We start from the raw sequence: 115,343 nt of genomic DNA, 5'->3' as shown, positions 1-115,343 counted from the left end.
AAAGTTTTGAACTTGCTCTGAATTTGGCACTTTCTAAGAAGGATTCTCTTCGTTATGCGAAGGTTCTGGGCAATCAGGCACGGATTTATGAAGGGAGGAAAGATTATAAAAAAGCACTATCACTTTTAGATAAAGATCTGGAAATTTCGAAATCCCTGGGGAATAATAAAAATACCATTTTTGCCTTGATGATGCGTATTCGCTTGCGTATTGCTATGGGAGAAAATCAAGAGGTCAGCCAACTGATCAATGAAACTGAACATCTGTTGGAAGGCGCTGACGATAAAAAAACAATACTTGAGCTGGAGGAGCATAAGTTGAATCTTGCCATTCAAAATCATGATTTGAAGCAAGAGCTCAATGCCCGGCGCAGGATTGAACAACTTCAGGATTCATTGCGGTTTCTGGATGGAGATCCCGTTTTATCGCAATTGAAATTTATGGCAGATAAACAAAAATATGCCGACAAGTTATCCTTGGCGCAAGCGCTAATAAAAAAGAAACGTGCCGAAACGAGATTGTGGGTGATATTAAGCCTGTTTGTATTGGTGCTGTTCTTTTTTATCTACAATGCTTTTAGATACCGTTCGAGGAAGCGCATGCAGGCATATGAATATCAGTTGCTAAATCTCAAGTATACCAAAGCCGAACTGGATAAAGAACTGATGAGTTCCAAAAGTCAGATTGAAGAATACATGGTTTATCTCAAACGCAACAATGAGCAGATAAATCTTCTTTCTTCAATGCTTGATGAGATGGGGGAAACAAGTGCCAAAGATCGGGATGAACTTAAAACACTTTTGCAATCCCATCTTATCACGGATGAGAAATGGCAAGAATTTAAGCTTTTGCTGGCCAAGGAGTTCCCTAACTTATTGCAGGATATTCAGGCCAAATTTCCAGATATTACAGAGTCTAATCTGCGGGTGATTGTGCTTATGAAAATGGGCTTAAATAATAGAGAGGTCGCTAACGTTTTGGGCGTCACTCCTGATGCAATCAAAAAATCAATGCAACGTTTGAAAAAGAAATTGGGTGGACAAGCCGGAATATTGATGGAATATATTTCGGATAAAGAATTTGTTTAGAAAGCTGAATTATTGAATGTCGCCCTTCGGCCGGCGGAGTGCTTTAATAGGGAGCAAGTTAATACCTGGTTATTACCAAGTTCGACCTGTAAGCAGATTGAGTGCACAGTGAGTCCACGTTGAGTCCACCTTTTGAGGTGCTTTCACCATGCCTGCATTTTTTTTACAAGTCGAGAGCAGGGTGAGCATGGGGCGAACTTGTCCATAAGCTATTTACAATAAAGTCCCTTGAAAATTGCAAGATTTACAATTGTCATTTTACTCGAATTTGGAAATTTTTAAAAATTAATAAGATGCTTGAAAACAGGGTTTTACTGTAGTATCTTTAGGTATGGGAATAAATGATAATGGATTTATCAGGGGCCTGGTCGGTCCACTGGTGAATAGAAAAGTCGGCAATAAAAACTACCTGCAAAGCAGGCCATACCGCGTCAAACAGACAGATGATACCAAGAGGGCAAGTAAAGATTTTGGAAACATAAGCCGTGCCGGTGCACTGATCCGAATGTGTTTTGGGGAAATTCATCAGAAGCGGCATGATGGGCAGATGGGCAATCGCTTAAATAGGCAAATTTACCGGGCAATAAAGACAAACCTTGATTGCGACAAAGGTAGTCGCAGGCTGAGCAACTGTGTATTGGATCGCTTGGTAAATTTTCAGTTTAATGAAAACTGTCACATGCAGGATTATTTTTTTATCGATCCGTTAATCTCCCTGAACAAAAAGAAGGATCTTAAAATATCTTTTCCGGAGTTTGATATCAAAAGAGCACTCGTCCTTCCTGAAAAATGCAATGCGGTGGTATTCAAATTTTACGCTTTCTCATTCGACTTCGACGAACTTGAGCCTAAAGAGATAAAAGATACGGAGTGGGAATACGACTTGAAATATAAGCAGGATCCTATACCGGCAAAGAGCCTGACCATCAAGTGTGGAGAATTTATAGGCAGTTCAATATTCATTGGCTTTACCATTCTATATCTGGAAAAAGATTGCCGCCGGTCAAATGTGCTCAATGAAATAGATTTTAATCCGGCTTCAATTCTTGCCGCGTTTCAGCTTTGATAAAGAAATGCAGAGCAGGATATGGGGGGAGCATTTGCAAAAAGAAAAAGGAGTTGAACAATCCGATTCACTATTCCCAAAAATATGACCGTCTCAGTTCTTAAGACGGTCATATGAAGTGAAAAATTATTAATGCTTTCTTAAGCTCAGCGAGCAGCTATTTAATCCAACGGATTTTCTTTCAGATTTTTTTCCCATGCCCAAGCCGAAGCCATCATTTCATCGATGCCCAATGCAGCTTTCCAGTGCAATTGATCTGCCGATTTGGTCACATCACCATATACTTTGATGATATCGCCATCCCGACGTGGGCCAATTTCATAGTTCAGTTTTTGACCGGAGGCTTTCTCAAATGCTTTGATGGCCTCAAGTACCGAATAGCCATTGCCAGTTCCTACATTGAATACATCATATTTACCATTAGGGTTTCCTTTTTCCAATAATTTGATTGCAGCGACATGCGCCTTTGCTAAATCGACCACATGAATATAATCACGTACACAAGAACCATCAGGCGTATCATAATCGTCTCCGAATACCGTTAGTTTTTCTCTTTTACCGATCGCCGTCTGCGTAATAAATGGCAGTAAATTCTGTGGAACACCATTGGGCAGTTCGCCTATCAATGCCGACTCATGTGCACCTACTGGATTAAAGTAACGAAGGGCAATAATGTTATAATTATCGTATGCAGCAGCTGTTTCTTCAAGAATTTCTTCAGCAATCTGTTTTGTATTTCCATAAGGTGAAGTTGCTTTTTTTACAGGAGCACTTTCATTGACCGGAAGATAGTCTGGTTCGCCGTAGACTGTACAGCTTGAAGAGAATACAAAATTAATTGGTTTATTTCGATAAGACTCCAGGATGTTGATCAGGGAGAAAAAATTATTGTGGTAATATTTCAAAGGATTTTGAACAGATTCACCGACAGCTTTGGACGCAGCAAAGTGAATAATTCCGGAGATATCGCTATTATTTTTTACAAATTCATTTACTTTATCGGTATCACAAAGGTCGAATTGATGAAATTCGGGTTTAATTCCGATGATTTTCTCTATTTGATCCAATATCTTGATATTTGAATTGGAAAGATCATCAACGATTACAGGAATATATCCTGCCTGATGTAGTTCGACAACTGTGTGAGAACCAATATAGCCTGTTCCGCCTGTGACTAATATTTTTTTGCTCATTATTTTTGATTATAGTATGTAAAGTCTTTATGTGATAAAGTTTCCAAAGGAACCTTTCTGTAAAAATCTATCGTTTTTTCTAAGCCTAATTTTCGATCTATTTTGGGCTGCCAATTCAATTGTGCCTTTGCCAGACCAATATCCGGTTTACGTTGTTTAGGGTCGTCTATAGGCAATGGCTTATGGCAGATCTTACTTGAACTGCCTGTTAGTGCTATGATCTCCTGTGCCAGCTGTAATAGCGATATTTCGTCGGGATTGCCTATGTTTATCGGTTGTATACAGTTGGAATGCAACAATCTATAAATGCCTTCGATCTGATCATCAATATAACAGAACGACCGTGTCTGTGAGCCATCACCAAAAAGGGTAATGTCTTCGCCACGAATAGCTTGTGCTATAAAAGTAGGGATCGCCCGCCCGTCATTTAGGCGCATTCTGGAACCAAAGGTGTTAAATATTCTTACGATACGTGTGTCAAGCCCATGCGCATTATGATAGGCCATTGTAATCGCCTCCTGGAATCTTTTGGCCTCATCATATACCCCTCTGGGGCCGACAGGATTTACATTGCCCCAATAATCTTCAGACTGTGGTGAGACCAAAGGGTCGCCATAAACTTCTGAGGTCGATGCCACCAATATCCGGGCCTGTTTGGCCCTTGCCAAGCCAAGGAGGTTATGGGTACCTAACGAACCAACTTTAAGCGTTTGAATGGGGATCTTGAGATAGTCGACGGGACTGGCGGGAGAAGCAAAATGGAGGATATAATCCAAATCTCCAGGAATATGCACAAATTTTGAAACATCGTGATGATAAAAATCAAAATTCTCCAGCTTGAATAAGTGTGCGATATTCTGTAGATCTCCAGTGATCAGGTTATCCATCCCGATAACATCATAATCTTCGGCAATAAAGCGATCGCAAAGGTGGGAACCAAGGAAGCCTGCTGCTCCTGTGATCAAAATCCGTTTGCGATGTTTATTTTCCACTCAATGGTTCCTTATTAATGAAATGGGTTTGATATCTTTGACTAAGATAAACATTATTTTCACAACATGCGTTTGCTTTATTCAATTGGAATCTTTCTTTATGGACTCTTATTGCGTATTTTGGCCCCTTTCCATGCCAAAGCGCGCCTTATGGTAACAGGGCGAAAAGACTGGTATTTGCGGATGAAACAATCGGTTGACTCTAGCCAAAAACATATCTGGTTTCACTTCGCTTCACTGGGCGAATTTGAGCAGGGAAGACCAGTCTTGGAGGCCGTAAAAAATAATTATGTAGACCATAAAATAATTGTAACATTTTATTCTCCTTCTGGCTATGAGATAAGAAAAAATACCAATCTTGCCGATCATGTTTTCTATTTACCTTATGATACCGCCCAGAATGCACGGTTGTTTTTAGACCTGATCAATCCCTCATTTGCAGTCTTTACAAAATATGAATATTGGTATTATTATTTTGAAGGTTTACACAGCCGGTCAATTCCATTGTTTCTTGTTTCGGCAATCTTTAGACCTGAGCAGATTTTCTTTCAAGCTTATGGTGCCTTCTTTCTGAGAATTTTGGTCTTTGTGACTTATTTCTTCGTTCAGAATGAGGAAAGCGTACGTTTGTTAAAAGAATATGGAATCCGAAATGCGGGATTAGCAGGTGATACACGTTTTGATCGTGTGATTGACCTGCCTAAGGGTCGTAAAGAGATACCGTTGGTAGCGGATTTTGTGGGAACAGCTCCTGTTTTGGTAGCTGGAAGTACCTGGCCTGAGGATGAAAATTTGTTGAAAGAGCTGATTCAGCGGTTTCCAGAATATAAGCTGATTTTAGCGCCACATGAGATCAATGAGGCCCACATTGTCAATATATTAAATCTGTGGCCTGCAGCGCTTCGTTTTTCAAAAATGACGGAATATGACACGGTGACTTTAACGGAAGCAAAGGTATTGATCATAGACAATATTGGACTCTTGTCTTCTTTGTACGGTTACGGTCAAGTCGCCTATATCGGTGGCGGATTTGGTGTGGGGATACATAATACGCTGGAAGCGGCAACCTACGGAATGCCTGTGCTGTTTGGTCCCAATTTTAAGAAATTTCAGGAAGCGAAAGATCTGATTGAACAGGGGGCAGGCTTCTCGTTTGCTGAGAGTAAGGGGCTTATGGATGTATTTGAACGATTACAGGATCAATCAAAACGGGTAGAAGCAGCGAAATCTGCGCGCCAATATGTACAGCAAAAAGCCGGAGCAACACCCATTATTATGAAATATTTGAAGAATGCCAATTTATAAAAATACACAGTAAGCTACGCCAAATGTAAAAGCGCACTAGCCGAGAATTGAATAGCTGAAAAAGAGATGCTAAAAGTAGGCGAACAAAATTAAAGAAAAATAGGGTATCTGACCTTTTTGGATACCCTATTTTTATATCGAAAATTGAATTCTAATAGTACGTATATCTCCTTACGCCAGCAATATGCCGCGATAAACGCATAACTTGATGGGAGTAGCCATATTCATTATCATACCATACATAGAGTACAATGTTTTTACCATCAGCTGAAACAATGGTTGCTGGTCCATCAACGACAGCTGCAGCTGTTGTGCCTATAATATCGGTAGAGACAAGCTCATCATTGCTGGAGAATTTAATCTGTTCGACAAGATTGCCTTCCAATGCACTCGTTTTTAAGAGGGCGTTTATTTGTTCCAAAGATTTGGCTGATGTCAATTCTAAATTTAATATGGCTAAAGACCCATTCGGTACAGGTACCCGGATTGCATTGGAGGTGAGTTTGCCTGTTAATGTTGGTAGGACTTTTGAAACAGCACTTCCAGCCCCAGTCTCTGTAATGACCATGTTCAAGGCCGCAGCACGACCTCTTCGGGACTTTTTGTGCATATTGTCAACCAGATTTTGATCATTCGTATAGGAGTGTATGGTTTCTATATGGCCTTTCAGGATACCTATTTTCTCTTCGAGGACGGCCAAAACTGGCGCAATAGCATTTGTGGTACAGGAGGCTGCTGAGAAAATAGCATGTTTTTCCAGATCAATTGTGGTTTCGTTTACACCGTAAACGATATTGGGCACACCTTTACCGGGTGCAGTCAACAATACTTGAGAAGCGCCTTTAGAAGCTAAATGGCGAGCAAGTTCTTTTTCGTCACGAAAGGCACCTGTATTATCAATAACCAGCGCATTATTGATGTTATAAGCCGTATAATCAATATCTTCGGGTTGTTTTGCGGAGATAATGTTGACCGTGATACCATTAATGATTAGGGCATTCTTTTCGGGATCGGTATAGACCTCACCTTCAAATTCCCCATGTATGGAGTCACTTTTCAGCAGGGCAGCCCTTTTTAACAATGATTTAGCATCGCTGGGATCCCTGGTGACTATTGCCCGTAGACGAAGTTGCTTGCCAAAACCCGATTGATTAATGAGTTCGCGTGCAAGCAGACGGCCAATACGACCGAAACCATAGAGCACAACATCACGGGGTGTTAATTCCTGCCAAGCGGCAATTCCCGCTAATTCATTGGAAATAAAAGAAGATAAATCCTCCGTATTGATCGGATCGTTTGTGGCTTTTGTTGCAAGTTTACCGATATCGATTCGAGCGGGAGCTAGATTTGATCTTTCCAATACACGAGCAACATTCAATAGTTCGAATATGGTCAGTCTGTTGCCGGTAAGAATAGTACTTTCTCGGAGGCGGTTGAGGATCACACTTACTTTTTCATCAACAAGCTGCTCTCTGAAAAGAACGAGTTCAATAGCTTGGTTATACCAAAGATTACTAATGATTTGAATCAGCTCAACAGCTGCATTTTGCTGTTCTCTGTAACTTTCGATTTCTAAATCAAAAGAAGGACGATGTAACATAATATTTTATAATAGATTATGTTGCAAACATAATATAAACAGAACTAAAAATGCGATTTGATTTTCATTTTCGTAATTTTTGAAATAAAAATAGGTAAATTATTATTGTTTTGATAATTTTAAAGACTGTTTTGTTGCTAATTTTCAATAATAAATAATTCGGACATGATATGGTCTGCCATTAATTTGCCAGCATCCGTTAATCTTAATTTATTGTCGTCCAAAATTAATTGCTGCTGTTCGAGAAATGGTGCGGCATCTTCCAGTATTTTGCTTTTAACGGTATAATCAAACTGTCTTTCTAACTGCCCCAGATCAAGCCCCCAGGTGGTGCGCAGTGAGGTCATAATACACTCATTGATCTGGTCGCGAACGGACAGATGTTCGATCTCGAAGGGAAGCTGGTTGGTTTGTATCGAGTTGATATACTTGGCGTTATTGGCTATATTCCAGGATCTGGAGTTACCATTGAAAGAATGGGCAGAAGGGCCGATACCTAGATAATGCTTGCCCTTCCAATAATTTGTATTGTGACGTGCATATAAACCATTTTTAGCAAAATTGGAAATTTCATATTGTTCATAGCCCGCACCTTTCAATGTTTCGATCAACAGGCTCATCTGATCGGCCGCCTGATCTGAATCAATGGCTGGACTCAAGCCCTTCTTGATGAAATGGGCTAATGCTGTTTTGGTTTCGACGGTCATTGAGTAAGAAGAAATATGAGGAATTGCAAAATCGATCAGTTGTTGCATATTGTAGCGCCATTTTTCATCAGTCAACAAAGGATATCCATAAATAAGGTCACAGGTAATATTTTCAAATCCTGCATCCTGTACGCGCATGATCGCTGCGGTCGCTTCCTGTCGGGTATGGGCCCGATTCATCCATTTCAGGTCTTCCTCAAAAAAAGACTGTATCCCAATACTGAATCTATTAACTGAAGTTGATCTTAATGCATTCACTTTTGCAGCATTAAGATCATCGGGATTGGCTTCCAACGTAATTTCAGCATGATTACTGATGTCAAATTGTTTGGCAACAGCATCAATGATCCTTGAGATTTCGTCTGCATCCAATAGTGAGGGTGTCCCACCACCAAAATAGATGGATTCAACTTTTCTGTCTTCCAAATAAGGGGACCTAAGTTCGATTTCTCGCAAAAGGGCGTTAACCATTTCGGTCTTGTATTGCAGTGAAGTACTGAAATGGAAGTCACAATAATGACAAGCCTGTTTGCAGAATGGGATATGGATGTAAATCATGGGCACAAATATACCAACACCAGAACAACTTCGGCGTTTATTCCCATTTTTTCTTCCACTTGGGGATTCGTTGCCTCTATCCCCTTGGAGATTTTTATTGGCGAGCAAAACCCAGTGTAATGTCACGTTGATGTTAAATGGAGTTATTTTTAGAAATAGCCTTTTAAAAATTGCAGATAAAGAGTTTGATAACAAACGAGTTATTTTATATCTTGATGTTAAGATTCATTTTACATAATCAAAAAGCCAATCTTATGAAAATATCTTCTCGTCGTGATTTTCTAAAAAATATAGTTGGTACCAGTGCTTTATTGGCGCTTTCGAAGCATAGTTTCTCTCTGACTGATGATGTCGAAGAAGCATTTATCGATAAGTTGCTCCCTGCAATAAAAGGGGGCGGATTCACCATGGCAGACTATTGGATATGGGATCCTTCAGTGATCAAGGGGGAGGATGGTAGGTATCATATGTTTGCCTCACGTTGGAGCAAAAAATATGACTTTGGTAACTGGGTGACCAATTCCGAAGTCGTGCGTGCGATTGCTGATACACCGGAGGGACCTTATGAATTTGTCGAAGTGGTATTGCCCGCCCGTGGGAAAAAGTATTTTGATGGCTGTACAACCCACAATCCCCGGATCGTTAAAAACGGTGACTATTATGTGCTTTATTATTTTGGGAATAACTATACGGAGCCCAATCCAGGCTATTCCGAGAATGTCTGGGAATCGGGATTGGCGCAGAAAGCCTGGATGCATAAACGCATCGGAATGGCCTATTCAAAGTCGATATCAGGTCCTTGGAAGCGCGTCGATCAGCCCATTTTGAATCCAAGGCAAGGTGAATGGGATGCTTCCATAACATCCAATCCTTCGCCGGTTGTTTTACCAGATGGAAAGGTATACCTGATTTACAAATCATCACCTGTGAATTATAATCCCCCTTTGTTATTGGGAGCGGCACACGCCGATTCGTTTTTGGGACCATACCTTCGTTTGTCTGACAAACCTATTTTTTCATTCCATACCGATCAAAATCATGAAAATGATGTGGAAGATCCTTTCGTATGGCATAATGGTCGGAATTTTGAATTGATCATGAAAGATCGCTATGGTAAAATCTGTGGGGAAGAGGGCGGTGGTATCCATGCATATTCGAAAGATGGAATCGATTGGCATCTGTCAAAAGCGGTCAAAGCCTATTCCAAGACGATCCGTTGGAATGATGGTACTGTCAGCCATCAAGCTAATTTTGAACGGCCGTTTTTACTATTTGAAAATGGGAAACCGACACATCTTTTTGCGGCTACAGGAGATGGATCCGAGGCTTATCAGTTTGAACGGACCTGGAATATGGTGATTCCCTTGAAGGTGTAGTCTCCTTTTTCGTTGGTTGTTCTTTGGTGTTTTATTGCAAGTTCAATATATTCATCGCCGTGGTAAATAAAAAGTTGAAACGGGTGAGGGAAGAATGCCAGGTTAAATAAAAGAGCTATATCAAATTCTTAGTATGATATAGCTCTTTTATGATCTCATCAATAGAACATCATTTACATCAATATTTCGCGATGCTTACTTTTCAGTATTTGGATTAGCGTGTAAGGCTATTGTTCGCTGATTCCACATCCGCAAGTCGAAGCGATGGATCTATCGTGATTGTTTTTGGCGCCTTATTGACTGAAATTTTGTATTCAGGATTCGTCCAGAACCAATCCTTCAGTACCGTGCGTTTTATGCCTTGATATATCTCAAAATTTTCCTCCGGTTTTTCACCGCGCATTTCACGTAAAGGGATGTAAAATAGCTCTTTGCTTCCATCTTTATACTCTACAAGTATATCGAGTGGCATCGCGAAGTTTGATTTATTGAGCAGTTGAATTTCTGAATCAGTTACATTGCCAATTGCATAGTCAATTTGACGTGTGGTATTGATAAATAAATTGAAATACCATTTCAGGTTTATTCCGGATACATCCTCGGCAACACGCTTGAAATCATTCGGTGTTGGGTGTTTGAATTTCCAGATGTCGTAGAATTTCAAAAAGGTTTTCTCTAGATTTTCCTGACCGATAATGTAGCCTAATTGTTCCGCCAGAACAGCACCCTTATTGTAAGCTTCATTACTATATCCGTAATTCGTATTGTAATAATCTGCAAGTAGACTCATCGGCTCTTCTTTGCCTGAAAGTGCTAATTTATAATAAGCGCGATAGGCATCGATAAGTGGATTGGATGCAATGGCTCCCCGTTTTTCGAAGAGATGCTGCATCGCCAATTCTTCGACATAGGAAGTGAACCCTTCGTCAAACCACTCGTCTACGGTTTCATTGATTCCGAACAAATGTTGATACCAGGAGTGAGCAGATTCGTGGAAGATGACACCAACAAGGCTTTTGAGATTACGGCCTCCAGTAATCAGGGTTGCAGTTCCATATTCCATACCACCGTCACCGCCTTGAATAATCGTATACGTAGGCCAAGGATAGGTGCCGAACTTAGCGCTGCAGAAATCGAAAAATTCAGTAGATAGGCCCAAGGCTGTTTTCCAATTTGATATAACCTCTTTGTCGGTTGGGAGATAGACCGTATAAACTTTTATTCCATTTTTGCTGGAAGCGGAGTCTACCACAAATTTGGGATCCGCAGCCCATACAAAATCATGGATATTTTGGGCTTTGTAATGCCATTTAGCCTTACCGTTATTGGCTTTTACTTTGGCTTTTGCCTGATAGCCTTTTACCTCATCGGGGTTTTGAAGTACGCCTGATGCGCCGACAACATAGTTCTTGTTGAGGTGTATAGTGACATCGAAGTTGCCGAAGGGTGCTATAAACTCACGGCCGATATATTCATCAAGGTGCCATCCAAATTCATCGAACTGAGCCATCTTCGGATACCACTGCGCCATAGAAAGCGCTACGCCTTCCGCCGAATTGCGGCCTGATCTCCGGATCTGTTCAGGTACCTGTGCAGTCCATTCTATATTAAAATTTGCTGTTTCTCCATCTTGGATCGCAGTTGGTAAGTTGACTTCTAATATCGTACCATCAATCTTATAATTGGTATTAACCCCATTCATGCGGAGGTTTTTGATTTTCTGATAGCCGATTTGATTGGGTTGTAAAGTTTCGATACGGCTTTGCAATATTGGTTTTTCTTTGGTACCAATATTTGATACCATCCGTTTATCTGGATCACTGATATTTTTCAACCGATAATCCATCATTGATCCTGGTTGGAATGCGTTAAAATAAAGATGAAAATAAACTTTTTTTAAGGATTGGCCTGAATTGTTGCTATATTTCAAAGCCATTTTTCCATCATATTGATAAGCTTTTTCATCCACGTTGACATCCATTGTATAGTCAACCTTCTGTTGCCAGAATCCTTTTCTCTGGGCCTTTACTTCCTGTCCTCCAATATTTATTACACATATAAGTGTTAGAAAGGACAATATTTTGATTTTCATGTTCCAAACTTACAAAATTGTCTTAAGAAATGCCGATTAATCACCCTAATCGTGGTAAATGTCATCAAATCTTGACGAAAAGAGATTTTGTCGATGATAATTGGCCTGGTTTTGGTTAGAAAATTTATCTGATGAGTTACCAAATATTACAAATAAATTTATGGAAAATCTGTATTATAAGCCTTCGGGGAAGGTGCCTGCTTTCGCGTTAATCGGCTCGCTTGTATTAGGTATTGTAGGAGCAATTATTTTGGCAATTGTCTATATCGCTTTACAGTGGTTTATTCCGATTGTCTATTTCAATGTCTTTATCACACTTGGATTTGGAGCAGGACTGTTTTATCTGCTTAATTTTTGTTTCAAACAATGGAAGCTCAGGAACAAAGGTGTTGCGATTATCATCACACTGATCGTTGCTATAGTTGGTTTTTATGCACAGTGGGCGCTGTTTGTTTCGTTGATGTATAATGCGGAAGGTACCATGGGTGGAGACACCTGGGTGAAATCTTCTTTTAGCCTGGAAGGTTTTAAAGCATTTTTTATGCATCCATCTTTTATCTGGGAGGCGCTGCAGGGCCTAAATGAGGTCGGTACGTTTACCTTGAAGAAATCGCCGGTTTCCGGGGCGATGCTTTGGGCAGTATGGGGTATCGAAATGGCAATCATTCTTATTACACCGATCATCATGGCGTTTCGCGGTATTACCATTTACCCTTTTTCGGAGAAAGATGAAACCTGGATGACCAAGAGGATTTTGCCGGGGAGATTAAAATTTATTGATGACAAAGATGCGATGGCGAACACATTGGCAAATCACGATTTTGCGTATGTCTATGATCACCTTTCCGATGAGGAAGAGCATTTTTCTTTCGCGACCGCAGAAGTGTATGAATCGGATACTGATGACCATCAATATCTGACAATCTATAATCATCAGTTTGTCGAGAAGAAAGGGAAGATGGAGGAAAAGAAAGATGAGGTTATTGAATTCCTGCGGATCAATAGGAACAGCTTATAGGAGCGGTTAATGAGAGAAGTCTTGTAAAATTAAAATAGCTCTGGATTTATTTCCGGAGCTATTTTGTTTGTAGGGCTATTTAACGAGTATGCCACCTTTTGCTTTCCAGTCATTGATGGATGCACTATATATTTTAACATCTTTAATTCCGTTTTTAGCCAAGATCGAAGCTGCAATCGTCGCCCGGTCCCCAGATTGACAATGCAGGTATAATTCTTTTGTGCGATCAATTTTGTCTAGATTGTCTTCAATTGTGCCGACAAAGAGATGTGTGGCATTTGGCAGATGACCAGCCGTAAATTCGGCTGTATTTCTGACATCCAGAATTTGAACGTTGGGTTTTTCAAGGACATCATTCATTTCCTGGAATCCGATAAGTTGTTGTTGTTCCAAAGGAATTCCCAATTGTGGAATGGCTTCGACTGTAGTATAGCCTACAACATTGTCAAGTCCGATGCGCATTAACTTACGTGCAATTTCGTCCTTTTCGTTTTCATCCATGATAAGAATAAATGGTTTTGTGTAATCCAGTACCCAGCCTGCCCAGGTATTGAATGTTCGATTATGTTGTATGTTGATGCTGCCCGGGAGATAGCCTTTAGCAAAATCAGATTTATGTCGTGTATCAATGACTGTCGTACCTGACTGATATAATCTTGTGAACTCTTCCATCGAAAGCCTGGTATACTGAGGTACGCTTGTTTGTAGTGGACGCAAGATTTTGTTGAGTTTCTTCATCATGGCAAAATAACGCGGTGGCTCAGGCTGTCCATCCAAAAGTTCAGTGATAAAACCACTCTCATTATCTTTATATTGAAGTGCCCAGTTGCGAATCCGTTCGTAGCCAACGGTTGAATTAGGTACAGCACCCAATGCTTTACCACATGCTGAACCGGCGCCATGCGCGGGCCACACCTGGATGTAATCCGGCAGGTTCAAAAAATGCTGTAAAGACTTAAACATTTGCTGTGCACCGATTTCTTTGGTACCGATGAGTCCAGCGGCATTCTCCAAAAGATCTGGACGGCCAATGTCTCCAACAAATACAAAATCGCCTGTAAAGATCATCACCGGATCCATCGTTGCCGGTGTATCAATTAAAATAAAACTAAGGCTCTCGGGAGTATGCCCCGGCGTATGGAGCACCTGAAAAATTAGATTGCCAAGATGGATCTGGTCACCATCTTTTAATCCGATATGTGGAAATTCATATTGCCAGTCTTTGCCTCCTTCGTCGGAAAGGTAGCATTGGGCGCCTGTGAGTTCGGCTAATTCCAATGTCCCGGAGAGATAATCAGCGTGGATATGTGTTTCGGCAATATGTGTGATTTTTAAATTATTTTTTTCTGCAATCTCTAAGTAGGTGTCGACATCTCTTTTTGGGTCAATTACTAGGGCAACACCTTTGGCCTGACAGCCAATTAAATAACTTGAATGTGCTAAAGATGACTCGAAAATGTGTTGAAAAAACATAATAAATGATTTTTAGTGATTTACGAATTGAATGATTTCGAAAGTAAGTATTAGGATACCGATACTGATCAGGAAGTAACCAAAGATCCCCTGTAATCGTACCACCTCCAATTTGTCTTTCCATTTGGAACCAATCTGAAGGCCTATTAAAGTGATTAACGTAAAAGTAAGCAATATCGGCCAATTCATGTGGTTCAATAGCTGGTAGTTTGCAACCAGACCAAAGGACGCGTTTAACCCGATGATGAACAGCGATGTTGCGATAGCCTGTTTTAATGGAATTCCCAAAAGGAGCACCAACGATGGTACAATAATAAAACCGCCTCCGGCACCGACAAGTCCAGTCATGACGCCGACAAGCAGACCCGCAATAATTATTTTTAGGACTTGACCAATATGCATCGTGACGGCTGATATTTCGACCTGTTTCCTTCTGCGGATCATTGCCAGAGCGGAAATCAGGATGACAATGGAAAACAGCAGCATAATAACGTGATTTCTGGAGACCGCTATTTCCGCAAGATGAAATTGCGTTGGTATGGCAGCCAACAGGTAGCGTTTGGTCAAGTAGACCGACAATAAAGACGGAACCAAAAAGAATGCTGTTGTTTTTAGATCAATTAAGCCCTTGGTCAAGGGCTTAATTGAGCCGATTATGGCTAGTATCCCAATGGAAAACAGGGAATAATCGAGCGCATACTGGGGCTCAATATGAAATAGGTATACGAAGATCGGTAGTGTTAAAATACTGCCGCCACTCCCCATCAAACCCATTGATAGCCCAACCAATATCGCCAATAAAAAGCCAATTATAAATAGTAGTTCCATTCTTGCTAAATCAAATGCTATCGTTACACCCACAAATTCATGAGCGTCTATTCTTGGCTTAATGAGGCAGTTTGTGCCTAAGTAAACCATAGATCCATGTCCCCAGGATGGCGAAGATCAGTACAATGCCCAATGTCCAATAACCTGAGCCGATCAATGCAAACATAGGCCCCGGACAGGCTCCTGACAATGCCCAGCCCAGTCCGAAAATGGTGCCACCGACGAGATAGCGTGTGATGCTTTTGTCTTTGGCCTGAAATGCGATCTGCATCCCATTGCTGTCTTTAATCTGTTTCCGTTTGATAATTTGTACAATGATAATCGCTGTTGCAAGTGCTGTACCGATCATGCCATACATGTGAAAAGACCGAAACTGAAACATTTCATAAATACGGTACCATGAAGCGGCTTCTGATTTGTATAAAATGATCCCAAATAAGATTCCGATTAATATAAATTTTACTGCTTTCATTTATGCGAAGATTATAGGAAATAAGAAATGAACCATGATGATGCCACCTAGGAAAAAGCCAATGACAGCGATCAAAGAGGGAAGCTGGAAATTACTGAGTCCTGAGATGGCGTGTCCTGACGAGCAGCCTCCCGCGTATCTTGTCCCGAAGCCAATCAATAGTCCGCTAATGCTTAGTATTAGAAACTGCGACCAAGTGCCATTAAAAATAAAGATAGATTCCGGAAGATAGCCCTGCAGATGATCAATTATTCCAAGTTCTTTTAGGTCAGCGACGCTTTTGGCATTGATTTGCGCAGCGGAGCCATCGCTTAAAAAGTAATGGGCTACAAATCCTCCAATGGCGGTCCCAAGTACCACAAGAAGGTTCCAGGACTGTGTCTTCCAGTCGAAGCGAAAAAAAGAGGATGATTTACCAGCACCTAATAGCGTACACATCGTCCGCAGATTGTTCGACATGCCGAAATCTTTTCCTTGTTTTAGCAATAAGTACATGACCAGTGCAATTAAAGGCCCGGAAATATACCAAGGCCATGGTTGTTTGATGTATTCCAGTAACATAGCTTGTTCTTAAGTTATATGACAAAGGTACATACCGTTATTACAAAAAACGGTAACAAATGTTACCGTGGGATGTGCGTCATTACATATCGTAATATTCAATATTAGCCTCTTTGATTGCTTGGGTCAATAGCGGCAGATCATCCTCTTTCTGAAATAACTTATTACGCCAGGTACGAAAAGCGGAACCTTTGTTTTGGTTTATGATAATCAAATTTCCGCCGGAGCGTCTGAGATTTCGGATATGTGAAATATTGCTCAAGGGGAATACAACTGTTTTTTTTGAATTGCTGATGGTGAGTGTATCTGTGTCTAATCGCCATGTTGAGTCGAGTGTAGCACACTTGATCGCGAAATATAGGGCCAAGGGAACCATGAGAAGAGCAATAATGATCTTGTAAATTTCCTGAATCGGAACTTTCGACATCCCTATCCCTATTAATAGAATCGAGGTCAATAGAATAAACATGTATTTCCCGCGATGCAATGTTGAAAGATAGAATGTTTGTGGATTACTCTGCATACTTTTTTATAAACTTTCCTTTTGCATTAATATAGTAAAAATTCTCCAGGTCTTCGCTGACCAAGGCTAATCCATTTTCAAAGGTTTGTGCATTTTGGAATTTAAAGGGAATGACAACTTTGCCACTGTAGTCGATATAACCATATTTGTTGTCTTTAAAAACCAATAATAACTTCTCGCCAGCAAAAGATAAGAATTCTTGGCCTGTTGGTAACAATTTTTTACCGGATTTGTCAACTAACTGATAGGTTAGATTTTCGATAACCAGTGCTAGATTGTCTCGATATTCAGCAATGGTCTCGTATTTCGCAGGAATCAATATGTTCCCTTTTAGATCGAGCACACCCGTAAAGTCTCCTTCGTTATATAACGCATAGCTTAAACCCGGAATGGAGATGAAATCATATTTTGCAGCGAGCAATAGTTTGCCGCTGTTATCCAATAGGCCATATTTCTGGTCTTTCATAAAGACTAATGGAGCCCCTTCGGTATCCAAACTTAACGATTCATATTGACAAGGGATAACTTCTTTGCCTTGCAAGTCGATCAGGCCAAACATCTGGGCCGCATCGCTGACGATCGCATAATCTCCCACGTAGGCATAGATCGAAGCATATTTTGCCGGAGTGAGCTTCTTGCCCAGACTGTCCTGTACGCCGAAATATTCTGTGTTGGGATCCTGATACCAGGATAAATGATCATTTAATGCAGAGTCAGCTGTGGCTTCTTCAGCTTCTCCTTCCTCATAACCTTCAGGAATTTCGAATAATGCCGTATCGTAAGGGACTTCTTCAACTGTGGTCGCCTGAATGCCTAAACCTTCAGAACCAATATAAAGGGCTGCTCCCGGTACCTTCTCGAGATAGTCGTACGTTCCCCAATATAATTTGGGTAATTGCTCCGCATACCAGACCGTGATTTCAGTTTGTTTATCCTGACGACCCGCCAGATTAAATGTCGCTTTTTTGCAGGACAAACCTGCAATAACTTTCTTTTCATTCGGAATTAAGCTGATTTCAAAGTCACTTGAATAAGCGTAATCACCACCTTCCGACGTTTCAATAAGCTTACCGGATGCAAGATCCGTTGAAGTATATGTTTTGCTATTTTCGTCGATCAGATAAGATGTCTCGTCTACGATGTTGCTGATCTGTATGGATTTCCCGAAAAGTAGACTTTCCACTCGCATTTGATCCTTACAAATATAGGCATGCATCAATGCCTCACCGTTTCCGGCCAATATTTTGATAAATTCAGATGCGGAAGTGTCAGTACCCGTTTCAGGATCTGCAAACTGATAGGTTATTTTGAATAGTTTTTGCTGTGCCGAACTGGTTTTAACAAAAGTTAATGTGAAAAAGGCTATGCAAAGGAAAAAATGTTTCATTGGAAATACAAATTAAAATACGAAAGTATTGAAAATTGGCTGGTTTGTAAAATTATCTTTTGTTCTTTGCAGAAAATCATGCAGAAATTTTGATATTATTGTACTCAAATGCCATTTTGTAAAATAAGCGATCATAATAAGAGGGGACGATAACTCTATTGTTTTTATCATTGTCAAAAATATCATATAAAAGTCAAGAAAGATATGAGTTTCGTGATATACAGTTGTTTATGTCGGGTGTGCAATGATATTTTTGTATTTTACAAACCTTAAATTTACTTTTTAAAACAATATCTGTGGAACTACTGCTTATAGAAGACGAACCGTCGGTCATATCCTTGATAGAAAGAGGGCTAAAGGAAGAAGGCTATAACATTAGCATTGCAATGGATGGCTATACTGGCCTGAAAATGGCCGGATTAAATCATTATGATCTCATTTTGCTGGATGTCATGCTGCCGGGGATGAATGGCCTTGATGTATGTAAAAACATCCGGATGTCTAATAATGAAGTCCCAATTATTATTCTTACTGCATTGAACCAAACCGAAGATATTGTGGAGGCTTTTGAACGTGATGCGGATGACTACCTGACCAAGCCGTTTCGCTTAGAGGAGCTAAAAGCTCGTATAAATCGCTATAGCCGCAAGTCCAAAACAGTGAGTGAGCAAAAGAATGTCCTGACATTTGATGATCTGCAACTGGATCGGGATAGCAAATCTGTTCAACGTGGGGAATTTCCGATCATACTTACAGCCACCGAATTCCGCTTATTGGAATTCTTGATGCTCAATCGTAATAAAGTATTGACACGTATAGACATTCTGGAGGAAGTGTGGGGTATGGATGTTGATCTAAGTACCAATGTTGTGGATGTTTATGTCAATTATTTGCGTAAAAAAATTGACAAGCAATTTGCACGAAAATTGATCCATACGGTTATTGGTATGGGCTATGTCATCCGCCATGAAAATTAGGACTAAGATCGTACTCTTATTTTCTATTATCAGCACGCTTCTGCTTGTTGTTTTTGCCTTGTATGTCTCTTATTTTACCTATGATAGTCTGCAGACCAAGTTTTTTCATCGGTTAGAAGAAAATGCGGTCATCGTCGGTGATCATATTGTGAACCAGAAGGAAGAAAACAAGGAACTCTATATTCAGGTAAAACGTAAATACCTCAAACAGCTATCCGAAGGAACAGATCATTTGCTACGCGTGGTGAAAGGTAGCGACAGTATCCGTTTTAAGCCCAATTTGCCTATGCCGATGAGCTTTTATAAAGAGGTTATTCAAAATGGCAGGGGCAGGTATATGCATAACGAAACCGCATTTGTAGCGGTATTCTTTAAAGACCATCTCCATCATGACAATCTTATCGTGGTGTCGGAAGGAATTGACGAATATGGACATGACGAACAACGCCAGTTAGATCGCACGCTGATCACAGGTGGATTTTTAGCAATTCTATTGATTATCCTGATGTCATTTTATTTTGCTGACCGGCTGCTCAAGCCGATCAAGGACATCAATAGTGATTTGGGGAAGGTCGATATTGCCAATCTGGACTATAGACTATCCAGTAAATTCAGCAATGCCAAAGATGAACTGGGCGTATTGATTGCCAACCTCAACTCTATGCTCAGTCGTTTGGATATTTCGGTTCAGTCCCAGCAGAGCTTTATTGGTAATGCATCCCATTCATTAAAAACACCTTTGACCATTATTGGTGGTGAAGCAGAGCTCGCAGGAAATCTTATCCCCAAAGAACATGAAGCTTACTATTCTTTGGAGACGATTGCGAAGTATGCGGATAAGATGGAACTTATTATTAATAACCTGCTTCAATTGTCCCGTATGGGCTTTAAAGGGGAGGTAGATAATAAAGTGCTCATCCGTATCGACGAATTGCTCTATGAAATTTATAAAGCTGAACGAAGCATCCATAAAGATTTCCGCTTGTCTTTTGATCTTACCCAGATCCCTGAAGATAGTGATGAGTTGACCGTCTTTGCTAATCCTGACCTATTCTATATTGCATTTAGCAATATTATTTCCAATGCATACAAATATGGGGATGGTGAGCAGGTGCAGGTCGCTATTAGCTGTGATGACCGAAATATTACAATTAAAGTATTTGATAAAGGGATCGGAATTCCTCAGAAAGACCAGCCTCATATTTTTACTTCTTTTTATCGTGCTTCCAATGTCGGAGATATCTATGGAAATGGCCTTGGACTGGTTTTGGCCAAGAATATTTTCGATCTCCATGGTGCGGAGCTCAGCCTTTATTCAGCAGAAGGACAGGGTACCCAAGTGGTTGTCACGCTGCCTAAAATCGCTTTCTAATCTTATTTTAATCTCATCCTTATTCCATTTTTAAATTGCTGTGATATACTTGTGCCAGAGATAGGTATATCATATGAAACCATCATGATTTATTCGAACATATGACTGAATAAATCTGATAGCTTCATCACGAATAAAAAGCGATTTAAAACGGATGAAAAAAACACTTTCACTTATTACAACCTTGGGTTTGGGCATTGCGTCATTACAGGCGCAAGAGCAGGTTCCGGTAGATTCTATTCCAGCGGAAAGAAATAGCTTATTATCCAGAGGTAGTTTATTGTCAAAAGAACCGGCAAGGGCAAAATCATTTCAATTGGATGTTTTGTTGCGTGCAGGCTTGCAAGCTGATAATAGCGATGGCTCGGGTCAGGCAAAGGCAAACTTAGACGATGCCCGTATTTTGATGAGCGGCGATTACAATGAGCGGCTCTCCTATAAAGTACGTTTTCGCCTGAATAAATCATTTGCGCCAACCAGCCAGGACAATGGATCGAGGGCTTTGGATATGGCCTATATCAAATACAAGTTTGGTAAAGATCTGAAATGGTCCGTTACAGCGGGTAAGCAGAGCGCTCTTGTGGGAAGCTACGAGTTTGAAAATAATCCTATTTACGAGTATAAATTCACTGATTATGTTGATCGTATCCTGAATTTATTTGTGGTAGGGGGAACATTGTCCTATGAATTCAACCCTAATCATTCCTTGCATGCACAAGTTTATAATACGACAAATGATAGTTTTATGGATGTGCACACTAAAAATGGCTTTGCGGTAGGTGATCTGGAGCGGTCTGATGTGCCAATGGGTGCGTATTTTACTTGGGTAGGAGCTTTTTTGGACAAAAAAATCAACACGAAATGGTCCTATAATATCTCTCAGTTTGCCAAAGGACATACCAATCACTCCGTCTCCTTGGCAAACAAGTTTAAAACACCGAAGCAAATGATCTATTTAGACCTGCAATATTCCTATCTGGGTGTTGACCACGCCTTGATCGCATCATCGGCAATCAATGACTTTTATGGCCGTACGGGCGCAGGACGCGTTTTGGCAAAGGATGTCAATTACGCTTCGGCAATTGTACGGTATGATCAGTTTCTAAGTGAAAAATGGGAAGTAGCACTGAAAGGTGGCTATGAGACCGCTGGATCGAGAGATGACAATCAAGTTGGCAAGAATTTCCGTCAAAACTGGACCTACTTTGCTACCCTACAACATAAGCCTTTTCATAATCAGGATTTACGATTTTACCTTGGTTATGTAGGTAATACAGTAAACTACAAAGGGTATATGGATATGGGTAAAAGTCAATATAACCGTGTCGCCTTTGGAGCATACTTTACAATTCCGGTCTTGTAATAATTCCTTTAACAAAATAACAAATAATTATTTTTTATGCGTTTAACACCAAGAGAAACAGAAAAGCTGCTATTGCATTTAGCAGGAGAATTGGCAGCAAAGCGACTAAAGCGTGGGGTGAAACTAAATTACCCTGAATGCATTGCCTATATCAGTGCGCAGATTATGGAGGAAGCAAGAGATGGTAGATCTGTTGCGGACTTAATGTCTTATGGTACGACCTTATTGAAAAGAAGCCAGGTCATGGAAGGTGTTCCTGAAATGATTCATGATGTGCAGATTGAAGTTACTTTTCCGGACGGCACCAAGTTGGTAACAGTTCATGATCCTATTCGTTAATAAATCTTAATCATATGATTCCAGGAGAATACATTTTAAAAAGAGAAGAAATCAAAGCTAATGTGGGACGTAGAACCACTAGCCTTGTTGTAAAAAATGAAGGTGATAGACCTATTCAGGTGGGGTCGCACTATCACTTTTTTGAAGCCAACAAATTGCTCTCATTTGACCGCGAAAAAGCATTTGGTATGCGCCTGAATATTCCTGCAAGTACGGCTGTACGGTTTGAACCGGGTGAACAGAAGTCTGTTGTGCTGGTTGAATTTGGAGGAAGCAAAGAAATACACGGTTTCAATGGATTGACAAATGGTAAGTATACTGACCAGAATGTCAAATCTAAAGCTGTTGAGAAAATGAAGAAATTAAAATTCAGACAATCTAAATAATATAGTATGGGAGGATGGAATAGACGCGAATGGATTAAGGTTGTAGGTCTCACGACATTGGGAACTACTGTTGGTCTACATGCGCTTGGTTTAGATAAACTAGGTTTAGATAAATCATCTGTTAAATACATTGATGGGGAGCTTTATATCCCTAGGGAAAAATATGCTGCTCTTTTTGGCCCGACAACGGGTGATAAAGTGCGTTTAGCTGATACGGAACTGTTTATAGAAATTGAAAAAGATTTCAACGTATATGGCGAAGAAAATAAATTCGGTGGCGGTAAGACAATCCGTGATGGTATGGGACAATCTGCCCGTGCCCTGCGTGATGAGGATGTTTTAGACTTCTGTATTACCAATGTGATCATTATTGACCACTGGGGTATTGTGAAGGGCGATATCGGTATCAAGGATGGTAAAATTGTTGGTATCGGAAAGGCGGGTAACCCCGACGTACAGGACGGTGTAACCAAAGGTATGGTTATCGGAGCCTCTACAGAAGTGCATGGTGGAGCTGGTTATATCCTTACTGCCGGCGGTATCGATACGCACATTCACTTTATCTCACCACAACAGATCGAGACTGCGCTGTACTCAGGTGTGACTACATTTATCGGTGGTGGTGCCGGTCCGGCAGATGGTACACTGGCCACAACGGTTACATCGGGTAAATGGTATATCGAGCGTATGTTTGAAGCATTTGAAAACTTACCGATCAACGTTGGTTTCTTCGGTAAAGGTAACGTCTCGACAACCAAGCCGATCGAAGAGCAAATTGAGGCTGGTGCATTGGGCGTGAAAATCCATGAAGATTGGGGTGCTACGCCTGCAACAATCGATGCCGCGTTAAAAGTTGCAGACAAGTATGACGTACAGGTGGCGATACACACGGATACATTGAATGAAGCTGGTTTCTTAGAAGATACAGTTGCCGCGATCGACGGCCGTGTCATCCACACGTTCCACACGGAAGGAGCTGGTGGTGGACACGCACCTGATATCATCAAAATTGCGATGTATCCAAACATCCTCCCTGCATCTACCAACCCGACAAAACCATTTACAGTGAATACCGCAGAAGAGCATCTTGATATGTTGATGGTCTGCCATCACCTGGATAAAAATGTGAAAGAAGATGTTGCCTTTGCAGATTCACGTATCCGACCACAGACGATCGCTGCAGAGGATATTCTTCAGGATATGGGTGTATTCTCCATTATGAGTTCGGATAGCCAGGCGATGGGACGTGTAGGTGAGGTGATCTCGCGTACATTCCAGACCGCGCATAAAATGAAAATACAGCGTGGACCCTTGGCTGAGGATAAAGGTAAAGATAATGATAACTTCCGTGTAAAACGTTATGTGTCCAAATTTACCATCAACCCTGCAAAAGCACATGGTGTTGATAAATATATCGGATCTATTGAGACAGGTAAATATGCCGATTTAATCTTATGGAAACCCGAGTTGTTTGGTGTGAAACCCGAGTTGATTATCAAAGGTGGTATGATCCTAGGGGCAAAAATGGGGGATGCAAATGCTTCTATTCCTACACCACAGCCTATCATCTACAGACCGATGTTCGGAAACTACGGTAAGGCTGTATCAAAATTGTGTTTCAACTTCGTTTCAAAAATCTCTTTGGAGAATGGAAATATCCAAAAATTGAATTTATCACGTAAATGTTTGCCAGTAGAGGGCTGTCGTACAGTGATGAAAAAGGATATGGTACATAATCATGCCACACCAAATATTGTGGTCAATCCAGAAACGTATGAAGTAACAGTGGATGGTGTTTTAGCAACTTGTGAGCCGCTAAAAGAGCTTCCAATGGCACAACGTTACTTCCTGTTCTAATTACATATATGATTTTAGCAAGAGACATTAAAGGCAATATTTGGGCAGATGGCAAGGAACTGGATGCCACGGAGCTTGATTTTTTAGAGCTTGAATGGTTTGATACCGAGCGGCGTATCATTCGGGGATTTACCGTTCAGGGCCGGGAGATCGGATTTAAAAATTTGGGTGAAGACTCTTTGCTCGATGGTGATGTTCTGTTTGAAACAGAGGAGTTCCGTATCGTTGTCCGAATATTGCCCTGTCCTTGTTTGGTCGTCCGACCAAAAAATGTATTGGATATGGCAAGAGTATGTTTAGAAATAGGCAATAAGCATATTCCTGTTTTTATCAACGCAGCTCATGAAATCATAGCGGCTTACGAAAATCCGCTGTGGGAACAATTACAGCGGGCGGGATTTACACCAACGAAAGAGTTAAGGGTAATCGAACGCACACATACATTGCGCATACATCAGTATGCCGTAGTGCAAAATAAAATCACACTAGCAAAGGAGGTATAATATGAATCCATTGTTGACATTGATGCAGATCAATGATTCCGTTTTTCCGATTGGAGGATTCACACATTCCTATGGATTGGAAACCTATATAACCAAAGGTCTCGTACACGACTCGAAAACTGCCAAAGAGTATGCACAGACTTTATTGGAACATAGCTTTTATTATAACGATGCGGCCTTTTTTCATAAGACTTGGCAGTTATGCGAGACAAAGGCAACGAAGAAAAAGGTCGCAGAATTAGATGCCTTGATCACAGCCTTTAAAGCGCCCTATGAAATTCGGGATGCAAGTAAAAAATTAGGAATACGCTTCTTGAAGCTGACAGAAAAATTGCAGCCAGTTAAGCGTTGTTCAGCCTATTTAAAAGCAATAAACACGCAAGAACTGCATGGACATTACGCTATGGCATTTGCCATGTTTGCCCATGCGCAAGGGATCAGTTATACAGATGCATTGAGTGCATTTTATTATAATTCACTCAATGGTATCATGACCAACTGTGCTAAATTGGTTCCTATAAGTCAGATGGATGCACAACAGATACTATTTAAGTTGCAGCCATTGATCAATAAGTTGGTTGCCGCACAACCTGCGTTGGAAGAGGATTTAATCGGTAATTGTTGTATCGCACAAGATATCCGTTGCATGCAACATGAAAAGTTATATACACGTATCTATATATCGTAAAAGCAAGATTACTGCTATACTTGAAATTTGTCCCTTTAAACGAGCTAAATTTTAAGCATCATAAACTTCATCTAAGCGATGAAATAAATAGTTAAGGATGAAAAAGACGTCAAAAAGAAATTATGTAAAAATTGGTGTTGCCGGACCTGTTGGATCAGGCAAGACTGCTTTGATCGAACGATTGACACGTTCGATGTCCGCAGATTATAGCATCTGTGTTGTTACAAATGATATTTACACACGTGAAGATGCAATGTATCTACAGCAAAATTCGGCACTACCTGCTGAACGCATCATTGGTGTAGAGACTGGCGGATGCCCACATACTGCGATCCGCGAGGATGCATCAATGAATATTGAGGCTGTGGAAGAATTGGCCGGCCGCTTTGAGGATGTGGAGCTGATTTTTGTTGAAAGTGGGGGGGATAACCTGACAGCAACGTTCAGCCCGGATCTAGCGGATTTAACAATCTTTGTTCTTGATGTTGCCGAAGGTGAAAAAATGCCACGCAAAGGTGGGCCAGGTATTACACGCTCAGACTTATTATTGATCAATAAAATTGATCTGGCGCCCTATGTGCATGCCGATTTGGAAGTCATGCGCCAGGATACATTGCGCATGCGCGGAGAACGTCCTTTTATTTTTACCAATCTGATGACATTAGAAGGGCTGGAAGATGTAAAGAAATGGATCAAGGAATACGCTTTATTAGAACAAGTAGGCTAAAAAACAATAGGATATGGATAGTAAGATAGTATTAAATGTAGCCAAAGAGGACGGTAGAAGCAGGCTGAAAGAAAGCTACCACAATGCGCCTTATAAATTAACCCATTATGGAGCAGCGAATCTAACTGACCATCTGGAAATGATTATTATGAGTGCATCGCCCGGTATTATGGATACAGATCATCTTCATATTGATGTCCATGTAAAGGAAGAGGCCCAGCTAAAACTGTTTACGCAGTCTTTCAATAAATTGCATCCAATGAAAACCGGTGCTAGCCAGCATACAGATGTACAGGTTGCTTCGGGAGGGGTATTGCATTACATCCCACATCCGGTCACGCCTTTTAAAGACTCCATATTCAAGGCGACTAATCATATTCATTTAGCAGAAGATGCGGTTTTGATGTGGGGTGATATCATCAGTGTAGGACGTATTTATATGAAAGAAGCATTTGAGTTTGATCGTTTGCATACACAGACTAAGATTTTCAGATCCGGAAAACTAGCTTTTATTGATAATCAGCTGTTGCAACCAAAAATGCAGCCCATCCAAAAAATACTGTTCTTTGAAGGCTACACCCATCAAGCGACCTTCTTATTCTCCGCTCTTTTTGCGCAGGAATTAAAGAACGAACTTGATGAAATATTGACTGTAGAATATAATGATATCTCCTATGGATTTACACTGGCTTCATCAGATGTCGTTATTCTGCGAGCGCTGGGTTCTGATGGTGAATTGCTCTATGATTTTCTGCAAATGCTGGGGCAATTGTGCTGGGATTTTACCATGCATAAACTGTCGGAGTCAAAAGAAGTTGAAGTTATCGAGAATGAGGGGGCTGAGCCTTTGCCCGTCGTGGCAGAAGCGGTTGTTGCAGAATCGCTTTTGACCGAATCTGTTGTTACTCAAAAGAAAAGTACAGCCAGTCCTCGGAAAAAGAGGGTAAGCAAAAGTAAAACGGAGGAAGGACTGAAATATGCGTAAATCGAAAGAGCCTACCGAAATCCTCATTGAGTCCATTCCCAATTTTGAGCATGTAAAATTCAATCGTGAATCGGATATCTTGGATCTTTCCTACTTTGAAGTGAATAAACGTGTTATCCATCGTAAGACGCGTAAGGGCAATACGGTCAAGATACAACGGGATGACAGCACGGCCCTACAGTCGGGACAATGTATCTATCATAGTGATGATCTGTTTATACAGATCAATATCTTGCCTTGTCTTTGTGTACTGCTTGAAAGTCAGGATCTTTCCATGGTCGGCGAATTTTGTTTCGATGTTGGCAATCGTCATTTGCCCGTGTATCTGAAAGCTGATGGGCGCTTTGCTGTCTCCTATGACGGACGCTTGTATCAGGCATTAAAAGAAAAATATAATGGTTCTATTAGTTTGGAAAATGCCATTTTGGAACCGGACGAACAGATTACATCACTTCGTCATGCGAAAAAATAAAAGGTTCACATCCGAACAGTTATTTTAGGCTTTGATTTGATCACTGAACCTGATCTTTGTTTGCGCTCTGCTTGAAAATGCTGAAAAATTGTGCATTTTTGTTGTTATGACATTTGGTGCGGAATTGCAGGCCTGGTATTTACAACATAAACGTGATTTACCATGGCGGGAAACAAAAGATGCCTATAAGATATGGCTTTCGGAGATTATCCTGCAACAGACTCGGGTAGAACAAGGGATGCCCTACTATTTACGATTTGTAGAAAGGTTTGAAACTGTCGTTGACTTTGCCAATGCGGAGGAAGATGATATTTTATACCTTTGGCAGGGACTCGGTTATTATTCAAGGGGACGGAATATGCATAAGGCTGCACGAATCGTTCGAGACGAATATGACGGCATTTTTCCAGTAGACTATAAAACACTGCTAAAACTTCCCGGTATAGGCGAATATACTGCGGCGGCAATATCATCCTTTGCCAATAATGAGGCCCAGGCGGTGCTGGATGGGAATGTGTTTCGTGTACTGTCGAGATACTATGGAATACACACGCCGATCAATTCCACTGAAGGCAAGAAAATTTTTACGGCTATAGCCCAAGAAAATTTAGACCATGACCATCCGGCATTATACAATCAGGCCATTATGGATTTTGGGGCAATTCATTGCAAACCAAAACAACCCTTTTGTATTACCTGTATGTTTAATACATCATGTTATGCCATCCTCCAGGGGGAAGTTGATCGACTGCCCGTTAAACTTAAAGGCAAAGCAAGCAGAGAACGGTATTTTAATTATTTTATCCTTAAAGACGAGGTGCAAATTTTGATGTCAAAGCGCGGAGAAGGCGATGTCTGGCAGAATTTATACGAGTTTCCCCTGATCGAGTCCGATCGGACATTAACGATACCAGAGATTCTTATAGATGAGCAATTTGTCCGTTGTTTTGGGGAAAAGGCGGAGATTAAACTCCTGCAAAAACAAACTAAACATATCCTGAGCCATCAGAATATTTATGCGACATTTTTTGAAGTGCAGTTAGCGGGCGGTCTAAAACAAAAAAAATCCAATTGGGATTATGTATTTTTAAAAGATTTAGATAAATTAGCTAAACACAAGTTGATCTTTACCTTTTTGGAAAGATCCAATTTTTAACCATTTATGCTTTTAAATTATGTCAGGAGTTAACAAAGTTATTTTAGTGGGACACCTTGGAAAAGACCCCGAAATTCGATATTTAGAAGGCAATGTCTCCGTTGCCAGTTTCCCATTGGCAACTTCAGAAACGTATAACAAGGACGGAAAACGGGTAGAACAAACCGAGTGGCATAATATTGTCATGTGGCGCGGTTTGGCAGATGTGGCGGTAAAATACCTTACAAAGGGCAAATTGGTCTATATCGAAGGTCGATTACGCACGCGCACTTATGAAGATAAAGAGGGGATCAGGCGTTATGCTACTGAGGTGGTAGCTGAGACATTTACTCTTTTGGGACGGAAATCGGATTTTGAACCAGCAGGAACTGCTAATGCGGGCAATGTTGCTAGCACCCCGGCGCAGAAGGCCGAGGATAAAGAAATCGAAGTTGATTTCACTGAAAATGATCAGGAAGATAATCCGCTTCCATTTTAATCGAACTTAAAAGTCGCTTTGAATATTGAGCGGATATCATTTTATATTAATATTATTATGGGCAAAAGAGCAGATGAAAGTCTGCTCTTTTTGATTTTTGGTTACTCTTGCTTGCTTCTGACAGGAATGAAAAAATCATCTTACCGTTGTTTACTGTTCAAAGAGATGATTATAAACAGGTTTATTCTGGTTAATCTTAATCGAAATTTTGCGGACGAAGAGGTTTTCGACGCCGTTTGGGAGATTGCTAAAATTTCTTTTTGGCAGAAATTTTGGCTATGTTTGTCGTAATTATGTTGCAAGATAAAATTACGCAGTATACTGAAGAAATTAAGGCGTTTGTGCCATCTTCTTCAGCCGATGTAGAAAATTTCAGATTGAAGTTTTTGGTTTCCAAAGGGATCGTAAAAAATCTTTTTGACGAATTCAAAACAGTTACTCCTGAAGAAAAACGTACTTTGGGGAAAGTACTGAATGAATTTAAGCAGTTGGCAGAAAACACATTCAAGGAAGCACAAGAGAAATTTGGTTCCGGTGAGAAGCAAAAATCCCAACAAATGGAAGGTGATTTAACATTGCCTGGAAACGGATTTCAATTGGGATCCAGACATCCGATTTCATTGGTCCGCAAGGAAATCGTTGAGATCTTTAAGAAGCTCGGCTTCATTGTCTCTGAGGGACCAGAGATTGAAGATGACTGGCACAATTTCTCCGCATTGAATTTTCCTCCTGAACATCCGGCGCGTGATATGCAAGATACATTCTTTATCAAAAAACAGGAAGGTAACGATATTACGCTAAGAACGCATACATCTTCTGTTCAAGTTCGCCTAATGGAAGCTGGTAAACCACCTTTCCGTGCGATTATGCCTGGACGTGTGTATCGGAATGAAGCTATTTCTGCACGTGCGCATTGTTTCTTTCATCAGGTAGAAGGATTATATGTGGATGAAAATGTTTCATTTGCTGATCTGAAGCAGACTTTATACCATTTCGTTCAAGAGATGTATGGCGAAGGAACTAAAGTGCGTTTCCGTCCTTCTTATTTCCCTTTTACAGAACCTTCTGCGGAGATGGATATTTCATGTACGATCTGTAAAGGTGCTGGATGTAATCTTTGTAAATATTCTGGTTGGGTAGAGATTTTGGGTTGTGGCATGGTAGATCCGAATGTACTTGAAAATTGTGGAATCGACAGTAAAAAGTATTCGGGTTTTGCCTTCGGTATGGGTATCGAACGGATCACAAATCTTAAATATGTGATCAAAGATTTGCGACTTTTCTCTGAAAATGATACGCGTTTCTTAGCTCAGTTTGAGACTGAATTAATATAAAATCAATGCTAATAAAGACTATTGAGACCATCACACTACTGCCAGTCCCTACGGATGTCTTATTCGGCCCGGGTATTGGAAATAGTGTGATGTGTGGTAGTCTTATCTGAAGAATATGGAACCAGATCATATCATTGAATCCATAAAAAGAACAGCACGGGAACTTTTTCGTCAAAATGGTTATCATAAAACCAGTGTAAACACGTTGGCTAAAAAAGCTAAGATTGCTAAAGCGACTGTTTATAAATACTTTGATAGTAAGGAAATGATCTTGCATGCCATTTTGATGGATTATCTGCGGGCGAGTCTGCTGGATATCTTAAAGACCACAAAATATGAGGATGATATGGCCTCTTTTTTGGCTTCAACCATTCTTCGTGTCAGCCGGCTGACCTATACAGCATGCAATGAGTTGATTGGTTGGGAATTTATCCGTGAGTCGGCCAATGCACAGGAATATCTAAAAACACTATCTGAGGATCTGGAATTCCTGCTTTTGAGCACATTTATCCAGAATGAAAAGATTAACGAAGCGATCAGTGAGGAAAAACTGACATTTTTGATCAAATCAAGTAAGAGCATTGTATTCTCTTTTGCTTTTACTGCCGTTTCGGATGCCGATGTGCGTAAAAATTTCATTTCTTTTCAAAAAGAGATTCTTCCGTACCTTGTTCAGGCAACAATCCTCTAAGTAATAAGGGGTCTGTTATTTATCCCTTTTATTCACCTATTAAATAAACTTCCTTTTTTTGCTGCTGTCTGCCGTTTTCTTTTTTTAAGGAGTGAGCCTGATTTTATACCATTCCATAGGTTTAGGCAGTGCTGAATATCACTTGACTGGTAAGGAAATTTGTCTGATCAAAATGGATTATTGCGCGATATGAGAGGCCTTTTTTTTAAGACCATGTAGGTCAATGAAAAATCATTATAAAAAATTGTATTTTTGCAAACTATGAGTAGAAGAATTCCGCAAGAAAAGAAGTTCTTGAAAGATATCGCAATCATTGATATTGCCGAAGAAGGTAGAGGTGTAGGAAAAACCGATGATCTGGTTCTGTTTATCGAAAAAGCTGTCCCCGGTGATGTTGTCGATGTGGAGTTAATGCGCAAGAAGAAGAATTTTGCTGAGGCTCGGGTAACGAGTCTGAAGGAAGCTTCTACTTATCGCGTAGACCCTTTTTGTGAGCATTTTGGTGTCTGTGGAGGCTGTAAATGGCAGCACATGAGCTATGAATCCCAATTAAAATTTAAACAACAGTCTGTTGATAATGCTTTATCCCGTATCGGGAAAGTAGATACTTCCGCCATGGAAGATATTTTGGGATCGGCTCAGACGGAGTATTATAGAAATAAATTAGAATATACATTTTCCAATAAGAAATGGTTGACTTCTGTTGATGAGGATGCGTCGCAATTGGAAATGAATGCTTTGGGCTTTCATGTGCCGGGGCGATTTGATAAAATTCTGGATATTGATCATTGTTTTCTTCAGGAAGACCCTTCCAATGAGGTTCGGAATACCATACGGGACTTTGCACTAAGCAAAGGAATGACTTTTTATGATCTCCGCGAGCATACTGGTGTATTACGCAATCTGATCATCCGTATTTCGTCTACTGGTGAGATGATGGTGATTGTGGTTTTTGCTTATCCAGAGGAAGGCCAGGTGGAATTATTGATGAATTTCATCAATGAAAAGTTCCCTCAGATTGCTTCGCTCCTGTATATCGTGAATCAAAAGCGCAATGATACCATCTTTGATCAGGATATTCGTGTATATGCAGGCCGTGATTTTATTTATGAGGAAATGGAAGGTCTTCGCTATAAGGTTGGACCGAAGTCCTTCTACCAGACCAATTCGGCTCAAGCATACGAACTCTATAAGATCACACGCGATTTTGCGGATTTAAAAGGAGACGAGCTGGTGTATGATTTATATACGGGCGCTGGTACAATAGCAAACTTTGTCGCTAAGAAAGCAAAAGAAGTCGTCGGAGTTGAGTATGTCCCTACTGCAATTGAAGACGCGAAGGTAAATTCGGCAATCAATAGTATCAACAACACGAAGTTTTATGCTGGGGATATGAAAGATGTGTTGATTCCTTCTTTCATTGCTGAGCATGGTAAACCAGATGTCGTAATTACCGATCCACCACGGGCAGGTATGCATGCGGATGTTGTGGCCCGTTTATTGGAGATGGAATCACCGAGAATTGTTTATGTCAGTTGTAATGCTGCGACACAGGCGAGAGATCTAGTTTTATTGGCGGAAAAGTACGAAGTGAAGCGTATTAAACCGGTGGATATGTTTCCACATACACAGCACGTAGAAAATGTCGTTCTATTGGAACTAAAAAAATCATAATATATATATGGAAGTAGAGGATTTATTTTCGGGCGGAGCAAGGGAGGAAGCCTCGCAATCTACTGGGCAGAGTCCATTGAAAAGTTTGCAGGTTGATCTTGATTTTTATAGTGAGTCGATCCGTGAAGTTGCGATGGAAATCATGGAGGAAGGCTATTCTTCCTACCCGATTTTTGTGGCACATCAACATGAGGTTTCGGTGGGAGAGGTAATCTTAGATCGTACGGAGCTCGAAACGAATTGGACGATCAATGCCTCTACGTTGGAAGAATTTGTCGAAATGGATATCATTCAGGAAGACCGTAAAGCTACTTTTATCCAGAATTATAAATCTGTTAAGGATTTTATGTGCCTGTTCGTGGTTGTTGCCGAAGGAGCCAATTTTGTCTTTTACCCCTATAAATAAAGAAGGAATATTTAAACTTTTTTAACAATACAATTGTCAAACTATTACTATTTTTAACAAAATAGGCTTGGGGGCATGATGGGTAAATAAGACCGGAACGCTAAGTGCAACATGAAGTTTTAAAAGCTTGGCGTGAAATAACAATATATTCCAATGAGAAGAATACACATACATATAGGAGGGCTTTTAGGCGTATTGATGTTGCTTTTAACGACATTCGGCGCAAGGGCACAACATATACAGCAAGTGTCGGGTATGGTGATGCAGAAGGGGACAGCTAATAGAATTGGCGATGTGGTGGTGCTAAATTTGCGGACGAGCAGATCGGCATTGACAAACTCTTTCGGTGTCTTTACGATTGACGCTTCTGTGGGCGATTCGCTTTCTTTCACTAAAGTCGGGTTTTCACCGGTAAAAACCGTGTTGACAAACCTGAATGAATTTTATATTGAAATGCAGGAAGGGATAAAGCTTGAGACAGTAATCGTAGAACGCAAGTCGAAAGAAGCCGAACTGAATGAGGCGATGGGGAATTACTCCAAAAAAGGCGTCTATAATGGCGGGAAAAACAAATTTGGAACCTATTTAGGAAGCCCTGCTACGGCACTTTATAATCTTTTTGGACGGGAAGCAAAAAATGCAAAACGTTTTGGACGTTTTATGGACCGTGAAAAAGAAGAATTACAGGTCGACCGTATTTTTTCACGCGCGGCTGTCCAGAAGTTAACAAAGTTGGACAGTGTCGATTTAGATGCTTTTATGGTGCGTTATCGTCCTTCATTTGATCTTGCCGAGCATTGGGGACAATATGACTTGATGAACTATGTGCAACAGTCTTTACAGGATTTCGAAGCGAAGGGCCGTCCAAAAGGGTCATTGTTGCCAGATATCGAAGTTAAGACGCAGGAGAAATAAAACAATTTCCTTTTCATACTGTTAGTTCTTGTGAACAGTGAGCATCGGGATTATTTGTAGCGAATTGTCTTCATTTAGCCACGTTGTAATGCCTTTTTGGGAGTATCGTAACAAAAAAGTTGAAAAAGGATGCTTTTGGCACTTTGTTTGATTTTAACATGAACAGTATTTAGTTTGAATATTAAAAGTCTTAGATAGATATGAAAATGAATAGAAAATTAGCTGTATTTGGTTTGACTGTTGCAACCTCGGCTATGTTATTTGGAAGTTGTTCTACAATCCAAAATACAAATAATACGACTAAAGGTGGTGTAATCGGTGGTGTAGCGGGTGGTGCTTTAGGAGCATTAATTGGTGGTAAGGCTGGTAATACGGCTATTGGTACATTAGCAGGTGCGGCCATTGGTGGTGCAGCCGGTGTATTGATCGGTAAGAAAATGGATAAACAAGCAGCTGAGATCTCTAAAACTGTTGAAGGTGCTGAAGTAACTCAATCTGCAGAAGGTATTGTTGTGAAATTTGATTCAGGTATTTTATTTGATTTCAATAAATCTGATTTGAAAGCCACTGCGAAAGATAATATCGCAAACTTGGTTACCACTTTAAATAAGGAACAAGGGACAGAAATTTTGGTTATCGGACACACAGATAATGTAGGTACTTTAGCTGCGAATGACAAAGTTTCTTTAGACCGTGCAAATGCGGTACGTGCATTTGCTGTATCTAAAGGGTTGGCTTCTTCGCGTATTAAAACTGAAGGCAGAAACTTCTCTGAACCAATTGCAAGTAACGATACAGAAGCAGGACGTGCGCAAAACCGTCGTGTGGAGATTGTTATCGTGGCTGGCGATCAAATGAAGAAAGAAGCGAAACAACAAGCAGGTCAATAACGCACTGAGCAGTTTGTTCCCGCGAGACGCTATATTGTGTAACGCTCCGGCAGGAGTAAATTGTTGAATTTCGAAAAAAATAAAGGCACGGAAATTTATCCGTGCCTTTTTTGTAAAATATCCTATCAGCCCCCCACGAGATAAATTATTTACTCAGAAATTTGACAAAGTATAAACCATATTTCTGGCTGACAAACTGTCATTATATGGATTTTAATTTCTAACTTTGTAGTCTTTGAAAATTGAGCTATGCTAGATTTAACACATACAACTAAGGAACACGACGAATCTCGTCAGGGTGAGGCATTGTTATTAGAACAGGATCCAAAGATCAGTAATGGGCGTAAACTGTACATTGAAAGTTACGGTTGCCAAATGAACTTCTCGGATAGTGAGATCGTTGCTTCTATTTTGTTGGATAAAGGTTTTGAGACAACAAAAAATTATCAGGAAGCAGATGTTGTCTTTATTAATACTTGTTCAATCCGGGAGAATGCAGAGCAGCGTGTTCGTAATCGACTGAAAGAATTTGAGGCGGCTAAGACCAGAAACCCCGGAATGATCGTTGGTGTGCTGGGCTGTATGGCCGAGCGTTTAAAATCGAAGTTTCTTGAAGAAGAAAAATTAGTTGATGTTGTGGTAGGTCCTGATGCGTATCGTGATCTTCCTAACTTGATTGATAAGGTTGATGATGGTGCAAAGGCAGTGAATGTACTGCTGTCACGTGAGGAGACTTATGCCGATATTAATCCGGTTCGTCTAAATTCAAATGGTGTGACAGCCTTCATTTCGATCATGCGTGGTTGTGATAATATGTGTTCATTCTGTGTGGTTCCTTTTACCCGTGGACGTGAGCGCAGCCGTGATCCTCATTCTATTGTGAAAGAGGCACAGGATTTATTCAATGCCGGATATAAAGAAGTGACCTTATTGGGTCAAAACGTGGATTCCTATAAGTATACAGCACCCGTTGCAGAAGGTGAAACGCCGGGCGAAACGGTAACGTTTGCCAAGTTATTGACCATGGTAGCTGAGGTGAGCCCGCTTTTACGCGTTCGTTTTTCGACTTCCCATCCAAAAGATATTACAGACGAGGTTTTATATGCGATTGCCTCACATGAAAATGTTTGTAACTACATCCATTTGCCGGTACAATCCGGAAATTCCAGGGTTTTGGAACTGATGAATCGTACTTACGATCGGGAGTGGTATATGGAACGTGTAGACGCTATCCGCAAAATTATTCCGGATTGTGCGATTTCTACTGATGTTATTACGGGTTTCTGTACAGAAACAGAAGCAGAACATCAGGAAACATTATCCATGATGGATTATGTGAAATATGACTTTGCGTACATGTTTGCTTATTCGGAAAGACCGGGTACATTAGCTGCGAAGCGCTATGCGGATGATATTCCAGAGGATGTCAAAAAACGTCGTTTGACTGAGGTAATCAACAAACAGCGTGACCATAGTTTATATCGTTACCAGCACTTTATTGGAAAGATATGTAAAGTCCTTATAGAGGGTTTTTCAAAGCGATCTGAGTTTGATTTCTGTGGTCGTAATGATCAAAATGCCTTAGTTGTATTTCCTATAGATCCTCGTTACAAACAGGGTGATTATGTCAACGTGCTTGTTGAATCATGTACGTCGGCAACCTTGCTCGGTAAAATTGTTGATTAAGAAAACTTAATATAAATTTATTTCCAACTGGAAATTTATGGATAATCAAGATATAAAAAATAGGTTTGGAATCATCGGTAATTCACCGTTGTTAAATCGGGCGATAGACATTGCCCGGCAGGTGGCTCCAACTGATATTTCTGTATTAATACAAGGTGAAAGCGGTAGTGGTAAAGAAGTTTTTTCGCATATTATCCATCAATTGAGTTCCCGTAAGCATGGGCCGTTTATAGCGGTCAACTGTGGGGCGATACCGGAGGGAACAATAGATTCCGAATTATTCGGCCATGAAAAAGGTTCTTTTACCGGAGCTCATGAGGCACGTAAGGGCTATTTTGAAGTCGTTGATGGCGGAACAATTTTCTTGGACGAGGTCGGGGAGCTCCCTTTGGGCACGCAAGCCCGATTACTACGTGTTTTAGAATCCGGAGAGTACATTCGTGTAGGATCATCAAAAGTACAGAAAACGAATGTACGTGTGGTTGCCGCGACAAACGTCAACATGTTTGAAGCTGTCCAAAAAGGTAAGTTTCGGGAAGATTTGTATTACCGTCTGAACACCGTGCCGCTGCGTGTCCCTTCACTTAGGGAACGCCCTGAAGATATCAATTTATTGTTTCGTAAGTTTATTGTCGATTTTTCGGAAAAATACCGCTCTCCCGGAGTGCAATTGACTGAAGATGCTCAAAATATGCTGCGCAACTATAATTGGCCGGGAAATGTGCGTCAATTAAAAAATGTGGCCGAACAGATTGCCGTTTTGGAGAAAGAACGTGTTGTTGATGCGCATACCCTGCAAAACTATTTGCCAAATGAATCGCGGACGAGTTTACCGGCTATAGTTTCATCAAATAATAGTGCAAAAGAAGATTTTTCAGAAAGAGATCTGCTTTATAAGGTTCTTTTCGATATGAAGAAAGATATGGTCGATCTCAAAAAACTCGTTGTTGAGCTGATCCAGAAAGGCGTGGATTCTTCAACGTTCGATCAAAATTCGCCTTATATAAATCAGCTCTATCAGGAAATTGAACCCCAGATAAAATCCGATGCCGAAGGATACGGTATTGCGCCGACACTGACGATACATTCGCCTAATAATAATACGGCAAATGTCTTGAAGAATCCTGTTGCGCAAGATGAGTATCTGCAAGATGCACAGGAAGTGGAAGAGTCTTTGTCCTTGGTGGACAAGGAATCTGATCTTATCAAGAAAGCCCTGAAAAAACACCGCGGCAAACGCAAGGCAGCGGCCCAAGAATTAGGGATTTCCGAGAGGACTTTGTATAGGAAAATTAAAGACTTAAATTTAGACTAAGGTTTTGCAGATGTTGTCAAGAAGAATTTTATATACCTTGCTCACGACCGCTTTTCTATTCATAATGAACAGTTGTGGTGTAAAATATGGATTTACGGGAGGATCTATTCCAGAAGGGATGAAGACCGTCAATATTCAATATTTCGAAAATATTGCGCCTTTGGTTTATCCAACTTTAAGCCAGAATTTTACGGAGGCATTAAAGGAGCGTATTCGCAATCAATCCCGATTAAGTCAGGTCAACCAAGATGGTGATGCTACTTTTGAAGGGTTCATTACAGATTATACGATCAGTCCTGCAGCTGTTGAAGCAGGGACGGATCGGGCTGCAATGAATAGATTGACTATTACCATTAAAGTTTCTTACCACAATAAGATTAACCCAAAAGACGACTTTGAACAGCCTTTTACACGCTTCAAAGAATTTGCTGGAAATCTTCAGAGTGCACAGGAAGAGAGCTTGGGTAAGGAGGTTATCCAGATGTTGACAGAGGATATTTATAATAAGGCGTTTGCCAACTGGTAATCTTATCCCAAGATGAATACGACTATGCCACTATCGAATAATGAGCTTTTTTTTCGAGCGATCAATCATCCGGAATCTGTTGATGAGGAAATGATTTTGGGCTTGATTGAAAAATATCCGTATGCGCAAAGTTTACGATTTATTTATGAGCGTAAAGTTTTTGGTGAAAGCAAACCTGTCCAGAATTTATCGTTTACATTGCTTTATGCTTCGTCTCCAAACTGGTTGTACGAATTTGTGCATAGCAGACCAACGCTAGCGAGGGAAGAGATCCAATTGGAGGATATCATAATTCTTGAGGACGACTTTGATGAAGATGTTGAGGCAACAGTAGTGGCTGAGACCGAAGTTGAGGTGGTGGAAACTGAAGTTGAAAAGGTCGTGGAAAAGACAGATGAATTGGACCGTTTGATTCAAGCAGGTGTAGCGCAAGACTATTTTCGTTCGAGTGAAGCAAAAAAACAGGTCGCCCCGGTTGAGGAACCAGAAATAGCTGAGCCGATATCTTCTGAAACAGCTATTCAGCCACTCAAGGATACACAGGAACGTGTCTCGGTCTATGATGATGATACAATGCCCTATAGTTTCTTGTGGTGGTTGCATAAAACGCGACTTGAATATGCTGAAACCTATCAGCCTTATGTAAAATCACCTTTGGGTCCTATGACACCATCAAATGATGATATTGCCAAGATTCATGAAAAATTGGATAGTCAGCTATTGGATCAACAGATTCGGGAAAATATTTTCCATCTGCAATCGCCGGAGGCAAAACTCAGCGATGAGGTGAAAACAACAATTGCTTTCCAGATTCCGCGCAAAACGGATGAAGTGATCGAGAAATTTATCCGCGAGGAGCCTATGATACAACCACTACAGGCTGAAAAGTTGGATTTGGAGAATAAGGCTAGAAAAAGCTCGGAAGATCAGCATTCACTGGTAACGGAGACCCTTGCAAAAATATATACCGAACAGGGTTTATATCCTAAAGCAATAGAGGTTTACGAAAAATTAGTTTTGAAATATCCAGAAAAAAATGCTTACTTTGCGGCACGCATAACAGAATTAGAAAAGAAATTAAATTAATTACATAAAGAGATGCAAGGATTATTAATTGGTCTTATCATATTAGCTAGTATTATTTTAGCATTTTTGGTTTTAATCCAAAATCCAAAAGGAGGTGGTTTATCATCTGGTTTTTCCGGTGGAACAAATCTAATGGGTGTAAAACGTACAGGAGACTTTTTGGAAAAAGGTACATGGATCATGGTTATCGCTATTATGATTTTTAGTTTGGGTGTTAACATTATGGGAACAGCACCAAGTACATCTAAAGGTGGCTTGGGTGGTCAAATTGAAGCTCCGGCACAACAACAGGGACCTTTGAACTTGGGTACGCCAGCACAGAAACCTGCAGGTGCTCCAGTAGGACAAGAGCAAGCTGCTCCAGCGCAATCAGAGCAAAAAACTCCGGCGACAACGCCAGCAGCTAAGCCAGCTGAAGAAGCAAAAAAATAGTTGCGAACAAAGAAATTCAAAAGGCCTCGTCTACCATTTAGACGAGGCCTTTTTTTGTTATACGCGGGTTTGTCAGTTTAATTATCAAAGTATCGTCGGAATGGCCAACATGGTTTTGTAAGGATGTCAGACAAACAGTGACAGTGTGACAGCAAAATCCGCTTTTCTTTATTGATATGTTAAGTTTTCGGTGAAAAATTGTCTTATACATCACCTTATTTACAATTGGCATAAAAGATGATGTGTTTATAACGATTATAACATAACAATAAATTCAATAACAGATAAAAGTAAATTAATTATGGCATTAAGTATCAAACCTATCGGAGATAGAGTAGTAGTAGAAGCTGCTCCAGCAGAAGAAAAAACAGCTTCAGGGTTATATATTCCCGATACAGCAAAAGAAAAACCATCTCAAGGTACAGTAGTTGCTGTAGGTACTGGCAAAGTTGACGAGCCGTTAACTGTAAAAGTAGGTGACAAAGTTTTATATGGTAAATATGCAGGCACTGAAATTACTTACGAAGGAAAAGAGTATTTAATTATGCGTGAGTCTGATATTTACGCTGTTATCTAAGCGGTCAAAAGTTAAAATTATAAAGTTAAATTTAAAAAATTGAGGCAGTGCGTAGTTGAGACTTGTCATATTAGCGTCTTACTACCAATAGCTCAATACTCAATACTAAAGAAATGGCAAAACAAGTAAAATATAACGTTGAGGCTCGTGAGGCCCTTAAAAAAGGTGTAGACACTTTAGCTAATGCTGTTAAAGTAACATTAGGTCCAAAAGGACGTAACGTAATTATTGAGAAGAAATTCGGTGCACCGGTAATTACTAAAGATGGTGTTTCAGTTGCGAAAGAAATCGAATTGAAAGATGCTTTAGAAAATATGGGTGCTCAAATGGTAAAAGAAGTTGCTTCCAAAACTGCTGATCAAGCTGGTGACGGTACAACTACAGCTACTGTATTGGCACAAGCAATCGTTGCTCCGGGTATCAAATCTGTAGCAGCAGGTGCTAACCCAATGGATTTAAAACGTGGTATTGACAAAGCTGTGGCAGCTGTTGTTGCTAACTTGAAATCTCAATCTCAAGAAGTTGGTCAAGATAACAACAAAATCAAACAAGTAGCGGCTATCTCTGCGAATAACGACGAGGTAATCGGTTCTTTGATCGCGCAAGCGATGGAAAAAGTTGGTAACGATGGTGTTATCACTGTTGAAGAAGCAAAAGGTACTGAAACAGAAGTAAAAACTGTAGAAGGTATGCAATTTGACCGTGGATATTTATCTCCATATTTTGTTACGAACTCTGACAAAATGGAAGCGGAATTAGATAACCCTTACATTTTGATCTACGACAAGAAAATCAGCAACATGAAGGAGTTGTTGCCTATCTTGGAAAAACAAGTTCAAACTGGTAAACCATTGTTGATCATTGCTGAAGACTTAGATGGTGAAGCTCTTGCGACATTAGTTGTCAATAAAATTCGTGGTTCACTGAAAGTGGCAGCTGTAAAAGCTCCTGGCTTTGGTGACCGTCGTAAAGCAATGTTAGAAGATATCGCTATCTTAACTGGTGGTACAGTAATCTCTGAAGAAAGAGGTTTCAAATTGGAGAATGCTGAGTTATCTTATTTGGGTCAAGCTGAAAAAGTTCAAGTTGACAAAGATAATACGACAATTATCAATGGTGGCGGTAACGTAGATGACATCAAAGCTCGCGTTGCTCAAATCCGTTCACAAATCGAAACAACAACTTCTGACTACGATCGCGAGAAATTACAAGAGCGTTTGGCAAAATTGTCAGGTGGTGTTGCCGTATTATACGTAGGTGCTACTACTGAGGTCGAAATGAAAGAGAAGAAAGATCGTGTTGATGATGCTTTACATGCAACTCGCGCTGCAGTTGAAGAAGGTATCGTTGCTGGTGGTGGTGTTGCATTTATCCGTGCTACTGAAGCTTTGGTAAGCCTTAAAGGTGAAAACGAAGATGAGCAAATCGGTATTGACATTATCAAACGTGCTATCGAAGAGCCTTTACGTCAAATCTGTAATAACGCAGGTATCGAAGGTGCAGTGATTGTTCAAAAAGTGAAAGAAGGTACAGCTGACTTTGGTTATAATGCACGTACTGACCGTTACGAGAACTTAATCGCAGCAGGTGTAATCGACCCTACTAAAGTATCTCGTATTGCTTTGGAAAATGCAGCTTCAGTTGCTTCAATGTTGTTGACAACAGAGTGTGTATTGGCTGATGAGGCTGAAGAAAACCCTGTAGGTGCTGGTGCTCCTCCAATGGGTGGTGGTATGGGTGGAATGATGTAAGATCATCCAAACTATCTGGATATAACAAAGGCTCATCTGGAATTCCAGATGAGCCTTTGTTTTGATGTTTAATATCCTTTTGCGGTATCATCTCCACGAGGATCGGCACCGGCCTGCAATTTGCCGTTTGGAAGGATAAGAATGTTTTCTACACGTCCTATTGTTCCCCGGGGATTTATTACATAGCCATCCCTTGTCAATTTGTCTCGAAGTGTTGTATCAATCGCATCTTTCTCCACATCAATGCGGTCAGGTAACCACTGATGATGAAAGCGGGGTGAATTCACGGCGGCCTGTGCATTCTGACCAAAGTCGATTACATTTAATATGGTCTGGAAAACGGAGGTAATAATCGTTGATCCGCCCGGTGTCCCTACCACCATAAATAGTTTGCCATCTTTTTCTAAAATGGTCGGTGTCATGGAACTCAGCATTCTTTTCCCGGGCTGAATTTCATTTGCTTTTTCTCCTGTCAAGCCATACATATTGGGTACGCCGGTCTTTACCGAGAAATCATCCATTTCGTTGTTCAATAAAAATCCTGCACCATCCACGATAACCCCGGATCCATAGGAATCATTGAGTGTGGTGGTGATGGCAACAGCATTTCCCTGCTCATCAACAATATTGAAATGAGTTGTCTGCTCACTCTCATAACCCGGAATGACATCCGCATTGACGTTTTTGCTTAAAGTCGCCTGATGAAAATTAAACCGATTCAGTTTAGCTGCATTCTTCGTGGAATCTATCAGTTGCTGCACAGGGACATTGATAAAATCAGGATCCCCTAAATACTTTGCCCTATTTGCATAGACATGACGTTCTGCTTCAACGATGACGCGTATTGCGGAGTCCGTCTGAAAGCCCCAGCGCTGAAGCGGGAATTGTTCAACGGACTTTAATAAAGCCAGTAGGGAGGTTCCGCCGCTCGATGGTGGAGGCATCGAAACAACCTTGTGTCCTCTATAGCTCGATGCAATCGGGGCACGCCAGACTGCCTTATAGCTCGTTAGATCCTCATGGGTAATGATCCCTTTACCTTTATTCATTTCGGCAATGAGCAGATCGGCGGTTTTTCCTTTATAGAAGCCGTCACGTCCTTCATTAGCGATTCTTTCGATAGTATTGGCTAGATCTTCTTGTACAAATAGGTCACCAGTTTTCCAGGTTGTATTTTTGATAATTGCGGCACCAGTGGGATTCAGCTTCACAAATCGCTCTTTATGGCTTTCAAACTCGCGGGCCTGTCTTTCACTGATCTTGAAACCTTTTCGCGCAAGTTCGATTGCGGGTAAGAGCAATTCTTTCCAGGCTAGCTTCCCATATTTCTGATGGGCGTCCCACATGCCGGCGACAGAACCTGGCACACCCGATGCGAGCGCACTGTATAGGCTCAAATCAGGGATAACATTCTTTTGTGCATCCAGATACATATCCCGATGAGCCTGTTTAGGAGCGGTTTCCCGAAAGTCTAGTGCATCGTACTGCCCCTTATTGTTGCGAAATAGCATAAAACCACCGCCACCAATATTTCCTGCATTTGGATATACTACAGCGAGGGAAAACTGCACCGCAACGGCAGCATCAATGGCATTTCCTCCCTTTTTTAGCACCATGACACCAACTTCCGAAGCTATGGGGTGTGCTGTTACCACCGCCGCTTTGTTGAATGTCTCGGGGTTAGTTTTATATGCGTCAAGCTGCCTGCGGGTATTGGAACATGAAGCGAATAGCAAACTTCCTATTAGCGAATAAATAAATAGTTTATTCATAATATCTGCTCTAAAATTTTGCGTAAGATTAATATTAAACCTTGTATACCTCTGAAACACAAAGGTGTTATTTTAATTTTTCATTGTTTTTATGACGGTCTGCATCCCGGATAGATTTCTTTTGCAGGTTCTTTTCCAGTGCTTCGGTTAGGTCGATCCCCGTTTGATTTGCAAGACAGATTAAGACAAACAATACATCGGCCATTTCATCAGCCAGATTAACCTCTTTATCTGATTTTTTGAAAGACTGTTCACCGTATTGTCTGGCCATGATCCGGGCCACTTCGCCAACTTCTTCCATAAGCATGGCAGTATTTGTCAGCTCATTGAAATAGCGTATCCCCGTTGTATTGATCCATTTATCAATTACTTCTTGTGCTTCTTTGATTGTCATTTTTTCGGATTAAGTAGTTTAAAAATTGTCCTTATCTTTTGTATCCATAATGATGGTAACGGGACCATCATTCAATAGATTAATTTTCATGTCAGCTCCAAATACGCCGAGCTGAACAGGCTGATCGATCAGTTGAGAAAGCAATTTGGCCATTTCTTCATACAGCGGTTTGGCGATATCAGGTTTGGCCGCCCGAATAAATGAGGGCCGATTTCCCTTTTTTGTCTGAGCAAATAAGGTGAACTGAGAAATCAGTAAGATATTACCGTCAATATCCTGTATGGATTTATTCATTAGTCCCTGCTCGTCTTCAAAAATCCGTAGGTTAACGAACTTCTGTCCCAACCATTTTAAGTCTTCAATTGTATCGGCTTCTTCTATTCCCAATAGGATCACTAAACCGTGTTGAATCTGCCCGGTGATCTGTTCGTCTACTGTACAGGAAGCATGTTTTACCCGTTGTATTACTGCACGCATAATGAAAAGTATAAAACCAAAGTTAAAAATTCCGATCGTCAAACACGATCCAATCTCGTATTTATTGGCGCCAAAAATAAAAAGCCTCCTTTTCTATTTAAGAAAAGGAGGCTTTTATATTGGTGGGATCTTAACTGTTAGAATTTAATGTTTAGGCCTAACATAAAATTTGTAGTTGCCTGTGGGAAGTAGAAATTGTAATATTTTCTGGTATCGTCTTCCATCCAGCCAAAGGTATAGCCGTTAGTTTCGTACTTTTCATTCAGTAAGTTATTTACCTGTAAACTTAGGTTAATGTCTTTTATACCTAAAGCCGTAAATTTATAATTCGCCAGCAGATTATTAACAAAGGATGAAGAGATGCTTCTTTCTTTCGCTGAGGAGTTGTCGAGATATTGCCGTCCTACATATTTTGACAGCAATGAAAATGTGAGCGGTTCAATAGGGCTATAGGAAAAGTTGCTGGAGATAATTGTATTTGGAGACAGGGCAATATCTGTCTTTGGATAGGAGATCCTAAGGTCGCCAATGACTTCTTCAAAGTTCTTGATCTTATTCTGGCTGAAAGCAGCGGTAGCCTTCCAGTTCAATTGCTTACTGATGTTCCAGGCCCCGTCAAATTCCAGCCCGATTCGATAGCTGTCTTTTACATTCTGTCGGATGGGAGCACCGGTATCACTGATCTCGCCTGTTGGAATCAACTGGTCTTTATAAAACATACCATAGCCATTTAATCCAATATTGAATTTGGTGTTGGTAAATCTATATCCAATTTCAATGTCCTGCATTTTTTCTGGCGTTGGATCCGGAAGTTTGCTGTTTTTCTCTATGAAATCTTTTCGGACGGGTTCTTTTTGTGCAAAAGCATAGGAAGCATAGATATTTGCATGGTCATTTAACAGATAAGTTGCTCCTGCTTTGGGATTTAGAAAATTGAATTTTGGATGATAATTATAGTTTTTGACCTTATCATCGTCCCCATACATGTGATAGTCTACATTTCTGTACTGGACGTCGGCCATTAAGATCCATTTATCCAATTTGTAATCTACCTTTAGGAAGTTGCTGAAGTCATTTTTCTGCGATTTTCCGAAGTAATATTTGTCGTCTATAAATCCGTTGGAAGCGTACTGTGCCCAGATTACTTCACCATAATGTTTTCCTCGATATTGATTGTATGCACCACCCCATATAATTTCGAGCTGATCATTGGGTTTGTAGTTCAGTGCATAGGTCATCCCATAAAAATAATTATCAAGCCATCTCCGTCTGACGAGATCCGTTTTTTTTATGGTATCATTACCGATAATAACATCTGGAAGCCCATATTTACTAAGATTATCGGCTGATCTAAACTCTTCATAATAGCCATAGCCTCTTGTATAATGTAGTGCGGTATTCAGTGTGAGCTTGTCATTGAGGATATTGGTATAGTGAATCTGGTGATGCTTCTGCGTATAGTTGTCCGTTTGGTTTTTATAGGTATATAGGTTATAGTTTCTTCCTGCATTCATAAATCGGTCTTTTTCTGCGCCGGATACGCCGAGACCATTATCTGCGTAATCGTCCATACGGGATCTATCCCCCGTGATCAAAGGTTCCGGCACGCCATTCCAGGCTTGGTAGGTCTTTTCCTTTCCCCAGAATATGATTCCTTTTAAGGTGTGTTTTTTGCCATAATAACCCCCATCAATATAGAAGGACTGCAGGTCTGAGGCACCTCTTTCAATATAACCATCACTGCTGATCCTGGATAAGCGTGCATTGAAAGCAAACTTATCATTAATCAAACCGGTTCCGAGTTTTACTGTATTTTTCCAGGTATTATAAGATCCGAATGAATTATTGAGTTCGGCATAAGGTTTTTCTGCTAATGTATTTGATTGAATATTTAAGGACGCTCCGAAAGATCCAGCCCCATTGGTGGATGTTCCGATTCCCCGTTGTACTTGAATGCTTTCTGTGGAAGAGGCGAAGTCTGGGAGATTGACAAAGAATGAGCCCATGCTTTCCGCATCATTTAATGGAATACCATTAAGGGTTACATTGATGCGCTGGTTGTCAGATCCACGGATCGTCATGTTTGTATATCCTACGCCGGCTCCTGCATCGGAGTTTACCTGAACAGAAGGTGTTTGATTCAAGAGATATGGAATGTCCTGCCCCAGGTTATTCCTGGTAATCTCTTCTTTTGAGATGTTCCTGAATGTGGTTGGTGCATTCTTCTTAGCTCTGGTGGATACCACAAGGACCTCTTCTGTACGAATTGTTTTTGGATCGAGCTGGACTATCAATTCCATATCCCGTTGAAGATTTAGGTTTTGAGTCCAGGTTTGATATCCGACAAACGAGACCTGAATGCGATGCTTTCCATCCGCGATATTATATAATTTGATCAGGCCATCTCTGTCCGATTTGGTTGTAAATGAAGTCTGTCCGTCTATGGATACTGATGCATTCTGTAGTGGCCTTTGCGTATCCATATCTACAGTTTTAATCGTCAAATTGTGCTGGGCAACAGCAATTTGGCTTAAAGTAGTAGCTAAAGCGCTACAAATCAAAAATTTGATCATGTTGATGTATTTTGTTTAAGTTAAACAAATCATAGCAAGGGGTCACCATGACCGTTTTATTTAACTAACCTCTCCCTCCGCCAGCATTACCTGGATCAGGTGCACAGAACTTAATCTGTTGGGTATGATCTCAGCCTTTATTTGTGTTTCTGACAAAACAAGGCACCCCTAATCGACGCTGCGAATATATAAATTAAAATCGGAATGGTCTATAAGGATCGCGTTTTTTACAAAACGTAGACTTCTTGAAAAATACGCGATAATTTCCTTGTGGTTTAAAATTTTACGTTTAGGCTTGTTTTTGGTATTTATTGTTCTTTTTAGGTACCTTGGCATAGAATTTTCTACTGTTAGTATGTATTCATATCGGTCAAAAATTTTTAGTTACTAATTTGAGAGTGAGGAGATAAAATGTTAAAGTATTTAAGCGCAAATTATATTCTACCGATTACCTCAATGCCTATAAAAGACGGTATTGTAGCGGTAGACGAGGAGGGGGTAATTCAAGGCATCTATGACCCTGCTTCATTCACACAGACTGATAAAGTCGAAATCGAGAGATATGTTGGAATAATTATTCCCGGTTTTATCAATGCCCATTGCCATCTTGAATTATCACATATGAAAGGCGTGGTAGCTAAAGGTACCGGCCTGCCAAAATTCCTGAGCCAAGTAATGACTTCACGGAGTGCATCGATGAAAAAAATGGATGATGCGATGGCGAAAGCAGATAAAGAGATGTATGAAAATGGGATCGTAGCGGTGGGAGACCATGTAAATACGGACAATTCTTCCAAACTTAAGGAAGATTCAAAAATACTTTATCATACCTTTGTAGAGGTCATTGGAGTCGATCCTGAAGAAGCTGATTTTAAACTAAAAGAAGCCAAGTCTTTAACACAAGAATTTAGAAATGGACATGTGTCTATTACGCCGCATGCACCTTATTCCTGTTCGAAAGTTCTTTTTAAGAAATTTAAAAAATCGGTACCCGAGACTAATATCATTAGTATTCATAATCAGGAGAGTGACGAAGAGAATAAGTTATTTAGGTACAAAACAGGTGAGTTCCTGGATTTCTATAAGAGTATCGGAAAGAGTGCTGATTCTATTAAAGCACAAGCCCGAAACTCTATCCAGTCTTACTTACCCTACTTACCTTATCCGAATAAATTATTATTGGTCCATAATACCTATACTTCACTAAAAGATCTTGATTTTGTAGAACGTATGGATCGGGATGTTGTATGGTGCTTGTGTCCAAAAGCAAACTTATATATTGAAGGAAACCTTCCTAAGGTACAGAACTTTATAAATGCGGGCCAACGCTTAGTGATCGGAACGGATAGCCTAGCGTCGAATGATACACTTTCGGTATTGGAAGAACTGAAGGTACTGCATGAACATTTCGAAGATTTGGATTTCTTGCAAACAATCCAATGGGCAACGATCAACGGAGCTGTTGCGTTGAACATTGAGGATGAATATGGATCTCTGGAAATCGGTAAAAAGCCGGGGATTGTCCTGCTTGAGGGGATGGAACACATGCGTTTAACAGATAAAGTTAAAATCAAACGTTTAGCGTAGTATTTAATTCCACAAAAACTTCTGTACTTTTGCTCTTATGAAACATTTGAATATTTCAATAAGAGGTAAAGTACAAGGAGTCTTTTTCCGACTGACGGCCAAAGCTGTTGCGGATCAAGTCGGTGTAAAAGGCTTTGTACTCAATCAGAAGGATGGGTCTGTCTACATGGAGGCCGAGGGAGACGATTTTGCACTTGATTCATTGTTGGACTTCTGCCAGGAAGGCCCCGAGGATGCAAATGTTGAAGCTGTTGAAGTGAAGGAAGGCGAACTGAAAGGCTTTTCCAATTTTGAAGTGATTAAAAGAGTTCAATCCTAAATCCTTTTACCTTGTCAGTACTTAAGAAATTCGCCGGGCAAACCATGATTTACGGGCTGAGCACGATTATAGCGCGGATGCTATATTTCGTCATGACCCCCCTATATGTCCTTAAATATCCTCCGGCTTCATACGGAATATTTACCAATATGTATGCCTGGGCCTCAATGATCAATGCAGTGCTTGCGTTTGGTATGGAAACAACCTTTTTTAGGTTTCTCCAAAAAGTTGAGGAAAAAGACAAAAGACAGGTTTTTAATAATAGCTTTATCGTCATCGCATCGCTGGCGACATTATTTTTTATAACTGCTATTGTCTTTGCTGGGACGATCGGTAGTTGGTTAAATAAAGGTAGCTATAATGAAGATTATGAAAGTTATGTGAAGTACTTTGCGCTAATATTGGCGTTGGACGCTTTGGCCATTGTTCCCTTTGCAAAATTAAGGTCCGATGGCCGACCTTTTCGCTTTGGTATTATCAAATTAGCGAACATAGGTATCATGGTGATTCTGAACTTATTCTTTATTGCACTTGTTCCCTATTTGATAAAAGAAGGCGGAGGCTTGGGAGATTGGTGTTCTGGTTGGTACAAAAACGAATGGATCGGCTATGTTTTTATTTCAAATATTGCGGCCAGTGCAGTTACCTTTCTATTGCTTCTTCCCGAAATGAAGGGTTTCTATTTTAAACCGGAAAAGGAGTTAATTTTAAAGATGCTATCCTATAGTTTTCCAATTTTAATTGCTAATATTTCGTATATCGTTAATGAAAATTTAGACAAGATTGTACTGCCGATTTATTTACCTAAAGACATTGGAGACCGTGATTTAGGTATATACGGGGCCGTTGGTAAACTAGCGATGTTTCTGAGTATTTTCGTTCAGGCTTTTCGCTTAGGAGCCGAACCATTTTTCTTCTCGTATGCAAAAAATGCGAATGCAAAGAGGACCTATGCACTGATTATGGAATACTTTGTTATCGCTATGATGCTAGTAATGCTAGGCATTACGGCGAACATTGATTGGTTGAAATATTTTATTAAAGGCAATCTGGAAACGCGAGATTTATATTGGTCAGGTCTTTTTATTGTACCTTTGCTGCTATTCAATTATGTCCTATTGGGAATCTATATGAACTTGTCGGTATGGTATAAACTTTCTGATCAAACACGCTATGCGCTATATATTTCACTTGTGGGGGCAGGAATAACTATAATAGCAAATTATTATTTGATCCCTAAATATAGTTATGTGGGGGCATCGGTCGTCACCTTTCTGGCCTATTTCTCTATGGTTGTCCTGTCTTATTTTTGGGGGCAGAAGCATTATCCTATTCCCTATAAGTTGGGTAAAATATTGACCTATATCTTGACGGGTATAGTTTTCTCTTATCTATCTTATTTTGTCTTCCAGCATAATGTTTTCATTGGAAACGGTTTGCTGATTGTTTATATAGGCGGCGTATTTATGATGGAAAGAAGTCAGCTGAAGCAATTCATTAAGAAAGGGGCTTAAAGAAAAAGAAGCACCCCAAAGTTGAAATCGAATCCCGCCGAGAATTGATTATCCGAAAAGAGGTAATGGGACCGGAAACAAACAAAATTAAAGAAGAAGGTCGCATCGATACAGAATCAATGCGACTTCTTTATAGCTAAGCTTACACCATTTCAGATGTAAAGTTATGTTCAATATCATGGAGTACATCCAAAATTTCATCTTGCGTCTGTAAACTGACAAGTTTCATCCTAGATTCTTTAAAATTTGGAATGCCTTTGAAATAATTTGCGTAGTGCCTTCGCATTTCAAATATTCCTAATTTATCCCCTTTCCATTCGATGGATTTGTTTAAGTGTGTTTTACATACTTCGACACGTTCGGCGATCGTAGGTCCCTCCAGGCGCTCACCGGTATGGAAGAAATGTTTGATTTCTCTAAAGATCCATGGATAGCCGATAGCGGCACGCCCGATCATAATGCCGTCAACTTCATATTCTTGTCTCCAGGCAGCGGCTTTCTCCACCGAATCCACATCACCGTTTCCAAAAATTGGAATCTGAATGCGCGGATTGCGTTTGATGTCACGGATCATCGACCAGTCAGCCTGACCTTTGTACAATTGCGCGCGGGTACGGCCATGTATTGCTAATGCTTTGATGCCAACATCTTGCAATCGCTCCGCTACCTCATATACATTTTTGGTGTTGTCATCCCAGCCAAGACGTGTTTTTACCGTCACCGGTAGATGAGTTGCTTCAACAACAGCTTTGGTCATTGCAACCATTTTATCAATGTCTTGCAATAGGGAAGAACCAGCTCCCTTACAAACCACTTTCTTAACAGGGCAACCGTAATTGATGTCGATTAGATTTGGATTTGCTTTTGTGCAGATTTCAGCTGATTGACGCATACTTTCAATATCTCCACCGAATATCTGGATACCGATAGGCCGTTCATATTCAAAAATATCTAACTTTTGAACAGATTTAGCTGCATCCCGGATCAATCCCTCTGAAGAAATAAATTCAGTATACATTAAATCAACACCATTCTGTTTGCATACATAGCGAAACGGCGGATCGCTTACATCCTCCATCGGAGCTAGTAACAAAGGGAATTCACCCAAATCAATATTTTTACCAATCTTGACCGACATCTTCAATAATTTTTTACAAAGGTACAAAATTTGGTATTAGTATAAAGTTAGCAAACTGTCATGAGTTTAGAGCCTGCTTTTTATGTCTTCAGAACCTGTAGCGCGTTGTGCTGTTGTGTTCTGAGAACCACCGAAACGGTAGCTGAAAGATAGGATGGCAGTTCTACTGTCGGGATTAGATCTACCGATGAGCCTGATGGTTGGCGAGATCGTTTCATATCGTCGATTGTTGGTTCTGAAAATATCGTTAACGACTAATTTCAGCGTTGCTTTTTTATTGAGGAGGTTTTTTTGAATACCTGCATATACCTGTCCATAGCTTTTGATTTGACTGATCCCTACCGTTAAGCCAGATACATAATTGCCACCCAGTTCAATAGACCAATCCTTAGGCAATTTGAAGGAATTTTGGCTATTTAGACTTAATGTATTGCCCTTGCGAATGATCAGTTCATCTTCTTGTGGTAATTCATATTCATTCCGATAATAGTTTGCAAAATGTGTTGCCGACCACCAGCCGGTGATTTGAGTTGGCGCAATAAAGGAGATTCCATAATTTTTAAAAGAACCTATATTTTCGGGCCTTTCAAAAGTAATATAGGGATTAAGTGGATCTCTGCCCAATATTTCGTTGACAACATTTGACCGCTGTGCATAATTCAGCGTTAAGACGTATTTGCTTGCGTAAGTATAACCTAGTTCAAAGGAGTGTTCGTATGCTGGGTTTAAGTTCGAATTTCCCTCAGCATAGGAAAAAGGATCCGTATATACCCTGAATGGATTTAAATCCCAAAACGAAGGTCGTTGTACGCGATAGCTGTAGCTGGTCTGTACTTTATGATTGTCATTGGCTGTATAGGTGAAAAACGCTGCTGGGAATAGTTTGAAATAGGATCTTTCAAATTGTTCGTTCAATGTAATTTGATGACTACGTGTACGGGTGTGTTCACCACGAACGCCTATTTGCGTTGAAAACTTATGCCAGCTTTTTGATAGATTTAGATAACCCGCATGAATAGTCTCTTTGTAGATAAAGTGATTACTTGTGCCCAGATCCGGAACATATTGATCATTTTGTAATGTATCATAATGTAGATCGTTTTCAGTGCGCACATCACTACTCTTCCAGCCAGCCTCAAGTTTATACTCCTTTGGAAGCGGAAGTGTATAATCCAGTTTGGCGACATATACCTTATTGTCTGAGGGGATATCACCTATTCTGGAGGAACTTGCAGGCGGTGTTGAAGCGCCCACATTGTTGTATGCCGTATTCAGCTGCTGATCCATTTTTGAATAGTGGTCAACAAGGTCAAGATCTATTTTTAATTCATGGCCTTTATCATTGAGCTTTAAATTATAATTGACATTGTACAGCATATCTCGCCAACGCTCCTTGCCCTCCGTGATGGTCGTGGATGACCATACTAAATTATCGGTATTAAAGTTTCGGAAATTATTCGTGGTAGGCTCGTACTTTGGATATTTTCCGAATCCTCCATTAATTAAGAAGCCTATCGTCTGTTTGGGATTTATGCTGTAGTCCATGCCGACTCTAAAATTATTAGATCGGAGTTTGGGCTGTATGGTATTCTCCTGCTGTGAATACGATTCAGGGGCTGATTCTTGATCAGTGTAAAAATAGCGTGTAAGTGAGTTATAATATTTCAGATTTTGGAAATACTGATTATAAATCCCGAATACATTGATTTTTTCTGTACGATAATTAAGGTTTAGACTCCCGCCAAGATGTGCTCCTCTACCGGCACCGGCATTAGCCGATACGGAACCATTAAACCCTTGTTTGAGTCCTTTCTTTAACACAATGTTGATGATACCTGCAGATCCAGCAGCATCCTGTTTTGCATTTGGATTGGACATGACCTCGATTTTATTGATGTCCATTGAGGAGGTGCTCCGTAGGAGATTGGCCAATTGATCGGCGGACAGGTATGTAATTTTCCCATTGATCGTAACCGTCGCTCCAGATTTACCTTTAATACTTAGCGAACCACTTTCATCGACAGCGACACCAGGAATCTTGCTGAGTAATTCCAGTCCGTTGTTGCCGTCTGCGAGCATGGAGTTTTCAATATTGAATACCAGCTTGTCCTGTTGCTGTTCGATAAATTGTTTTTTTCTTTCGACAACGACCTCGGCGAGATAAGCATTGTTTTGCAATAATAGGATCTTGCCAAGATCATACTCGTCAAAATGTTCGTCCAACCTGAAATGGGGACTGAAAGTATCCTGATGGGTAAGGCTTTTGACTTTAATAAAATAGCTGCCCGCTTTTGTATTGGTAAACCTGAAATTTCCGGTACTATCTGAGCGTACCGTACTAGCCAGTGTACCATCATTGACGTGATAAAGCGAAATACTTACATAAGGAATGGCCTGTTTATCTTCGCCCACAGTCTGTCCCTTGATATGATTTGTTTTTTGAGCTTGGCTTGTAAATAGGGTACAGATCCAAAGGAGACTTAAGAGATAACGGAGGATATAAGGCATGATGATATGATTAAGTTGTTGCTAATTGTGGACGTCTTGATTTTTTTGTTGACTTTTTTTTCTTTCCCCACCAGATGTAAAATCCTGTTATAGGCAAAGTCGCACAGATAAGCGATGCGATGAAGTAAATGATTTTGGTGGTCATTCCACCGATAAAACCGGTATGCAAGGCGTAATTAGAACGCATGAGCCATTCTGTGGTATTGGCTTCATCAATTGGTCCCTGTTTGCGTCCGGTTAATTCCAGGGTATAACGGTCAAAATTAAGGTCTCTCCAGCTTCCGTTGGCCATGTCTGTGCAGGCATATACCGTTTTATCTTCTTTTTCAGGATAGTGTACGATGACAGCTTCTTTATTGAATTTTGCATACTCGTGACGTACTTTATACCAGATTTGATCCGCGATTACCAGCGCATCATTTAGCGGTTGATCCTGAAGCTCAGATTTATTATTCTTTTCCGTCTTCGGTTTGTTGGGGTAACCTCCCGTCATCCAAACGACAGAACTTCGTATCCAGGGAAAACTCATAATGAGTCCTGTAAAGCACATGACCAATGCGATTGTCAATGCATAAAAGCCTAGTACGTTGTGGAGGTCATAATTGATGCGTTTGAATTTCGCTTTCCATTTGATGGTAAAACTCTGTTCTCTCGATCTATGGTTCCATTTCTTTGGCCACCATAATACCATGCCTGTGATCAGTAGTATGAAAAAGATGAAGGTGCTCCAGCCAACGACTTGTCGGCCTATTTTTACTGGCATCCAAAGATGACGGTGACCTTCATCCATGAAATGGAAAAAATCCTCATGATCAACAATGGCCATGACTTCGGCTGTATAGGGGTTTACATAGACCAGGCTATCGGAATGGTCTAAGCTTACTTTGACCGACCTGTCCAGTCCGTAATACCAGGAGCTCCCAATTTCATGATCGGGAAGTGCAGCCTTAACAGATTTATAGATCGCAGAGGGTGGAAGCTGTTCTTCTGGTTTTTGCGGGACGACCTGAATATAGTTTGTGGCCAATTCTTTGATATCGTGTTCAAAGACAAGTATGCAGCCTGTAATTCCTAAGATAATAACGGGTATACCCGCTGCCAAGCCTAGCCAGAGGTGTAACCAGGCATTAATTTTACTGAGCATAATGGGAAACGGTTTTTATAATCCGATCTGCACATGTAGGTTGGCAGATCGGATCATTGGGGATGATTAATAACTGATTTTACTCATTGATGATACTTGGGATATCCCGATAAATTTCAACCCTCTTTTTGCTGTAGCGTTGTTGATATCAATGATGTAGGTGTAATACTGTTTGTCGTCTTTATCTTGACAGGTATAGTAAGCCTTAGCGCCACCTTTGTCAACATATACAACATCTTTATAACCTTGTTGTTCATGTGCAGGAATCTCTATGATTTCTGTCATTTTTTTGGTTTGTATATCTACGATATATAATTTGACAAGACCACCGCCTACACCTTCGGACTGTTCACCTTTGTTATAGATCGTCATTAAAAATTTATTGTCTTTAAGATAACTGCCTCTCGCGATCTTACCGTTTCCAAGGGATTCGATATCAAAATAATAATCTTTATCAAATTCATCCGTTCCTTTCTTGATTCTCAGGAATCCAGATTTATTTTTTGTAGCTAATGATGCTTCATTTGCTGAGAACCATACATATGCATCGCCCTTATCGTCTACCGCTAAACCTTGTTGAGCAAACCAGTTTCCGATATGGGAACCTCTTCCGTCACGGATTGTTTTTTCAAATTTAAGTTCAGGATAAGAGAAGATGCCGATATAGGTAGTATCTGTCGTTGTAAAATCTCCGCCCCAGTTATTTGAACCATCACCGGATTGGAAAGGAATATAGACTTTACTCCCTACTTGGAATACACCTGTCCAGATCGCCATGCGTTTACCCCCCAATACTTTGGAAAGGTCGACCGTGTTTTTGTTCGCGATGGCGAAATTTTGTGCATCATAATTTCGTAGCGTCGCGACAGGGTTTACAATGCTTCTGTTGGTTGTACCTAAAATCACATTTTTATCACCGAAATTACCATAGATACCTGCGGTTTCAGCATTTACCTGATCATCTTTAAGTCTTTGCAGATCACCTTTGGCATCAATGGCATAAGGAGTGATAGGTCCTTGTCCACCATATGTCAGACCAAAAACATGGTTGTTTTGATTGATAAAGGAGAATTCTGTTGCTGGCATACCGTTACCTACAATACTTAAATTACCTTGGCTAACATCATCCGTAGTAACAATGTAAGTGCCTGATGAACCCGACTCCGAACTCCCTTGACCAGTTACGATAAAGACAAATTTTTCCTTCTTTTTCGAGTTTCCTGAATCTTCTCCTCCTTCAACAGGCTTGTCCTTTGAACAAGCGGTAATTGTTAATACGCCACAGGCTACTGTAAGCAATTTTAAGTAATTTGACTTTTTCATTTTGAGTTATTTAATAAATTGTGTGTTATTTTTTGCGTATAAAGTATCTGAATTTGACATTGAAAGACCGACTAGGTTTCTGCATTTCAAAATTGTCGTATCGTGTTGCGTCGGTTAGGTTATTACATTCCAGCGCAATATTGTATTTTCCCGAAGCCATCGCATAGACCATGTTGACATCATGGGATAGTTGTTTGGGAATAATGAAACGCTGTGCTGGTGTGCCCAAACTTGGAAAATCCAAAAAGAAGGCATGGATATATTGGAGGTTGTAACCGATTGTCAATGTATTATGTTTACCTCCGAAGTGGTGCAAATAATAGGCAGCATCTGCATTCCCATATAAATATGGGATATTAGGCATGCGATCCTTGTAAACGCTGCTTTCTACAAGTTGACCGGGCTCATATTTCGTGTTATTGATTATATTTTGGTAGGTTAGATTACCACCGATTGAAAACTGATTTTTATAAAAATATTTTAGATTAAGATCTACTCCATTATTGAGTACACTCCTTAAATTGAGGTATTTACTCTCTCTCTTGTTGTTTGAGCTTAATGGGCTGATGTAGAGTCTTATAAAATCAGTTGCATTTCTATAGGTATAGTTAGCATCTATGATGATATGATTATGCTCATTCCATTTTTTTGTGTAGGAGAGGCCGATATTGATGTTATGGCTATTCTCTGGTTTAAGTGTTGGATTTGCGCTCAGGTCTTGCGCATCGCCAAATAATTCGTTGTTTTCAGGTAATCTGGAAGCTTTCTCATAGGAAGCTTTCAATTGTAGGGTTGGATTGACAAAGTAGGAAGCCGCAAAGCCATAGCCTAATTTATTGACCGTCGTTTCTACATTTTTGTAGATTTCATTTTTCTTGACTTCTTCAAAGTATTTACCTTTTTGGTTGTAATTTTTTACAAATACATTTAAATCCCATTGATCGGCTATATTCGTACGATAACCTAGTGCTGTAATATTTTTTGTCGTTTTTCGCGGCAACTTGTTAATTTCGAGATCTGGGTAATATATGTCTTTTCCTTTGCGGTCAAACGTTGTCAATAGGTGATTGACCATAAAATGGTGTTTTTCATTGATCGCATAGGAGAGGTTGGCAATGAAGTTGCCATTGTTATTGTTGAAACGATAATCGCGTAGTTCGTTTTCCCCTCCGGGAGCATTAGGATTCTTTTTGTCTTTGGGTTCACTTTCTCCGGACCAAGTAAATCTTCTATTCACTGTATCCAGACTGCGTTCTTTGCCGAGATTGTATCGACCAAATATGTTGACATCTAGTCCCTTTACAAATAGATCTTTTTTGATGTATTTTATACTGGGTTGGATAATATTTCCCAGGGCTTCTCTGCCTCCATAAACATCGTCCATGTGGTTTCCGGTCTGGATCTCTTTTTTGTTTTCACCGAGTGTTATTCCAAAAAGTAGCTGATCTGCATATTTCTTGTTGGAGACTCCGATATTGTACACCATGGTTTCATTTCGGTATGCGTCGTGAAAACGCCTTCTTCTTCCTTTGGTATATTTTCCGGTTTCAAAATCAGCCGTCCGCACATTCACCCAATAATTGTTGTCCGAATAGTTCTGGAAGGCTGACAAGGTCATCATTAATCCGTTATTCGAGATGTATCCTGCATTTACCGCAGTTTTATGTGTGTTGAAGGAACCATATGAGTAGGAAGCGTCGAGGTACTTACCAGGTTCATTTTTGGTGACAATATTTACAGCACCACCTAAGGCATCGCCACCCAGCCATACTGGAACAACGCCTTTATACACTTCTACACGCTCGGCAAAATTGATCGGGATATTATTCAATTGAAATGATGAACCAAAATTGTCCATCGGAATACCATCCAGAAATAATTTGACCTGATTGCCAGAAAATCCATTGATACTAAAAGACATATTTGATCCAACACCGCCAGACTCTCTCAAGCGTACGCCCGAGACTCTATTAAGTGCCTGACCGATATCTAAAGTCGTATTGTAGAGTTTTTTTGCGTCTATTGCAGAGACATTGTAAGGTTGTCGTGTTACTTCACTTGTGGTAGATCGTCCTATAACTTCAACTTCTGCTATGGTTTTTCGATCCGGGGTCATTTGTATACCGGATAGATCAATAACATTTTTAGTACAGGTGACGGACCTACTGATGGTCTGATATCCGATGGCGGAAATTGTAACCTGATGATTGCCGAAAGAAATTCCACTTATTTTGAAAAAACCATTTTTGTCTGCTTTGGCTCCTTTATTTGTACCTGATAGGACAATTGTTGCCCCATGAATAGGTTCGTTTGATGTATTGGTAACACTACCTTTGACTTCAGCTAGTTGTTGGGAGTGTGAAGGAAATGATATGATTAGGAAAAAGAATAACCATACTACTTTAAATTTTGACATTATTTTATTTAGATTAATTACACATAGAGAAGTTGCGTAACTCTAAATCTACCGAAGGTCAAAAAAGTAAATAAAAATTATTATTTTTTAATAGGTTGAATATCAGTTGGAAATTTAGTTTAATCGGTCTATTCTGACAATAAAATCTGTTGCTTGATCTAGGGTAAGACCCACCTGAATATTTTTTGATGTGATATCATAGACCCAAACTTGATGCTGATCCTTTGCATCGTCTATGGTGATATAGGCTTTCCCATTTTCAACGAGAACAGATTCTTTGCGTGTCCCCTTGTCGAAAGGTAAGTTTAATTTTGTTGTGGTTTGGCTGATAAGATCGACCACATAGTACTCAAATTGATAGGTGGAATGATGATCGCTAAAGTCGGTGTAGCGGTCTCTACGTTCACTACGGACGATAGCCTGATTGTTGCCCAAATACCACATGCCATAAGCATGATTGTGCGTTTTGGCTGTTAGATTGAGAAAATAAGTAGGGTTGATGTGGGTGGAATTGCTGTCAATTCTGAAAATTGCGGTAGGTTTCGACGGACTGTTGCCCAGCGCTATGCCCGGGCAGGACATAAAATAGAAGTTCCCATTTTCGTCATGAAAGCTGTAAGACTGTACCGTATTAACTCCACCGGGGTAAGTGGATCGTATATCCTTTTGTATATTTTTCAATCGTAAAGTCGCCTTATCCAATGTTGCGACGTATAGGGTGTCTATTGTGGTGAAGTCAGTTTCGTTGATTACTTTATTAAAAGTATAACCAACCAGCAATTGCTGTTGATGTACCGTGCCAAAGCCCACAGATAGGATATTGAAATCCGCTGCGGCCGAAGGTAGTTTTATCTCTTGCTGTTGATTGATTTTGAAATCATGGACGGCAATTTTATAGATCCATAGCCGACGATTTGTTTTGTTGTCCGAAGTAAATAGGAGCAATGTGTCTAGATCAAGCCAGTTTATATTTTCAATATGCTGATCTTGCATCGCCAACTGTGCAATTTCCTTTAATCCGTTTGATTCAAGTGTATATTTTCTGAATTTTCCCGCTCTTAAAAAATAAAAATGCTTGTCCTTAACGATGATGCTTCGATCGAATTGTTGTGTCTGAACGTCGATGCCATTTTTTGAAATGGTTAGATTTCCACTATCAACGGTATTTGAGGTGATGATCGTGTTTCCGAGATCTTTATTCATCGTATAGAGACTGTACTTCCCGTCGATATTTCTGCCCCCATCTTCCGTTCTACAGCTTATTACTAAATGGAGTAATAACAAGGATAAGAATAGCGTGAAGCGGTTGAATAGCATGAGTGTATGGACTAATTGAAGTTCTTCTTATTTAGATGATATTAAATTGTATTTTCAGTTCGTGTTGGATGGTAGGGGCTAAAAAAGTCAGTTCTGATTTGGAGATTATTACCTGCTTGCCATTTTTTTGTGGTTTTAATACAAAATATGTTTCCCCATGTTTGAGTTCCTTCTTTTTATCTGTTCCAGAAAAGCTAAAGGCAAAGTTTTTTTTGGGAATGAACATCATATTGCCCGAAGTTTTGAATTCCCCGGTATCCGTATTGATCTCAGCCCGTGCATTTTTACCTAGGATGATATTATAACTATTCTGGTTAATATACTTCAGCCCAGCACTTGTTCCGTTATCAAAGATGGCGGCAGTGTTTTCGGTATCCTTACTGAATTGATAAAAACCAAAACAGAGTAAAAGTACAATACTGGCTGCTATTCCAATATATTTAAAGTTATACTTTTTAGGAGGAACTATCGTTGGGACTTCGGACTGATCAATATGGTTGCTCAGCTCGGCCCAGATATCCGTTTCTAATTTTGCTTTTTTAGTGATGGAAATAGACAAGGGCTCCGACTCGAGGGTATCATCCAATAACCATTCCTCCACAAGAAGTTGTTCTGCGGGAGAGCATTGGCCTAAATGATATTTCTCTATGAGTTTATGGTCTATCTTCATATAATATACTTCCTGACAAAAGTACAAGATTTCTTTTTTATAGCTAAATTTAGGATATATATTCCGTTAGTTCTGTTTTTAATGTTTTTAATGCTCTTGAAATGTGATATTCTACCGCTCTTTCTGAAATATAGAGCTTATGTGCAATTTCCTTATTAGTGAGTCCCTGTTCCCTGCTCATGCGGAAAACATTCTTACATTGTTTGGGCAGACTATCTATCAGCATTGATATTTTCTTCGCCAGTTCGTCGGCGATCAACGAATTATCCACATAATGCTCTTCGCGCGTACTTGAAATATTGTCCAGGTGTTGCTGCCGTGATACTTTATTGCGAATGTATTCAAATGTTTTGAGTTTTACCGATCTGATCAGATACCGTTCAACCTCGATGAGACGAAGCTCATCACGCCGTTCCCAAAGCGATTTGAAAACATCCTGTACGATTTCCTTGGAATGCTCTTCATCCTTGATACTGCTCAGGCAAAAAGCAAACATACCTTCCCAGTGTTGAAGATATATTTGCTCAAAACCTGCTTTATCTATAATAAAAAACTCTTTTTCCAAAATACCAGTTCGCTGCTTGTTCTGACGCAAAGATAGGCTTATTTAGATTCGTTTTAAATAAAATCTAAATTTCTTTTACGAAATCTTTGATTGCTTTGCCCGGATCTGTGGTTTTCATAAAATTTTCACCGATTAAAAAGCTTTGGAAACCTGCCTTTTTTAATGCTTTAATCGTCTTGGGATCGGAGATGCCACTTTCAGATACTTTGATGTATTCGGATGGAATCTTATCCAAGAGATCATACGAATGTTGTAGATCGACGGTGAAATCTTTTAGGTTTCTGTTATTGACACCGATGGCATCAATGTCGTCAAAAAGATTATCCAATAGCTCCTGTTCGTTGTGTACTTCAAGCAAAACATTCAGTCCCAATTGATGAGCATAAGCAGCAAATTCCTGCACTTCTTCTTTTTCTAGACATGCAGCTATTAATAGAATGACATCGGCACCATAGGCTTTTGCTTCGGTAATCTGGTATTTGTCAACAATGAATTCTTTGCGCAAAATAGGAATGCTAATAGCTTTTCGCGCCTTGGAGAGGTCTTCCAGATTACCCTTGAAAAATTCGCCGTCCGTCAGAACCGATACAGCCGAAGCACCGGCTTCTTCATAGGCCTTGACAACATCTTCAACTTTTGCTGTACTGTTAATATCTCCTTTTGAGGGTGACGCTCGTTTATATTCTGCAATAATCCCTGTTTTTTCGGGATCTAATATAGATTCCCTTAGAGAAAGACAAGCTACGTTGAAATAGGGATAGTTCAACAGCTCTTCGAATGGAACTAAGGCTTTCGCTTTTTCCACTTCTATTCTTTTTCGTTCAATGATTTTATCGAGTATTGTCATTTTTAGTATTTAGATATTAGTGTTGAAATAACCAGTTTTCAATTAATTTTTTTCCATTTGTAGTCAGTACTGATTCGGGATGGAACTGCATTCCTCTGACATCATAGGCCGTATGCGTCAGTGCCATGATGATACCATTCTCGTCTACTGCCGTAACTTTAAGTACGCTCGGCAATGTATCCTTATTTACTGCCCACGAATGGTAGCGACCTATTTTAGAATCTTTCGGAAAATCCTGAAATAGCTTTTCGGATTCATCGGTGACAATAATGCCAGTTGCGACACCATGCAACGGTTTTTCCATGTTAAATAATGTACCGCCAAACACTTCGGCGATAGCCTGCTGGCCCAGGCAGATGCCCAATATACTTTTGTGCGGAGCATAGGTGCGGATCACATCAAGCAATAAGCCCGCCTCTTCAGGAATTCCGGGGCCCGGGGAAAGGAGGATTTTATCGAATGCTTCCAGCTCTTCCAGTTTGAATTTATCATTTCTCAACACCACATAGTCCTGTCCCAATTCCTGGAGCAAATGAACCAAATTATAGGTGAATGAATCGTAATTGTCGATGACAACGATTTTATTGTTGCTCATAACCTCTTGTTGTATAGTCCTGATTAAAGTAATTATCTATTTCCTGAAATATCGTCTGGACAAATTCTACTGGCAGATCGAATTTCTTTGCCAGTGTCACCTGATTGCTGCTGATATTTTTAATAATATGTTGTCCGGCATCCGTATGGTCTTGCAATACTTTTGCCTTATGGAGATATGCTTTCCGTAGGGCTAGCAATTCGACGATGCGGTTGTCGATGGTGTCGATTGAAACATTGATATGTTGGGTATTGACACAGTATTCTAATGGTCTGATCATAACGTTTCTGCTAATTGTAACGCTTTTCGCAAAGCTGCTATTTTATTGTTGACTTCCTGAAGTTCCATTTCTGGATCTGAATCCAGTACAATTCCGCCTCCGGCCTGATAATGCAAAGTATTTTGTTTGCTCAGGAATGAGCGAATCATGATGGCATGATTGAAATCACCATTGAAGCCCATGAAGCCGATCGCTCCGGAGTAGAACGAACGTTGCAATCCCTCGTAGCGATCAATGAGTGTCAGAGCCATGTGTTTTGGCGCTCCGGAGAGTGTCCCAGCAGGGTAGGTATCCCCCACAATGTCGAATGGATTGATATTATCTTTCAAGACACCTGTTACCTTAGAAACCAGGTGGATAATATGCGAGTAATATTGTGGTTCCATATAGGATTCCACTTTAACCTGGGTACAGTGTCTGCTCAGATCATTACGGGCAAGGTCTACCAGCATCACATGTTCCGAGGTTTCTTTCGGATCCTGTTTTAGCCTAGAGGCAATCTTTTGGTCTTCTTCCATGTTTCCGGTTCTCTTGAATGTTCCGGCGATCGGGAAGATCGTAGCCTGCTTGCCATGGATGCGCAATTGTGCTTCGGGCGATGAACCGAATAATTTAAAGTCACCATAATCAAAATAGAATAGGTAAGGGGAGGGGTTAATGGAGCGCAAAGCGCGGTAGACATTAAATTCATCACCCGAGAATGGCGTTCGGAAACCCCGGGATGGCACAATCTGAAAGACGTCACCGCGTTGGATATGTTCCTTCATCTTTTTGACCAATTGACGGTGTCCCTCATCCGTACGATTAGAGCTTTCCTCGCCTGCTAGTTTGAACGTATACTCAGGGAAGTTTTTGTTCTGGATCAGGAATTGCATACGTTCCAGTTCAGACTCTTCGTCTCCCAAAAGATGTTCGAAAATATACAGCTGATTACGGAAATGGTCAATGGCGATCACATATTTGTAAACGTGGTACTGCATAAATGGTATCTTACGTGCCGGATCGACAGGCGTGGTCAGCTTGATATCCTCAAAATGCTCAATGCAGTCAAATGTAAAGTAACCGAATAGCCCATTGGAGATTAAATTCAATTCGGCAATTGTCGAATCTTCAAAGGAATTCCGAAAATCAGAAACCTCCTGGCGTAACTCAATTTCTTGTGCATTTTTGACAATTCGTTCTTTCCCGGGATAGGTTAAGGTCAATTCCCGCTCGTCTAGCTGTATCCCTGCAATGGGTTGACAGCAGATATAGCTGATGTTGTTGTCACGACTATGGTAGTCTGAACTTTCCAATAGCAGTGAATTTGGAAAGATATCCCGTAATCGAAGATAAATACTCACCGGTGTAGTTGTGTCGGCGAGCAACTTTCTGCTCTGTGTTTTGAATTTATACTTCATTTTATTCTTTTATTCGCTGTGATAAATTTTATACATAAAAAAAACCCGATACTGGTTAGCATCGGGTTTGGAATTTCCATAAATGGTTTTGGTTGATTATGAAATATTATGACAATACCAATTGATTCCCGATGCTTATTGCTTCAGGCCACCACCAATTTGTATTTGTATATCTTCGTGTCATTATTACACAAATTTATAAAAAAAAATAAATAAGCAAACTTTTTGTGATAAAAAAACAAAAATTCACCTTATTTCTTAATCATTTAATAAATCGGGACGTCTCTCTTGTGTTCTTTTTAGCTGTTGTTCGTGCTTCCAGGTAGCGATGTTTGCTTCATGTCCACTGAGTAGAATATCGGGTACTTTGTGCCCTTTCCAGTCTGCGGGGCGTGTGTAGATCGGTGCATCCAACAGTCCGTCCTGAAAAGAATCTGAAAGCGCAGAGGTTTCATCCGATAAAACTCCGGGGATCAAGCGGATGATCGCGTCTGTAACAATTGCCGCTGGAAGTTCACCTCCGGACAGCACATAATCACCTATAGAGATTTCCTTTGTCACATAGATATCTCTGATGCGTTGGTCTATACCTTTGTAGTGACCACAGAGAATCATCATGTTACCTTTTGTCGAGAGTCCGTTTGCAATATCCTGGTTAAAGGTTTCTCCATCAGGAGTCATATAAATGATTTCATCGTATGTCCGTTCGGCCTGCAATTGTTCAATGCACTTGGCAAAGGGTTCGATCTGTAGTACCATCCCTGACCCGCCACCATACGGGTAATCGTCCACACTTTTGTGCTTATTTGTTGAGTAATCTCTTAAATTGTGTACATATATCTCCGCGAGGCCTTTATTCTTTGCACGTTGTAAAATAGAGTGTGCAAATGGACTTTCCAAAAGGTCTGGTAGGACCGTAATAATATCAAAACGCATGGCGCAAAGATACACAAAAATGATCCATTGTCTATTTATAAGATTGATTCGCTTATCTTTGTGGCAAATTTAAGTGTACATACAGTGATTGACGTAAATAATATTTCTGTTTCCTTTGGGGGAACGACTCTTTTTTCGGATGTATCTTTCTCGATCAATGAGAACGATAAGATTGCATTGATGGGTAAGAACGGTGCGGGTAAATCTACCCTGCTGAAAATTATCGCTGGAGTGGGTAAACCTACGACAGGTAATGTGGCGGGGCCAAAAGACGCCGTCATTGCTTATCTACCGCAACATTTGCTGACGCAGGATCATGTGACGGTCTTTGAAGAGACCTCGAAGGCTTTTGAGGAGGTCTATGGAATGCGGGATGAATTGGAGCAGCTGAACGAACAATTGAATATCCGTACAGATTATGAGTCTGATGATTATATGCAATTGATCGAGCGGGTGTCGGAACTGAGCGAGAAGTTTTATTCGATCGAAGAGGTCAATTACGATGCAGAAGTAGAAAAGGTGTTGAAGGGGCTTGGTTTCGAGCGTTCTGACTTTACTAGACAGACGTCGGAGTTTTCCGGAGGATGGCGTATGCGTATTGAACTGGCCAAAATACTCTTGAAGAAGCCAGATCTGATTTTGCTGGATGAGCCCACCAACCACATGGATATCGAGAGTATTCAATGGCTGGAGGACTTCCTGGTTAATTCAGCGAAAGCAGTTATTGTTATTTCACACGATAGAGCCTTTGTCGATAATATCACCAACCGTACCATTGAGGTGACGATGGGTCGTATTTATGACTATCGAGCTAAGTATAGCCACTATTTGGAACTGCGCCAGGAAAGACGTCAGCATCAATTGAAGGCGTATGAGGAACAGCAGCGTTTTATTGCTGACAACCAAGAATTCATTGATCGTTTCAGAGGAACCTATTCGAAGACCTTACAGGTGCAGTCGCGCGTAAAGATGTTGGAGAAATTAGAGGTTATCGAAATTGACGAAGTGGATACTTCGGCCTTGCGCCTGAAATTTCCACCTTCACCTCGCTCGGGTCAATACCCTGTCATTGTGGAAGATCTTACCAAGGCTTATGATGAGCATGTGGTATTCCATAAAGCCAATATGGTGATTGAACGTGGAGAAAAAGTTGCCTTTGTCGGTAAAAATGGAGAGGGTAAATCGACCATGATCAAAGCGATTATGGGTGAAATAGATTTTGAAGGAACATTGAAGGTGGGGCATAATGCCAAGATCGGTTATTTTGCCCAAAATCAGGCAGCATTGCTTGATGGTGAATTGACTGTTTTTGATACGATCGATCAAATTGCAATAGGCGATGTGCGTGTTAAAATGAAAGATCTCTTGGGGGCTTTTATGTTTAGTGGTGATGACACGACGAAAAAGGTCAAGGTACTATCCGGTGGTGAGCGAACTCGTCTGGCCATGATAAAACTTCTTTTGGAACCGGTGAATGTATTGATCCTCGATGAGCCTACCAACCATTTGGACATGAAGACCAAGGATATTATTAAGGATGCCTTAAAGGATTTCGATGGTACATTGATCCTTGTTTCACACGACCGTGACTTTTTGGATGGTTTGGCAGAAAAAGTTTTCGAGTTTGGAAATAAACGTGTCCGTGAACACTTTGAAGATATCAAAGGTTTCTTGGAATATAAGAAAATGAGCAGTTTGAAGGATATTGAACGATAGCATCTAAATCAACAGCGTGTAAACGTATACTGTTAGTCTATTTCATATAATCATACGCTACAAGTTTTTGTTCAAATCCGATATTTGCGGTAGAGAAATCAGAAACTTTATCTGTAAACGAAGCCTCCTTAGCTCAGCTTGTAGAGCAACGAACTTGTTATCAGCGGGTCATTGGTTCATCTCGATAGGAGGCTCAGTTATAAAAAGCGGCTTTATATAAAAAAGCCGCTTTTTTGTATTTTAAACGAAGATTAAATCGAATCTTCAAGCTTTCGCTCCTTAATCCCAAAGTGTGTGAAAGATACCTTCCCGATCAATACGTTCATAGGTATGTGCGCCAAAATAGTCTCGTTGTGCTTGTATAATATTTGTAGGTAATTTTTCGGATCGGTAGGCATCAAAATAAGAGAGTGCGTTTACGTATCCGGATACGGGTATCCCGTTTGCGATAGCATCTTTCAAGACCTCGCGAAGGCTGGCCTGCGTGCTCAGCAACTTTTGGGCAATGGTGTTATCGAGTAGGATATTGCGCAAATCCGGATTAGCCGCATAGGCTTTTCTAAAATCCTCGAGCAAAGCCGCACGAATAATGCAGCCGCCTCGCCAAACTTTGGTTACCACCTGTAAATCTAGCTCATAGCTGTAGCTTTCCGATGCAACAGTAAGCTGTGCCAAACCTTGCGCATAGGTCGTGATGATCACAAAGTACAATGCATTTTTTAAGCGATCGGTGAGCGTAGTTGCGGGGAGATCAACAACTTGTCCATCCCAATGAAGTAATTTTGCTGCCTCCAAACGCTCGGGTTTGTATTTGGACATATCGCGCATATTGACCGCTGCATCGATCACCGGCACTGGCACCTGTAGATCCATCGCATTTTGCGAAGTCCATTTACCCGTTCCTTTTGATCTTGCCCAATCTGAAATCAGGTCTACCAAATACTGGTCACCTTCTTTTTTCTTCAGAATCTGAGCGGTAATCTCAAGCAAGAACGAATTTAGTTCGCCCTTGTTCCATTCTTCGAAGGTCTGTTGTATGGTTTGGGTGTCAAAACCGTATAATCTTTTCATCAGGTCATAGGTTTCTGCAATTAACTGCATGATGCCATATTCGATACCGTTATGCACCATCTTTACATAATTTCCGGCCGACCCGTTGCCTAGAAATTCCACACAGGGTTCGTCGGCTACCTTGGCCGAAACCGCCTCAAATATTGGCCTTAGCCTTTCGTATGCCTTTCTGTCGCCACCGGGCATCAAGCTCGGTCCGCGGCGAGCACCATTTTCTCCTCCGGATATGCCCATTCCGAAGAAATGTATACCCATACCGGAAAGCTCATTAAATCTTCTGTCCGTATCCGCGAAGTACGTGTTTCCGCCGTCGATGATTATATCTCCTTTATCCAAAAGCGGAACAAGACTGGCAATCGCCATGTCAACCGGCTTTCCGGCCGGCACCAACAGCATAATTGCTCTGGGGTGTTGCAAAGCCCCTATAAACTCTTTTACTTGGGTCGTCACTTTGATGCGATGTCCTTCATTGGCTTCAGCTTCTAATGACTCAGCTTTCTGTGGATCAAGGTCTAATCCTGCTACCGCGAAACCGTGGTCGGCGATGTTCAGCAATAAATTACGTCCCATTACGCCGAGTCCAACAATTCCAAAATCGTAGGTATTTGTTTTATCTATACTCATCGTTTAATATCGTTTTTCTAAGTTGAAATTTACCATTTTTGTTGATACTATGAAAGACAATTATCGGCAGATCGGTATGAAGCACTTTTTTCGTTCCAATTACTTCGCTGGTATTGAACCTTTTGTTGTAAACCAAGAGATAATCCGTATATTGAACTCTCCTAAACATCAATTTTATTTATGATCATTGGATTAGACATTGGGACATCATCTGCGAAAGCTGTTGCATTTGACGACGAAGGTAACATCTTGTCGCAGCATAGTATACCTTATCCCATATTAAACCCGTCGGAAGGCTGGTACGAGCAAGATCCGGAGATAGTTTATGGTGCATGTATTGAGTCTATTAGGTATATAATGATTAGCTTAAAGCAATCTAGTGCCGAGATACCGAAACCCGTATGTATTTCGGTGAGCAGTGCTATGCACGGACTGATCGCTGTTGACTCGGCGGGAAAGCCACTTAGCAATTGCATGATATGGGCAGATCGCAGAAGCGAGAATATTGCGGTAGCCTTGGAGGCAAGTGAGGCGGGCAGGCAGCTTTATCAGCAGACTGGTACACCAATACATCCCATGTCTTTGCTTTGCAAATTAATGTGGATAAAGTCCAACGATCAAAAATTATTTGCTCAGTCGCACAAGTTTATCGGTATCAAAGAATTTCTTTTTTACAGGCTCTTTGGCGTGTATGTGGTCGATCATTCCATTGCATCTGCAACAGGGCTTTTCGACATACATCAGCTAACATGGTCTGATCAGGCGTTAAGATTGACGGGCATATCGGAAGAGCAACTGGCATCGCCAGTTCCGGTCTATTATGTTTTAAATATGCCTAACCGAGAAATTGCAGCCTTGATGCACATCCCCGAAGATACCCCTTTTGTTATAGGTGGTAGCGATGGTTGTTTGGCTAATCTCGGGGTAGGGGCTATAAGTCCTGGGGTGGCTTCGGTAACTGTCGGTACCAGTGGAGCTATTCGCGTCGCAAGTTCGCAGGCAAATCAAGAAAAAAAACAAAGGCTATTTACCTACCTACTGAGACCAAATGAATATATAATTGGTGGCGCGGTTAACAATGGCGGTGTATTACGCAACTGGTTTCGAGATAACTTTTTGCATGAATTTAGCCAAATGGAAACGGAGGGAGATTCTTCTGCCTCGTTAAATGCTTTGGTCGACTCCGTCGCCCCTGGGGCAGAGGGCTTGATATTCTTGCCCTATCTAACCGGTGAACGGGCACCACATTGGAATTCCAATGCAAAAGGCGTTTATTTTGGGATACAGCTGCATCATGGCAGGGCGCACTTTGCGCGGGCCATGATGGAAGGGATGTTGTTTGCAATCTACAGTGTAGGAATCGCTTTAGAGGAGAACACCGGCCCTATTCATACGATCCTTGCGAGTGGCGGCTTAGCGCGTTCATCGTTGTGGGTGCAAATGCTTGCAGATATTTTCAATAAACCTGTATTCACCAAAAATACGGTGGAAAGCTCTGCATGGGGAGCAGCATTGATAGGCTTGGAAGCATTGGGTATACGGAGGGTAGAGCCTAGCGAAAAAAACAAGCAAACGGAGGGAACACAAGATAGGGAGCACTATTATAAACCGAGTGAGGAGAATCACGCTGTATATATTAGAAACTTCCAGAAATTTGAACACCTGTACCATATATTGGAAGGTGAGTTTTAACTAGATATAAATTATTATGCCTCTAATCATCGTTATTTTGGGAGTAGCTTTACTACTTCTTTTAGTCACTGTCGTTAGGTTAAACACGATCTTTTCATTACTGATAACCTCTGTTGCGGTCGGTTTTGCGATGAATATGAGTGCCGTTGATATCCTTAAATCTGTTGAAACCGGAGTGAGTACCACTATGGGCCAGTTGGCACTATTGTTGGCTTTCGGGTCTCTACTGGGGAAATTGATGGCGGAGGGTGGCGCTGCAGAAAAGATTACAATGGTACTAACGGCTGTATTTGGCAGAAAGAACTTACCATGGGCAATGGTTCTCACGGGCTTTTTAGTAGGAATTCCCTTATTTTACAATGTCGGTTTTATCGTCTTAGTACCATTCGTTTTTATGGTATGTGCTTCCAATAAAATGCCCTTGCTTTACGTAGCCATTCCGTTGCTGGCAGCGCTGTCCGTGACGCACGGTTATTTGCCTCCACATCCGGGAGCTACGGCCATAGCGGTTACTTACAATGCGGATATAGGTTTGACAATGGCCTATGGCATTGTTGTGGCAATTCCTGCCATAATTATCGGTGGACCGCTCTTTGGCAGAACCCTTAAGCGTATTCCGACCAACCCACCGGCCGAGTTTCTTCCTGAACATAATCAAGCAGATAGGGAAGATCTTCCCGGATTTGCAATTAGTATATTTACGGGGCTGTTTCCAATAATTTTAATTGCTTTTGGTTCATTTGCGCATCTAATATTCCCAGAAGGCTCCTCTTGGCTGGCGGCACTACGTTTCTTGGGTGACCCGGTGGTGGCTTTAATGATTGCATCGCTAATGGCGATGTACACGATGGGTATCCGCCAGGGTAAAAGTTTGCGGGAGCAGTCAGAAAGTGTGGAAGAAGCAATCCGCGGGATCATGACGATCCTTTTTATCATTGCAGCATCAGGCGTCTTCAAGCAAATTTTGGTAGATAGTGGTGTAGCGAACTACATCGCTGACCTAACCGCAGACCTGAGCTTGTCGCCTCTTGTGCTTGCATGGTTAATAGCCGGTATCATTCGGCTAGTTATCGGTTCGGCAAGTGTTGCTGGACTCACGGCAGCGGGCATTATGCTTCCCATTGTGCAAGCAGGAGATGTTACTCCTGAATTAATGGTGCTAGCGACGGGAGCGGGCAGTCTCATGTTTTCACACGTCAACGATCCGGGGTTTTGGATGTTTAAATCTTATTTTGGAGTGAGTATGAAGGATACGTTTCGCTCATGGACGGTGATGGAAACGCTCGTTTCTGTTGTTGGATTGATCGGTGTCTTGATTTTACACTGGCTTGGTCATTGATAGTGATAAACAGGCCCGCGTACTGTTGCTGTAGCTCAACAAAACGATTATATGAAGTAACCGCAAGGATATACAGTAATAGCTCAAACGAATATTGAATTATAAAGGCCCATAATCAACCAATTATGGGCTTTTCTTTGACGGAAACGTTTGTTTGATTTTTTTTTCTTAATATCGTGACAATGAACCGAATTTTATTGTTCTAGTTGTCTAAAATATGCATAGATCACATCAACTCTATATCTTTATTTTACTTTGGCTAAGCTGCTGTTTGAAAGCTGTTCCGGTGTTGGCCCAGTATACCGTTGATAATATTCCCAGTCCGAAGCAGCGGGGTCAGGACTATTTTGTGTCCAATCCTGATGGGATTTTGTCGGCAGGCACGGTCTCGGAGCTAGATGCCCTATCGACCCAGATCGAAGCAGCTACTAAAAGTGAGTATGCGATTGTATTGGTCAATGACTATGTTGGTGACAGCGATTTTGAATTTGCACTCAAATTATTTAATACTTGGGGTATCGGTAAGAAGGAAAGCAATAACGGTTTATTATTATTTATTGCCAAAGACCGGCGGGAATATCGTTTTATTACGGGGTATGGAATGGAAAGTACCTTACCTGATGTCTATTTAAAGCGGATTGGCGAGAAGTATCTGGTACCTAATTTTCGAAATGGAAATTATGACCAAGGAGTTCTCGAGGCTTCACAATTTATAAAAACCATCCTAATGTCACCCGATAGCCGGGCTGAATTGGAGCGCCTGATGCCTGAAGCAACTCCGATCTGGAGCTTCAGAAGTCCTATCCTGAGAAATTCACTTTTGGTACTGGCTTTATTTGCCATCTGTTATATCTGGCTGGGGGAGGTGACCCGCGCGATAAAGGGACAACTGACCAAAAAAAGCAAGTACTTTCCACCGCTGGTTAGCGGCTGCGGTTGTATGGGTTTGTTGATGTTTGCCAGTGTATTCATCTGTGCTTTTGCCCTCAATAACTTTGAAGTGGTCTATCAATGGAAAAACCTACCTTACTTTATTTTTATATTTGGCAGTATAACGCTGGCGATGAAATATAATGCAAGCCGGACGCAGATTGTCAATTCCTATCGTGATGAGGAGAATATCCAGCAAGCTTTGCGTAAGTTTCGTGTTTGGGGACTTATTCCATTAGTGCTGAGTCCTCTGGCTTTGTTTGATCTCTTTGGAATAAATAAGCGGATTCGAAAAAATGAACTCCGTCTGACCCCTCCGGAGGGTTCGGGACCTTGGTTACGGATGAATAAGGATGATGTATCTATGCGAGAAAACGCTTACTTGGATAAGGGGCAGCTCATGGAAGAGAAAATTGGCAGTCGATCTTACGAGATCTGGGTAAATCAGTCAAGCAATGAAATCAAGCTGGTTCCCTGGGATGAAAACGCAGGCTACTTGGATTGTCCTGAATGTCATTATCGTACCTTTGAAACAGGGCTTTCACATACCATCCGATCTGCGACATACAGTTCACAGGGCCTGGAGGAGCGTTTTGATAAATGCAAGAACTGTGGTCATCGCGTATCCCATGGTGAGCATACTATACCTGTTAAAGTAAGGTCTTCATCAAGCAGATCTGGTGGCGGAGGCTCCAGCAGTGGCGGCGGCGGAAGTTTTGGTGGAGGATCTTCAGGTGGTGGTGGTGCTGGCGGAAGATGGTAATTCGTGATTTAGGAGCAAAAAAAAAGGTTTTCAAACGGGGAGAATGAAAACCTTAAATAACCAATTATAAACCTAAATTATGATGACACAAATATAGTGTATTTTTTACACTATCAAAAATTTTTTTTGAAAAAAAATAAAAAAGTAAGTTACATAGCGTATATATGATTTCTGTCTATAAATTAAAACCAAAGTTTCAGCAGTTATTGATGCCGATTCTGACCTTCTTGCATCGGAAGAAGGTAACGGCCAATCAGATTACAATTGGCTCAGTCGCTTTGTCTTTGGTTATTGCGGTACTGTTTTGGTATGCAGACCGGATGCCAATGTTGTTTTTGGCATTACCGATTGGTTTATTACTGCGGATGGCTTTCAATGCACTAGACGGGATGATGGCCCGTCTTTTCAATCAGACGAGTAAAATGGGGGAAGTGCTGAACGAGGTGGGCGATATTGTCTCCGATGTCCTGATCTTCTTTCCCTTGCTGAAATTTCATCCCGAGAGTTTATATCTGGTGGTAGGCTTTATTGTTTTGGGTGTCATCAACGAATTCTGCGGTCTGATCGGAAAGGTTGTCGCCAATGATCGTCGTTACGACGGACCTATGGGTAAAAGCGATCGTGCACTGCTGCTGGGGGTATACGGGATTTTGTGTTTGTTGCATATTTCGATCACTGCATTTTCGGGCTATATTTTTGCGGTGCTATGTTTGTTATTGGTCTTGAGTTCCATAACGCGATTGAGAAAGGCATTGGTGGCACATGAGTGAAGTATCTAATCCGAAGGACAAGTTTGCTGATGTCCCTGTAAGGGTCAGAAGCTGGGGCTACATTGTACTTGTATTGGCGATTGCTTTCGTCCCCCAGACAACATCTTTGCTGTTTGTTTCTTGGCTTACCTTTCAGGGCCTGCGCGAATTTATGAAGATGTTTGTGCCCAATTTTAGTTTTGCGTTGCCCTTTGCTGTTGTCGTTGGTCTATTACAATTGCTCCTTTTAATCTACTGCTCTTATGGAGCTTACTTGTCATGGGCTGCACTGTTGTGCGTAGGGATTGGTTTTTTTTTTCGGCTGGGACAGAAAACAACGGTTAGCACTGCGATCGGAATGGCCTTTGGAGCGGCTGCCTGTCTGTTTGCATTCAGTCAGCTGGCGTTTATACGGGCAGTAGAAATCCATCAGGATGAATTAATGGGATTACGGCTTGTAGCCTATATCATCGTTTTAACGGAACTCAATGACGTATTCCAATACCTTATGGGTAAATTCTTCGGTAAACGGAAGATCGTGCCGCGTATCAGCCCAAACAAAACTGTTGCCGGATGTATCGGTGGTATCGGGTTGACGGTAATTTTGAGTAATATCTTGGGTTACTTGTTATTGCCATTCGGGGATTTGATCTGCTTTTCGTTGCTTGGTCTACTCTTTGGTGCTTTAGGATTTTGTGGCGATGTGCTTTTCTCTTTTTTAAAACGTAAGACTGGAGTCAAGGATACGGGTACATTAATTCCCGGACATGGGGGATTACTGGATCGGATAGATAGCCTGGTGTTTAATGCACCTGTTTTCTATGGAGTGATCTGCCTGGTGTCGCAAAACCAGCATCTCATGGTTCAAATCTCTTATCTCAAATCTCATTAAATGAATTATCAACGAGCAGTTTTATTTTCAGGTGGTGGTACGCGTTTTGGCTTGTACCTGGGAATGTATGCCGCGTTGGACGAACTGGGGTTAAAACCAGATCTACTGATTGCTAGCTGTGGCGGATCGTTGGCTGCTGCGATTATTCAGTCTTTTGCAACGGGGGGCGAACGGAAATCTTATCTCCAATCCGAAGAGTTTTATCGCTTCTTCTGCGGACATCAGCTTACGGAGCAGCGTCATCTGGGCAAACTGGGTTGGTATGTGCTGAAAAAACAGTGGGATAAAAGATCTGCTCCATATCTGGAAGATGTCTTTGATCGTTATCTAGTTCATATGGAACCTGATCTTTCGCCCTTGTTACCGACTTTGAACCGCCCATTTTCGGAAGATATACCGTCGATTATTATTGGCTCGAAAATGCTTTTTGACCGCTCGGCAGTCGGGGTGAAACGTAGCGGACGTAAGCTTTATCAGAAAGTCCTGATGGGGAATGCAACGGCACTATCGAAAGTAGATCGGGATAGTGTCCAGATTCAAGGTGAAAATTATGGACAAAGTGCGGTTGCCCCAACTATCGCGATAAACCCGGAGATCACATTGTTGGAGGCTGTTCGTATCTCCATGTCGGATATGTTTTATATTGAGCCGATACAAAGGAATGGGGAATATTATGCAGGGGGAGCCATTGATCTGGTGCCTGTAGAACTGGCGCAGTCTTTGGCAGCAGAAGTTGTCTGTGAACGGAAGCAGCTATATAAGTTACAGGAGGAGGGATTGGTCAGGGCGGTATTGGGCTTTAGTGGGAATCAACGCCTGCGGGATATTGATCAGCAATATCAGGGGATTCGATGGATCGATACGGCTGATGCCGCTGAACAGTTAAAAGGAAACTATTGCAAAAAAGGCATAGATTGGCGTAGATTTGAAATCACATTGTCCCTTCCGGCCAGTCTGGATGAATTTGCGACTGCAATGGAAGCACAATGGAATTATGGCTATCGGAAGACGCTGGAACTGCGTATAGTGTAGTACACAATGTATCGGGATAATGGTCGTGGGGAGAGATGGCGTGCGAGCGAAGAGATCGTATACGATGTAGATAAAATGTGAAGTTTAGGAGGGTTTGGATGTGTATATGGTTGAGCTGGGTTCTAATGGAGAATTTAGGTGACAGAAATCGAAGATTTATTTATGTGACAAGATGGCCCCAACGGGGATAACAGAATCGTTATTTTTTTTGTATAATATAAAATGAAGGTATTTATCGCAGGCGGAACAAGTGGAATAGGTCTGGCACTAGCAAAATGCTATCTCCAACAGGGGGCTGAAGTTGCCGTATGTGGGCGAGATCTTTCAAAGCTGGTCAATCGGCCAGCATACGATGCGCTCATCAAATTTGAAGTAGATGTCTGTGATCGGGAAGTACTGGCGGATGCCGTTGGTTCTTTCTGTAATCATCTGGCATTGGATCTTTTTATCAATTGTTCAGGAAGCTATGCCGATGATGTGGCACAGCGCATCAGTTATGAGGAGGCAAGTGCGATGCTCCACATCAATATGCTGGGGACGATCCATTGTTTTGAAGTCGCCCGCGAAGCCATGCGTGGACAATCAACAGGGCAGATCGCCACAATTGCATCCGTCTCGGGGACTTTAGATTTTCCGAATTCAAGTTTATACAGCAAAACAAAGCGGGTCGCAATTCAAGTAGCTGATGCCTACAGAAGGGCACTGCTTCCGTATGGGATTGCCGTGACAGTCATTGCACCGGGATATGTGGATACAACTAAACTTCGCGAACTTAATCGGCAGGATCTCTCCAAAAAGCCCTTTTTGATCAGCGTGGACGATGCCGCGCAACGCATCTTAAAGGCGATACAGCAAAGGAAAGAAACCGTGATTTTTCCGATGCGCATGAAATGGCTGATGGGATTTTTAGGCCTGCTTCCCCATGTATTGTTAAGTAAAATCATGTTTAGGAAAGCCAAATGGATGAAAAACGATTAAAAAAGGTAGGCGGGCAGCTCCTTGTTGCTATTTATTGCCTATTGCTTTTTCAATTAACCTATCCCTTTACAGCAGCCTATGTCGCCAGCATCGCTGCGGTACCTTCTTTTGTATTTGATTTTGAACAACATATTCCATTCATTCCGTGGATGATTCTTCCCTATATGAGCAGTGGTTTGTTTTTTTGCCTTGTGCCGTTTTACTGTGGGCAAAAGAAGGAACTTCTGTGCTATGCAAAGCGGTTTACATTTGTCACCCTGATTGCTGCACTATGTTTTCTCCTTTTTCCGCTGCGGTTTTCTTTTGACCGACCGCAGGTCGAAAATCCTTTATTTACAATTTTCTTTTCCTTCTTAAAGGAATATGATTCGCCTTTTAATCAGGCGCCCTCTCTGCATGTCGCGTATGCCTATCTTTTTTGGTCTGTGCTACGCTGGAAGTTCAACGGATGGAAGAAAATAATTTTGGGCATCTGGCTCCTGTTGATGGGCCTAGGAACATTAACTGTATATCAGCACCATACGATCGATCTGTTGACAGCTTGCCTACTGGTTCAGGCCAGTTTTATCCTCTTTCCGAATGCCATTGAACAATCGGCACAAGGAGTGGCTATAGGTCAAAGCAGGGAACGGAACGAAGAGAAAGCTGAGAAATCGGGCATTGATACCCAAAATCTTGATAGTTGTCGTCCGGTAGTCAGAAACCAACAACTCGCAAATAGTTATTACCTCATCGGGTGGATATTCACGCTACTGGCACTGCTTTGCGAGGGATACGTGTTGCCTTTGATTGTTTTTGCTTGGGTAGCCTTCGTCTGCTTTGCGGTAGGTTACAGTTATCTGCACAATAATACGCGGTTTTTAAAGGATCATCAGGGTCGAATACCGCTGATAAAGAAAGTATTTTACGCTCCTTACCAATTTGCTTACTGGCTGATGTGGCGTTTTTTTAGAAAGAAAAATAATCCGCCACTGGTGGAGTTATTGCCTCGTTGTTATGTGGGGCCAAGGTTGAACGCTTCGGAGTTTGTAGCCTTGGGATTGGATCGCAATCTGGTTGTTTTTGACCTCGCGGCTGAACTGGAGGACGTAAAACTCTTAGGTGCCATGGAAAAATATTATTCTTTCCCTTTGCTGGATATTGCGGAGTTCGATGTGCATGATGCCCATGTGATCATAGATGCAATGGTGTCTGCCTACCGTGCATTGGGCGTGCATGAAAATATGATCATTCATTGCACAATGGGTTATAGCCGGAGCATGATTTTTGCTATTTTGATGATGCGGGAATTATTATCTTTAGATTTAAATAAAGCTATTGATCAGCTGAAATTGGCCAATGGACATATGGTGTTACATGATCATGCGATCCAGCTGATGAAAATTATCATCGCGGGCAGATCGTGATCAAAAAGGGTGGCTTGGTCTTTGTTTTTAAAAGGCATATCGAAAGAGAAACTAGAATTACATACACCATTGAATAGATGGAATAAATTATAAAAAGATGAAATCAGGTTATTTTAAGAGTTTCGATCAAGGGGAACTACTATATCGTGTTTGGAATTATCAACAGGGACAAAAGGCTTTAGTTGTATTGCACCGTGGGCATGAACATTCAGAACGCCTGCAGGAGATGGCTACCGATCCGCAGTTTGCCGATTATTCCATCTTTGCATTTGACCTACGTGGACATGGCTACACCAAAGTGCCTGTATCACCTGTTTTTATGGATAATGTGCGCGATCTGGACGGTTTTGTGGCCTATATCCGCACCGAATATGCGGTTGACACAAAGGACGTCTTTGTCATCGCCAATAGCATTGCAGGGGTCATTGTGAGTGCTTGGGTGCATGATTTTGCACCTCCGATCGCGGGAATGGCCTTATTGGCCCCTGCCTTTGAGATTAAACTGTATGTACCACTGGCCAACCAGATGATTGCGCTTGGAACCAAGCTGAAAAAGGATCTTGTTATCCAAAGCTATGTCAAGGCGAAGGTATTGACCCATGATGTCGAACAACAGCAGGCTTACGATGCTGATCCATTGATCTCAAAATCCATTAACGGCGCCCTATTGGTAGACCTATTAAAGGCTGGTGTGCGTATCGTCGAGGATGCAGCCGCCATAGATATTCCCGTGATCGTGCTATCCGCCGAAAAGGACTATGTGGTTAAAAACTCGCTGCAAAAGCAATTCTTCGTGTCGATAGCTTCCAAGTTGAAGACATTTATTACCCTACGCAATTTTTATCATGGTATCCTGTTTGAATCCAACAGACAGAAGGTCTATGCTTATTTAAAAGATTTTATTACGAAAGCCTATGCAAGGCAAATGCCCGAACAGGGGCTGGAGCCTGACGAGTTTTCGGTAAAAGAATATGAGAAATTGTACCATAAGGTGATGCCAGCGGCTGAGAAGCTAAACTATGCATTCCAAAAATGGACTTTAGGCAAGATCGGATCACTGAGTCATGGTATGAATCTGGGACTTCAGTTTGGTTTTGATTCGGGAATCTCATTGGATTACGTATACCGTAATGAGCCGAAGGGCAGGTTGGGTTTAGGCAAAGTTATTGACAAAGGATACCTAGAAGCGATCGGCTGGAAAGGAATCCGTATACGCAAACAGCATCTCTTACGGCTCCTAGAAGAGAATATTGCGCGAGTCAAGTCTACAGGCCGACCTGTGAAAATTCTGGATATCGCTGGCGGCACCGGAAATTATTTATTTGATATCAAGGAAAAATATCCGGAGGTAGAGATTGTGATCAACGAGTTTCTGTTGCCAAATATTGCAGTTGGTGAGAAAACCATCAAGAAGAAAGCCCTCCAAGGAATACGTTTCACCAATTACGACTGTTTTGATCCGGCTACATACAGCAAACTGGATTTTGCACCTAATATTGTTGTCATCTCTGGTATTTTCGAATTGTTCGGCGACAATGGAATGGCCAGCAGGGCGGTACATGGAGCAACAGCTATTTGTGAGGAAAATAGCCATCTGGTCTATACTGGACAGCCATGGCATCCACAGTTGAAAATGATCGCTTATGTGCTGAACAGCCATCAGAAGAAAGATTGGGTCATGCGCCGACGTTCGCAGAAAGAACTGGATCGGATTATGGCTTACAATGGGGTGCGCAAGGAGCGGATGCTTATTGACGATTATGGGATATTTACCGTTTCTTCGGGGGCTGTGAAAGCCGGATAATCGTATTTCCGAACGATCTGTATACGGAATCGTAGCTAAGTAAGTTGTTGAATTGTTTGCATGTGCTTGGATAATTATTGTACATATGGAATGAACAGAGTAGGGGGGCAACTTGCGCCAAATAGATAGTGTTTAAGCTATGGATTTGGCGCAAGTTGACCCCCTTGTCTACGCAAAATACTCCATTTTCTGCTTCCATTGCTCAGAAATGTAGATTCAATCCGTTTGACAAAAAGACTTTATTTCACTCACAGGGACGTAACGGCATGATAGAAGGACTTTTTTACTTAACAAATCGTTCCTATTGCAGACACTGTGGAATAATGATATACTGGTGGACTATCTGTTGAGCGACATGTCCTTATTTCGGGATGATACAATGGTATTACTGAGAGAGCTGATCACCGCTTGAGACTGAGATATAGGGTAGTATACAATGAGCTTATTAAAATTACCGTAGATCATCAATGCCGATTTTAGTCCCTTTGCCGTTCTTAACATCAGCTCGGCCATTTTGTATCTTTTTTACAAAATCTGGATTATAGGTACTGCCTTCTACAGTGGTAGTCTCAAATTTCATTTTCAATGCTTTGGCAATTGCCTTGATTGCTTCAAGTTGCTCTTTGTTTTGCGGATGTAAAAGTATTGCTTCCATGATTAAGTCCTTTAAGTTCGTTCTTCTGCTAAATATTTAACCAAAGATCCTTTGCATAAATCTGCTAGTTAACTAGCGTGATCTACCTGTTAAAAAATTACGGCTAGTTAAACTCTTACAAAAATACTAGTTTTAAAACATGCTAACAATTTACATGTCAATTACCTTATGATATTCTGCTGTTCAAATTCTCTCCATTGACTCTATTCAAGTCAATGGAGAGTGATCGGGTATGTGGTTTTAGTTCTTATACTCCCGAATTGCCTGAATAATACCTTCCAGATTTTCATTGAAGTCCAGTAGCTGACCGAATACTTTATCGTCTTTGGCCAGTCCACCGTGTTTATTGTTCTTGCGGAAGATTTCTTTGATGGCTTCCCAACGTTCCTGCTCGACAGGGTTCAGTAGTCCGGCAAGCTCTTTTAGTTTTAAAAGGTTACTTTCAGTGTCCGCAGTGAGTGTCTGCGATTCGCTCTCATAGTGCGCGAGAAGAACCTGATCAATTTCCTGCTCATTCATCATCGGTACCACCTGTGCAACCAGTTTGCTCATATTCCGATACGATCCCTGCATTTTAAATGGCGGTTCGGTACGGTAATTATCCTGCATCGCTGCACTCTGAATATAATTCTGATTTACTTTGATCACGACATTTCTGATTTTTAGTACATGGCGCAGGACAGCGATAAAGTCATCAATATCCTGTTTAAGGTAGTTGCCCTCTAAATCGGGCAATTGATCCATAACAGACTGTGCATAATTGACCAGGGCGTAGAAGTCGTTAAAAGACTTGCTTGCAATTTTTTCGAGGTAACTGTTTTCAATAGCCGCATTTTCAATCAAACTGAGGTTGAATAATGCTTCGGTATCACCGATCACATCACCGAGATTGTACACATCGGCCCGGTTGGCAAGCATGTCGGGAATCTGAAACTTAGAGCCGCTCTCTGTATATGGATTTCCGGCCATCACGATGCAGAAGCGCTTGCCACGTAGGTCATAGGTCTTACTCTCGCCCTCAAAGATGCCATCAATCTTACGTTGACCATCGGCAAGAGAGATGAATTTCTGTAAAAACTCCGGATTTAAGTGCTGGATATCGTCCAGATACAGCATGACATTGTCAGCCATCTCAAATGCAAGATTGATCTTTTTGAGTTCTTCCCGTTCTCCGGATGTTTTCGCTTCAATCGGGTCAATGGATGTAATCGAATGACCAATGGTCGGGCCATTGATTTTGACAAAATGTAAGCCCATCGTTTTGGCTAAATATTCCATTAAGGTGGTCTTACCATAGCCCGGCGGCGAGATCAACAGGAGCATTCCCATACGGGCTGTACGCTTATTGTCCCCTGCAGCTCCAAGCTGTTTGGCGAGGTTATTTCCGATCAATGGGAAGTAAACTTCGTTGATCAGCTTATTACGTACAAAGGAGGTCAGTACTTTGGGCTCAAACTCACCGATCTTTAGTTCTTTGGCATAGGACTTTGCAAGCTGCTCTTTCAAGGTGGAGAAAGCCACAAAACGGGGTACATTATAATCAGCGAATTGCGCCAGACGTGCTAAAAACTCATGATATTGGATATGTTCCTCACCGTTGTTCAGGATTGCATGATTGCCTTTTAATCCGCTGATATGCGCATGGTCTTTTGCGATGATCAGGTGATACTCCTGGGTGGGATAAAGCAACATGATCGCTGCTTCTTCAATATATTTGCGTAGCGTAAGATATTCCGGATGCTCGTCCACAAAGGAGTTGAGCCAGTTTAAGGTCAGGTAAAAGCGATCTACCAAGCTAAATTGTTCGTTCTGAATATCCGCTTCAAATAGCTTGTAACTTTTCTTGGATTCCAGCAATCGAATAAACGCTTTTTTCAGGTCGTCGGATTGCTCACTGACGACAAAAGTATTGTAACTCGTGAAGGTCTGGAAAAGGTAAGTTGACAGGTCACGGCCATCTATGGCAGAGCGATCCAAGTGTGTCTCCCATGCATTGAATAACTTGGTCAGTTCATCAATGACAGACTGGTAACGATTTGAATTTGGAAACGTTTTTAAAATCGTGTGGGTAGAGTGTATCAGCGCCAATTGCTTTGCACGCTGATCATCCGAAAGGGATTTCCAAAAGAGTTGAGCCATCGTGCGCAATAGGGGATCATAGCGAAGCAGATCCAATTTGGTATCCAACTGTTTGACCGTATCATAGATCAACAGTGCATCCACATTGTGAACTCCTTTGACATAACCTTCCGAATAACTTTGCTCCACAGTCTGTGTGATGAATAATGCAGCATCAAAATCTTGTTGTCCTTTCGAAGCCAGGAATGCTTTGTATGCGAGGTATTCTGCACGATAGACTTCTTTATTTTCAGAAACAAGTTCCTGATCCCAGATATCCTGAAAAGTGTTGATTTCCTCGGCCTGCACTTTTTGATAGAAACTTGTCCCCGTCAGGTGGAAATACAGTTCATCATTTCTGCGCAGCAAGGTAAGGCTGAGGGATTGACTATTGACTGCAAACTTATGCTTGCCCAGCGCAATAATATTTTCGCCATCTACAAAGAGATCATTTTTGTCACGTAAAACCCGTAAGGCATCTTCCTGTGATTTCTTTAACAGATTTTCAAGGTTTTCTGCTTTTGAGACATCCTGCAGTGTTTTTAGCTCCTGTACCAACTGTCTGATTTTGTCGATCATCAGATCTGAAGCATAGAAGCTGAAGATTTCTTCACGGGTTGCGAAAGTCTTGGATTTGTTTTCAACGTTTTTTAATACTCGAAGGCCGATCTGTTCAAGCGAGGAAGTCCGCTTGTTGATCTGTTCAACGATTTGTTCCCTTCGGGAATTAAAAGCCTTAATAACCTCGTCACGCTTGTCTGCGATCTTGAGGGCAAAATCTTCAAATTCAGAAAATTTACTTTCAAGTTCCTCTAGCTGAACGAATACTTTTGTGTAATATTCGTCTACCTTTTCGGTTGTCGTTGACAGTTCGAGGTAGTTGGTCACGGATTGTTCCAGAAGGGTGAGCTGTGCGGAAAATTCGGCTATTGCTTCCGTACTCTTCAATGAATTGAGTTTTCGCGTAAGCTGTGCACGAACTTCATTTAAGGAGGAGAAAATAACCGAAATTTTCTCAATGATTTTGGTTGTCTGTGTGGAGTCGTCAATTTTTAGACTATTGAGGATATCAATCAATAGTTCCAGCTCGCTCGAAATGGCCGAATTGGCTTCCTCGATCGCTTTGGCATCATAAACCTTAACTATGGCCTCCACATTTTTCTTCTGCTGTTCTACCTTTTGTTCGTAAGGAAGCAGGGCTGCATCCCGTAGGAGGAAGGTAATGGTTTTTTCGGCCAGTCCAGAAGTGATGCCCTGCAATTTTTCCAACAGGTTATCTATGCTGACCGTATCAATATATTTTACATTTTTGAGGTCGATGATTTCACCCTGGAGACGACGGGCATCAGCCAATTGGTGGACGAGCTGATCGAGTTTCTCCACAACGGTGCTATTGATGGAAAAGGTGAGTTCTTCCATTTTCTTTTCTGCAGCCAGATTTAATTCCGCCGCATGTTTGCGTTGGGCTTGTACTTTGACAAATTCATCAATAGCGGTATTTGCGACTTCCTTGATCTGTGTTAATGGTTGGCCGAGATTTGATAAGGCGTCATCTTTTATCCAGAAATAGGAATCCAATAAAACCGTGGACTTTTTGAGGATATCTTCGTATAAACCTTCGTAGCTGTCCTCTTTGTTGATCAGCTGTATGACCTCCTGTGCCTCGGCCATCGCCTGCACGATCTGTTTATTGCCTACCTTATAGAGGGGATCGTCTTTCTTTTGCTCATTTTCTTTGAGCATAGCCATATAAGGTGTTTCCCAGATCTGCACCTGATGATGTCTGGTGGCTTCCGCCTCGGTGCGGAAATAAATTAAGCTACCATCTTTGAATAGGGTAAAACCGTTGCAGATAATCGGGGTCTCGACATGCTGCTGAATGATGTTATATGACAGTAGGATATAGGTATTGGTTTCCTCCTGACAGAAGATATACAGAAAATCTTCACCATTGGGGGAAGCTATCCTTCGTAGGAAGGATACCTGTTCAAACTGGGCGTCAAAAATCTTGTGTGTGCCATTTTGTAAGTAATATCCATTGGAAAAAATAATTCCCTGATTGTCCGGCAACAATATTGCTGATTCATTCAGTGATTTGAGGTTGACGACTTCCTTTGTCCGCTGGTTGTAGACGAAGGCCCTGAAATCTTCCTGGTACGGTTTGATCCGTACCGCAATAAGGTTGCCGAGATCCGCATAGTAATAATCGGCATCGTCCAATTGTTGGTCGGCATTGACTACTTTTTCGGAATAGATCCCTTTGCCACTGTCCGTATTGTTTTCGATCTTGAAAGTGATATCACCATTGATCGCTTCAATAAAGATCTTATCCATAATGGATATATGGGGATATTTTCCGAGGCGACGGTCTTCAAGCGTTGTTTTCGTCCAGTCAAATTCAAATTGATTGGGCAATTTGACTTCGTGGATGCTGCGGTCATCCTGATATTGGAGCTTACCATCATTGATCAGCCATTTGAACGCTTTGAGGTCAGCAGGATTTTTGCTGGTCTGAAAGATCATGTACAAATAGTTCTCCGTCCTACGAAATTTGGAGAATATGGAGTCCCTATAGTATTTATATAGATTTTGATAATCTGAGATGAAATTTTGATCGTTGATCAAGTCCAGGGACTGCGGAATAAACTGGTTATTCTCAAATGCATAAACACTGAAAACATCTTCCAGCTTGATCTCGGTACGCAGTCCAAAATGCACATTATACCCAAAAATACATTGATTATCCAAAGCCAGAATGCCACGGGCAACGCAGTTGTTTTCTGTGGTGATCCGTTGATTGGCTTTGAGGACAAAGCTCGTTGAATTGAAGACTTCTTTACGGGCTTCATTCAACTGCTGGAGCTTGGTCGCTAGTGCTTCTTTTTGTGTAAGAAGTCGCTTTCGGATAATCTCATATGCACCTTGGTCAAGGCTGTCGTTCTGATTTATTACGTTTTCTTCTGGCATAAAATGAGCAGTTCTCTACTGGATTGTTGTGACAAAATCAATTTTAATTATCCGCATGAACCATTTTGAAATGGTCTTGCGGATAAATAGTAAGCTTAAGATGTCTTAAGACAACTTTTTATTGGAAATGCCTAGGTTTTTTGCCAATCCAAATAGTGAATTGATAAAACCGGCATCTTCACCGTTCTCGGCATCTGTAGCTGCCTGTTGTAATTTGATCAAAGCCGCAGAAACGGTTAAGTTCTTGATGTCATTGGACGAAATACCATATTTATCTGCGAGTCCACGTACTTTCTCGGCGAGATCACCTTTACCGTCCGGGCCCAGCAATGAATTCTTGATATCGGTCGCATGTTTGGAATTGTCGATGAGATGGTCAAAACCTTTGGCATTGGATACCTGACGTACAATGTTTTCGAAGAACATGGTTTCACCACCGACGATGTCAATCTTCGCTGTTTTAAGCGCTTCGGACAAGACACTTGCTTGCGATTGGGCGATATCTTTTTGGATGTTGATCTGTGCAAGTTCAATGTCACGTTCTTTCTGTAGCTGTAATTTGAACTCTTCGTGATCTTTACCCACACCATCAAGTTTTTTCATGGCTTCGGCTTTCTCCTCAATACCTTTCGCTTCGGCAAGTGCTTTTTCGCGGACAACCTCGGCCTGTGCTAAACCTTCTTTGCGCATGGCTTCGGCTTTTTTCTCGATAACGTTTGCCTGTACCGTACCCTGCTTCTCCTCGGCTTCGGCTTTTGCCACCATTACTTCGGCTTCTGACAAGCCTAATGCGGCTTCTTCTTTCGCTTGTGCTTCCGCTATGATCTTACGGCTTTCGGCTTCTTTGAGTGATGCTTCTTTTTTCGCTTCGGCATCTATCAATAATTCTTGTGCACGTTTTTCAGCGATTTTGCGCGCTGCTTCGGCGTCGATTACTTTTTTCTCAGCTTCTTGTTCTGCCGCAATTTTTGCTGCTTCAGCCGCTTTCACCGTAGAAATTAATTTTTCTTCCGCTTCTTGTGATGCGGCGATAACGCCAGCTTGTTTCTTCCGTTCTACTTCACGAAATACTTCAATATCTCTGACACCTTGTTGCTCTTCGATAACGCCTTTTTCCAATTGGACGCGTTCTTTGATTACTCCTTGGATACTTTTCTTCTCAGTCTCTATTGAACGTTCTTTGTCAATCTGGGCCAAGGTAACAATGCGTTCACGTTCGGTTTGTTCCAATGCACGGTCTTTTTCCACACGTTCTGCTTCGACAGCATCCGTACGTTGTTTGTTTTTCTCGGCAATGATTATCTGACGTAGCTTATTTTCTTCCTGTACGGCGAGCTGCTCTTCGGTGGAAATGCGGACGCTTTCATATTTCAGTCGCTCTTCTTCACGTACCTTTGCGATCTCTGCTTCCTCGCGGGCCTTGATATTATCAATTTCACGTTTTTGTTTTTCTTCTTTTTCAGCGAGTTGACGATCCAATTCTAAAATCGCTTCACGGGCTTCGACGTTTTGCTTTTTGATCAATTTCTCTTCGTCACGACGGATAAAGTTGGCGTTGATATTTTGTTTTGCTGTCAGCTCGGTGATTTTCTTGATACCTTCACTATCCAGGATATTGCTGGGATTCAAATGTTCGATATCTGTCTGTTCCAGATAGTCAATCGCACAGTCATCAAGGATATAGCCGTTCAGGTCAGTACCAATGATGTCGAGGATTTCATCGCGAAACTCACGACGGGCTTCATACAATTCGATAAAGTCAAATTTCTTACCTACCGTCTTAAGTGCTTCAGAAAATTTGGATTCAAAGATGCTCTTTAGCGTTTCAGGCTCACTGGCACGGTCACAGCCCAAATTTTGGGCAACGTTGATCACATCGTCCACATTTTTGTTGACACGGACAAAAAAGGCCACCTTGATATCAGCACGGATATTGTCTTTACAGATCAGTCCTTCACCTTGCATACGGGCGATCTCAATTTTTTTGATGGAGATGTCCATGATTTCCATCTTGTGAAATACAGGGACGACATACATACCCTTGTTGAAGGCAACTTTAGTCCCGCCGACACCTGTCCGGACAATCGCCTTTCCCTGTGGGATCTTTTTATAGAATGCACTCAGTACAACGAAGAATGCAAAGACTAAAAAAACAGCTAAACCGACAATCAGCAATATAATTCCGTTTAAGCCGCTTAAAAATAAAAGAGGTTGATATAGCATATGATTAGTATTTATTTAGATTTTAGTATTTTGATATGGGTATTTGGATTTTGGTTGCGCAAGCCTATGGCTTACCTGTCAGGTCTTTAAACCTTGCTCCTTGTTCTTTTTATTTTCGATTAAATATTGTCAATGGTGATTTCCTTGGTGACATAATAGTATTTCTTGTCCTTGGATTCGTCCACGATAATGACATCATCTCCATAGCCGATCTTTTCGCCGTTATGGCTCACGACGTTGAGACGAATTGGGTCTTGTTGGATGATAAATTCAGCAGAACCTATTTTTTTGCCTTCAATACTTGCACGCATTTTGCCCATGCGGCCAAGGAAATCATGGCTTTCTTCGCCATTGTAGCCAATATTTTTGAACATTCTTGCTAAGGGTTTGGTTAGAAAATGCATTAAGAAAAACGTAACGATAAAAACAGGAATCAGGATCAATACGGATTTTATACCCCAGGAAGCGACATCAATAAACAATGAGGATACAATGGTGATCGACCAGCCAATGAATTTAAATAGGGTTACAATAAGCATAATCGGTACTTTACCGACATTGATATAATCCATTGCTTTCGCAAAAAAGCCCGGTTCGGTATGCGTATCGGAATCTGTATGCTGATGCGGATGATCTGATGCGCCGGCATCAATATCGTGCGAACCATCTACGTCGCTGACATCGGGAGTAGGATGTAAATCTACATCGGCATCCGCATCAAATAGATGCACACCATCGCCCATGAGGAACATAAATAACCAATACACTACAGACAGGCCTGTCAGGACCGTCATGATGCCATTTGATAATGGGTTGAATAAGATATTGATTAATTCTGTCATCGTATTTTCTTTTAAATTTTCTCTCTTTTGAACGTGTAATGAAACGACCAAGAATGACCATTGACCTCGAGATCTTGCATCGCAACCAATTCCCAGCCCTGATTACCTAGATCGTTAAGTATCTCATCAATTTTCTCCGGATCCAATTTGGTTCCCCAGAAACCTTTGGGTTCGATTTTGACTGTTTTATACTCAAACCTCCGCATCGCCATTTAATTTTCGTTTTAATTCTTCAAGTTCACTGTTGACGGAGTCCGAACCACCGATGGATTCATTGATTTCATCTACCTTGCTTTTGTTGCCCGTTGCGATCTCGCCATAAGCTTTGGCCAGAGCCTCGTCCTCTTCGACCTTTTCTTTCATGCGTTCCAGCATGGAAATGGTACTGTTAGAGTCAATGTTAGCTAGTTGCCGGTTGACCATTTTTGCCGCATTGGATACTTTAACTCTTGCTTTTAAGGTTGATAATTCACTTTCCCATTTAGCTATATTGAATTTAAGTATATCCACATTTTTATGCAACTCCTCTGCGGAACTCTGATGAATCGTCGCCTGTTTTTCCAGCTCAGTGGCTTCGATCAACAATTGCTTTTTCAATAGGAGGGCCTCTTTGGCTAAGCTTTCTGCCTTTTCGGTAGAAAGTTCTCCTTTTTGGGCCTTTTGCAATAATATAATAGCTTTGTTTTCAAATTCATTGGCCTCTTCTTTTTTCTTTTCACAGTTATTCTGCGTACGTATGGCCAAGGCCTTTACTTTTGCATAAGCTTCTAGCGACTGCTCTAGGTCTTCTTTCATCTCACGGATACCTTGTTCCGTCATTTTGATGGGGTCCTCCATTTTGTCCACTACAGCGTGGATTTCTGCTTGACCGATTCTGAAAATTCTCTTAAAAATATTCATTATTCTATAATTTTGAAAAACTAATTAACTGATTATAATATTCGCTGATCAAAAGACTGAGCGAATTGATGGCGGCATCAAATTCATTCTGATCAAGATTATGTATCTGTAGCGTATATCGGAATATAACTTTTCTGCCGTCCTCCGTCAAAGCAAACCCACCATGGATGATATCTCTATTTTTGATGAGCAACGATTTGAACATATCCATGTTTTCGTTGTTGATGGTAAATAAGTACTGCTCGAAAATTACGATAGGCTGTGCAATGCCCACAATGAGATTGCGAATACCATCATCTTCGTTTTCGATTACAAAAACACCTTCTTTTTCATCCTTATGGGTAATGTTATAACCGATATTGGCGATATAATTTTCAATTTTTGAGAAGTACATAATCAAGTTTTTTTATATATTGCACATATTCTTTGCATAAAGATAATAAAATGCAAAAATATTTTGCAAGAAAAAATTAATTTTTTTTTAAAATGAGTAACGTCGGGAATAATATTAAGAAGCTGAGAAAGGTGAAAGGATTGAGCCAGCAGGCTTTTGGGGATGTTTTTAATCTCACTAGAGGGAATATTTCATCTTACGAAGAGATGCGTGCTGAACCGAAAATAGAGATTGTCTTAAAAATTGCAAATTATTTTGGCATTCCTGTGCAGCACCTGATTGAAAAAAATCTATCTGTTAACGAGATTCTCAACTTTAACGATTATTTTCAGCCCGATACGCCTGCAGTGGGCGGCAAACGATTGTCACAGGTTCCGCTATTGGAACGGGAAGCCCTGTTAGATGCCTGTACCTATGTATCAAAATTGAATGAGCTTCCGGTAATTGAGTTCCCGCTGCAAAGCCGCAATCGTTTTATTGCGATGGAATATACGGATGCTATACCAGTACCCGGCGATTTCACTGTATCAGCACAATCGATTCTATTTTTTGAAGAAATTGATATTGAAAGTCTGCATACACTAAATAATGCCTTTGGTCTGTGTTTTTCGGCAGAGGACTTCTTTATTGGAAAATATATCACAGCAGAAACAGAAATAAGCTTGGTGTTAAACGCTTGGAAAAAAGTTGACTTTGTATTGACCGAGAAGGGAAACTTTTGGAAATTGTATGGTAAATTTGAAAGAATATAGGTTGGTATTAGTGCTCGGGACCGAACTAGAGCTCATTTATGCCTATGGGATTAAGCACTCATGCTGCCTAAGTCAGCATGAGCCGAGTGAAACGAGTTCATAGATACAATTGAAAATAGATAGTTGTGAATAATGCCTTCAAGGGAAAATTGACTAATGAATAAACAAACCGAGTGAAAACGAGCTCATTTACCGATGAGATCAACACTTCTTAAATAATTTAAACAGATGAAAAAACAGATCTTATTTGTCCTTTTGATATCGTCGCTTGCTTTTATCGGCTGTCAAAGCAACGAGACTAATAAACCGAAAAGCGACCAAATCTCTGAAAAACCAGCTGTAGAAAAAATTGAAACCACCGTTAAAATAGGCGAGAAAGCAGGTTGTTCAACGGAAGAGGCGATGAAATTAATCCTGGCGCTGAAAGAGGTTGAGGAAAGCAAAAGAAACTTGGATAGCTTGACAGATCACAAAGCCAATATCTCGTTTATGATCGATAGTTTGAAACAGGATGGAAGAGAGCTGTATTCTCTTACGGCTGGATATAATAGTGAAGAGAGATTTGAACCTTATTATCATTTCTATTTGAACAAGAGTGATTGCAAGGGTATCCAGATTCTGGACATCGTTTCTGGAGAATACCTTCCTTTGGAGAGCTGGAGGAGCCAGAATCGTAATTAACACCATACTTTTGTTACAATCAGGGACTATTTCAATCATCGGATATTTAAATTTAAGCGCATGGGAAAGGGAAATACTGAGGTTTTTTAATATTTATTTGTTTTGTGAAAAAAATATATTTGCATTATAAATTAAAATAATCCAAATTTAAGTTGGTAAATAATTTTAATTTATTATAAACTTATTCGTTTCATGAAAAAAATGATATTATCTGCGGCAATTGCTGCAATTTTCCTTGTTTCTTGTAATAATGCAGATAGCAAAAAAGTAGAAACAAAGGATACGGTCACAACGACTGATACACAAGGCGGTGTTGCCCAGACAACTACGACAGAGACTACAACGACTACTGAAGTACCAAAGTTTAGCTCTCCAGAAGCACAACAGTTGGCAGACGATTACACAAAATATGTGAATGAATATGTTGCTGCTGCCAAAAGCGGAGATGCGACTAAAATTCAGGAGTTAGCCGGAAAACAACAGGAATGGGCTACAAAAACTGCTACCGCTCTTACCAAATTAACTCCGGAAGATGCGAAGTTATGGTCAGAGTATGCTCAAAAGCTAGCAGCAGAGTTAACTGCGAGTGCAACAAAATAATTTTTTTGATATAAAGCGGAAAGTAGGACAACATGAGAAGTCCTACTTTCTTTTTATCCCTAAATTAAAACGGGAGCTCATCCTCATCCTCCTCTTGTAGTGCCGGAATTTCCTCGTTTGAGCAAGTATGATCTGATAGAATCAAAAGGCTGTCAACTTTGATTTCAGTAATATACCGCTTTGTTCCGTCAGCATTTTCATAGTTACGATAGGTAAGTTTTCCTTCAACCATCAGTTTGGTCCCGCGGCTACATCTCTTTTCAATGGTATTGTTCTGTTTACCCCAAATAACAAGTGTATGCCATTGCACTTCTTCCACCCATTCACCCGCTTTGTTTTTGAAAAGATCATTCGTGGCAAGTCGTAAAACAGAGTAAGTGGTCCCTGTCGAAGTGGTTTTGATTACAGGATCATTCCCTAAATGACCGATTAATTGTACTTTGTTACGTAATGTGCTCATTTTGTTTAATTTTTAAATGTTTCTAATAATTCTTATTTTAGTTACTGGTCATTAACCTTCAATTGATGTGGAATGACCTTAAGCAAAGATGAAGAGGAGAAAGCCTAATAATCGTCTGTTTACCATTTGTATTCGACTATAGTCGGTTGTAACCGTTTGTTGTCGTTTAAATTTCATATTAAACACTATGGAAAAAGTCTGTTTGGAATGTGGGCAAAATATAAAGGGAAGATCGGATAAGCGCTTTTGTGACGACTCTTGCCGAAATACATATAACAATAAACTGAATAGCGATCAAACTAATCTTGTACGCAACGTGAATAATATTTTGCGTAAGAATCGCCGTATTCTCATGGATGTACTGAATGGGGAGGAGAAGGGGATGCTGAAGGTACAGCGGGAAAAATTAAAAAGACTGGGATTTGATTTCAAATTTCACACACATACATTTACTACGAGCAAAGGTCAGACCTATAATTTTATTTATGAGATGGGATATCTTGCTTTAGAAAAAGATCTGATATTGGTTGTTCAAAAAAAACCATTATAATATTTAACAACAATTTGTTCTTAATCTCAGCGCTTTCCCTCTTTATTTCTTTTGGGAAATGTTCTTCTGTTTTTTTAAACCTATTCTTGCAGCTTTGTTTTCAGCTTGCCCGAAGGATGAATTTCGATTCGGGCAAACTGAATACCGGTTATGCTTAACTTACATCGGATCCTTTAATTCGAAAATAGTTTACTGCTGTGAAAATGATAATCACGACATAATAGCATACAGGGATCAGCAGAAAAAGCCAGCTGTTAAAGATGTAATTTAAAGATGATGGCAACCCAATTTTTAAAAAATCTGCTACAAAAATATAGCCTATAAAGGCACCGAGAAATAAAAGGCCAGTGGCATGTATGATGATGATCTTTTTTAGATGCATGCTGTATTGGGCATCTCTATTTTGCTTGGTGTAGCCCATAATCGCTGGGACCAACAATCCTAATAGTGGGTTGACCAGAAAAGTTAAGGAAGCTAAATAAAGTGCCTTTATACTTCCACTTTGGTTTTTGTCGATACTGATTTGATTTACATTTGGCATAATTAATTGTTCTAAAGGGATTTCTAAAATCTGACTGATTTGTCTTAAACTGAAACCACTGATCTCTTCTGTCCCCTTTTCGATTCGTTGTACTGTTCTTAGAGATAAGCCGGCTTGATTGGCGAGATCCTGTTGAGTCAGTCCTCTGAGTTTTCTAGATTGTTTGATAAGTTTATTTACTGTTTGACTTTCCATGAAACGAAAATGACTAAAAGGTTTATGATTTTAAAAAAAACGATATGACAATAATATGCCAATCCTATAGTAGGTTTGTAAGTTGTTAATAATCAAATATTTTGTAATATGATAAATATTTTGAATCTTTGCAGCACAATAAGGTATTAATATAAAATAAAAAAACGGAAGAATATGTTTGCTATACTAAAAACCCCAGCTTCGTCCTCAAAGAAGAGTCTTGGGCATATTCTCCGGAATACCGCACTCTCCTAATCTTCTTTTCCGGACCAATTTTGGCGCTTGTATATGACATCAGATTGTGTGTCTGTATTGCCAAGAGATCATTTGAAATGATCTAACCGTTAAAAGGAAATGGCATCTGTGTGGCTAGAGGTAGCCGCAAGAAGCTTAATACTCATGTAATGTTTAAAAAAAAACAATGAATTCAGTGAATAAATATGTTCTCCAGGCCTTGGATAATTATCCAAGGCCTGGAGGATACGCTAGAATCCTTATCCTATGCCTTGTCATACGATGAATCTAATACCATGGCATTGTGTCTAATGGGACGGGTCTATGCGGAGCAGCTGTTTGATTATGAACAGGCAAAGAAATATTTTCAGGAAGCTTTAAGCCATAATGTCCATGCTTTGGAGGTATATCCTTATTTTATACAGACCTTGATAGAAATGGAGGATTACGAAGCGGCAAAGAAAACCATCAAATATGCGTTGACATTGCCAGGAATGTCCCTAGCCGTAATCTGGATCAAGAAGGTGCTGCTACTTGAGAAATTAAAGAAATATAAAAAGGCTTTAAAAATCCTCAAAATCGCTAAGTTGGATAATCTGAACAGCGATCTGTCCACGATCATAAAGTCTATTGAAGATCGGATTAAAGGAAAATTGGAAATGAATAAGACGGGCAAAAAGCGAAGTAAATAACAGACGAAGACGCTTGATGTCGGATAAAGTATTCAAAAAATAAGCCCTAGATGAAATCTCATCTAGGGCTTTTATCAATATAGTTTAAGAATTATTCTGCTCTTAAGATTTTCGCAGCTTCAACCATAGATTCTAAAGCTGCTTTAGTTTCAGGCCAAGCACGAGTTTTCAAACCACAGTCAGGGTTAACCCAAAGTTGTTCAGCAGGAACTACCGCTTTTGCTTTGCGCAATAGGTCTACCATCTCATCTTTGCTTGGTACGCGTGGTGAGTGGATATCGTATACACCAGGACCGATATCGTTCGGGTATTTGAAATCACCTGCAAAAGCATTCAATAATTTCATTTGCGAACGTGAAGTCTCAATTGTAATGACGTCTGCATCCATTGCTGCGATATCTTCGATCACGTTGTTGAACTCAGAGTAACACATGTGCGTGTGGATCTGCGTATCATCTTCTACGTTGGATGAAGAAACACGGAATGCACGTACAGCCCAGTTAAGGTAGTCTTTTTGATCTGCTTTACGTAATGGTAAACCTTCGCGGATCGCAGGTTCATCGATCTGAATAATTTTGATACCCGCTTTTTCCAAAGCTTGTACTTCATCTAGGATCGCCAATGCGATTTGGTAAGTTGTTGTTGAACGAGGTTGGTCATTACGTACGAAAGACCATTGTAAGATGGTAACTGGACCAGTCAACATCCCTTTAACTGGACGGTTAGTCAATGATTGAGCGTATGAAGACCAACGTACAGTCATATCCTCTGGACGGTATACATCTCCATAAATGATCGGAGGTTTCACACAACGTGAACCGTAGGATTGTACCCAACCGTTTTGTGTGAATGCATATCCAGCCAATTGCTCACCGAAGTATTCAACCATGTCATTACGTTCGAACTCACCGTGAACCAATACATCGATATCCAATTGCTCTTGAAGACGGATTGTATTTTCTGTTTCTTCAGCAATCGCTTTATCGTACTCTTCTTGTGTGATCGATCCTTTTTTCAAATCAGCTCTCCATTTACGCACATCTTTTGTTTGTGGGAAAGAACCGATCGTCGTCGTAGGGAACGCTGGTAAGTTGAATTTAGCTTGTTGTGCTGCCTTACGGTCAGCAAAAACTGATGTACGTTTTGCATCATCATCAGTAATGTTGCTTGTACGTGTTTTAACTTCTTGTTTGTGGATCAAAGGAGAAGTACGACGGCTTTCAGCTGCAGCTTTGTTTGCTTCGAAACGTTTTGTCGTTTCTGCATCAACTTCACCTTCAGCTAAAATCGCAAGATCTTTTACTTCCGCTAATTTCTGTTTTGCGAATGCTAACCAGTTTTTAACTTCTGCAGGCAATGATTGCTCGTTGTGCTCATTATCCAAATCAAAAGGAACGTGCAATAAAGACGAAGAAGGAGCAATCCAAACACGGTCTTTTCCTAATGCATCAACTGCCTGTTTGATTTTAACCAATGATTTTTCGTAATCGTTTTTCCAGATGTTACGGCCTTCAACAATACCCAAAGATAATGTCAATGAAGCCGGAACTTTTGCTAAAACTGTATCCAATTGGTTTTCACCACGTACTAAATCCAAATGTAATGCATGGATCGGTAAGTTAACTGCGATATCCTCGTTGTCTTTTAATGCTTCGAAGTAAGTTGTCGCGATCAATTTGATATTTTTGGCAGCAGCGGCCAATTTCTCAAAAGTAGGTTGGTATAATGCTTTTACTTTTGCGTCTAGATCCAAGGCCAAGAAAGGCTCGTCAATCTGAACATATTGTGCGCCAGCTTCTGCCAATTTAGCCAAGATTTGCTCATATACAGGTACCAATTTGTCCAATAGGTCGATACGGTCGAAACCAGCTTCTTTTTCTTTACCAATCAAAAGGTAAGTGATAGGGCCAAGTAAAACTGGTTTTGTCTCAATACCCAATGATTTTGCTTCGTTGTATTCATTTAAGAATTTCTCAGAAGTCAATTTGAACTCTTGATCTTTTGTGAATTCAGGAACCATGTAGTGGTAGTTGGTATCCAACCACTTGGTCATTTCCATTGCGGTTACGTCGATTCCCTCTTGCTGGAAACCGCGTGCCATTGCAAAATATAAGTCTAAGCTGTAGTTGTTGTCTACTTTATTCAATAAAGAATGGTAACGAGCAGGAATTGCACCAACAGTAAGGGTTAAATCCAATACTTGATCGTAAAAAGAGAAGTCGTTGGAAGGGATCAGATCTATTCCAGCATCTTTTTGTGTTTTCCAATTGCCTTCACGAATTTTTTTTGCTGTGTCCAATAATTCCTCAACAGAAGATTTTTTAGCCCAATAGGCCTCATTGGCTTTTTTCAATTCGCGGAACGCGCCCACACGAGGGTAACCTAAATTGTTAGTCAATAACATAATAATGTTTTTAATATTTCTTTACAACTATATTTCTTGCTAGAGAGAAGGACACACTAGAATTCGGTGACTTCGGCTTATCATTCCCATATCAAGTAGGGTAGAATTTAGCACCTTGTCAAGGGACAGGTTGCTAAGGCTTCATCGGGTCTATTCCCTCTGCCTTTCTCTATAAGCGACGCTAAGTTAGTACATTTCTTTTTGATATGCAAATTTTTTATAAAAGTGCATGTATTTTTTATAATCTACTAAGGATAGAAATGTTTTATTTCTTTCTTTTCATTGGAAAGGAGGGTGAAATTGTTCAATGGAATCTCACCCCCTATGCCGTTAGCTCACCAGAAGTTTGTAACCTTTTCCGTGTACATTGACGATTTCGACCTTGTTATCTTCTTTTAGATATTTGCGAAGTTTGCTGAGAAATACATCCATACTTCTGCCGGTGAAATAGTTGTCATCATGCCATATTTTTAATAATGCCTCTTCACGAGTCAATACATCATTCTTTTTTAAACATAGTAGGCGAAGTAACTCAGCCTCTTTTGTTGACAATTTCTGCATCTGGCCTTTGTAAGAAATCTGCTGACTTGTATAATCAAAGAAGTAGTCTCCAATTTCAAATTTGTCTGCAACCACTTCATCTTCTTTGTCTCTGACACTACGTTTCAGTAGGGCATTAATCCGAAGAAGTAGTTCCTCAACACGGAACGGCTTGGTAATATAATCATCTCCACCTAATTCAAACGCTTCAGTCTTGTCTTCCATCATCCCCTTTGCGGTGGCGAAGATGATCGGTACAGTGCTATTTGTTTTTCTGATTTCACGGCCCACGGTAAAACCGTCTTTTTTAGGCATCATGACATCGAAAATGCATAAGTCGTAATCATTTTTTTTGAATTGGGAAATGGCTTCGTCCCCATCTATACAGAGCGTGACGTCAAATTTTCCCTTTAATTCGAGATAATCCTTTAAAAGATCCCCCAAATTGGGATCATCTTCTGCTAATAATATCTTTTGCATAATGAATCTATTAATTTTCACTAATGTTCCCTGAATATACAAAAAAGGAACGTGTTATTTTTTTATGGGCAAAATTACCTCAAAGGTTGTGCCCTTATCTTTTTCACTTTTTACAGTGATTCTTCCATTGAGTCTTCTCAATATATCCTGGACATAACTGAGGCCCAGGCCAAAACCTTTGACATTGTGGACATTTCCGGTAGGAATACGATAAAACTGATCGAATATCTTTTGAAGGTGGTCTCGGCTCATCCCAATTCCATTGTCAGCAATGGTGATAACGATGTTGTCGCCGACATTTTTGGAATTAATATTGACATGTAGATCTCCTTTACTGTATTTGATCGCATTATCCAAAAGATTGTAAAAAACATTTGAAAAATGGAGTTCATCCCCGACAACAATATCTTTTGTCGCAGCAAGGTCAACACTGAACTGCCCGCCGATGTTCTGCATCCGAAGTTGCATACTGTCGGTGACAGCGGCGACAAGGTCGTTGATATGCACGTCCTCACGATCGAGTTTTAGGGTTTCTTTCTCCAGTTTTGCTAAATCCAGTACCCGTTCAATATGGTTGCCCAGGCGAACATTCTCATCGTAAATGATATTGGCCAGTTTCTGTACACGTTTGTGGTCCGCATTGATGTCCGGATCCTTGAGTGATTCGCTGGCGATCATAATCGTAGCCACAGGAGTTTTAAACTCATGTGTCATGTTGTTTATGAAGTCGGTTTTCATTTCAGATACTTTCTTTTGCCTGAAAATAATAATAAGCGTATACGCAAAACATCCAACCAATAGAAATAGGAGCGCGAGCATGGGCAGTAGTAAATACCCCATGTTGTCCGCAATAATTGCCTTTTTGTTGGGAAAGTATATGGTCAGTTTTCCTGGTGCAGCACCAATGTCACCTTTAAAAAGGGCGGTTGAGTACTTTGTGGTATTTATAGGGCTGTTTAATTCGGCTTCATTCAGGATATTGTTTAGCAAAATGTTGCTAGTGCTCCATATCTCAATATTAAATGGCGCCTTGATATCACGTTGTGCTAGCTCTTCTTTTAGTAGTTCTTGAACAATAATGACGTTTAACCGGTCTTTTAATGGTCTTTTGGCCAACTCCATTCCGATAGCGACATCTTCAATGTAATCAGCTTTTTTACCGCCGAGCATGGCAACAGAATCGTAGACATTGAAACCATAACCGGCATTTTTTTTCGACAGTTTATTTAATTTGGTTTCCAGCTCAAAAATACGTTTGGATAGTTTTGGGTCAGACCTTGGGGGAAGAGCAACGATACTCTTTCCCAGTAATCGCTTGAAATCATCAATATGGACAATTAAAAATCGTGTACTGTCGTCTTTTGCTTCAATACGTGGAATTGTTTTGGTTGCGGAAACGATAACGTCTTCTTGATAATATAGACCACTGGTGGGCGTTTTGACAATATTGATTTCAACTAAGTCCTGATATTGTGTTCTTTTAACATAAGTTTCGTAAAACCAATTTTCAATATTGATAATATTTGGATAGGTTGCTTTTAATCTATCTTCCTCTAATTTATATTTTTGATAGACCTGATCTAATTTGCCTCTTAGATTCTCAATTTGAGTTTGAAGTTGGAGCTGTTCAGTTAACTGACGTTGTTTCGCTTGCTCCTGCTTGGATTTTTCGATATTACGCTCCTGTTGTACTTTCGCGAAATCCACGACCTCACGGCGTTCGAGTTTTCCTGCAACAGCCGTAAGCGCGGCATTGACAGATTCATCGAAAAGCTGTGATTTTTGACGATAGGAATCTCGCAGGAAATAGAATTGCATGGCCAATACTCCGATTAGCGCCAAAGACATTAGTCCAATGATTAATACAATACTATTTTTCTTCATTAAATCATATTTTGAAAAAGGTATAATCTCAAGCGAATCATGCACTCATTATACGCTGGGTTTCTGAGTCATTCCTGCCTGCCATCTTCCACTTTACTTGAATTGTTACAAATATAAAGATGCTAACTTGTTTTGAAGCTGTTTTAACAATGTTTAACAGCAATTGCTTTAAATCTTGCTTATGTTGTTGTAAATTAGAAGTTAAAATAGATTATGTTATGAAAACTTACGTATTATCATTGGCATTATCTTTTATGGGGGGGATTGCCTTTGGTCAGATCAAGCTCAAAGAGCATCGGCCCCTACTGCAGGATAAACGATCCCAGATGCCAGTCATTGGATTAGATACCACATCAGCTAAGTATAATATGCCCGTCAAGAGATCCAAAAATCTGGATAGTCTGGCCCCCATGCCGGGAACGGAGAAATTACCCAAAAGAAGAAAATCATCACAGGATACATTGCGGTTTAAATTATTGGAAGATAGTTTGAAAGTGAAAGATTTCAAATTAAAGATTGATTCCTTATACCGCAAGAAATAAAAAAATAAAGGCATCCGCCTTAAAACGAATGCCTTTATTTTTTTATCCTATTTCTTACAGTTGAGAAACACGGATAGTATTTGTTTTACCTTTTTCGATTAACGGAGTGGACGCCGTATTGATGATAATCGATCCCGGTTGAACGTAGTTGTTTTTGACGATAAATCTATTGACATCATGGATGGAACCATCTGTGCTTTCGAATTTGTCGTAAATAAATGTTTTTACACCCCAAAGCAAGCTCAATTGTCTCAATAATGTCTGTGTACCTGTAAATACCAGGATGTCTACATTTGGTCTGTAACTTGTAATTTCAAATGCAGTTGCACCGGAAGATGTCAACACGGCAATTGCTGAGGCATTTGTTTTTTGTGCCAGATAGACTGAAGAAGCACAAATTGCGTCTGGAATAAGCGTTCCGTCGTGTATCTCACTAACTTTCTCATTATAATAAGGATAAGAAGTTTGTTCCACGTGGATAATAATCTTACTCATTGTTTCGATTACGATCTCTGGGAATTCACCAACTGAAGTCTCGCCACTTAACATCACGGCATCTGCACCATCCAATACTGAATTGGCAACATCGTTTACTTCAGCACGTGTAGGACGGGGTGTAGTAATCATGCTTTCTAACATTTGAGTCGCAATAATTACAGGTTTTGAAAGGTCTCGACATTTTTGGACAATGATCTTTTGAAGTCCCGGTACTTCTTCCATTGGAAGTTCAACACCAAGGTCTCCACGAGCGACCATGACAGCGTCAGTGGCTTCGATGATAGCATCGATGTTTTCGATCGCTTCTGGTTTTTCTACTTTGGCGATTACGCGTGCATGGCTTCCTTTTTCAGCAATGATCTTTTTGCATTGCGCGATATCTTCCGCCGAACGAACGAATGACATGGCAATCCAGTCAGCACCGTGATCCAATGCAAAGTTTAAATTATCTAAATCTTCTTCAGTCAATGAAGGGATAGACACTTTGGTGTTTGGTAGGTTGACGCCTTTACGTGAAGTCAGGACACCTCCATGCACCACTTCACAAGTAACGGTATCTTTATGGTTAGTCTCTAAAACACGAAGTTGAAGTTTTCCGTCATCAAGTAATATGATTTCGTTTGCTTCAACATCATTTGGAAAGTTTTCGTATGTAATATAGATTCTGTTTTCATCTCCAATGAGTTCGTGTGTAGTGATTTCAACTTTTGAACCATTGACGAGGACAGCGCCACCTTCTTTCATTTTTCCGATCCGAATCTTGGGACCTTGTAAGTCAGCTAAGATGGCAACATTGAATCCGGTTTCATTATTTATTGCATTTATAGTTTCGATTACCTTAAGGTGATCTGCCTGGCTGCCATGAGAGAAATTCAACCGACACACATCAACTCCTTTGGCAATCATGTTGGTCAAAACTTGTTTGTCTGCCGAAGCAGGGCCTAATGTTGCGACAATTTTAGTCCTTTTTTGAACTTTTTCCATCTGTTATTTTGTATTTTTAATGTTCTTCATTTATGACAACAAACAGCAGGCTGTATTGTTGTCTTTTTGTCAAAACTAAATCGAATTAATTTAGATTTACAGTTAGGTGTATTTGCTACACTAACCTACAGTCTGCTAAAATATGAGATTTTCTTTAGATTTCAATATTTTTGGTGATATTTCTTTTGCAATAACCACCTCCGGTAATTTGCTGATCCTTTTGATTATATGTTCAACATCGTCTTCACAGATGTAATTTTTGATGATGACGAAGAAATCAAAATGGGGGTTTTCGGGAATTAAAAAGGTTCCCTCAATACTTTTATTGTTGATAAGAAAATATTCTGTGTCTGAATCGGGGCTGAGGTAATGAAAAGCGGTGAAGTGGTAGCTTATTTTTTTCTTTGCATCAAAGATGATATGATATTCAAGCTCTTCTTCGGATTTATTTTTTGGACGGCCATCATGATCATATTTGCTCTCTTTGCCTCTGGAAAAATCCAGATTTGTTACTTTGTTGATAAAGTGGCAGAGACGGTAATCTTTCAGCGGGCAGGTAATGGCCAGTAGGGTGAAATCTAACTCTTCATCCATGTCCATGTCTAACCTTGCTACTAACTTATTGACCACTTTTTTTCTACAATATATGTTCTTATGCTAACGAAGGTACTAATAATTTTAAGGTGGGAATATACTTTTTGTGTAAAATTTGAGTTAATTAGCTGAGCGTTTGGAATACAAAATATTTTTTGTTATACTTGAACTAAGTTAATATAGAGTGGGTTAGCTAGTATAAGACGCGAATAAGTTCGGTCGCCTAACATGGTGACTTTCATCTAAATATCAATTTAGGTTTGAATTTTGATGAAATTTATTTTTCTTTGCACAGATTTATTAAACAATTAAACTATAAAATCATGTCAGATATCGCTTCAAGAGTAAAAGCAATTATCGTTGAAAAATTAGGTGTAGACGAAAACGAAGTAACACCAGAAGCTTCATTCACTAATGATTTAGGTGCTGATTCACTTGACACTGTTGAGTTGATCATGGAGTTTGAAAAAGAATTCAACGTTGCTATTCCTGATGATCAAGCAGAGACTATCGGTACTGTTGGTCAAGCAATCGCTTATTTAGAAAAAAACGTTAACTAACTAATTTAATTAGGCTAATCGTAATAAATGGAGCTTAAAAGAGTAGTAGTAACAGGATTAGGCGCCCTTACACCAATTGGTAATACCGTCTCAGAATACTGGGAGGCATTAATAAATGGTGTAAGCGGAGCTGCTCCTATTACGCATTTTGATGCGTCAAAATTCAAAACTCAGTTTGCGTGTGAGGTAAAGGGGTTTGATCCACATGATTTTATGGATCGTAAGGAAGCTCGTAAAGTCGATCCTTTTGTACAGTATGCAATTGCGTCTACTGATGAGGCAATTAAAGATGCTGGCTTAGATTTTGAAAAATTAGATACAAATCGTATCGGGGTAATCTGGGGCTCAGGAATAGGAGGGCTGACAACTTTTACAGAAGAAGTTGCCAACTTTGCAAAAGGGGATGGGACACCACGTTTCAATCCTTTCTTTATTCCTAAGATGCTCGTTGATATTGCTCCAGGACATATTTCAATGCGTCATGGCCTTCGCGGTCCCAACTTTTCGGCAGTATCGGCCTGTGCCTCTGCTACCAATGCAATGATTGATGCTTTTAACTATATTCGTATGGGAAAAGCAGATGTGATTGTTACTGGTGGATCAGAAGCGACGGTCAATGAAGCTGGGATCGGTGGATTCAACGCTATGCATGCTTTGTCAACAAGAAATGATGATCCCAAAACTGCTTCCCGGCCTTTTGATAAAGACCGAGATGGTTTTGTTTCGGGTGAAGGTTCGGGTGCCTTGATCTTAGAAAGTTTAGAGCACGCCTTAGCACGTGGTGCAAAAATCTATGCAGAGATTGCCGGTGGTGGCATGAGTGCTGATGCACATCATATCACAGCCTCACATCCTGAAGGATTGGGTGCTAAATTGGCAATGACGATGGCTGTCAACGATGCAGAGATGGATTTTTCAGATATTGATTATATCAATGTCCATGGAACTTCTACACCGGTCGGTGATATCAGTGAAACGAAGGCTATTGTTGACCTGTTTGGCGAACACGCATATAAATTGAATATCAGTTCAACAAAATCAATGACTGGTCACCTTTTGGGTGCTGCTGGGGCGATAGAAACAATCGCTTCGATCTTAGCTGTGCAAAATGACATTGTCCCACCGACAATCAATCACTTCACAGATGATCCGGAAATTGATAATAAACTGAATTTTACATTCAACAAAGCGCAAAAACGTATTGTTAATGCAGCGTTGAGTAACACCTTTGGGTTCGGTGGCCACAATGCTACCGTGATTGTAAAAAAATATAAAGCTTAATGTTTGATCCTTCAAACATGGTTTGGTAATATGAGCTAGCGACAGGTTCTTTAATTAGAACTTGTCGCCTTATTTTTAGATGAGATGCCTTTTTCAAGGATATACAAGTTATATATTTCGCCGGATCGGGAATATGTTAGGAAACTAAAAAACCTACTTGGTTTTATTCCCGGGAATGTGCATTTGTACAAGATGGCATTTAGACATAAGTCTGTTGCAGTAACGATCAAAGAAGGGGCTAAGAACAGTAACGAGCGCCTAGAATTCTTGGGTGATGCTGTTTTAGGATCTGTCGTTGCCGAACTGCTGTTCAAGAAATATCCATATAAAGACGAAGGCTTCCTCACCGAGATGCGTTCCAAAATAGTGAGCCGCGCAAACCTGAACCAGCTTTCCAGAAAATTAGGATTCAACGAAATGATACAGTTCGACGCTCGAATGATCAGCTTTCCGAATAAACAGGGGTCGTTGTTGGGGGATGCATTTGAAGCGCTGATCGGTGCCGTGTATCTGGATAAAGGCTACGTATTTACAAAAAGCTTTCTCCTAAACCGTATTATTAAACCCCATGTTGATATCCAGTTACTGGAGCAGACCGAGACTAATTTCAAAAGTCGGTTGATCGAATGGTGTCAGCATACCGGAAAAGAAATCCTATTTCAACAAACGGATAATCCAGAAGGTGAATCTTCGAAGATGTTCAGTGTGGAGGCTGTTGTAGATGGGGTGGTATGTGGCCTGGGCCGTGATTTCAATAAAAAATCCGCTGAAAAGTTAGCTGCAGAAAAAGCCTGTGAATTCCTCAAGATTCTGGAAGTAGATTAAAGGAATTTATTAACTTTGCCGTATATGGCAACAGTAAAACCTTCTTTGGCGAAAGGAACCCGTGATTTTTCGCCTTCCGAAATGATCAAACGTAATTATATTTTTGACACATTGAAAGCTGTGTTTAAAAAATATGGTTACAATGAAATACAGACGCCTTCATTTGAGAATTTGACAACCTTAACAGGTAAATACGGTGATGAAGGTGATAAATTGATCTTTAAGATCCTTAATTCCGGAGATTATTTGGCAAAAGCGCCAGATAGCCTATTGCAGGATAAAAATTCGAACAAATTAATTCCCCATATATCCGAAAAAGCGCTAAGATATGATCTGACTGTGCCTTTTGCACGTTACGTTGTGATGCACCAGAACGATATCTCCTTACCATTTAAGCGTTTTCAGGTTCAACCGGTCTGGCGTGCAGACCGTCCGCAGAGAGGCCGTTACCGTGAATTTTACCAATGTGATGTGGATGTGGTGGGCTCAGAAAGCTTGCTGAATGAGGCAGAGTTTATCCTGATTTATCAAGAGGCATTCGAGCGCTTCGGACTGAAGGATTTTAATATTAAAATCAACAACCGGAAGATACTTTCTGGTATCGCCGAAATTATCGGAAAGCCGGAGCTTATTGTCGATATGACTGTCGCCATTGACAAATTGGATAAAATCGGATTAAACGGGGTCAATAAGGAGCTGCTGGAAAGAGGGTTTAGTGAAGAAGATCTGGATCTGTTGAAACCAATTGTCTTATTGGAAGGTTCAAATGAGGAAAAACTTGCCGCTTTAAAATCTATCTTGGCCAATTCTTCGGTGGGTTTAAAAGGTATTGCTGAAATTGAAGAGGTTTTCGATTATATTGCCAAGTTGAGTGGGGATACCGCGCTGTTGAGCCGTATCGTCGATCTAGATATCACATTGGCGAGAGGCTTGAATTATTATACAGGCTGTATCTTTGAGGTGAAGACAAATGAAGTTGCCATGGGCAGTATCGGTGGTGGCGGGCGCTACGATGATCTTACCGGGATGTTCGGTCTGAAGGACCTAACCGGTGTTGGCGTTTCGTTTGGAGCTGACCGTATCTATGATGTCCTGGAAGAACTGAATTTATTTCCGGCAAACAAAGCGGATTCTACCAAACTATTGATTATCAATTTTGACAAACAGCTTGAAACCTATACACTGGGTTTGCTCAATAAACTCCGCAAAGAAAATATTGCTGTTGAATTGTATGCTGCACCAGTGAAGCTAAAAAAACAAATGGGCTATGCTGATGGAAAAGGGATTCCTTATGTATTATTGGTCGGAGAAGAAGAAGTTTCTTCTGGTCAGTTATCGCTCAAGGACATGGAGAGCGGAGAACAGGTGAAGGTTACCGAAAATGAGCTTATCCAAAAACTTCGCTAGCAAACAATTTGTATAAAATAGATTAAGCCAAATGATTATTAAGTCCTTTGGCTTTTTTATTTTCATAAGTTTTTGATTTATTTGATTGTGCCGTTCATTTATTTGTTAAAAAATGCTATATACTTTAAATCAAATGTCTTAGAAGTGTCTTAAAGTGTAAATAAAATTGATTTTTGACCAAGAAAATTCATCCAAAATTATTAGATTTGTAGTCTAGAATTGTAAGAAAATCAAAACTTTGAAATGAGTTCAACACCTATAACAAAAGAGACATATTTGGAGTGGTATAAGTCGATGTTACTTATGCGTAAGTTTGAAGAAAAAGCAGGTCAACTTTACGGACAGCAAAAGATTCGTGGTTTCTGTCACTTGTACATAGGACAAGAGGCAGTAGTCGCTGGAACGATGTCGGTAATTAAACCTGAGGATTCTTTAATCACTGCTTATCGTGATCACGCCCACGCTTTGGCTAAAGGCGTTTCTGCAAATGCTTGTATGGCTGAATTATATGGAAAGATCACTGGTTGTTCAAAAGGTAAAGGAGGCTCTATGCACTTCTTTTCTAAAGAACATAAATTCATGGGTGGCCATGGTATTGTTGGTGGTCAGATTCCTTTAGGTGCTGGTATCGCATTTGCTGAGAAATATCTTGGTACAGATAATGTAAACATCTGTTATATGGGCGACGGAGCTGTACGTCAAGGTGCATTCAACGAAACACTAAACATGGCGATGCTATGGAAACTCCCTGTTATCTTCGTTTGTGAAAACAACGGTTATGCAATGGGTACTTCTGTACAACGTACCACAAACATGCAGGACATTTACAAAATGGGACTAGGTTTTGATATGCCTTCGGCTCCGGTAGATGGAATGGATGTTGTTGCCGTACACAACGCAATGGACGAAGCTGTTCAACGTGCCCGTGCTGGCGAAGGACCTACATTCTTAGAAATCCGTACTTACCGCTACAAAGGACACTCTATGTCTGACCCTGCGAAATATCGTACGAAAGAGGAATTGGAAGCGTATAAAGATCGCGATCCATTATTGGCTACTAAACATGCTATTTTGGAAAACAAATACGCCGATGATGCTTGGTTTGCGGAGGTTGAAGCTGACGTGAAAAAAGTAGTCGAAGAGTCAGTAAAATTTGCGGAGGAATCTCCATACCCAGATGCTGACGAATTGTACAAAGATGTATATGTACAACAAGACTATCCATTTATTTTAGATTAATACTCTTTAACTTGATAATATAATACAGAATGGCTGAAGTAGTAAGAATGCCCAAAATGAGCGACACAATGACCGAGGGGGTCATCGCAAAATGGCACAAAAAAGTTGGTGATAAAGTAAATTCTGGTGATTTAGTAGCTGAAATTGAAACAGATAAAGCTACAATGGACTTTGAGTCTTACCAAGAAGGTACTCTTTTATATATTGGCCCAAAAGAAGGTGAAGCAGTAGCTATCGATGCTGTTATCGCTGTTTTGGGTGAGCCCGGTGAAGATTTTCAATCATTGTTGAGCGGAGATGCTCCTGCAGCTGAGAAAGCACCGGAAAAAACAGAAGAAAAAAAAGCAGAAGAAGTTTCTGGTCCAGAATCTTCGGCTAGCAACGTAACTCCTGAGGAATTGGGATGTACCGTGATCACAATGCCGTTGTTGAGTGATACCATGAAAGAAGGTGTTATTGCACAATGGAATTTTAAAGTCGGCGACACGATCAAATCGGATGATGCTATCGCTGATGTAGAAACGGATAAAGCGACAATGGAAGTTACGGCTTATGCTGATGGCACGTTGTTGTATGTCGGTCTTGAAGCTGGTGAAGCCGCAAAAGTTAATGATATAATTGCTATTGTTGGTCCTGCCGGAACTGATATAACACCGTTATTAAATCAAAAATCTGCTCCTGCGAAAGCGGAAACTGCAGAAGCTCCTAAAGCTGATTCAGCTCCGGCAGCAACTGCTGCACCGGTTGCAGCTGCATCAAACGATGATTCCCGCGTGAAAGCATCTCCTTTGGCACGTAAGATTGCGAAGGAAAAAGGAATCAATTTGAGCGATATCAAAGGATCAGCAGATGGTGGTCGTATCGTGAAAAAAGACGTGGAGTCCTTTGTTCCGGCTGCCGCGAAACCAGCTGAAACAGCAGCAGCAGCTCCGGCTACAGAAACAAAAGCAATTACTTTACCTACTTATGTTGGTGAAGAGCGTTATACAGAGAAACCTGTCAACCAGATGCGTAAGACAATTGCTCGTCGTTTGGCTGAATCATTGTTCACTGCACCACACTTCTATTTGACAGTGTCTATCGATATGGACAATGCCATGGCTGCTCGCGCTCAAATTAATGAGATCGCGCCAGTAAAAGTTTCTTTCAATGACATCGTCGTGAAAGCTGTTGCAGTAGCATTGAAAAAACACCCAGCTGTGAATTCTTCTTGGCAGGGAGATAAGATCCGTTTCAATGAGCATACAAACATCGGTGTTGCTATGGCTGTTGAAGACGGCTTGTTAGTTCCCGTAGTTCGTTTTGCTGATGGTAAATCATTATCTCACATCTCTGCTGAGGTGAAGGATTTTGCTCAAAAAGCGAAAGCTAAGAAATTACAACCAGCGGATTGGGAAGGTTCTACATTCACAGTTTCCAACCTAGGCATGTTTGGTATAGATGAGTTTACATCTATTATTAACTCTCCTGATGGAGCTATTCTTTCAGTAGGAGCTATCCAGGCAGTTCCGGTTGTGAAAAATGGTGCTGTAGTTCCGGGTAACGTAATGAAAGTAACTTTAGGCTGTGACCACCGTGTGGTCGATGGCGCGACAGGTGCTGCATTCTTACAGACATTAAAAGCATTGGTTGAAAATCCAGTTCGATTGTTAGCATAGATTTTAGATACCAATAGAATATTAGCCACTTTAGGAATAAAGTGGCTTTTTTTGTGCTAAAAATTCGTTTTTTTATACTAAAATCTTCATTTTAGCATTATTATCTTTAAACACGGTTCTTTATTGAAAATCAAAAAGAATATAGAAGAATGAGAATGGGCATGAGATAACTGCGATGCATAAATCGTATGAAGATGAAGCACAGATTTGCCTTCGACATAGGGGTCAAACATAACATTAAATAGAAAATCCGGGAGATACAGTACGTGAAATTATTTTTTTTAAAGGGAATGGTAGCTCTTTTGTTGGCATCTACAGTTGCCTGTAGCTCAAAAGAGAAAAAACAAAAAGAAGCGGCAATAGCGCAAGCAAAAGTAGATAGTACAAGACTCGTTTATAATCCTCAAGATGCAGATCCCAAGATCGATGCTTTTATGAAAAATCTGCATTCAAAATCCGCATTTAATGGAAATGTGCTGGTGGCGAAGGACGGTAAAATCCTATATCAAAATACATTCGGCTGGGCCAACTACCTAAAACGTGATAGTTTGGATATTGATGATAAGTTTGAATTGGCATCGGTTTCTAAACCTTTAACGGCTGTTGGGACCTTGAAGTTGGTCGAAGCAGGAAAATTACGGCTGGACCAGACGATCAATGATTTTTATCCGGACTTTCCATACCCTGGCATTACGATAAAAATGTTATTGACGCATCGTTCAGGTTTACCTAACTACGTTTATTTTTCGGAAGAACACTGGCCTGACCGTAAAAAGGGAATGACAAACCAGGATGTCATGAAAATGCTAACGGAGTTTAAGCCAAATAGGTATGGAGCCCCTGGTGGACGATTTTTCTATAATAATTCCAATTTTATGGTTTTAGGGGCTATTATCGAGAAGGTGTCCAAACAGGATTATGCGACGTATATGAAGGATAGTGTTTTCAATGTTGCTGGGATGACCAATACCGCCGCTTTATCAAAGGCTGTCTATGACAAGATTCCAACCAATGTGATCGGTCATGATAAGATATGGAGAAGATCCGTGGTACAGAATTTTCAGGATGGACCGTTGGGAGATAAAGGGATTTATAGTACGGTGCGTGACCTCTACCGTTTTGATCTGGCGCTACGCGATGGCCGATTATTAAAACAATCAACGTTGGATTCGGCTTACCGGGGTTATCCAGATGCAAAAAAGGGTATTTTTAGCTATGGTTACGGGTGGCGTACATTTGAGCATGGTAATGATCATATTGTCTATCATACCGGATGGTGGCACGGTTTTCGTCACATCTATGTACGGGATCTGAAAAGGAATATTGTTATTGTTTTGCTTTCAAACATAACGAATGGCAGTTTGGTGAAACTGGACGAACTCTATAAAATTTTGGGTATGCCGGTTTTACGTAAGAATGCCTATAGCACACATGGCGATTTTATTATTGATGAATAATTTCATGGCTCGTTAATAATGAAATCATATTACGTCAGCTCGTTTACCGAATGTGCAGTATTGACGAAGACATATAGATGGCTTTGAAGATAATAATTGATGAACAAATAAGTATAAGGATGAAAAAGACGTTAATCTTAGGTGCCAGTACGAATCCTTCGCGCTATTCCAATAAGGCCGCGAATATGCTCCGTAAACACGGACATGATATTGTTAATATTGGTTTGAGCGGAGGTGAGGTGGCCGGTGTACCTATCGAAAAGAAAGGCGATATACATACTGATATTGATACGGTGACAATGTATCTTGGCGAACAGAATCAGAAGGACTATTATAATTATATTTTGGAGACGAAACCAAAGCGTATTATTTTTAACCCGGGTGCGGAAAATGATGAATTGGAACAACTGGCTATGGAAAATGGTATAAAAACTGAAAGAGCCTGTACTCTGGTATTATTGAGTACAGGTCAGTTTTAGATTTTGGACTTCTGTAGCAATTCGACAGACAGGTATTTTGTGATAAAATAGTTTGTCAAGCCGATTGTGTTACTGTCTAGATTCAGGCTAGATACTTTGATATCGCAATGCTCTTTTAAAATAGCCATCGTATATGAATTGATTGCCTGTTGTATCGGGATTGTAATTAATTCATTGGCTTTGGCGATTTTTCCTCCCAGTACGATTAATTCGGGATTGAGCAGCTGGATCAGAGAAGCAAATGCCTTTCCTAGATTGGTGCCCAGTTTGGAAATTTGATTTATTGCAAATTGGTCACCTTTATTAGCTGCTTCGATCACGTGGGTGGGTGTTAAATGATCTAACTCTTCTTTCTGCAACTCATTGAGTTTGGTAAGTTCACCTTTTTGGATCTCCTGCTTTGCATTGTTGACCAAGGCAATTCCGGAAGCCACCGTTTCGAGGCAACCCCTTTTGCCACAATAACACAATTCGCCATTATCAATGAACGGCATGTGCCCCACCTCACCCGAGTAACCGTCGCGCCCAAGATAAACTTCGCCATTGGAAACTATTCCAAGACCTATTCCCCAGTCCATTAATATAATGAGGCTATTCCTGGTGTTTTTGGCTAAGCCAAATTTCAATTCCGCATACGCTGCACCCTTCACGTCATTGAGTATGTACACGGGCTTTTTATATTTATCTTCGAAATAAGCTGTGATAGATTGTGACGCATCATGTAAAAACGTTTCATTTGTTCCTTCCTCAGCATTGATTAGTCCCGGCATACTAATGATCAGTCCAGTTAGATTTTCAGTATCAACCGCTTTTTCCAACAAATATTGGTCAATAATTTGTGTAATGTCATGGAGATTATCCGCATTCCGGGATAACTCATTGTCTAGCTCAACAGTTTCGGCAACGATATTCTGATTATTGTCCATAATACTCAGTGTAATGGAGAAGCGCTGAAGTTCTATACATAGTACTTGAAACAACCCGTCACATAGCCGATATAGATTCGGTTTGCGACCACCGATAGATTCTCCCTTGTCAAATTGACGCACGATATTGTCCTCCAATAGTTCAGCAATGAGGCTGTTGACCGTTGGAAGGCTTAACGAAAGGTTTTTTACGATGTCATTTACTGATACAGATCCTAATTCGGCTATTAATTTTATAATAGAAAGTTTATTGAATAGATTTTTCTTTTCAGGTTTGCTATCCAATTTTTTGTTAATCAATAGGTTTACGGCTTTAGTCATAAAACATCATATTTTGAATTAGAATCCCAGATCTTTAATTTAATAAAAGTTTTTGGAATCATTCGGTTATTTTTCTCACTTGTCAAACACGCCGGTCTTTTAGAAAAAAGGGGATAAGATTCCTTATCCCCTTTATTTTGCATTTCAAAAAGTTATTTGAGTTTTTTAACCCGAATATCTTTGAAGAATACTTCCGTTCCATGGCCTAAGAAACCTATATGGCCACTTGTACGTTTTAAACCAGGATGTTGTTTGCCATCCAATGTTCCATTTTTACTCGCTTCAGCGATATCGGCATCAACAATAACAGTACCATTTAAGGTTACTTTAACGCGATTGCCTTTTACATATATTTCTTCGGAATTCCACTCGCCCAACGGTTTTAAATGTCCTTTTTTAGCCGTTACCACACCATAGATAGAACCGTGGTACTGGTAAGGTTTTAGGTCTTTATACACATCTGCACCGTCATCCAACACCTGGATTTCCATAGCTTCATAAGCAGCATCTCCCTCTAATGGGGCCCGGATCCCAACACCATTGTTGGCTCCGGGAGTCAATTTGAAGTCAAAGCGATAGATAAAATCAGCATACTCTTCTTTTGTATATAAGTTGCCGCCGAATTTTGCATTGGGATATACCCAAATGTAACCTTCATCATTAATTACATAAGCTTTGTTTTCAGTCCACTTGTCGAGATTTGTTCCATCAAATAGGACATCGAATCCTTCTTTTTTCTCTTGGTCACTTAGTTTAAAGACTTGTCTTCTCGGGAATTCTTTGATAAAGAGATCTCTATAGTAAACCACTGAGCCATGGGCCTGCAGTTCAATCTGCTCTGTAGGGAAAATGGATTGATTTCGA

Annotated in this window: 103 protein-coding genes, 1 pseudogene and 2 riboswitches (2 of these 106 running past the window's edge); of the genes and pseudogenes, 59 read left to right on the top strand and 45 right to left on the bottom strand. The window is 40.6% G+C overall.

What is annotated here, in order from left to right:
* Both HMAT_RS23760 and HMAT_RS23755 read left to right on the top strand, forming a co-directional pair.
* A protein-coding gene (locus tag HMAT_RS23760; RefSeq protein WP_158656082.1) for a tetratricopeptide repeat protein crosses the window boundary here: on the top strand, positions 1-1,088 show its 3' portion. The gene continues 628 nt to the left of window position 1, outside the view; the window shows 1,088 of its 1,716 coding nt (coding positions 629-1,716); the start codon falls outside the window, past its left edge; its stop codon occupies positions 1,086-1,088.
* A 331-nt stretch (positions 1,089-1,419) separates the two neighbouring features.
* Positions 1,420-2,154 carry a hypothetical protein gene (locus HMAT_RS23755; protein WP_104385319.1) on the top strand — a complete coding sequence of 245 codons (735 nt, stop codon included), beginning with the start codon at positions 1,420-1,422 and terminating at the stop codon, positions 2,152-2,154.
* Between the two features lie 161 nt (positions 2,155-2,315).
* Here the strand turns inward: HMAT_RS23755 and galE are convergent, their stop codons facing one another.
* Together galE and HMAT_RS23745 are read right to left on the bottom strand one after the other, a co-directional pair.
* The gene (gene galE, locus HMAT_RS23750) at positions 2,316-3,347 is read right to left on the bottom strand and encodes a UDP-glucose 4-epimerase GalE (RefSeq protein ID WP_104385318.1); all 1,032 of its coding nucleotides are present in this window, start codon (positions 3,345-3,347) and stop codon (positions 2,316-2,318) included.
* A complete protein-coding gene (locus HMAT_RS23745; RefSeq protein WP_104385317.1) occupies positions 3,347-4,339 on the bottom strand; it encodes a UDP-glucuronic acid decarboxylase family protein in 993 nt (330 codons plus the stop codon). The genes galE and HMAT_RS23745 overlap by 1 nt, the downstream gene beginning before the upstream one ends.
* A gap of 66 nt (positions 4,340-4,405) precedes the next feature.
* On the opposite strand from HMAT_RS23745, the gene HMAT_RS23740 reads away from it, so the two are divergent.
* The gene (locus HMAT_RS23740) at positions 4,406-5,644 is read left to right on the top strand and encodes a 3-deoxy-D-manno-octulosonic acid transferase (RefSeq protein WP_104385316.1); all 1,239 of its coding nucleotides are present in this window, start codon (positions 4,406-4,408) and stop codon (positions 5,642-5,644) included.
* A gap of 151 nt (positions 5,645-5,795) precedes the next feature.
* Here HMAT_RS23740 and HMAT_RS23735 read toward each other — a convergent pair whose 3' ends face one another.
* Together HMAT_RS23735 and hemW are read right to left on the bottom strand one after the other, a co-directional pair.
* Positions 5,796-7,244: a glyceraldehyde-3-phosphate dehydrogenase gene (locus tag HMAT_RS23735; protein ID WP_104385315.1), complete on the bottom strand. Its 1,449-nt coding sequence runs from the start codon at positions 7,242-7,244 to the stop codon at positions 5,796-5,798.
* 137 nt (positions 7,245-7,381) lie between these two features.
* Positions 7,382-8,509, bottom strand: coding sequence for a radical SAM family heme chaperone HemW (hemW, locus tag HMAT_RS23730; RefSeq protein ID WP_104385314.1), 1,128 nt, complete (start codon positions 8,507-8,509; stop codon positions 7,382-7,384).
* Here hemW and HMAT_RS23725 point away from each other — a divergent pair.
* A complete protein-coding gene (locus HMAT_RS23725; protein ID WP_104385313.1) occupies positions 8,508-8,747 on the top strand; it encodes a hypothetical protein in 240 nt (79 codons plus the stop codon). The genes hemW and HMAT_RS23725 overlap by 2 nt on opposite strands.
* A gap of 16 nt (positions 8,748-8,763) precedes the next feature.
* On the top strand, positions 8,764-9,885 hold the full coding sequence (locus tag HMAT_RS23720) for a glycoside hydrolase family protein (RefSeq protein WP_199768747.1): 1,122 nt from the start codon (positions 8,764-8,766) through the stop codon (positions 9,883-9,885).
* A gap of 214 nt (positions 9,886-10,099) precedes the next feature.
* Here HMAT_RS23720 and HMAT_RS23715 read toward each other — a convergent pair whose 3' ends face one another.
* Entirely contained in the window at positions 10,100-11,977 is a 1,878-nt protein-coding gene (locus tag HMAT_RS23715; RefSeq protein WP_104385312.1) for a M1 family metallopeptidase, read from the bottom strand.
* A 160-nt stretch (positions 11,978-12,137) separates the two neighbouring features.
* Between HMAT_RS23715 and HMAT_RS23710 the strand changes: the two genes are divergently transcribed.
* The gene (locus HMAT_RS23710; protein WP_158656080.1) at positions 12,138-12,995 is read left to right on the top strand and encodes a hypothetical protein; all 858 of its coding nucleotides are present in this window, start codon (positions 12,138-12,140) and stop codon (positions 12,993-12,995) included.
* A gap of 75 nt (positions 12,996-13,070) precedes the next feature.
* On the opposite strand, the gene HMAT_RS23705 is transcribed toward HMAT_RS23710, so the two are convergent.
* From HMAT_RS23705 to HMAT_RS23680, 6 genes are all read right to left on the bottom strand, one after another.
* Positions 13,071-14,468: an MBL fold metallo-hydrolase gene (locus tag HMAT_RS23705; RefSeq protein WP_104385310.1), complete on the bottom strand. Its 1,398-nt coding sequence runs from the start codon at positions 14,466-14,468 to the stop codon at positions 13,071-13,073.
* A 12-nt stretch (positions 14,469-14,480) separates the two neighbouring features.
* Entirely contained in the window at positions 14,481-15,296 is an 816-nt protein-coding gene (locus HMAT_RS23700; protein ID WP_158656078.1) for a sulfite exporter TauE/SafE family protein, read from the bottom strand.
* Between the two features lie 58 nt (positions 15,297-15,354).
* Positions 15,355-15,768, bottom strand: a complete 414-nt coding sequence (locus tag HMAT_RS23695; protein WP_104385308.1) for a DUF6691 family protein — start codon at positions 15,766-15,768, stop codon at positions 15,355-15,357.
* Positions 15,769-16,329 carry a YeeE/YedE family protein gene (locus tag HMAT_RS23690; protein WP_199768746.1) on the bottom strand — a complete coding sequence of 187 codons (561 nt, stop codon included), beginning with the start codon at positions 16,327-16,329 and terminating at the stop codon, positions 15,769-15,771.
* 82 nt (positions 16,330-16,411) lie between these two features.
* Positions 16,412-16,852 carry a hypothetical protein gene (locus HMAT_RS23685; protein WP_104385307.1) on the bottom strand — a complete coding sequence of 147 codons (441 nt, stop codon included), beginning with the start codon at positions 16,850-16,852 and terminating at the stop codon, positions 16,412-16,414.
* Positions 16,842-18,239, bottom strand: coding sequence for a WG repeat-containing protein (locus HMAT_RS23680; RefSeq protein WP_104385306.1), 1,398 nt, complete (start codon positions 18,237-18,239; stop codon positions 16,842-16,844). Before HMAT_RS23680 ends, HMAT_RS23685 begins: the two co-directional genes overlap by 11 nt.
* A 296-nt stretch (positions 18,240-18,535) precedes the next feature.
* Between HMAT_RS23680 and HMAT_RS23675 the strand changes: the two genes are divergently transcribed.
* The 26 genes and pseudogenes from HMAT_RS23675 (at position 18,536) to groL (ending at position 42,825) form a co-directional block, all read left to right on the top strand.
* Positions 18,536-19,216 (top strand): response regulator transcription factor, encoded by a 681-nt coding sequence (locus tag HMAT_RS23675; protein ID WP_104385305.1) that lies wholly within the window; start codon positions 18,536-18,538, stop codon positions 19,214-19,216.
* Positions 19,206-20,588, top strand: coding sequence for a HAMP domain-containing sensor histidine kinase (locus HMAT_RS23670; RefSeq protein WP_158656076.1), 1,383 nt, complete (start codon positions 19,206-19,208; stop codon positions 20,586-20,588). The genes HMAT_RS23675 and HMAT_RS23670 overlap by 11 nt, the downstream gene beginning before the upstream one ends.
* Before the next feature lie 154 nt (positions 20,589-20,742).
* Positions 20,743-21,951, top strand: coding sequence for a porin (locus tag HMAT_RS23665; protein ID WP_104385303.1), 1,209 nt, complete (start codon positions 20,743-20,745; stop codon positions 21,949-21,951).
* 36 nt (positions 21,952-21,987) lie between these two features.
* Positions 21,988-22,290 carry an urease subunit gamma gene (ureA, locus tag HMAT_RS23660; RefSeq protein WP_046674789.1) on the top strand — a complete coding sequence of 101 codons (303 nt, stop codon included), beginning with the start codon at positions 21,988-21,990 and terminating at the stop codon, positions 22,288-22,290.
* Between the two features lie 14 nt (positions 22,291-22,304).
* A pseudogene (gene ureB / locus HMAT_RS27510) lies at positions 22,305-22,601 on the top strand (urease subunit beta); the annotation flags it as partial.
* 81 nt (positions 22,602-22,682) lie between these two features.
* Complete coding sequence (ureC, locus tag HMAT_RS23650; protein WP_104385301.1) at positions 22,683-24,533, top strand: urease subunit alpha; 1,851 nt, start codon at positions 22,683-22,685, stop codon at positions 24,531-24,533.
* 8 nt (positions 24,534-24,541) lie between these two features.
* The gene (locus HMAT_RS23645; protein WP_104385300.1) at positions 24,542-25,036 is read left to right on the top strand and encodes an urease accessory protein UreE; all 495 of its coding nucleotides are present in this window, start codon (positions 24,542-24,544) and stop codon (positions 25,034-25,036) included.
* Between the two features lies 1 nt (position 25,037).
* Positions 25,038-25,724 carry an urease accessory protein UreF gene (locus tag HMAT_RS23640; RefSeq protein WP_104385299.1) on the top strand — a complete coding sequence of 229 codons (687 nt, stop codon included), beginning with the start codon at positions 25,038-25,040 and terminating at the stop codon, positions 25,722-25,724.
* 97 nt (positions 25,725-25,821) lie between these two features.
* Entirely contained in the window at positions 25,822-26,451 is a 630-nt protein-coding gene (gene ureG / locus HMAT_RS23635; RefSeq protein ID WP_104385298.1) for an urease accessory protein UreG, read from the top strand.
* 13 nt (positions 26,452-26,464) lie between these two features.
* On the top strand, positions 26,465-27,436 hold the full coding sequence (locus HMAT_RS23630; RefSeq protein WP_104385297.1) for an urease accessory protein UreD: 972 nt from the start codon (positions 26,465-26,467) through the stop codon (positions 27,434-27,436).
* On the top strand, positions 27,429-27,908 hold the full coding sequence (locus HMAT_RS23625; RefSeq protein ID WP_104385296.1) for an urease accessory protein UreE: 480 nt from the start codon (positions 27,429-27,431) through the stop codon (positions 27,906-27,908). The genes HMAT_RS23630 and HMAT_RS23625 overlap by 8 nt, the downstream gene beginning before the upstream one ends.
* A 106-nt stretch (positions 27,909-28,014) precedes the next feature.
* Positions 28,015-29,064 carry an A/G-specific adenine glycosylase gene (gene mutY, locus HMAT_RS23620; protein ID WP_104385295.1) on the top strand — a complete coding sequence of 350 codons (1,050 nt, stop codon included), beginning with the start codon at positions 28,015-28,017 and terminating at the stop codon, positions 29,062-29,064.
* Between the two features lie 19 nt (positions 29,065-29,083).
* On the top strand, positions 29,084-29,542 hold the full coding sequence (locus tag HMAT_RS23615; protein WP_104385294.1) for a single-stranded DNA-binding protein: 459 nt from the start codon (positions 29,084-29,086) through the stop codon (positions 29,540-29,542).
* Between the two features lie 293 nt (positions 29,543-29,835).
* Positions 29,836-30,876 (top strand): phenylalanine--tRNA ligase subunit alpha, encoded by a 1,041-nt coding sequence (gene pheS, locus HMAT_RS23605; protein ID WP_104385292.1) that lies wholly within the window; start codon positions 29,836-29,838, stop codon positions 30,874-30,876.
* A 115-nt stretch (positions 30,877-30,991) separates the two neighbouring features.
* Complete coding sequence (locus tag HMAT_RS23600) at positions 30,992-31,567, top strand: TetR/AcrR family transcriptional regulator (RefSeq protein WP_104385291.1); 576 nt, start codon at positions 30,992-30,994, stop codon at positions 31,565-31,567.
* Between the two features lie 261 nt (positions 31,568-31,828).
* Positions 31,829-33,241 carry a 23S rRNA (uracil(1939)-C(5))-methyltransferase RlmD gene (gene rlmD / locus HMAT_RS23595; RefSeq protein ID WP_104385290.1) on the top strand — a complete coding sequence of 471 codons (1,413 nt, stop codon included), beginning with the start codon at positions 31,829-31,831 and terminating at the stop codon, positions 33,239-33,241.
* A 7-nt stretch (positions 33,242-33,248) separates the two neighbouring features.
* Positions 33,249-33,647, top strand: coding sequence for a hypothetical protein (locus HMAT_RS23590; protein WP_104385289.1), 399 nt, complete (start codon positions 33,249-33,251; stop codon positions 33,645-33,647).
* Between the two features lie 153 nt (positions 33,648-33,800).
* The gene (locus HMAT_RS23585; protein ID WP_158656074.1) at positions 33,801-34,562 is read left to right on the top strand and encodes a hypothetical protein; all 762 of its coding nucleotides are present in this window, start codon (positions 33,801-33,803) and stop codon (positions 34,560-34,562) included.
* Between the two features lie 200 nt (positions 34,563-34,762).
* Positions 34,763-35,452 (top strand): OmpA family protein, encoded by a 690-nt coding sequence (locus tag HMAT_RS23580; protein WP_183078685.1) that lies wholly within the window; start codon positions 34,763-34,765, stop codon positions 35,450-35,452.
* Between the two features lie 249 nt (positions 35,453-35,701).
* Complete coding sequence (gene miaB, locus HMAT_RS23575) at positions 35,702-37,138, top strand: tRNA (N6-isopentenyl adenosine(37)-C2)-methylthiotransferase MiaB (protein ID WP_104385286.1); 1,437 nt, start codon at positions 35,702-35,704, stop codon at positions 37,136-37,138.
* A gap of 37 nt (positions 37,139-37,175) precedes the next feature.
* Positions 37,176-38,453, top strand: a complete 1,278-nt coding sequence (locus tag HMAT_RS23570) for a sigma-54-dependent Fis family transcriptional regulator (protein WP_104385285.1) — start codon at positions 37,176-37,178, stop codon at positions 38,451-38,453.
* 10 nt (positions 38,454-38,463) lie between these two features.
* Complete coding sequence (locus tag HMAT_RS23565) at positions 38,464-38,979, top strand: LptE family protein (protein ID WP_104385284.1); 516 nt, start codon at positions 38,464-38,466, stop codon at positions 38,977-38,979.
* A 12-nt stretch (positions 38,980-38,991) separates the two neighbouring features.
* Positions 38,992-40,065, top strand: coding sequence for a hypothetical protein (locus HMAT_RS23560; protein ID WP_233789549.1), 1,074 nt, complete (start codon positions 38,992-38,994; stop codon positions 40,063-40,065).
* 12 nt (positions 40,066-40,077) lie between these two features.
* A complete protein-coding gene (gene secG, locus HMAT_RS23555) occupies positions 40,078-40,497 on the top strand; it encodes a preprotein translocase subunit SecG (protein ID WP_104385282.1) in 420 nt (139 codons plus the stop codon).
* Between the two features lie 301 nt (positions 40,498-40,798).
* A complete protein-coding gene (gene groES / locus HMAT_RS23550) occupies positions 40,799-41,074 on the top strand; it encodes a co-chaperone GroES (protein ID WP_028070710.1) in 276 nt (91 codons plus the stop codon).
* 113 nt (positions 41,075-41,187) lie between these two features.
* On the top strand, positions 41,188-42,825 hold the full coding sequence (gene groL, locus HMAT_RS23545; RefSeq protein WP_104385281.1) for a chaperonin GroEL: 1,638 nt from the start codon (positions 41,188-41,190) through the stop codon (positions 42,823-42,825).
* A gap of 68 nt (positions 42,826-42,893) precedes the next feature.
* On the opposite strand, the gene ggt is transcribed toward groL, so the two are convergent.
* The 4 genes from ggt to HMAT_RS23525 all read right to left on the bottom strand — a co-directional run bounded on the left by ggt (position 42,894) and on the right by HMAT_RS23525 (position 48,041).
* Positions 42,894-44,597 (bottom strand): gamma-glutamyltransferase, encoded by a 1,704-nt coding sequence (ggt, locus tag HMAT_RS23540; RefSeq protein ID WP_104385280.1) that lies wholly within the window; start codon positions 44,595-44,597, stop codon positions 42,894-42,896.
* 67 nt (positions 44,598-44,664) lie between these two features.
* A complete protein-coding gene (locus HMAT_RS23535) occupies positions 44,665-44,991 on the bottom strand; it encodes a nucleotide pyrophosphohydrolase (protein WP_104385279.1) in 327 nt (108 codons plus the stop codon).
* Positions 44,992-45,009: 18 nt separating this feature from the next.
* Positions 45,010-45,468 (bottom strand): D-aminoacyl-tRNA deacylase, encoded by a 459-nt coding sequence (gene dtd / locus HMAT_RS23530; RefSeq protein ID WP_104385278.1) that lies wholly within the window; start codon positions 45,466-45,468, stop codon positions 45,010-45,012.
* 137 nt (positions 45,469-45,605) lie between these two features.
* Positions 45,606-48,041 carry a TonB-dependent receptor domain-containing protein gene (locus HMAT_RS23525; protein WP_104385277.1) on the bottom strand — a complete coding sequence of 812 codons (2,436 nt, stop codon included), beginning with the start codon at positions 48,039-48,041 and terminating at the stop codon, positions 45,606-45,608.
* A 54-nt stretch (positions 48,042-48,095) separates the two neighbouring features.
* A riboswitch (TPP riboswitch) is annotated at positions 48,096-48,221 on the bottom strand.
* A gap of 231 nt (positions 48,222-48,452) precedes the next feature.
* On the opposite strand from HMAT_RS23525, the gene HMAT_RS23520 reads away from it, so the two are divergent.
* From HMAT_RS23520 to HMAT_RS23510, 3 genes are read left to right on the top strand one after another with little or no spacing between them, the layout of a single operon-like run.
* Positions 48,453-49,628 carry an amidohydrolase family protein gene (locus tag HMAT_RS23520; protein WP_104385276.1) on the top strand — a complete coding sequence of 392 codons (1,176 nt, stop codon included), beginning with the start codon at positions 48,453-48,455 and terminating at the stop codon, positions 49,626-49,628.
* Between the two features lie 37 nt (positions 49,629-49,665).
* Positions 49,666-49,947 carry an acylphosphatase gene (locus tag HMAT_RS23515; RefSeq protein ID WP_104385275.1) on the top strand — a complete coding sequence of 94 codons (282 nt, stop codon included), beginning with the start codon at positions 49,666-49,668 and terminating at the stop codon, positions 49,945-49,947.
* 44 nt (positions 49,948-49,991) lie between these two features.
* Positions 49,992-51,461 carry a lipopolysaccharide biosynthesis protein gene (locus tag HMAT_RS23510; RefSeq protein ID WP_104385274.1) on the top strand — a complete coding sequence of 490 codons (1,470 nt, stop codon included), beginning with the start codon at positions 49,992-49,994 and terminating at the stop codon, positions 51,459-51,461.
* A gap of 142 nt (positions 51,462-51,603) precedes the next feature.
* On the opposite strand, the gene dusB is transcribed toward HMAT_RS23510, so the two are convergent.
* The 13 genes from dusB to trmD all read right to left on the bottom strand — a co-directional run bounded on the left by dusB (position 51,604) and on the right by trmD (position 66,600).
* Positions 51,604-52,599 (bottom strand): tRNA dihydrouridine synthase DusB, encoded by a 996-nt coding sequence (gene dusB, locus HMAT_RS23505; RefSeq protein WP_104385273.1) that lies wholly within the window; start codon positions 52,597-52,599, stop codon positions 51,604-51,606.
* Between the two features lie 66 nt (positions 52,600-52,665).
* Positions 52,666-55,107, bottom strand: a complete 2,442-nt coding sequence (locus tag HMAT_RS23500; protein WP_104385272.1) for an outer membrane beta-barrel family protein — start codon at positions 55,105-55,107, stop codon at positions 52,666-52,668.
* Positions 55,108-55,117: 10 nt separating this feature from the next.
* A complete protein-coding gene (locus tag HMAT_RS23495) occupies positions 55,118-56,251 on the bottom strand; it encodes a PepSY domain-containing protein (protein WP_104385271.1) in 1,134 nt (377 codons plus the stop codon).
* 66 nt (positions 56,252-56,317) lie between these two features.
* Positions 56,318-57,574 carry a DUF4374 domain-containing protein gene (locus tag HMAT_RS23490; RefSeq protein WP_104385270.1) on the bottom strand — a complete coding sequence of 419 codons (1,257 nt, stop codon included), beginning with the start codon at positions 57,572-57,574 and terminating at the stop codon, positions 56,318-56,320.
* Between the two features lie 25 nt (positions 57,575-57,599).
* Complete coding sequence (locus tag HMAT_RS23485) at positions 57,600-59,990, bottom strand: TonB-dependent receptor (RefSeq protein WP_104385269.1); 2,391 nt, start codon at positions 59,988-59,990, stop codon at positions 57,600-57,602.
* A 114-nt stretch (positions 59,991-60,104) separates the two neighbouring features.
* Positions 60,105-61,193, bottom strand: coding sequence for a DUF4374 domain-containing protein (locus HMAT_RS23480; RefSeq protein ID WP_104385268.1), 1,089 nt, complete (start codon positions 61,191-61,193; stop codon positions 60,105-60,107).
* Between the two features lie 145 nt (positions 61,194-61,338).
* Positions 61,339-61,977, bottom strand: a complete 639-nt coding sequence (locus HMAT_RS23475) for a hypothetical protein (RefSeq protein WP_104385267.1) — start codon at positions 61,975-61,977, stop codon at positions 61,339-61,341.
* Positions 61,978-62,026: 49 nt separating this feature from the next.
* On the bottom strand, positions 62,027-62,572 hold the full coding sequence (locus tag HMAT_RS23470; protein ID WP_233789547.1) for an RNA polymerase sigma-70 factor: 546 nt from the start codon (positions 62,570-62,572) through the stop codon (positions 62,027-62,029).
* A gap of 34 nt (positions 62,573-62,606) precedes the next feature.
* A complete protein-coding gene (gene trpC / locus HMAT_RS23465; protein WP_104385266.1) occupies positions 62,607-63,389 on the bottom strand; it encodes an indole-3-glycerol phosphate synthase TrpC in 783 nt (260 codons plus the stop codon).
* A 16-nt stretch (positions 63,390-63,405) separates the two neighbouring features.
* The gene (locus HMAT_RS23460; RefSeq protein ID WP_104385265.1) at positions 63,406-63,984 is read right to left on the bottom strand and encodes an aminodeoxychorismate/anthranilate synthase component II; all 579 of its coding nucleotides are present in this window, start codon (positions 63,982-63,984) and stop codon (positions 63,406-63,408) included.
* A complete protein-coding gene (locus HMAT_RS23455; protein WP_104385264.1) occupies positions 63,971-64,264 on the bottom strand; it encodes a chorismate mutase in 294 nt (97 codons plus the stop codon). The genes HMAT_RS23460 and HMAT_RS23455 overlap by 14 nt, the downstream gene beginning before the upstream one ends.
* Entirely contained in the window at positions 64,261-65,664 is a 1,404-nt protein-coding gene (locus tag HMAT_RS23450) for an anthranilate synthase component I family protein (protein WP_104385263.1), read from the bottom strand. The genes HMAT_RS23455 and HMAT_RS23450 overlap by 4 nt, the downstream gene beginning before the upstream one ends.
* Positions 65,665-65,922: 258 nt before the next feature.
* Positions 65,923-66,600 carry a tRNA (guanosine(37)-N1)-methyltransferase TrmD gene (trmD, locus tag HMAT_RS23445; protein WP_104385262.1) on the bottom strand — a complete coding sequence of 226 codons (678 nt, stop codon included), beginning with the start codon at positions 66,598-66,600 and terminating at the stop codon, positions 65,923-65,925.
* A gap of 84 nt (positions 66,601-66,684) precedes the next feature.
* On the opposite strand from trmD, the gene HMAT_RS23440 reads away from it, so the two are divergent.
* Positions 66,685-68,316, top strand: coding sequence for an ABC-F family ATP-binding cassette domain-containing protein (locus HMAT_RS23440; protein ID WP_104385401.1), 1,632 nt, complete (start codon positions 66,685-66,687; stop codon positions 68,314-68,316).
* A 279-nt stretch (positions 68,317-68,595) separates the two neighbouring features.
* On the opposite strand, the gene gndA is transcribed toward HMAT_RS23440, so the two are convergent.
* Complete coding sequence (gene gndA / locus HMAT_RS23430) at positions 68,596-70,011, bottom strand: NADP-dependent phosphogluconate dehydrogenase (RefSeq protein WP_104385261.1); 1,416 nt, start codon at positions 70,009-70,011, stop codon at positions 68,596-68,598.
* 180 nt (positions 70,012-70,191) lie between these two features.
* Here gndA and HMAT_RS23425 point away from each other — a divergent pair, with 180 nt between their 5' ends.
* The 9 genes from HMAT_RS23425 to HMAT_RS23385 all read left to right on the top strand — a co-directional run bounded on the left by HMAT_RS23425 (position 70,192) and on the right by HMAT_RS23385 (position 81,596).
* Positions 70,192-71,703 (top strand): gluconokinase, encoded by a 1,512-nt coding sequence (locus HMAT_RS23425; RefSeq protein WP_104385260.1) that lies wholly within the window; start codon positions 70,192-70,194, stop codon positions 71,701-71,703.
* 16 nt (positions 71,704-71,719) lie between these two features.
* A complete protein-coding gene (locus HMAT_RS23420) occupies positions 71,720-73,042 on the top strand; it encodes a gluconate:H+ symporter (protein ID WP_104385259.1) in 1,323 nt (440 codons plus the stop codon).
* Between the two features lie 217 nt (positions 73,043-73,259).
* On the top strand, positions 73,260-74,735 hold the full coding sequence (locus HMAT_RS27285; RefSeq protein ID WP_199768745.1) for a YgcG family protein: 1,476 nt from the start codon (positions 73,260-73,262) through the stop codon (positions 74,733-74,735).
* Between the two features lie 164 nt (positions 74,736-74,899).
* Positions 74,900-75,505, top strand: a complete 606-nt coding sequence (locus tag HMAT_RS23410; RefSeq protein WP_104385258.1) for a CDP-alcohol phosphatidyltransferase family protein — start codon at positions 74,900-74,902, stop codon at positions 75,503-75,505.
* Complete coding sequence (locus tag HMAT_RS23405) at positions 75,498-76,376, top strand: phosphatidate cytidylyltransferase (protein ID WP_104385257.1); 879 nt, start codon at positions 75,498-75,500, stop codon at positions 76,374-76,376. The genes HMAT_RS23410 and HMAT_RS23405 overlap by 8 nt, the downstream gene beginning before the upstream one ends.
* The gene (locus HMAT_RS23400) at positions 76,377-77,408 is read left to right on the top strand and encodes a patatin-like phospholipase family protein (RefSeq protein WP_104385256.1); all 1,032 of its coding nucleotides are present in this window, start codon (positions 76,377-76,379) and stop codon (positions 77,406-77,408) included.
* A 222-nt stretch (positions 77,409-77,630) separates the two neighbouring features.
* Entirely contained in the window at positions 77,631-78,386 is a 756-nt protein-coding gene (locus HMAT_RS23395; RefSeq protein ID WP_104385255.1) for an SDR family NAD(P)-dependent oxidoreductase, read from the top strand.
* Entirely contained in the window at positions 78,368-79,792 is a 1,425-nt protein-coding gene (locus HMAT_RS23390) for a phosphatase PAP2 family protein (protein ID WP_104385254.1), read from the top strand. The genes HMAT_RS23395 and HMAT_RS23390 overlap by 19 nt, the downstream gene beginning before the upstream one ends.
* Positions 79,793-79,889: 97 nt before the next feature.
* Positions 79,890-81,596 carry a bifunctional alpha/beta hydrolase/class I SAM-dependent methyltransferase gene (locus tag HMAT_RS23385; protein ID WP_104385253.1) on the top strand — a complete coding sequence of 569 codons (1,707 nt, stop codon included), beginning with the start codon at positions 79,890-79,892 and terminating at the stop codon, positions 81,594-81,596.
* Positions 81,597-82,047: 451 nt separating this feature from the next.
* Here HMAT_RS23385 and HMAT_RS23380 read toward each other — a convergent pair whose 3' ends face one another.
* The 7 genes from HMAT_RS23380 to HMAT_RS23350 all read right to left on the bottom strand — a co-directional run bounded on the left by HMAT_RS23380 (position 82,048) and on the right by HMAT_RS23350 (position 91,695).
* Positions 82,048-82,251: a DUF2683 family protein gene (locus HMAT_RS23380; protein WP_104385252.1), complete on the bottom strand. Its 204-nt coding sequence runs from the start codon at positions 82,249-82,251 to the stop codon at positions 82,048-82,050.
* A gap of 240 nt (positions 82,252-82,491) precedes the next feature.
* Positions 82,492-87,336: a DNA repair ATPase gene (locus HMAT_RS23375; protein ID WP_104385251.1), complete on the bottom strand. Its 4,845-nt coding sequence runs from the start codon at positions 87,334-87,336 to the stop codon at positions 82,492-82,494.
* Between the two features lie 105 nt (positions 87,337-87,441).
* Positions 87,442-89,559: a flotillin gene (locus HMAT_RS23370; RefSeq protein ID WP_104385250.1), complete on the bottom strand. Its 2,118-nt coding sequence runs from the start codon at positions 89,557-89,559 to the stop codon at positions 87,442-87,444.
* A 119-nt stretch (positions 89,560-89,678) separates the two neighbouring features.
* Positions 89,679-90,401 (bottom strand): OB-fold-containig protein, encoded by a 723-nt coding sequence (locus HMAT_RS23365; protein WP_104385249.1) that lies wholly within the window; start codon positions 90,399-90,401, stop codon positions 89,679-89,681.
* An 11-nt stretch (positions 90,402-90,412) separates the two neighbouring features.
* Positions 90,413-90,607 carry a DUF4177 domain-containing protein gene (locus HMAT_RS23360; RefSeq protein ID WP_104385248.1) on the bottom strand — a complete coding sequence of 65 codons (195 nt, stop codon included), beginning with the start codon at positions 90,605-90,607 and terminating at the stop codon, positions 90,413-90,415.
* Positions 90,594-91,301, bottom strand: a complete 708-nt coding sequence (locus HMAT_RS23355) for a PspA/IM30 family protein (RefSeq protein WP_104385247.1) — start codon at positions 91,299-91,301, stop codon at positions 90,594-90,596. Before HMAT_RS23355 ends, HMAT_RS23360 begins: the two co-directional genes overlap by 14 nt.
* Positions 91,302-91,305: 4 nt before the next feature.
* Positions 91,306-91,695, bottom strand: coding sequence for a YbjN domain-containing protein (locus tag HMAT_RS23350; protein WP_104385246.1), 390 nt, complete (start codon positions 91,693-91,695; stop codon positions 91,306-91,308).
* Between the two features lie 92 nt (positions 91,696-91,787).
* Here HMAT_RS23350 and HMAT_RS23345 point away from each other — a divergent pair, with 92 nt between their 5' ends.
* The 3 genes from HMAT_RS23345 (at position 91,788) to HMAT_RS23335 (ending at position 93,728) form a co-directional block, all read left to right on the top strand.
* Positions 91,788-92,447: a helix-turn-helix domain-containing protein gene (locus HMAT_RS23345; RefSeq protein ID WP_104385245.1), complete on the top strand. Its 660-nt coding sequence runs from the start codon at positions 91,788-91,790 to the stop codon at positions 92,445-92,447.
* A 228-nt stretch (positions 92,448-92,675) separates the two neighbouring features.
* On the top strand, positions 92,676-93,128 hold the full coding sequence (locus HMAT_RS23340) for a hypothetical protein (protein ID WP_104385244.1): 453 nt from the start codon (positions 92,676-92,678) through the stop codon (positions 93,126-93,128).
* A 201-nt stretch (positions 93,129-93,329) separates the two neighbouring features.
* Positions 93,330-93,728: a hypothetical protein gene (locus tag HMAT_RS23335; RefSeq protein ID WP_158656072.1), complete on the top strand. Its 399-nt coding sequence runs from the start codon at positions 93,330-93,332 to the stop codon at positions 93,726-93,728.
* Positions 93,729-93,792: 64 nt separating this feature from the next.
* On the opposite strand, the gene HMAT_RS23330 is transcribed toward HMAT_RS23335, so the two are convergent.
* Entirely contained in the window at positions 93,793-94,188 is a 396-nt protein-coding gene (locus HMAT_RS23330) for a single-stranded DNA-binding protein (protein ID WP_104385242.1), read from the bottom strand.
* Between the two features lie 187 nt (positions 94,189-94,375).
* Here HMAT_RS23330 and HMAT_RS23325 point away from each other — a divergent pair, with 187 nt between their 5' ends.
* Complete coding sequence (locus tag HMAT_RS23325; protein ID WP_104385241.1) at positions 94,376-94,738, top strand: hypothetical protein; 363 nt, start codon at positions 94,376-94,378, stop codon at positions 94,736-94,738.
* A 154-nt stretch (positions 94,739-94,892) separates the two neighbouring features.
* Here HMAT_RS23325 and HMAT_RS23320 read toward each other — a convergent pair whose 3' ends face one another.
* Entirely contained in the window at positions 94,893-95,474 is a 582-nt protein-coding gene (locus HMAT_RS23320) for a helix-turn-helix domain-containing protein (RefSeq protein ID WP_104385240.1), read from the bottom strand.
* A gap of 440 nt (positions 95,475-95,914) precedes the next feature.
* Here HMAT_RS23320 and HMAT_RS23315 point away from each other — a divergent pair, with 440 nt between their 5' ends.
* Entirely contained in the window at positions 95,915-96,400 is a 486-nt protein-coding gene (locus HMAT_RS23315; protein ID WP_233789543.1) for a lipopolysaccharide assembly protein LapB, read from the top strand.
* Between the two features lie 91 nt (positions 96,401-96,491).
* Here the strand turns inward: HMAT_RS23315 and metE are convergent, their stop codons facing one another.
* From metE to HMAT_RS23300, 3 genes are all read right to left on the bottom strand, one after another.
* Positions 96,492-98,804, bottom strand: coding sequence for a 5-methyltetrahydropteroyltriglutamate--homocysteine S-methyltransferase (gene metE / locus HMAT_RS23310; protein WP_104385239.1), 2,313 nt, complete (start codon positions 98,802-98,804; stop codon positions 96,492-96,494).
* A gap of 74 nt (positions 98,805-98,878) precedes the next feature.
* A riboswitch (SAM riboswitch) is annotated at positions 98,879-98,982 on the bottom strand.
* Positions 98,983-99,134: 152 nt separating this feature from the next.
* Complete coding sequence (locus HMAT_RS23305) at positions 99,135-99,824, bottom strand: response regulator transcription factor (RefSeq protein WP_104385238.1); 690 nt, start codon at positions 99,822-99,824, stop codon at positions 99,135-99,137.
* 54 nt (positions 99,825-99,878) lie between these two features.
* Positions 99,879-101,708: a sensor histidine kinase KdpD gene (locus tag HMAT_RS23300; RefSeq protein WP_104385237.1), complete on the bottom strand. Its 1,830-nt coding sequence runs from the start codon at positions 101,706-101,708 to the stop codon at positions 99,879-99,881.
* A 218-nt stretch (positions 101,709-101,926) separates the two neighbouring features.
* Between HMAT_RS23300 and HMAT_RS23295 the strand changes: the two genes are divergently transcribed.
* Entirely contained in the window at positions 101,927-102,250 is a 324-nt protein-coding gene (locus HMAT_RS23295; protein WP_104385236.1) for a hypothetical protein, read from the top strand.
* Positions 102,251-102,304: 54 nt separating this feature from the next.
* On the opposite strand, the gene pyk is transcribed toward HMAT_RS23295, so the two are convergent.
* Both pyk and HMAT_RS23285 read right to left on the bottom strand, forming a co-directional pair.
* On the bottom strand, positions 102,305-103,732 hold the full coding sequence (gene pyk, locus HMAT_RS23290) for a pyruvate kinase (RefSeq protein WP_104385235.1): 1,428 nt from the start codon (positions 103,730-103,732) through the stop codon (positions 102,305-102,307).
* A 135-nt stretch (positions 103,733-103,867) separates the two neighbouring features.
* The gene (locus HMAT_RS23285; RefSeq protein ID WP_233789541.1) at positions 103,868-104,362 is read right to left on the bottom strand and encodes an IPExxxVDY family protein; all 495 of its coding nucleotides are present in this window, start codon (positions 104,360-104,362) and stop codon (positions 103,868-103,870) included.
* A 287-nt stretch (positions 104,363-104,649) separates the two neighbouring features.
* Here HMAT_RS23285 and HMAT_RS23280 point away from each other — a divergent pair, with 287 nt between their 5' ends.
* From HMAT_RS23280 to HMAT_RS23245, 8 genes are all read left to right on the top strand, one after another.
* Entirely contained in the window at positions 104,650-104,886 is a 237-nt protein-coding gene (locus HMAT_RS23280) for an acyl carrier protein (protein WP_028070665.1), read from the top strand.
* 27 nt (positions 104,887-104,913) lie between these two features.
* Complete coding sequence (gene fabF, locus HMAT_RS23275) at positions 104,914-106,167, top strand: beta-ketoacyl-ACP synthase II (RefSeq protein ID WP_104385233.1); 1,254 nt, start codon at positions 104,914-104,916, stop codon at positions 106,165-106,167.
* Between the two features lie 84 nt (positions 106,168-106,251).
* The gene (gene rnc, locus HMAT_RS23270) at positions 106,252-106,992 is read left to right on the top strand and encodes a ribonuclease III (RefSeq protein WP_104385232.1); all 741 of its coding nucleotides are present in this window, start codon (positions 106,252-106,254) and stop codon (positions 106,990-106,992) included.
* Positions 106,993-107,016: 24 nt separating this feature from the next.
* On the top strand, positions 107,017-108,399 hold the full coding sequence (gene hisS, locus HMAT_RS23265; protein ID WP_104385231.1) for a histidine--tRNA ligase: 1,383 nt from the start codon (positions 107,017-107,019) through the stop codon (positions 108,397-108,399).
* A gap of 243 nt (positions 108,400-108,642) precedes the next feature.
* Positions 108,643-109,638: a pyruvate dehydrogenase (acetyl-transferring) E1 component subunit alpha gene (pdhA, locus tag HMAT_RS23260; RefSeq protein WP_104385230.1), complete on the top strand. Its 996-nt coding sequence runs from the start codon at positions 108,643-108,645 to the stop codon at positions 109,636-109,638.
* A 29-nt stretch (positions 109,639-109,667) separates the two neighbouring features.
* On the top strand, positions 109,668-111,296 hold the full coding sequence (locus tag HMAT_RS23255) for a pyruvate dehydrogenase complex dihydrolipoamide acetyltransferase (RefSeq protein WP_104385229.1): 1,629 nt from the start codon (positions 109,668-109,670) through the stop codon (positions 111,294-111,296).
* A gap of 266 nt (positions 111,297-111,562) precedes the next feature.
* On the top strand, positions 111,563-112,753 hold the full coding sequence (locus HMAT_RS23250; RefSeq protein ID WP_104385228.1) for a serine hydrolase: 1,191 nt from the start codon (positions 111,563-111,565) through the stop codon (positions 112,751-112,753).
* A gap of 119 nt (positions 112,754-112,872) precedes the next feature.
* On the top strand, positions 112,873-113,232 hold the full coding sequence (locus tag HMAT_RS23245) for a CoA-binding protein (RefSeq protein WP_104385227.1): 360 nt from the start codon (positions 112,873-112,875) through the stop codon (positions 113,230-113,232).
* Here HMAT_RS23245 and HMAT_RS23240 read toward each other — a convergent pair.
* Entirely contained in the window at positions 113,229-114,479 is a 1,251-nt protein-coding gene (locus HMAT_RS23240; protein WP_104385226.1) for an ROK family protein, read from the bottom strand. The genes HMAT_RS23245 and HMAT_RS23240 overlap by 4 nt on opposite strands.
* Before the next feature lie 152 nt (positions 114,480-114,631).
* Positions 114,632-115,343, bottom strand: the 3' end of a protein-coding gene (locus HMAT_RS23235; protein WP_104385225.1) for a DUF1080 domain-containing protein. 2,690 nt of this gene lie beyond the right edge of the window; the window shows 712 of its 3,402 coding nt (coding positions 2,691-3,402); its start codon lies beyond the right edge, outside the window; it ends in the stop codon at positions 114,632-114,634.

Source organism: Sphingobacterium sp. HMA12, assembly GCF_002933815.1.
In the GTDB taxonomy this organism is placed as follows: domain Bacteria; phylum Bacteroidota; class Bacteroidia; order Sphingobacteriales; family Sphingobacteriaceae; genus Sphingobacterium.
This window is presented reverse-complemented; position numbering and strand designations above follow the sequence as displayed.

Bases quoted from the DNA above. Each gene is read 5' to 3' on its own strand.
- HMAT_RS23755 (WP_104385319.1), top strand. From the start codon at position 1,420: ATGGGAATAAATGATAATGGATTTATCAGGGGCCTGGTCGGTCCACTG.
- galE (WP_104385318.1), bottom strand. From the start codon at position 3,347: ATGAGCAAAAAAATATTAGTCACAGGCGGAACAGGCTATATTGGTTCT.
- HMAT_RS23740 (WP_104385316.1), top strand. From the start codon at position 4,406: ATGCGTTTGCTTTATTCAATTGGAATCTTTCTTTATGGACTCTTATTG.
- HMAT_RS23735 (WP_104385315.1), bottom strand. From the start codon at position 7,244: ATGTTACATCGTCCTTCTTTTGATTTAGAAATCGAAAGTTACAGAGAA.
- HMAT_RS23725 (WP_104385313.1), top strand. From the start codon at position 8,508: ATGGGCACAAATATACCAACACCAGAACAACTTCGGCGTTTATTCCCA.
- hemW (WP_104385314.1), bottom strand. From the start codon at position 8,509: ATGATTTACATCCATATCCCATTCTGCAAACAGGCTTGTCATTATTGT.
- HMAT_RS23720 (WP_199768747.1), top strand. From the start codon at position 8,764: ATGAAAATATCTTCTCGTCGTGATTTTCTAAAAAATATAGTTGGTACC.
- HMAT_RS23715 (WP_104385312.1), bottom strand. From the start codon at position 11,977: ATGAAAATCAAAATATTGTCCTTTCTAACACTTATATGTGTAATAAAT.
- HMAT_RS23710 (WP_158656080.1), top strand. From the start codon at position 12,138: ATGGAAAATCTGTATTATAAGCCTTCGGGGAAGGTGCCTGCTTTCGCG.
- HMAT_RS23705 (WP_104385310.1), bottom strand. From the start codon at position 14,468: ATGTTTTTTCAACACATTTTCGAGTCATCTTTAGCACATTCAAGTTAT.
- HMAT_RS23700 (WP_158656078.1), bottom strand. From the start codon at position 15,296: ATGGAACTACTATTTATAATTGGCTTTTTATTGGCGATATTGGTTGGG.
- HMAT_RS23695 (WP_104385308.1), bottom strand. From the start codon at position 15,768: ATGAAAGCAGTAAAATTTATATTAATCGGAATCTTATTTGGGATCATT.
- HMAT_RS23690 (WP_199768746.1), bottom strand. From the start codon at position 16,329: ATGTTACTGGAATACATCAAACAACCATGGCCTTGGTATATTTCCGGG.
- HMAT_RS23685 (WP_104385307.1), bottom strand. From the start codon at position 16,852: ATGCAGAGTAATCCACAAACATTCTATCTTTCAACATTGCATCGCGGG.
- HMAT_RS23680 (WP_104385306.1), bottom strand. From the start codon at position 18,239: ATGAAACATTTTTTCCTTTGCATAGCCTTTTTCACATTAACTTTTGTT.
- HMAT_RS23670 (WP_158656076.1), top strand. From the start codon at position 19,206: ATGAAAATTAGGACTAAGATCGTACTCTTATTTTCTATTATCAGCACG.
- HMAT_RS23665 (WP_104385303.1), top strand. From the start codon at position 20,743: ATGAAAAAAACACTTTCACTTATTACAACCTTGGGTTTGGGCATTGCG.
- ureA (WP_046674789.1), top strand. From the start codon at position 21,988: ATGCGTTTAACACCAAGAGAAACAGAAAAGCTGCTATTGCATTTAGCA.
- ureC (WP_104385301.1), top strand. From the start codon at position 22,683: ATGGGAGGATGGAATAGACGCGAATGGATTAAGGTTGTAGGTCTCACG.
- HMAT_RS23645 (WP_104385300.1), top strand. From the start codon at position 24,542: ATGATTTTAGCAAGAGACATTAAAGGCAATATTTGGGCAGATGGCAAG.
- HMAT_RS23640 (WP_104385299.1), top strand. From the start codon at position 25,038: ATGAATCCATTGTTGACATTGATGCAGATCAATGATTCCGTTTTTCCG.
- ureG (WP_104385298.1), top strand. From the start codon at position 25,822: ATGAAAAAGACGTCAAAAAGAAATTATGTAAAAATTGGTGTTGCCGGA.
- HMAT_RS23630 (WP_104385297.1), top strand. From the start codon at position 26,465: ATGGATAGTAAGATAGTATTAAATGTAGCCAAAGAGGACGGTAGAAGC.
- HMAT_RS23625 (WP_104385296.1), top strand. From the start codon at position 27,429: ATGCGTAAATCGAAAGAGCCTACCGAAATCCTCATTGAGTCCATTCCC.
- mutY (WP_104385295.1), top strand. From the start codon at position 28,015: ATGACATTTGGTGCGGAATTGCAGGCCTGGTATTTACAACATAAACGT.
- HMAT_RS23615 (WP_104385294.1), top strand. From the start codon at position 29,084: ATGTCAGGAGTTAACAAAGTTATTTTAGTGGGACACCTTGGAAAAGAC.
- pheS (WP_104385292.1), top strand. From the start codon at position 29,836: ATGTTGCAAGATAAAATTACGCAGTATACTGAAGAAATTAAGGCGTTT.
- HMAT_RS23600 (WP_104385291.1), top strand. From the start codon at position 30,992: ATGGAACCAGATCATATCATTGAATCCATAAAAAGAACAGCACGGGAA.
- rlmD (WP_104385290.1), top strand. From the start codon at position 31,829: ATGAGTAGAAGAATTCCGCAAGAAAAGAAGTTCTTGAAAGATATCGCA.
- HMAT_RS23590 (WP_104385289.1), top strand. From the start codon at position 33,249: ATGGAAGTAGAGGATTTATTTTCGGGCGGAGCAAGGGAGGAAGCCTCG.
- HMAT_RS23585 (WP_158656074.1), top strand. From the start codon at position 33,801: ATGAGAAGAATACACATACATATAGGAGGGCTTTTAGGCGTATTGATG.
- HMAT_RS23580 (WP_183078685.1), top strand. From the start codon at position 34,763: ATGAAAATGAATAGAAAATTAGCTGTATTTGGTTTGACTGTTGCAACC.
- miaB (WP_104385286.1), top strand. From the start codon at position 35,702: ATGCTAGATTTAACACATACAACTAAGGAACACGACGAATCTCGTCAG.
- HMAT_RS23570 (WP_104385285.1), top strand. From the start codon at position 37,176: ATGGATAATCAAGATATAAAAAATAGGTTTGGAATCATCGGTAATTCA.
- HMAT_RS23565 (WP_104385284.1), top strand. From the start codon at position 38,464: ATGTTGTCAAGAAGAATTTTATATACCTTGCTCACGACCGCTTTTCTA.
- HMAT_RS23560 (WP_233789549.1), top strand. From the start codon at position 38,992: ATGAATACGACTATGCCACTATCGAATAATGAGCTTTTTTTTCGAGCG.
- secG (WP_104385282.1), top strand. From the start codon at position 40,078: ATGCAAGGATTATTAATTGGTCTTATCATATTAGCTAGTATTATTTTA.
- groES (WP_028070710.1), top strand. From the start codon at position 40,799: ATGGCATTAAGTATCAAACCTATCGGAGATAGAGTAGTAGTAGAAGCT.
- groL (WP_104385281.1), top strand. From the start codon at position 41,188: ATGGCAAAACAAGTAAAATATAACGTTGAGGCTCGTGAGGCCCTTAAA.
- ggt (WP_104385280.1), bottom strand. From the start codon at position 44,597: ATGAATAAACTATTTATTTATTCGCTAATAGGAAGTTTGCTATTCGCT.
- HMAT_RS23535 (WP_104385279.1), bottom strand. From the start codon at position 44,991: ATGACAATCAAAGAAGCACAAGAAGTAATTGATAAATGGATCAATACA.
- dtd (WP_104385278.1), bottom strand. From the start codon at position 45,468: ATGCGTGCAGTAATACAACGGGTAAAACATGCTTCCTGTACAGTAGAC.
- HMAT_RS23525 (WP_104385277.1), bottom strand. From the start codon at position 48,041: ATGATCAAATTTTTGATTTGTAGCGCTTTAGCTACTACTTTAAGCCAA.
- HMAT_RS23520 (WP_104385276.1), top strand. From the start codon at position 48,453: ATGTTAAAGTATTTAAGCGCAAATTATATTCTACCGATTACCTCAATG.
- HMAT_RS23515 (WP_104385275.1), top strand. From the start codon at position 49,666: ATGAAACATTTGAATATTTCAATAAGAGGTAAAGTACAAGGAGTCTTT.
- HMAT_RS23510 (WP_104385274.1), top strand. From the start codon at position 49,992: ATGATTTACGGGCTGAGCACGATTATAGCGCGGATGCTATATTTCGTC.
- dusB (WP_104385273.1), bottom strand. From the start codon at position 52,599: ATGTCGGTCAAGATTGGTAAAAATATTGATTTGGGTGAATTCCCTTTG.
- HMAT_RS23500 (WP_104385272.1), bottom strand. From the start codon at position 55,107: ATGCCTTATATCCTCCGTTATCTCTTAAGTCTCCTTTGGATCTGTACC.
- HMAT_RS23495 (WP_104385271.1), bottom strand. From the start codon at position 56,251: ATGCTCAGTAAAATTAATGCCTGGTTACACCTCTGGCTAGGCTTGGCA.
- HMAT_RS23490 (WP_104385270.1), bottom strand. From the start codon at position 57,574: ATGAAAAAGTCAAATTACTTAAAATTGCTTACAGTAGCCTGTGGCGTA.
- HMAT_RS23485 (WP_104385269.1), bottom strand. From the start codon at position 59,990: ATGTCAAAATTTAAAGTAGTATGGTTATTCTTTTTCCTAATCATATCA.
- HMAT_RS23480 (WP_104385268.1), bottom strand. From the start codon at position 61,193: ATGAATAAAGATCTCGGAAACACGATCATCACCTCAAATACCGTTGAT.
- HMAT_RS23475 (WP_104385267.1), bottom strand. From the start codon at position 61,977: ATGAAGATAGACCATAAACTCATAGAGAAATATCATTTAGGCCAATGC.
- trpC (WP_104385266.1), bottom strand. From the start codon at position 63,389: ATGACAATACTCGATAAAATCATTGAACGAAAAAGAATAGAAGTGGAA.
- HMAT_RS23460 (WP_104385265.1), bottom strand. From the start codon at position 63,984: ATGAGCAACAATAAAATCGTTGTCATCGACAATTACGATTCATTCACC.
- HMAT_RS23455 (WP_104385264.1), bottom strand. From the start codon at position 64,264: ATGATCAGACCATTAGAATACTGTGTCAATACCCAACATATCAATGTT.
- HMAT_RS23450 (WP_104385263.1), bottom strand. From the start codon at position 65,664: ATGAAGTATAAATTCAAAACACAGAGCAGAAAGTTGCTCGCCGACACA.
- trmD (WP_104385262.1), bottom strand. From the start codon at position 66,600: ATGCGTTTTGATATTATTACGGTCCTACCAGACCTTTTGGAAAGTCCA.
- gndA (WP_104385261.1), bottom strand. From the start codon at position 70,011: ATGAGTATAGATAAAACAAATACCTACGATTTTGGAATTGTTGGACTC.
- HMAT_RS23425 (WP_104385260.1), top strand. From the start codon at position 70,192: ATGATCATTGGATTAGACATTGGGACATCATCTGCGAAAGCTGTTGCA.
- HMAT_RS23420 (WP_104385259.1), top strand. From the start codon at position 71,720: ATGCCTCTAATCATCGTTATTTTGGGAGTAGCTTTACTACTTCTTTTA.
- HMAT_RS27285 (WP_199768745.1), top strand. From the start codon at position 73,260: ATGCATAGATCACATCAACTCTATATCTTTATTTTACTTTGGCTAAGC.
- HMAT_RS23410 (WP_104385258.1), top strand. From the start codon at position 74,900: ATGATTTCTGTCTATAAATTAAAACCAAAGTTTCAGCAGTTATTGATG.
- HMAT_RS23405 (WP_104385257.1), top strand. From the start codon at position 75,498: ATGAGTGAAGTATCTAATCCGAAGGACAAGTTTGCTGATGTCCCTGTA.
- HMAT_RS23400 (WP_104385256.1), top strand. From the start codon at position 76,377: ATGAATTATCAACGAGCAGTTTTATTTTCAGGTGGTGGTACGCGTTTT.
- HMAT_RS23395 (WP_104385255.1), top strand. From the start codon at position 77,631: ATGAAGGTATTTATCGCAGGCGGAACAAGTGGAATAGGTCTGGCACTA.
- HMAT_RS23390 (WP_104385254.1), top strand. From the start codon at position 78,368: ATGGATGAAAAACGATTAAAAAAGGTAGGCGGGCAGCTCCTTGTTGCT.
- HMAT_RS23385 (WP_104385253.1), top strand. From the start codon at position 79,890: ATGAAATCAGGTTATTTTAAGAGTTTCGATCAAGGGGAACTACTATAT.
- HMAT_RS23380 (WP_104385252.1), bottom strand. From the start codon at position 82,251: ATGGAAGCAATACTTTTACATCCGCAAAACAAAGAGCAACTTGAAGCA.
- HMAT_RS23375 (WP_104385251.1), bottom strand. From the start codon at position 87,336: ATGCCAGAAGAAAACGTAATAAATCAGAACGACAGCCTTGACCAAGGT.
- HMAT_RS23370 (WP_104385250.1), bottom strand. From the start codon at position 89,559: ATGCTATATCAACCTCTTTTATTTTTAAGCGGCTTAAACGGAATTATA.
- HMAT_RS23365 (WP_104385249.1), bottom strand. From the start codon at position 90,401: ATGACAGAATTAATCAATATCTTATTCAACCCATTATCAAATGGCATC.
- HMAT_RS23360 (WP_104385248.1), bottom strand. From the start codon at position 90,607: ATGCGGAGGTTTGAGTATAAAACAGTCAAAATCGAACCCAAAGGTTTC.
- HMAT_RS23355 (WP_104385247.1), bottom strand. From the start codon at position 91,301: ATGAATATTTTTAAGAGAATTTTCAGAATCGGTCAAGCAGAAATCCAC.
- HMAT_RS23350 (WP_104385246.1), bottom strand. From the start codon at position 91,695: ATGTACTTCTCAAAAATTGAAAATTATATCGCCAATATCGGTTATAAC.
- HMAT_RS23345 (WP_104385245.1), top strand. From the start codon at position 91,788: ATGAGTAACGTCGGGAATAATATTAAGAAGCTGAGAAAGGTGAAAGGA.
- HMAT_RS23340 (WP_104385244.1), top strand. From the start codon at position 92,676: ATGAAAAAACAGATCTTATTTGTCCTTTTGATATCGTCGCTTGCTTTT.
- HMAT_RS23335 (WP_158656072.1), top strand. From the start codon at position 93,330: ATGATATTATCTGCGGCAATTGCTGCAATTTTCCTTGTTTCTTGTAAT.
- HMAT_RS23330 (WP_104385242.1), bottom strand. From the start codon at position 94,188: ATGAGCACATTACGTAACAAAGTACAATTAATCGGTCATTTAGGGAAT.
- HMAT_RS23325 (WP_104385241.1), top strand. From the start codon at position 94,376: ATGGAAAAAGTCTGTTTGGAATGTGGGCAAAATATAAAGGGAAGATCG.
- HMAT_RS23320 (WP_104385240.1), bottom strand. From the start codon at position 95,474: ATGGAAAGTCAAACAGTAAATAAACTTATCAAACAATCTAGAAAACTC.
- HMAT_RS23315 (WP_233789543.1), top strand. From the start codon at position 95,915: ATGTTCTCCAGGCCTTGGATAATTATCCAAGGCCTGGAGGATACGCTA.
- metE (WP_104385239.1), bottom strand. From the start codon at position 98,804: ATGTTATTGACTAACAATTTAGGTTACCCTCGTGTGGGCGCGTTCCGC.
- HMAT_RS23305 (WP_104385238.1), bottom strand. From the start codon at position 99,824: ATGCAAAAGATATTATTAGCAGAAGATGATCCCAATTTGGGGGATCTT.
- HMAT_RS23300 (WP_104385237.1), bottom strand. From the start codon at position 101,708: ATGAAGAAAAATAGTATTGTATTAATCATTGGACTAATGTCTTTGGCG.
- HMAT_RS23295 (WP_104385236.1), top strand. From the start codon at position 101,927: ATGAAAACTTACGTATTATCATTGGCATTATCTTTTATGGGGGGGATT.
- pyk (WP_104385235.1), bottom strand. From the start codon at position 103,732: ATGGAAAAAGTTCAAAAAAGGACTAAAATTGTCGCAACATTAGGCCCT.
- HMAT_RS23280 (WP_028070665.1), top strand. From the start codon at position 104,650: ATGTCAGATATCGCTTCAAGAGTAAAAGCAATTATCGTTGAAAAATTA.
- fabF (WP_104385233.1), top strand. From the start codon at position 104,914: ATGGAGCTTAAAAGAGTAGTAGTAACAGGATTAGGCGCCCTTACACCA.
- rnc (WP_104385232.1), top strand. From the start codon at position 106,252: ATGCCTTTTTCAAGGATATACAAGTTATATATTTCGCCGGATCGGGAA.
- hisS (WP_104385231.1), top strand. From the start codon at position 107,017: ATGGCAACAGTAAAACCTTCTTTGGCGAAAGGAACCCGTGATTTTTCG.
- pdhA (WP_104385230.1), top strand. From the start codon at position 108,643: ATGAGTTCAACACCTATAACAAAAGAGACATATTTGGAGTGGTATAAG.
- HMAT_RS23255 (WP_104385229.1), top strand. From the start codon at position 109,668: ATGGCTGAAGTAGTAAGAATGCCCAAAATGAGCGACACAATGACCGAG.
- HMAT_RS23245 (WP_104385227.1), top strand. From the start codon at position 112,873: ATGAAAAAGACGTTAATCTTAGGTGCCAGTACGAATCCTTCGCGCTAT.
- HMAT_RS23240 (WP_104385226.1), bottom strand. From the start codon at position 114,479: ATGACTAAAGCCGTAAACCTATTGATTAACAAAAAATTGGATAGCAAA.